General features: G+C 71.7%; 102 protein-coding genes and 1 riboswitch (1 of these 103 only partly in view). Of the genes, 41 read left to right on the top strand and 61 right to left on the bottom strand.

Going from position 1 to position 112461, the window contains the following annotated elements:
• Nucleotides 1-869 carry the 5' portion of an acyl-CoA dehydrogenase family protein gene (locus ACFC1I_RS19640; RefSeq protein ID WP_376013396.1) on the bottom strand. The gene continues 340 nt to the left of window position 1, outside the view, so only the first 869 of its 1209 coding nucleotides appear in the window; the start codon lies at nt 867-869; its stop codon lies beyond the left edge, outside the window.
• Nucleotides 866-1627, bottom strand: a complete 762-nt coding sequence (locus tag ACFC1I_RS19635) for an SDR family oxidoreductase (protein WP_376013393.1) — start codon at nt 1625-1627, stop codon at nt 866-868. The genes ACFC1I_RS19640 and ACFC1I_RS19635 overlap by 4 nt, the downstream gene beginning before the upstream one ends.
• Nucleotides 1628-1827: 200 nt before the next feature.
• On the opposite strand from ACFC1I_RS19635, the gene ACFC1I_RS19630 reads away from it, so the two are divergent.
• From ACFC1I_RS19630 to ACFC1I_RS19615, 4 genes are read left to right on the top strand one after another with little or no spacing between them, the layout of a single operon-like run.
• Nucleotides 1828-2973 (top strand): acyl-CoA dehydrogenase family protein, encoded by a 1146-nt coding sequence (locus ACFC1I_RS19630; protein ID WP_376013782.1) that lies wholly within the window; start codon nt 1828-1830, stop codon nt 2971-2973.
• Nucleotides 2974-2984: 11 nt separating this feature from the next.
• Entirely contained in the window at nt 2985-4187 is a 1203-nt protein-coding gene (locus ACFC1I_RS19625; RefSeq protein WP_376013391.1) for an acetyl-CoA C-acetyltransferase, read from the top strand.
• A 53-nt stretch (nt 4188-4240) separates the two neighbouring features.
• The gene (locus ACFC1I_RS19620) at nt 4241-6430 is read left to right on the top strand and encodes a 3-hydroxyacyl-CoA dehydrogenase NAD-binding domain-containing protein (protein WP_376013388.1); all 2190 of its coding nucleotides are present in this window, start codon (nt 4241-4243) and stop codon (nt 6428-6430) included.
• The gene (locus ACFC1I_RS19615) at nt 6423-7418 is read left to right on the top strand and encodes an NAD(P)H-dependent flavin oxidoreductase (RefSeq protein WP_376013385.1); all 996 of its coding nucleotides are present in this window, start codon (nt 6423-6425) and stop codon (nt 7416-7418) included. The genes ACFC1I_RS19620 and ACFC1I_RS19615 overlap by 8 nt, the downstream gene beginning before the upstream one ends.
• A gap of 305 nt (nt 7419-7723) precedes the next feature.
• On the opposite strand, the gene ACFC1I_RS19610 is transcribed toward ACFC1I_RS19615, so the two are convergent.
• Complete coding sequence (locus tag ACFC1I_RS19610) at nt 7724-8335, bottom strand: TetR/AcrR family transcriptional regulator (RefSeq protein WP_376013382.1); 612 nt, start codon at nt 8333-8335, stop codon at nt 7724-7726.
• A 147-nt stretch (nt 8336-8482) separates the two neighbouring features.
• Between ACFC1I_RS19610 and ACFC1I_RS19605 the strand changes: the two genes are divergently transcribed.
• Nucleotides 8483-9973: an aldehyde dehydrogenase family protein gene (locus tag ACFC1I_RS19605; RefSeq protein WP_376013379.1), complete on the top strand. Its 1491-nt coding sequence runs from the start codon at nt 8483-8485 to the stop codon at nt 9971-9973.
• A gap of 54 nt (nt 9974-10027) precedes the next feature.
• Here ACFC1I_RS19605 and ACFC1I_RS19600 read toward each other — a convergent pair whose 3' ends face one another.
• On the bottom strand, nt 10028-11257 hold the full coding sequence (locus ACFC1I_RS19600) for a TetR/AcrR family transcriptional regulator (RefSeq protein WP_376013376.1): 1230 nt from the start codon (nt 11255-11257) through the stop codon (nt 10028-10030).
• 194 nt (nt 11258-11451) lie between these two features.
• Here ACFC1I_RS19600 and ACFC1I_RS19595 point away from each other — a divergent pair, with 194 nt between their 5' ends.
• From ACFC1I_RS19595 to ACFC1I_RS19565, 7 genes are read left to right on the top strand one after another with little or no spacing between them, the layout of a single operon-like run.
• Nucleotides 11452-13029, top strand: coding sequence for a long-chain-fatty-acid--CoA ligase (locus tag ACFC1I_RS19595; RefSeq protein ID WP_376013373.1), 1578 nt, complete (start codon nt 11452-11454; stop codon nt 13027-13029).
• A gap of 3 nt (nt 13030-13032) precedes the next feature.
• Nucleotides 13033-14640: an alcohol dehydrogenase catalytic domain-containing protein gene (locus ACFC1I_RS19590; RefSeq protein WP_376013371.1), complete on the top strand. Its 1608-nt coding sequence runs from the start codon at nt 13033-13035 to the stop codon at nt 14638-14640.
• A gap of 18 nt (nt 14641-14658) precedes the next feature.
• Entirely contained in the window at nt 14659-15945 is a 1287-nt protein-coding gene (locus ACFC1I_RS19585) for an ABC transporter substrate-binding protein (protein ID WP_376013368.1), read from the top strand.
• A gap of 4 nt (nt 15946-15949) precedes the next feature.
• Nucleotides 15950-16720: an ABC transporter ATP-binding protein gene (locus tag ACFC1I_RS19580; protein ID WP_376013365.1), complete on the top strand. Its 771-nt coding sequence runs from the start codon at nt 15950-15952 to the stop codon at nt 16718-16720.
• A complete protein-coding gene (locus tag ACFC1I_RS19575) occupies nt 16717-17424 on the top strand; it encodes an ABC transporter ATP-binding protein (protein WP_376013362.1) in 708 nt (235 codons plus the stop codon). Before ACFC1I_RS19580 ends, ACFC1I_RS19575 begins: the two co-directional genes overlap by 4 nt.
• Nucleotides 17425-17443: 19 nt before the next feature.
• Entirely contained in the window at nt 17444-18322 is an 879-nt protein-coding gene (locus tag ACFC1I_RS19570; protein ID WP_376013359.1) for a branched-chain amino acid ABC transporter permease, read from the top strand.
• Nucleotides 18319-19389 (top strand): branched-chain amino acid ABC transporter permease, encoded by a 1071-nt coding sequence (locus ACFC1I_RS19565; protein WP_376013356.1) that lies wholly within the window; start codon nt 18319-18321, stop codon nt 19387-19389. Before ACFC1I_RS19570 ends, ACFC1I_RS19565 begins: the two co-directional genes overlap by 4 nt.
• A gap of 46 nt (nt 19390-19435) precedes the next feature.
• Here ACFC1I_RS19565 and ACFC1I_RS19560 read toward each other — a convergent pair whose 3' ends face one another.
• Genes ACFC1I_RS19560 through ACFC1I_RS19540 form a run of 5 tightly spaced genes read right to left on the bottom strand, consistent with a single transcriptional unit; the run spans nt 19436 to nt 24224 of the window.
• Entirely contained in the window at nt 19436-19891 is a 456-nt protein-coding gene (locus ACFC1I_RS19560) for a hotdog fold thioesterase (protein ID WP_376013354.1), read from the bottom strand.
• A gap of 4 nt (nt 19892-19895) precedes the next feature.
• Nucleotides 19896-21086 (bottom strand): bifunctional 2-methylcitrate synthase/citrate synthase, encoded by a 1191-nt coding sequence (locus tag ACFC1I_RS19555; protein WP_376013352.1) that lies wholly within the window; start codon nt 21084-21086, stop codon nt 19896-19898.
• 23 nt (nt 21087-21109) lie between these two features.
• On the bottom strand, nt 21110-22009 hold the full coding sequence (gene prpB, locus ACFC1I_RS19550) for a methylisocitrate lyase (RefSeq protein ID WP_376013349.1): 900 nt from the start codon (nt 22007-22009) through the stop codon (nt 21110-21112).
• Nucleotides 22009-23535 carry an MmgE/PrpD family protein gene (locus tag ACFC1I_RS19545; RefSeq protein WP_376013346.1) on the bottom strand — a complete coding sequence of 509 codons (1527 nt, stop codon included), beginning with the start codon at nt 23533-23535 and terminating at the stop codon, nt 22009-22011. Before ACFC1I_RS19545 ends, prpB begins: the two co-directional genes overlap by 1 nt.
• Complete coding sequence (locus ACFC1I_RS19540; protein WP_376013344.1) at nt 23532-24224, bottom strand: GntR family transcriptional regulator; 693 nt, start codon at nt 24222-24224, stop codon at nt 23532-23534. The genes ACFC1I_RS19545 and ACFC1I_RS19540 overlap by 4 nt, the downstream gene beginning before the upstream one ends.
• 163 nt (nt 24225-24387) lie before the next feature.
• Here ACFC1I_RS19540 and ACFC1I_RS19535 point away from each other — a divergent pair, with 163 nt between their 5' ends.
• From ACFC1I_RS19535 to ACFC1I_RS19520, 4 genes are read left to right on the top strand one after another with little or no spacing between them, the layout of a single operon-like run.
• Nucleotides 24388-25311, top strand: a complete 924-nt coding sequence (locus ACFC1I_RS19535; protein ID WP_376013341.1) for an ABC transporter ATP-binding protein — start codon at nt 24388-24390, stop codon at nt 25309-25311.
• Nucleotides 25308-26927 (top strand): ABC transporter permease, encoded by a 1620-nt coding sequence (locus tag ACFC1I_RS19530; RefSeq protein ID WP_376013339.1) that lies wholly within the window; start codon nt 25308-25310, stop codon nt 26925-26927. The genes ACFC1I_RS19535 and ACFC1I_RS19530 overlap by 4 nt, the downstream gene beginning before the upstream one ends.
• A 9-nt stretch (nt 26928-26936) precedes the next feature.
• On the top strand, nt 26937-27455 hold the full coding sequence (locus ACFC1I_RS19525; protein ID WP_376013336.1) for a GbsR/MarR family transcriptional regulator: 519 nt from the start codon (nt 26937-26939) through the stop codon (nt 27453-27455).
• 10 nt (nt 27456-27465) lie between these two features.
• On the top strand, nt 27466-27996 hold the full coding sequence (locus tag ACFC1I_RS19520) for a ribonuclease H (protein ID WP_376013334.1): 531 nt from the start codon (nt 27466-27468) through the stop codon (nt 27994-27996).
• Nucleotides 27997-28012: 16 nt separating this feature from the next.
• On the opposite strand, the gene ACFC1I_RS19515 is transcribed toward ACFC1I_RS19520, so the two are convergent.
• From ACFC1I_RS19515 to rlmN, 7 genes are all read right to left on the bottom strand, one after another.
• Nucleotides 28013-28375 carry a VOC family protein gene (locus ACFC1I_RS19515; RefSeq protein ID WP_376013332.1) on the bottom strand — a complete coding sequence of 121 codons (363 nt, stop codon included), beginning with the start codon at nt 28373-28375 and terminating at the stop codon, nt 28013-28015.
• Nucleotides 28376-28535: 160 nt separating this feature from the next.
• On the bottom strand, nt 28536-29015 hold the full coding sequence (locus tag ACFC1I_RS19510; RefSeq protein WP_376013330.1) for an NUDIX domain-containing protein: 480 nt from the start codon (nt 29013-29015) through the stop codon (nt 28536-28538).
• 3 nt (nt 29016-29018) lie between these two features.
• Nucleotides 29019-30032: an aldo/keto reductase family protein gene (locus tag ACFC1I_RS19505; RefSeq protein ID WP_376013328.1), complete on the bottom strand. Its 1014-nt coding sequence runs from the start codon at nt 30030-30032 to the stop codon at nt 29019-29021.
• A 53-nt stretch (nt 30033-30085) separates the two neighbouring features.
• On the bottom strand, nt 30086-32209 hold the full coding sequence (locus ACFC1I_RS19500) for an ABC transporter ATP-binding protein (RefSeq protein WP_376013325.1): 2124 nt from the start codon (nt 32207-32209) through the stop codon (nt 30086-30088).
• Nucleotides 32206-33939: an ABC transporter ATP-binding protein gene (locus ACFC1I_RS19495; RefSeq protein ID WP_376013322.1), complete on the bottom strand. Its 1734-nt coding sequence runs from the start codon at nt 33937-33939 to the stop codon at nt 32206-32208. Before ACFC1I_RS19495 ends, ACFC1I_RS19500 begins: the two co-directional genes overlap by 4 nt.
• Before the next feature lie 273 nt (nt 33940-34212).
• Nucleotides 34213-35838 carry a DUF4407 domain-containing protein gene (locus ACFC1I_RS19490; RefSeq protein ID WP_376013320.1) on the bottom strand — a complete coding sequence of 542 codons (1626 nt, stop codon included), beginning with the start codon at nt 35836-35838 and terminating at the stop codon, nt 34213-34215.
• An 86-nt stretch (nt 35839-35924) separates the two neighbouring features.
• The gene (rlmN, locus tag ACFC1I_RS19485) at nt 35925-37190 is read right to left on the bottom strand and encodes a 23S rRNA (adenine(2503)-C(2))-methyltransferase RlmN (protein ID WP_376013317.1); all 1266 of its coding nucleotides are present in this window, start codon (nt 37188-37190) and stop codon (nt 35925-35927) included.
• 100 nt (nt 37191-37290) lie between these two features.
• Here rlmN and ACFC1I_RS19480 point away from each other — a divergent pair, with 100 nt between their 5' ends.
• Together ACFC1I_RS19480 and ACFC1I_RS19475 are read left to right on the top strand one after the other, a co-directional pair.
• A complete protein-coding gene (locus ACFC1I_RS19480) occupies nt 37291-37929 on the top strand; it encodes a LysE family translocator (protein WP_376013314.1) in 639 nt (212 codons plus the stop codon).
• Nucleotide 37930: 1 nt separating this feature from the next.
• The gene (locus ACFC1I_RS19475) at nt 37931-38812 is read left to right on the top strand and encodes an HAD family hydrolase (RefSeq protein ID WP_376013311.1); all 882 of its coding nucleotides are present in this window, start codon (nt 37931-37933) and stop codon (nt 38810-38812) included.
• A gap of 145 nt (nt 38813-38957) precedes the next feature.
• Here ACFC1I_RS19475 and ACFC1I_RS19470 read toward each other — a convergent pair whose 3' ends face one another.
• From ACFC1I_RS19470 to ACFC1I_RS19450, 5 genes are all read right to left on the bottom strand, one after another.
• A complete protein-coding gene (locus ACFC1I_RS19470) occupies nt 38958-39341 on the bottom strand; it encodes a VOC family protein (protein ID WP_376013308.1) in 384 nt (127 codons plus the stop codon).
• Between the two features lie 133 nt (nt 39342-39474).
• Nucleotides 39475-40314 carry an SDR family oxidoreductase gene (locus tag ACFC1I_RS19465; RefSeq protein ID WP_376013305.1) on the bottom strand — a complete coding sequence of 280 codons (840 nt, stop codon included), beginning with the start codon at nt 40312-40314 and terminating at the stop codon, nt 39475-39477.
• Between the two features lie 31 nt (nt 40315-40345).
• Nucleotides 40346-41122: an enoyl-CoA hydratase/isomerase family protein gene (locus tag ACFC1I_RS19460; RefSeq protein ID WP_376013303.1), complete on the bottom strand. Its 777-nt coding sequence runs from the start codon at nt 41120-41122 to the stop codon at nt 40346-40348.
• 19 nt (nt 41123-41141) lie between these two features.
• On the bottom strand, nt 41142-41903 hold the full coding sequence (locus ACFC1I_RS19455; protein WP_376013300.1) for an SDR family NAD(P)-dependent oxidoreductase: 762 nt from the start codon (nt 41901-41903) through the stop codon (nt 41142-41144).
• 156 nt (nt 41904-42059) lie between these two features.
• A complete protein-coding gene (locus tag ACFC1I_RS19450) occupies nt 42060-42575 on the bottom strand; it encodes a hypothetical protein (protein ID WP_376013297.1) in 516 nt (171 codons plus the stop codon).
• A 56-nt stretch (nt 42576-42631) separates the two neighbouring features.
• On the opposite strand from ACFC1I_RS19450, the gene ACFC1I_RS19445 reads away from it, so the two are divergent.
• From ACFC1I_RS19445 to ACFC1I_RS19435, 3 genes are all read left to right on the top strand, one after another.
• Nucleotides 42632-42982 (top strand): DUF488 domain-containing protein, encoded by a 351-nt coding sequence (locus ACFC1I_RS19445; RefSeq protein WP_376013294.1) that lies wholly within the window; start codon nt 42632-42634, stop codon nt 42980-42982.
• Nucleotides 42983-43178: 196 nt separating this feature from the next.
• Nucleotides 43179-43904, top strand: coding sequence for a phosphotransferase (locus ACFC1I_RS19440; RefSeq protein WP_376013292.1), 726 nt, complete (start codon nt 43179-43181; stop codon nt 43902-43904).
• A complete protein-coding gene (locus ACFC1I_RS19435) occupies nt 43901-44407 on the top strand; it encodes an SRPBCC domain-containing protein (protein ID WP_376013289.1) in 507 nt (168 codons plus the stop codon). The genes ACFC1I_RS19440 and ACFC1I_RS19435 overlap by 4 nt, the downstream gene beginning before the upstream one ends.
• Nucleotides 44408-44414: 7 nt before the next feature.
• On the opposite strand, the gene ACFC1I_RS19430 is transcribed toward ACFC1I_RS19435, so the two are convergent.
• From ACFC1I_RS19430 to ACFC1I_RS19420, 3 genes are all read right to left on the bottom strand, one after another.
• Nucleotides 44415-45215, bottom strand: coding sequence for an energy-coupling factor transporter transmembrane component T family protein (locus ACFC1I_RS19430; protein WP_376013287.1), 801 nt, complete (start codon nt 45213-45215; stop codon nt 44415-44417).
• Nucleotides 45212-46687, bottom strand: a complete 1476-nt coding sequence (locus ACFC1I_RS19425) for an ABC transporter ATP-binding protein (protein ID WP_376013285.1) — start codon at nt 46685-46687, stop codon at nt 45212-45214. Before ACFC1I_RS19425 ends, ACFC1I_RS19430 begins: the two co-directional genes overlap by 4 nt.
• A gap of 1 nt (nt 46688) precedes the next feature.
• Complete coding sequence (locus ACFC1I_RS19420; protein ID WP_376013283.1) at nt 46689-47333, bottom strand: ECF transporter S component; 645 nt, start codon at nt 47331-47333, stop codon at nt 46689-46691.
• A riboswitch (TPP riboswitch) is annotated at nt 47324-47435 on the bottom strand. Its footprint overlaps the gene before it by 10 nt.
• 37 nt (nt 47436-47472) lie before the next feature.
• Between ACFC1I_RS19420 and ACFC1I_RS19415 the strand changes: the two genes are divergently transcribed.
• The gene (locus ACFC1I_RS19415; protein ID WP_376013280.1) at nt 47473-49122 is read left to right on the top strand and encodes a D-alanyl-D-alanine carboxypeptidase; all 1650 of its coding nucleotides are present in this window, start codon (nt 47473-47475) and stop codon (nt 49120-49122) included.
• Nucleotides 49123-49127: 5 nt separating this feature from the next.
• On the opposite strand, the gene ACFC1I_RS19410 is transcribed toward ACFC1I_RS19415, so the two are convergent.
• The 3 genes from ACFC1I_RS19410 to ACFC1I_RS19400 are packed head-to-tail and all read right to left on the bottom strand — an operon-like array spanning nt 49128 to nt 51799.
• Nucleotides 49128-49541, bottom strand: coding sequence for an RbsD/FucU family protein (locus tag ACFC1I_RS19410; protein ID WP_376013278.1), 414 nt, complete (start codon nt 49539-49541; stop codon nt 49128-49130).
• A gap of 13 nt (nt 49542-49554) precedes the next feature.
• Nucleotides 49555-50517 (bottom strand): aldo/keto reductase, encoded by a 963-nt coding sequence (locus ACFC1I_RS19405; protein ID WP_376013275.1) that lies wholly within the window; start codon nt 50515-50517, stop codon nt 49555-49557.
• A complete protein-coding gene (locus ACFC1I_RS19400; protein ID WP_376013272.1) occupies nt 50504-51799 on the bottom strand; it encodes an L-fuconate dehydratase in 1296 nt (431 codons plus the stop codon). Before ACFC1I_RS19400 ends, ACFC1I_RS19405 begins: the two co-directional genes overlap by 14 nt.
• A 136-nt stretch (nt 51800-51935) precedes the next feature.
• Here ACFC1I_RS19400 and ACFC1I_RS19395 point away from each other — a divergent pair, with 136 nt between their 5' ends.
• Both ACFC1I_RS19395 and ACFC1I_RS19390 read left to right on the top strand, forming a co-directional pair.
• Entirely contained in the window at nt 51936-52796 is an 861-nt protein-coding gene (locus tag ACFC1I_RS19395; protein ID WP_376013269.1) for a fumarylacetoacetate hydrolase family protein, read from the top strand.
• Nucleotides 52793-53554: an SDR family NAD(P)-dependent oxidoreductase gene (locus ACFC1I_RS19390; RefSeq protein ID WP_376013266.1), complete on the top strand. Its 762-nt coding sequence runs from the start codon at nt 52793-52795 to the stop codon at nt 53552-53554. Before ACFC1I_RS19395 ends, ACFC1I_RS19390 begins: the two co-directional genes overlap by 4 nt.
• A 181-nt stretch (nt 53555-53735) precedes the next feature.
• Here ACFC1I_RS19390 and ACFC1I_RS19385 read toward each other — a convergent pair whose 3' ends face one another.
• Nucleotides 53736-54584, bottom strand: coding sequence for an amidohydrolase family protein (locus tag ACFC1I_RS19385; protein WP_376013263.1), 849 nt, complete (start codon nt 54582-54584; stop codon nt 53736-53738).
• Between the two features lie 74 nt (nt 54585-54658).
• Here ACFC1I_RS19385 and ACFC1I_RS19380 point away from each other — a divergent pair, with 74 nt between their 5' ends.
• Nucleotides 54659-55336 (top strand): FadR/GntR family transcriptional regulator, encoded by a 678-nt coding sequence (locus tag ACFC1I_RS19380; RefSeq protein WP_376013260.1) that lies wholly within the window; start codon nt 54659-54661, stop codon nt 55334-55336.
• Nucleotides 55337-55487: 151 nt separating this feature from the next.
• Here the strand turns inward: ACFC1I_RS19380 and ACFC1I_RS19375 are convergent, their stop codons facing one another.
• The 4 genes from ACFC1I_RS19375 to ACFC1I_RS19360 form a co-directional block, all read right to left on the bottom strand.
• Entirely contained in the window at nt 55488-56414 is a 927-nt protein-coding gene (locus ACFC1I_RS19375; RefSeq protein ID WP_376013257.1) for a DnaJ domain-containing protein, read from the bottom strand.
• 67 nt (nt 56415-56481) lie between these two features.
• Nucleotides 56482-57078: a hypothetical protein gene (locus ACFC1I_RS19370; RefSeq protein ID WP_376013254.1), complete on the bottom strand. Its 597-nt coding sequence runs from the start codon at nt 57076-57078 to the stop codon at nt 56482-56484.
• Nucleotides 57075-57917, bottom strand: coding sequence for an LssY C-terminal domain-containing protein (locus tag ACFC1I_RS19365; RefSeq protein ID WP_376013251.1), 843 nt, complete (start codon nt 57915-57917; stop codon nt 57075-57077). Before ACFC1I_RS19365 ends, ACFC1I_RS19370 begins: the two co-directional genes overlap by 4 nt.
• 4 nt (nt 57918-57921) lie before the next feature.
• Nucleotides 57922-58995 carry an enoyl-CoA hydratase/isomerase family protein gene (locus tag ACFC1I_RS19360; RefSeq protein WP_376013248.1) on the bottom strand — a complete coding sequence of 358 codons (1074 nt, stop codon included), beginning with the start codon at nt 58993-58995 and terminating at the stop codon, nt 57922-57924.
• Nucleotides 58996-59145: 150 nt separating this feature from the next.
• Here ACFC1I_RS19360 and ACFC1I_RS19355 point away from each other — a divergent pair, with 150 nt between their 5' ends.
• Nucleotides 59146-61092 carry an ABC transporter ATP-binding protein gene (locus ACFC1I_RS19355; RefSeq protein WP_376013245.1) on the top strand — a complete coding sequence of 649 codons (1947 nt, stop codon included), beginning with the start codon at nt 59146-59148 and terminating at the stop codon, nt 61090-61092.
• The gene (locus ACFC1I_RS19350; RefSeq protein WP_376013243.1) at nt 61089-61907 is read left to right on the top strand and encodes an ABC transporter permease; all 819 of its coding nucleotides are present in this window, start codon (nt 61089-61091) and stop codon (nt 61905-61907) included. Before ACFC1I_RS19355 ends, ACFC1I_RS19350 begins: the two co-directional genes overlap by 4 nt.
• A 25-nt stretch (nt 61908-61932) precedes the next feature.
• On the opposite strand, the gene ACFC1I_RS19345 is transcribed toward ACFC1I_RS19350, so the two are convergent.
• Entirely contained in the window at nt 61933-62397 is a 465-nt protein-coding gene (locus ACFC1I_RS19345) for a hypothetical protein (RefSeq protein ID WP_376013240.1), read from the bottom strand.
• A gap of 104 nt (nt 62398-62501) precedes the next feature.
• Here ACFC1I_RS19345 and cofG point away from each other — a divergent pair, with 104 nt between their 5' ends.
• The 4 genes from cofG to cofC are packed head-to-tail and all read left to right on the top strand — an operon-like array spanning nt 62502 to nt 68216.
• Nucleotides 62502-65012 (top strand): 7,8-didemethyl-8-hydroxy-5-deazariboflavin synthase CofG, encoded by a 2511-nt coding sequence (cofG, locus tag ACFC1I_RS19340; RefSeq protein ID WP_376013237.1) that lies wholly within the window; start codon nt 62502-62504, stop codon nt 65010-65012.
• On the top strand, nt 65009-66478 hold the full coding sequence (locus tag ACFC1I_RS19335) for a flavin-containing monooxygenase (RefSeq protein WP_376013234.1): 1470 nt from the start codon (nt 65009-65011) through the stop codon (nt 66476-66478). The genes cofG and ACFC1I_RS19335 overlap by 4 nt, the downstream gene beginning before the upstream one ends.
• On the top strand, nt 66475-67485 hold the full coding sequence (gene fgd, locus ACFC1I_RS19330; protein ID WP_376013231.1) for a glucose-6-phosphate dehydrogenase (coenzyme-F420): 1011 nt from the start codon (nt 66475-66477) through the stop codon (nt 67483-67485). Before ACFC1I_RS19335 ends, fgd begins: the two co-directional genes overlap by 4 nt.
• Nucleotides 67482-68216 carry a 2-phospho-L-lactate guanylyltransferase gene (gene cofC, locus ACFC1I_RS19325; protein ID WP_376013228.1) on the top strand — a complete coding sequence of 245 codons (735 nt, stop codon included), beginning with the start codon at nt 67482-67484 and terminating at the stop codon, nt 68214-68216. The genes fgd and cofC overlap by 4 nt, the downstream gene beginning before the upstream one ends.
• Nucleotides 68217-68315: 99 nt before the next feature.
• Here cofC and ACFC1I_RS19320 read toward each other — a convergent pair whose 3' ends face one another.
• A complete protein-coding gene (locus ACFC1I_RS19320) occupies nt 68316-68786 on the bottom strand; it encodes a hypothetical protein (RefSeq protein WP_376013225.1) in 471 nt (156 codons plus the stop codon).
• A gap of 108 nt (nt 68787-68894) precedes the next feature.
• Here ACFC1I_RS19320 and ACFC1I_RS19315 point away from each other — a divergent pair, with 108 nt between their 5' ends.
• On the top strand, nt 68895-69326 hold the full coding sequence (locus ACFC1I_RS19315) for a cupin domain-containing protein (RefSeq protein ID WP_376013223.1): 432 nt from the start codon (nt 68895-68897) through the stop codon (nt 69324-69326).
• A gap of 15 nt (nt 69327-69341) precedes the next feature.
• Here the strand turns inward: ACFC1I_RS19315 and ACFC1I_RS19310 are convergent, their stop codons facing one another.
• The 8 genes from ACFC1I_RS19310 to ACFC1I_RS19275 form a co-directional block, all read right to left on the bottom strand.
• Nucleotides 69342-70202: a hypothetical protein gene (locus ACFC1I_RS19310; RefSeq protein ID WP_376013220.1), complete on the bottom strand. Its 861-nt coding sequence runs from the start codon at nt 70200-70202 to the stop codon at nt 69342-69344.
• 33 nt (nt 70203-70235) lie between these two features.
• Nucleotides 70236-70979 carry a sulfite exporter TauE/SafE family protein gene (locus ACFC1I_RS19305; RefSeq protein WP_376013217.1) on the bottom strand — a complete coding sequence of 248 codons (744 nt, stop codon included), beginning with the start codon at nt 70977-70979 and terminating at the stop codon, nt 70236-70238.
• A gap of 2 nt (nt 70980-70981) precedes the next feature.
• On the bottom strand, nt 70982-71965 hold the full coding sequence (gene cofD, locus ACFC1I_RS19300; RefSeq protein WP_376013214.1) for a 2-phospho-L-lactate transferase: 984 nt from the start codon (nt 71963-71965) through the stop codon (nt 70982-70984).
• A gap of 4 nt (nt 71966-71969) precedes the next feature.
• Nucleotides 71970-72818 carry a uroporphyrinogen-III synthase gene (locus ACFC1I_RS19295; protein ID WP_376013211.1) on the bottom strand — a complete coding sequence of 283 codons (849 nt, stop codon included), beginning with the start codon at nt 72816-72818 and terminating at the stop codon, nt 71970-71972.
• A gap of 185 nt (nt 72819-73003) precedes the next feature.
• Nucleotides 73004-73303, bottom strand: coding sequence for a hypothetical protein (locus tag ACFC1I_RS19290; RefSeq protein ID WP_376013208.1), 300 nt, complete (start codon nt 73301-73303; stop codon nt 73004-73006).
• Nucleotides 73293-73694: a phage holin family protein gene (locus ACFC1I_RS19285; RefSeq protein ID WP_376013205.1), complete on the bottom strand. Its 402-nt coding sequence runs from the start codon at nt 73692-73694 to the stop codon at nt 73293-73295. Before ACFC1I_RS19285 ends, ACFC1I_RS19290 begins: the two co-directional genes overlap by 11 nt.
• 4 nt (nt 73695-73698) lie before the next feature.
• Nucleotides 73699-74088, bottom strand: coding sequence for a hypothetical protein (locus tag ACFC1I_RS19280; RefSeq protein WP_376013203.1), 390 nt, complete (start codon nt 74086-74088; stop codon nt 73699-73701).
• Between the two features lie 99 nt (nt 74089-74187).
• Nucleotides 74188-75675 (bottom strand): protoporphyrinogen/coproporphyrinogen oxidase, encoded by a 1488-nt coding sequence (locus ACFC1I_RS19275; protein ID WP_376013200.1) that lies wholly within the window; start codon nt 75673-75675, stop codon nt 74188-74190.
• A 52-nt stretch (nt 75676-75727) separates the two neighbouring features.
• Here ACFC1I_RS19275 and ACFC1I_RS19270 point away from each other — a divergent pair, with 52 nt between their 5' ends.
• From ACFC1I_RS19270 to ACFC1I_RS19260, 3 genes are all read left to right on the top strand, one after another.
• The gene (locus ACFC1I_RS19270; RefSeq protein WP_376013197.1) at nt 75728-76294 is read left to right on the top strand and encodes an HhH-GPD-type base excision DNA repair protein; all 567 of its coding nucleotides are present in this window, start codon (nt 75728-75730) and stop codon (nt 76292-76294) included.
• 33 nt (nt 76295-76327) lie between these two features.
• Nucleotides 76328-76741, top strand: coding sequence for a DUF1801 domain-containing protein (locus ACFC1I_RS19265; RefSeq protein WP_376013195.1), 414 nt, complete (start codon nt 76328-76330; stop codon nt 76739-76741).
• A gap of 95 nt (nt 76742-76836) precedes the next feature.
• Nucleotides 76837-79812 (top strand): ATPase, encoded by a 2976-nt coding sequence (locus tag ACFC1I_RS19260; protein WP_376013192.1) that lies wholly within the window; start codon nt 76837-76839, stop codon nt 79810-79812.
• A 70-nt stretch (nt 79813-79882) separates the two neighbouring features.
• Here ACFC1I_RS19260 and ACFC1I_RS19255 read toward each other — a convergent pair whose 3' ends face one another.
• The 4 genes from ACFC1I_RS19255 to ACFC1I_RS19240 form a co-directional block, all read right to left on the bottom strand.
• Complete coding sequence (locus ACFC1I_RS19255) at nt 79883-81502, bottom strand: DUF222 domain-containing protein (protein ID WP_376013190.1); 1620 nt, start codon at nt 81500-81502, stop codon at nt 79883-79885.
• 96 nt (nt 81503-81598) lie between these two features.
• Entirely contained in the window at nt 81599-82051 is a 453-nt protein-coding gene (locus tag ACFC1I_RS19250; RefSeq protein ID WP_376013779.1) for a GNAT family N-acetyltransferase, read from the bottom strand.
• 139 nt (nt 82052-82190) lie between these two features.
• Nucleotides 82191-83012 (bottom strand): ABC transporter permease, encoded by an 822-nt coding sequence (locus tag ACFC1I_RS19245; protein ID WP_376013188.1) that lies wholly within the window; start codon nt 83010-83012, stop codon nt 82191-82193.
• Complete coding sequence (locus ACFC1I_RS19240; protein WP_376013186.1) at nt 83009-84025, bottom strand: ATP-binding cassette domain-containing protein; 1017 nt, start codon at nt 84023-84025, stop codon at nt 83009-83011. Before ACFC1I_RS19240 ends, ACFC1I_RS19245 begins: the two co-directional genes overlap by 4 nt.
• 233 nt (nt 84026-84258) lie before the next feature.
• Between ACFC1I_RS19240 and ACFC1I_RS19235 the strand changes: the two genes are divergently transcribed.
• Both ACFC1I_RS19235 and ACFC1I_RS19230 read left to right on the top strand, forming a co-directional pair.
• Entirely contained in the window at nt 84259-84726 is a 468-nt protein-coding gene (locus ACFC1I_RS19235) for a hypothetical protein (RefSeq protein WP_376013183.1), read from the top strand.
• 61 nt (nt 84727-84787) lie between these two features.
• Nucleotides 84788-86302 carry a flotillin family protein gene (locus ACFC1I_RS19230; RefSeq protein WP_376013181.1) on the top strand — a complete coding sequence of 505 codons (1515 nt, stop codon included), beginning with the start codon at nt 84788-84790 and terminating at the stop codon, nt 86300-86302.
• A gap of 65 nt (nt 86303-86367) precedes the next feature.
• On the opposite strand, the gene ACFC1I_RS19225 is transcribed toward ACFC1I_RS19230, so the two are convergent.
• From ACFC1I_RS19225 to ACFC1I_RS19205, 5 genes are all read right to left on the bottom strand, one after another.
• Nucleotides 86368-87150, bottom strand: a complete 783-nt coding sequence (locus ACFC1I_RS19225; RefSeq protein WP_376013178.1) for an SDR family NAD(P)-dependent oxidoreductase — start codon at nt 87148-87150, stop codon at nt 86368-86370.
• A 247-nt stretch (nt 87151-87397) separates the two neighbouring features.
• Nucleotides 87398-88783 (bottom strand): glycine--tRNA ligase, encoded by a 1386-nt coding sequence (locus tag ACFC1I_RS19220; protein ID WP_376013776.1) that lies wholly within the window; start codon nt 88781-88783, stop codon nt 87398-87400.
• A 69-nt stretch (nt 88784-88852) separates the two neighbouring features.
• Nucleotides 88853-89521, bottom strand: coding sequence for a hypothetical protein (locus ACFC1I_RS19215; protein WP_376013175.1), 669 nt, complete (start codon nt 89519-89521; stop codon nt 88853-88855).
• Nucleotides 89514-90545: a hypothetical protein gene (locus tag ACFC1I_RS19210; protein WP_376013172.1), complete on the bottom strand. Its 1032-nt coding sequence runs from the start codon at nt 90543-90545 to the stop codon at nt 89514-89516. The genes ACFC1I_RS19215 and ACFC1I_RS19210 overlap by 8 nt, the downstream gene beginning before the upstream one ends.
• An 11-nt stretch (nt 90546-90556) precedes the next feature.
• Nucleotides 90557-92416: a substrate-binding domain-containing protein gene (locus ACFC1I_RS19205; protein WP_376013169.1), complete on the bottom strand. Its 1860-nt coding sequence runs from the start codon at nt 92414-92416 to the stop codon at nt 90557-90559.
• Nucleotides 92417-92517: 101 nt separating this feature from the next.
• On the opposite strand from ACFC1I_RS19205, the gene ACFC1I_RS19200 reads away from it, so the two are divergent.
• Entirely contained in the window at nt 92518-93165 is a 648-nt protein-coding gene (locus ACFC1I_RS19200; RefSeq protein ID WP_376013166.1) for a hypothetical protein, read from the top strand.
• A 12-nt stretch (nt 93166-93177) separates the two neighbouring features.
• Here the strand turns inward: ACFC1I_RS19200 and ACFC1I_RS19195 are convergent, their stop codons facing one another.
• On the bottom strand, nt 93178-93501 hold the full coding sequence (locus tag ACFC1I_RS19195) for a DUF4870 domain-containing protein (RefSeq protein ID WP_376013775.1): 324 nt from the start codon (nt 93499-93501) through the stop codon (nt 93178-93180).
• 70 nt (nt 93502-93571) lie between these two features.
• The gene (locus tag ACFC1I_RS19190; RefSeq protein ID WP_376013163.1) at nt 93572-94909 is read right to left on the bottom strand and encodes an alpha-hydroxy-acid oxidizing protein; all 1338 of its coding nucleotides are present in this window, start codon (nt 94907-94909) and stop codon (nt 93572-93574) included.
• A 406-nt stretch (nt 94910-95315) separates the two neighbouring features.
• Between ACFC1I_RS19190 and ACFC1I_RS19185 the strand changes: the two genes are divergently transcribed.
• Nucleotides 95316-101627: a fibronectin type III domain-containing protein gene (locus tag ACFC1I_RS19185; RefSeq protein WP_376013772.1), complete on the top strand. Its 6312-nt coding sequence runs from the start codon at nt 95316-95318 to the stop codon at nt 101625-101627.
• An 88-nt stretch (nt 101628-101715) separates the two neighbouring features.
• On the opposite strand, the gene ACFC1I_RS19180 is transcribed toward ACFC1I_RS19185, so the two are convergent.
• The 5 genes from ACFC1I_RS19180 to ACFC1I_RS19160 all read right to left on the bottom strand — a co-directional run bounded on the left by ACFC1I_RS19180 (nt 101716) and on the right by ACFC1I_RS19160 (nt 105871).
• Entirely contained in the window at nt 101716-102597 is an 882-nt protein-coding gene (locus ACFC1I_RS19180) for a hypothetical protein (RefSeq protein ID WP_376013160.1), read from the bottom strand.
• Between the two features lie 4 nt (nt 102598-102601).
• Nucleotides 102602-103735, bottom strand: a complete 1134-nt coding sequence (gene menC / locus ACFC1I_RS19175; protein ID WP_376013157.1) for an o-succinylbenzoate synthase — start codon at nt 103733-103735, stop codon at nt 102602-102604.
• A gap of 39 nt (nt 103736-103774) precedes the next feature.
• Nucleotides 103775-103939, bottom strand: a complete 165-nt coding sequence (locus ACFC1I_RS19170; RefSeq protein ID WP_376013155.1) for a hypothetical protein — start codon at nt 103937-103939, stop codon at nt 103775-103777.
• A gap of 207 nt (nt 103940-104146) precedes the next feature.
• Nucleotides 104147-105064 carry a cyclase family protein gene (locus ACFC1I_RS19165; RefSeq protein WP_376013152.1) on the bottom strand — a complete coding sequence of 306 codons (918 nt, stop codon included), beginning with the start codon at nt 105062-105064 and terminating at the stop codon, nt 104147-104149.
• A 93-nt stretch (nt 105065-105157) separates the two neighbouring features.
• On the bottom strand, nt 105158-105871 hold the full coding sequence (locus tag ACFC1I_RS19160; protein ID WP_376013149.1) for a GNAT family N-acetyltransferase: 714 nt from the start codon (nt 105869-105871) through the stop codon (nt 105158-105160).
• A gap of 79 nt (nt 105872-105950) precedes the next feature.
• On the opposite strand from ACFC1I_RS19160, the gene ACFC1I_RS19155 reads away from it, so the two are divergent.
• Entirely contained in the window at nt 105951-107351 is a 1401-nt protein-coding gene (locus ACFC1I_RS19155; protein ID WP_376013146.1) for an MFS transporter, read from the top strand.
• Nucleotides 107352-107364: 13 nt separating this feature from the next.
• On the opposite strand, the gene ACFC1I_RS19150 is transcribed toward ACFC1I_RS19155, so the two are convergent.
• Entirely contained in the window at nt 107365-108618 is a 1254-nt protein-coding gene (locus ACFC1I_RS19150) for an FAD-dependent oxidoreductase (protein WP_376013144.1), read from the bottom strand.
• 113 nt (nt 108619-108731) lie between these two features.
• On the opposite strand from ACFC1I_RS19150, the gene ACFC1I_RS19145 reads away from it, so the two are divergent.
• Nucleotides 108732-110351 carry a peptide MFS transporter gene (locus tag ACFC1I_RS19145; RefSeq protein ID WP_376013141.1) on the top strand — a complete coding sequence of 540 codons (1620 nt, stop codon included), beginning with the start codon at nt 108732-108734 and terminating at the stop codon, nt 110349-110351.
• A 33-nt stretch (nt 110352-110384) separates the two neighbouring features.
• On the opposite strand, the gene ACFC1I_RS19140 is transcribed toward ACFC1I_RS19145, so the two are convergent.
• Complete coding sequence (locus tag ACFC1I_RS19140; protein ID WP_376013137.1) at nt 110385-111392, bottom strand: sugar phosphate isomerase/epimerase family protein; 1008 nt, start codon at nt 111390-111392, stop codon at nt 110385-110387.
• A 70-nt stretch (nt 111393-111462) separates the two neighbouring features.
• On the bottom strand, nt 111463-112461 hold a 999-nt coding region (locus ACFC1I_RS19135; RefSeq protein ID WP_376013134.1), incomplete at its 5' end, for a Gfo/Idh/MocA family protein.

Genomic DNA, 112461 nt, shown 5'->3' with positions numbered 1-112461 from the left:
GCGAGGAGCGCCTGTGCGACGCCGAGATCGCGCAGCCGCGAGCCGAAGAGCTCGCGGGCGTTCGCCCGGTCGAGGGCCGTGTCGTGCGCGCGGCGCGCGAGACCGAGCCAGCGCATGCAGTGGGTGAGCCGCGCCGGGCCCAGGCGCACCTGCGCGTACCGGAACCCCTGGCCCGGTTCGCCGAGCACGCCGTCGTCGGGGACGAGGCATCCGTCGAAGCTCACATACGGGTGCCCGCCCGCGATCGCCCCCTCGATCGTGTGCACGTCGGGGCCGATCGTGACACCGGGCGCGTCGAGCGGGAGGAGGAACATCGTCGCACCCTCGTCCCAGCCCTCGGCAGCGGGCGTGCGCGCCATGACGATCGCGAACGCGGCGCCGTTCGCGCCGCTGATGAAGCGCTTGCGCCCCGTGATCCGCCAGCCGCCGTCGACGCGTTCCGCGGTGGTCGCGAGCGCCCGCGGGTCCGATCCCGCACCGGGGTGCGGCTCGGTCATCGCGAAGCTCGACCGCACGTCGCCGCGCACGAGCGGGGCGAGGTAGCGCTCGTGCTGCGCCGGCGTGCCGACCACGTGCAGCAGGTGCATGTTGCCCTCGTCGGGCGCCATGATGTTGAGCACCGCGGGGCCGATCGGCGAGTACCCGGCTTCCTTGAAGACCGGCGACCACTGATCGATCGGGATGCCTCGGCCGCCGTATTCGACAGGGGCCTGGGGTGCGAACACCCCGGCGTCGCGGGCCTGCGCACGCAGAGTGTCGCGGGTCGCGTCGTCGAGCGGCGCGCCGGGTGCGGGCTCGGCCGGGAGCACGACCTCGCGGATGAAGCGGCGCGTGCGGGCGCGCAGGTCGTCGAGCGCTGCCGGGGTCATGCCGTGCCTCCCGCACCGAGCAGGCCGCCGTCGAGCGTGAGCACCTGGCCGGTGATCCACGAGGCGTCGTCGCCCACGAGGAACGCGACGGCGCCGGCGACGTCGTCGGGATCGCCGAGGCGACCCAGCGGGTAGCCCGCCGCGACCTCCTCCTCGCGCCCCTCGTACAGCGCGCGGGCGAAGCGCGTCTTGACGACCGCCGGCGCCACGGCGTTGACGCGCACGCGCGGGGCGAGCTCAACCGCGAGGGTCGTGGTGAGGTGCGCGACGGCGGCCTTCGTGACGCCGTACCAGCCGATGCCCGGCGAGGCCACGGCACCGGTCACCGACGAGAGGTTCACGACACTCCCGCCGTGCTCGCCGTCGCCGAGCCCGCGGCGCAGCGCCTCCTGCGTCCACGCGAGGGTGGAGACGACGTTGACCTCGAGGATCTTGCGGGCCGCAGCGAGGTCGAGGTCGGTGAGCGGGCCGTAGACCGGGTTGATGCCCGCGTTGTTCACGAGGATGTCGAGGCCGCCGAACTCCCTGACGGTGCGCTCGATCGCCTCGGCGCGGTGGTCCGGGTCGTCGGCGCCGCCCGCGACGCCGATCGCCGAGCCCTCGGGCAGCGTCGCGACTGCCTCGGCGAGCTCGTCGGGGTGACGGGCCGTCAGGCACACGCGTGCCCCCTCGGCGGCCAAGCGCGAGGCGATCGCCAGGCCGATCCCGCGGCTCGCCCCCGTCACGATCGCGGTGCGTCCGTCCAGCGGTGTGGTCATCGTCGTCCTCACTCTCGGTGGGCAGCGGCGCCTGCGTCGGCGACGGTGCCCGCGTTTAATCGTGCGTAAGAAAACGTGGGGGCACAAGCCCGGCATCTCGGCGAAGACGACGGGTTGCAGCATCCAGTTTCTAATGCATAATAAAAACATGCTGTGCGGCGAGGACGCCACACCTGCGACACGGAGGTTCGGCGATGACGCTGAAGAGAGACATCTACGACGAGGACCACGAGCAGTTCCGCGAGGTGGTGCGGGCGTTCGTCGAGCAGCACGCGCGCCCGAACGCCGACCGGTGGAGCGCCGAGGGCAAGGTCGACCGCTGGGTGTTCACGAAGGCGGCGGAGGCGGGCATCCTCGGTTTCGCGATCCCGGAGGAGTACGGCGGCGGCGGGGCCGACGATTTCCGCTTCCACGCGATCATGGGCGAGGAGCTCGGGCACAACCCCGTCTCGGACGGCATGGCGGGCATCGCGCTGTCGAACGACATCGTGATCCCGTACTTCACCGACCTGACCACCGACGAGCAGAAGCAGCGGTGGCTGCCGGGGATCGCCGCGGGCGAGCTCATCGTCGCGGTCGCGATGACCGAGCCCGGCACCGGCAGCGACCTGTCGGGGATCCGCACATCCGCCGTGCGCGACGGCGACGAGTACGTCGTCAACGGATCGAAGATCTTCATCTCGAACGGGCAGAACGCCGACCTCGTCGTGACAGCCGTACGAACGAGCGACGATCCTCACCGCGGCCTCAGCCTGCTCGTGATCGAGACCGACACCCCCGGGTTCTCGCGCGGCCGCAACCTCGAGAAGGTCGGGCTGCACGCGCAGGACACCAGCGAGCTCGTCTTCGAGGACGTGCGGGTGCCGGCCGCGAACCTGCTCGGCGCCGAGGGCGACGGCTTCTTCGGGCTCATGCGCAACCTGCCGCAGGAGCGCCTGTCGATCGCGGCCGCTGCGGTCGCCGCCAGCGAGGGCGTGCTCGAGCGCACGCTCGCATACGTCAAGGACCGCAAGGCGTTCGGCAAGCCGATCGGGTCGTTCCAGAACACGCGGTTCGAACTGGCCGACATGGTGACGGCCGTCGACGTCAGCCGCGCGTACATCGACCGCTCCATCTGCGCGCACTCGGCCGGCGCACTGTCGGCGGAGGATGCCGCGGCCGCGAAGTTCTGGACCACCGAGCAGTACGTGCAGGTGGTGAACCGCTGCCTGCAGCTGCACGGCGGGTACGGCTACATGCGCGAGTACCGCATCGCGCGCGACTACGAGGACGCGCGCATCACGACCATCTACGGCGGCACGACCGAGATCATGAAAGAGATCGTCGGTCGCAGCCTCGGACTGTGAGGAGAGGCCACATGGCTGACGCATACATCTACGACGCCGTGCGGACGCCCCGCGGCAAGAACCGCGGCGGCGCGCTGCACGGCACCAAGCCCGTCGACCTCGTCGTGGGGCTCATCCACGCGGTGCTCGAGCGCAACCCCGGCGTCGATCCCGCGCTCATCGACGACATCGTGCTCGGCGTGGTGTCGCCGATCGGCGAGCAGGGCGGCGACATCGCCCGCACCGCGGCGCTCGTCGCGGGCCTGCCCGAGACGGTCGCCGGCGTGCAGCTCAACCGCTTCTGCGCGTCGGGCCTCGAGGCCGTCAACGTCGCGGCGCAGAAGGTGGCGTCGGGCTTCGAGGACCTCGTCCTCGCCGGCGGCGTCGAGTCGATGTCGCGCGTGCCGATCGGCTCGGACGGCGGCGCCTACGCGCAGGACCCGACCACCAACTACGACCTCTACTTCGTGCCGCAGGGCATCGGTGCCGACCTCATCGCGACCCTGGAGGGCTTCTCGCGCGACGACGTCGACGCGTACGCCGCCGAGTCGCAGCGCCGTGCCGACGCCGCGTGGCGCGAGGGGCGGTTCGAGGGATCCGTCGTGCCGGTGCGCGACCAGAACGGCGTGACGCTGCTCGACACCGACGAGCACCGCCGTCCCGACACGTCGGGTCTCGGCAACCTGCCCGCCGCGTTCGCAGCGCTCGGCGAGGCCGCCGGGTTCGACGCCGTCGCGACGCAGAAGTACCACGCCGTCGAGCACATCGACCACGTCCACACCGCCGGCAACTCCTCGGGCATCGTCGACGGCGCCGCCCTCATGCTCATCGGCAGCAAGGAGGCCGGCGAACGGCTCGGGCTCACGCCCCGCGCGCGCATCGTCTCGACGGCGGTGACGGGCTCGGAGCCGACGATCATGCTCACCGGACCGACCCCGGCGACGCTCAAGGCGCTCGAGCGGGCGGGGCTCGCAGCATCCGATATCGATCTCTTCGAACTCAACGAGGCGTTCGCCGCCGTCGTCATGAAGTGGATGAAGGACCTCGACATCCCGCACGACAAGGTCAACGTCAACGGCGGCGCGATCGCGCTCGGCCACCCCCTCGGCGCGACCGGCGCCATGATCCTCGGCACCCTCCTCGACGAGCTCGAGCGCCGCGACCAGAAGCGCGGTCTCGCGACACTGTGCGTCGGCGCCGGCATGGGCATCGCCACCGTCATCGAGCGGGTCTGACGGGTCTGAGTCCCGGCATCCGTCTCCACCGATTCCACGGAAAGAGAACACGTATGAGCACCACGATCGACGACACGACCGTGTACCAGGGGTACGCCTGGGAGAAGGATGCCGACGGCGACGTCGTCATCACCCTCGACGACCCCGACAGCAGCGTCAACACCATGAACCCGCACTTCGTCGCGGCGCTGAAGGCGACGGCCGACCGGCTCGAAGCCGAGCGCGACGACATCCGCGGGGTGATCCTGGTGTCGGCGAAGAAGAGCTGGTTCGCCGGCGGCGACCTCAACCTGCTGCGCGCCGCCGACCCGTCCCGCGCGGCGGAGGAGACGGCCCACATCGACGCCGTCAAGGCCGACATGCGCCGGCTCGAGCTGCTCGGCAAGCCGGTCGTCGCGGCGATGAACGGCACGGCGCTCGGCGGCGGCCTCGAAGTCGCGCTCGCCGCGCACCACCGCATCGCCGCCGACGTGCGCGGCGCGCAGTTCGGCGTGCCCGAGGTGTCGCTCGGGCTGCTGCCGGGCGGCGGCGGCATCACGCGCCTCGTGCGCATGCTCGGGCTGCAGAAGGCGCTGACCGACGTCATCCTGCCGGCGACGAAGTTCACGCCGTCGGACGCGGTCGCGGTGGGGATCGTCGACGAGGTGGTGCCGTCGGCGGCGGATCTCGTGCCGGCGGCCAAGGCGTGGATCGCCGCGAACCCGGCGCCGGTGAAGCCGTGGGACGTGAAGGGCTTCCGCATCCCCGGCGGCGCGCCGAACTCGCCGTCGCTCGCGGGGGCGCTGCCGGCATTCCCGGCCTCGCTGCGCAAGCAGCTCAAGGGTGCGCCGCTCCCCGCGCCCCGCGCGGCGATGGCCGCGGCGGTCGAGGGCGCGTACGTCGACTTCGAGACGGCGTCGAAGGTCGAGACCCGCTACCTCGTCGAGCTCACCCACGGCCAGGTCGCGAAGAACATGATCAAGGCGTTCTTCTTCGATCTCGGCCACATCAACGCCGGCGGCTCGCGGCCCGACGGGTACCCGCGCTACCAGGCGAAGAAGGTCGGTGTGATCGGCGCGGGCATGATGGGCGCCGCGATCGCGTACGTGTCGGCGAAGGCCGGCATCGAGGTGGTGCTCAAGGATGTCACGCTCGAGGCTGCCGAGAAGGGCAAGGACTACTCGCGGGCCCTCGAAGACAAGGCGCTGGCACGCGGGCGAACCACGGCCTCGAAGTCCGAGGCGTTGCTCGCGCGCATCACGCCGACCGCCGACCCGGCCGACTTCGCCGGCGTCGACTTCATGATCGAGGCCGTGTTCGAATCGGTGCCGATCAAGCAGGGCGTGTTCCAGGAGATCGAGCACCTCGTCGAGCCCGACGCGGTGCTCGGCTCGAACACCTCGACGCTGCCGATCACGCTGCTCGCCGAGGGCGTCGCACGCACCGACGACTTCATCGGCATCCACTTCTTCTCCCCCGTCGACAAGATGCCGCTCGTCGAGATCGTCCGCGGCGAGCGCACCAGCGACGAGGTGCTCGCGAAGACGTTCGACTACGTGCAGCAGATCCGCAAGACGCCGATCGTCGTCAACGACGCCCGCGGCTTCTTCACCTCGCGCGTCATCGGCCGGTTCATCGCCGAGGCGGTCGCCGCGGTCGGCGAGGGTGTCGAGCCCGCGTCGGTCGAGCAGGCGGCGCTGCAGGCGGGCTACCCCGCGGGCGCGCTGCAGCTGCTCGACGAGCTGACCATCTCGCTCTCGCGCAAGATCCGCCTCGAGACGCGCACGGCCGAGGAGGCCGAGGGCGGCGTCTGGGTCGAGCACCCCTCGGAGGCGGTGATGGACTGGATGGTCGTCGACGCCGAGCGCCCCGGGCGCCGCGCGGGCGGCGGCTTCTACGAGTACGACGAGTCGGGCAAGCGGCTCGGCATCTGGCCCGGCCTGCGCGAGAAGTACGGCTCGGGCCGCACCGTGCTCCCCTTCGAGGACCTTCAGGAACGGATGCTGTTCGCCGAGGCCCTCGACACCATCGCGTGCCTCGACGCCGGCGTGCTGACCTCGGTGCCCGACGCCAACATCGGGTCGATCTACGGCATCGGGTTCCCGGCGTGGACCGGCGGCGTGCTGCAGTACGTCAACCAGTACGAGGGCGGGCTCGACGGGTTCATCGCCCGCTCGCGGCAGCTGGCCGAACGCTACGGCGACCGGTTCCTGCCGCCCGCGTCGCTCCTCGCCAAGGCGGAGGCGGGAGAGACCTATGAGTGACACGACGCTCACCGCGCCCCGCCTGCGCACCCGCTTCACCGAGGCGCTCGGCATCGAGCACCCGGTCGTGCAGGGCGGGATGATGTGGGTCGGCCGCGCCGAGCTCGCCGCCGCCGTCTCGGAGTCCGGCGGCCTCGGCATGATCACCGCCCTGACCCAGCCGACGCCCGCCGACCTCGTGAAAGAGATCGAGCGCGCACGGACGCTCACCGACAAGCCGTTCGGGGTCAACCTCACGATCCTGCCGTCGATCACCCCGCCGCCGTACGACGAGTACCGCCGCGCGATCATCGACGCGGGCGTCACGATCGTCGAGACGGCGGGCGCCAACCCCGAGCCGCACATGGACCTCTTCCGCGACCACGGCGTGCGGGTCATCCACAAGTGCACGTCGGTGCGCCACGCGCTCAAGGCCGAGAAGGTCGGCGTGACGGCGGTGTCGATCGACGGGTTCGAGTGCGCGGGGCACCCGGGCGAGGACGACGTGCCGGGCCTCGTCTTGATCCCGGCCGCGGCCGATGCCCTCAGCATCCCGTTCATCGCGTCCGGCGGGTTCGGCGACGGCCGCGGCCTCGCGGCCGCGCTCGTGCTCGGCGCCGACGGCGTGAACATGGGCTCGCGGTTCATGTGCACGCAGGAGTCGCCGGTGTCGCAGGCGGTGAAGGAGCGCATCGTCGAGGCGAGCGAGCTCGACACGACGCTCATCTTCCGCTCGCTCGGCAACACCGCGCGCGTCGCGAAGAACGCGGTCTCGGAGGAGGTCGTGCGCATCCTCGCGGACGGCGGCCAGTTCCCCGACGTGCGCGAGCTCGTCGCCGGCGCCCGCGGCCGCAAGGTCTTCGAGGACGGCGACCTCGACGCCGGCATCTGGACCGTCGGCCAGGTGCAGGGCCTCATCCGCGATGTCCCGCCTGCCGGCGAGGTCGTGCGCCGCACCGTGTCGCAGGCCCACGAGGTCCTCTCGCAGCGCCTGTCGCAGTTCGCCTGACGAGCGTTTCGCGGATGGATGCCTCGGCCCGAGGCATCCATCCCCCTCCGCGGGTCCCCCCACCCGATCGCTCACCTGTCACGAAGCGCCTGCTCGGGCGGCACATCGTGACAGGTGAGCGGTGTGGCTCGGCGAATCGCCCAGATGCCAGTCCTGCGCCATGGATCCCCGGCAGGCCCTGCCAGGTGCCGAAACACGGGTCGGTAACGCGACGCGCCAGGCTGGAGCATCCGTCACCGGCGTGTCGAGGTGACCGACCCGTGTTTCGGCGAGTGAGAAGGGGGGAGGAAGGACGGCGGCCGGGGTCAGGCGCCGGCGCCGTGGCGGACGAGATCCTGGGTCTGGCGGACGAGGTCGTCGAGGCTGCGGGTGCGGGGGTTCCACCACTCCACGGCCCAGTTCATCGAGCCCAGCAGCAGCAGGCGGAAGATGTTGATGTCGAGGTCGGGGCGAAGCTCGCCGGCGTCCTGAGCGGCGTGGAACAGGTCGCGCCAGATCCGGCTGTACGACGCCTCTTCGGACGCGGGGCGCACGCGGAGGTGCTCGGGCACCTGGCCGGCGTTGCGCACCGAGGCTGTCGTGTAGTCCGAGATCTGCAGCTCGTAGCGCAGGTGCGCGTCGACCGCCGCGAGGATGCGATCGAGCGGCGTCGCCTCGTCGGGCATCGCCGCGATCACCTCTTCGACGTGCACCCGCACGCGGTGCGCGCCCGCCCACATCACCTCTTCGACGAGGTCGTCGCGCGAGCCGAAGTAGTAATAGATCGCGGGGGCCTGCACGCCCGCCACATCGGCGACGTCGGTCAGGCGGGTGCCGGCGTAGCCCTTGCGGCTGAGCACCTGGGCGGCGGCGTCGAGGATGCGCTGACGCGTGCGCTGCGATTTCGCGGTCGCGCCGTCCTCGCTTGCCTGCGACACCCGGCCCCCTCTCGTTCCCCACATTCTAACCAGGATTCGAAAATGTTCGCGCGGACCCTTGCGGCGCGAACACGGCGGCGATACCGTGAATCGCCATTCACTTCACGCCCTCAACGACGAGTCTCGGCGACGAGATGGAGACCCGACATGACCCTCCTGCACGACGACAGCACGTCCGTCCTCACCACCACCGACCCGCGCGACGGCAGCCCGATCGCGTCCTACCCCGTCGCCTCCGACGCCGATGTGCAGAGCGCCGTCGAGCGCGCCCGCGAAGCAGGGGCCTGGTGGGCGGGGCTCGCCTTCGGCGAACGCCGGCGCCTGCTCATCGCCTTCAAGGCCGCCATCGCGCGCGACGCCAAGGCGCTCGCGGCGACGATCGCGCGCGAGACCGGCAAGCCCGAGGGCGACGCGCTCCTCGAGGTGATGCTGACGCTCGGCCACCTCGACTGGGCCGCGAAGAACGCCGAGGCGGTGCTCAAGCGCCGCAAGGTCAAGGCCGGGCTCGTCAACTACAACCAGCACGCGACGCTCGGTTACGTGCCGTACGGCGTCGTGGGCGTGATCGGCCCGTGGAACTACCCGTTCTACACGCCGATGGGCTCGATCTCGTACGCGCTCGCGGCGGGCAACGCCGTCGTCTTCAAGCCCAGCGAGCTCACCCCCGGCACCGCCGTGTGGGTCGCCGAGAAGTGGCGCGCGGTGTGCGACCGGCCGGTGCTGCAGGTGGTGACGGGTGGCCGCGCCACGGGCGCCGACCTGGTGCGGGCGGGCGTCGACAAGGTGGCGTTCACGGGCTCGACCGCGAGCGCGAAGAAGGTCATGGCGGCGTGCTCCGAGACGCTCACCCCGCTCGTCGCCGAGTGCGGCGGCAAGGACGCGCTGATCGTCGCCGCGGACGCCGACCTCGACGCCGCGGCCGACTTCATCGCCTTCGGTGCGCTCGGCAACGCGGGCCAGACGTGCGTGGGCGTCGAGCGCGTCTACGTCGAGCAGCGGGTGCGCGACGCGCTCGTCGACAAGGTCGTCGAGCGCGCGAAGCGCATCGTCGTGACCGGCGACACCCCGACGTACGGCCCGATGACCCTCGCCACCCAGACCGGCGTCGTCGCCGCGCACGTCGACGACGCCCTCGCACGCGGCGGCAGGGCCGTCTTCGGCGGGCCCGAGTCGGTGGGCGGTCGCACCGTGTCGCCCATCGTGCTCGTCGACGTCCCCGAGGACTCCGACGCCGTGCAGCGCGAGACGTTCGGGCCCACCGTCGTCATCAACGCCGTCGCCGATCTCGGCGAGGCGGTCGCCCGCGCGAACGCCACCGACTACGGCCTCGGCGCCGCCGTGTTCACGAAGGACGCGAAGAAGGGCGAGCGCGTCGCCGCCCAGCTGAACGCCGGCGTGGTCACGATCAACTCGGTCCTCGGATTCGCCGCGATCGGCGCCCTGCCGTTCGGCGGCGTCAAGGGGTCGGGCTTCGGCCGCATCCACGGCGCCGACGGCCTCCGCGAATTCAGCGTGCCCAAGTCGATCGCGCGCCAGACCCGCAAGGCCGCGCTCAACCTGCTGACGCTCGAGCGCTCCCCCAAGGACATGCACATGGTCGAGCGCATGATCCCGATGCTCCACGGCAAGGCGCGCTGACCCGGGCCCGCAGCCCGCAGCCCGCAGTGCGCGACGATGCCGCCGCCCGCCGGCTCAGTGCGCGTCGATGCCGATGACGATCTCGACCAGGCGCGTCAGCCGCGCAGCGGCGGCATCGTCGCGCACCGTGAGCAGCGGCGCCTGGTCGGCGACGACACCCAGCCCGGCGTGGACGAGGACGGATGCCTCGCGCCCGCCGAGTTCCGGACGCACAGCCTGGAGCAGCGCCGCCCAGTCGGCGATGTGCGCGCGCTGCAGGGCGCGCAGGCGCCGCTGCTCGTCAGGCGCGAGGTTGGCGATCTCGGAGAAGTAGATGCGCATCAGCGCGAGATGCGTGAACGTGTGGTCGACGTACGCGCGGCAGAGGCGGCGCAGCGCGTCCTCGGGCGAGGAGGCCGACTCACGGGCGTGCAGCGCGGCACGCTCGAGCTCGACGGCGGCACGGTCGCACGCGGCCAGGAGCAGCGCTGACTTGCCGTCGAAGTGCCGGTACACCCCCGACGGCGTGAGGTCGACCTCGGCCGCGACGTCCTCGATGGTCACCTCGTTGTAGCCGCGCGCGGCGAACTGCCGGATCGCCGCGTCGATGAGACGCGCCCGGCGACCCTGCTCGGACGCGGCTTCGTCGACGGGCGGACGCGGGGGCGCAGCATCCATCGCCGTCGACGAGTCGGGAGCCGGGAGCGAGCCGTCGAGGGCGCGCCACGCCGCACCGGCCAGCAGCGTGCGCAGGGCACGGGCGCCCACCACCGTGCGGTGTGCGGTGATGCTCGCGATGACGCTCAGCGCGCCGAGCACGAGGAGCCGGCGATCGGCCTCGTCGACGTCGGGGCGGTAGACGACGTGCGCGGCCTCGAACCGCTTTCGCAGCAGGCGGAACTCGGACGTGAGCAGTTCACGCTCGGCGGGCTCGAGGTAGCGCCCCTCCCACCGGTAGATGCCGCCGGTCGCGCGCAGCTCGACGGTGGTCGCGATGACCGCGTCGACGAGGGCGTCGAGGGCGGCGTGCGCCTCGCCGGGTGAATCGAGCGGGAGCGCGGCGGCCACGTCGGTGTCTTCGATGAGGCGGTGCGCGATGGTGAACGCGGTCTGCACGAACAGCGCGTACTTGTTCGGGAAGTGCCGGTACAGCGCGGGCGCCGAGATGCCGACGGCCGCCGCGATGTCCTGCATGGCGACGGCGTGATAGCCGTTCTGCGCGAACGCGAGCGCGGCCGCCTCCTCGATGCGGCGCTTGCGGTCCCGCGGCCTCGTGCGGGTGGCGGACGGCGCGGCGGCGGGCATGCGGACAGCCTACTCGCGGCTCCGGCGCGCGACCCGGAACGCGAGGCCGCGTTCACTTCCCGTGCGTCGCGCGATGTGAATTTCAATTAACAAAACGCGTGACAACCGCCGGTGGGCCTGTCATACTCGACACACCAGCCACCGGTGTCGCAGTGTCGCGGCATCCGGACGAAGACGTCACGAGAGGCAGCCCGATGACCGACTCCGCCCCCTTCGCGATCCCCGCCGCCGCGCGGCGCAACCACTGGATGAACCAGATCGCGACGCACGCAGAGATGAAGCCGGATGCCGCGGCCTTCCGCTTCCTCGGAACCCCGACCACGTGGCGCGAGACCCGCGATGGCATGAACGCCTTCGCGGCCGCACTCGCCCGCCGCGGGGTCGCGGCCGGCGACCGCGTGCTGCTGCTCACCTTGAACCGGCCCGAGGTCGTGATCTCGGTGTTCGGCATCAACCGCCTCGGGGCGATCGCGGTGCCGATCAACATCCGCCTCACGCCGCCCGAGATCGCGTACATCGTCGACGACGCCGACGCCGACGTGCTCATCGTCGAGGGCCCGCTCGCCCCGCTCGTGGGCGCCGTCGCGCAGATCACCGACCGCATCAAGAGGGTCATCGTGATCGGCGACGCGGGCGAGGGCCAGGAGTCATGGGCCGACCTCGCCGCCGAGGACCCGGAGGGCTTCGAGGGGCCCGACATCCCCGAAGACACCACCGCGCTCATCATGTACACGTCGGGCACCACCGGGCGCCCCAAGGGCGCGATGCTCGACCACGTCAACCTCTACGCCCAGTCGATCACGTGCATCCGCGCGAACAACGTCGTCGACGAGAGCGACATCTCGTTCATGACGGCCCCGCTCTTCCACATCGCGGGCCTGGGGTCGATCGCGCCGAACTTCATCCTCGGGATCCCGACGGTGATCCATCCCCTCGGCGCGTTCAACGCCACCGAGCTGCTCGACGCGTGGGAGCGCGAGAAGGCCACGATCGTCTTCAACGTGCCGCAGCAGTGGCAGGTGATCTGCGCCGACCCGTCCATCCCCGACCGCGACCTGCACCTGCGCATCATCAGCTGGGGCGCGGCGCCCGCGTCCGACACACTGCTGCACGCGATGGCCGACACGTTCCCGCACGCCACGAACGTCGCCGTTTTCGGCCAGACCGAGCTGTCGCCGATCACGTGCGTGCTGCGAGGCGAGGACTCCCTCCGCAAGCTCGGCTCGGTCGGCAGGCCGATCCCCACCATCCAGTACCGCGTGGTCGATGAGGACATGAACGATGTCGCACCGGGCGAGGTCGGCGAGATCGTGTACCGCGGGCCGACCCTGATGAAGGGCTACTGGCGCAAGCCCGACGAGACGGCCGAGGCCTTCGAGGGCGGCTGGTTCCACTCCGGCGATCTCGTCCGGCAGGACGACGAGGGCTTCGTCTGGGTCGTCGACCGCAAGAAGGACATGATCATCTCGGGCGGCGAGAACATCTACTGCGCCGAGGTCGAGAACGTGCTCTTCGCCCACCCCAAGATCCTCGACGCCGCGATCTACGGCCGCGCCGACGAGCGCTGGGGCGAGGTCCCCGTGGCGGCCGTCGCGCTGGCGCCCGGCGAGGAGCTCACCGTCGACGAGCTGCAGGCGTGGCTCGGCGACAAGCTCGCCCGCTTCAAGCAGCCCAAGGCGCTCGTCATCGTGCCCGCACTCCCGCGCAACGCCGCAGGCAAGGTCAACAAGGTCGCGCTGCGCGCGGCCGACCGCGAGCTCACTCCCGCGTAGGCCATGACAGCCGCTGTGGCCGCGCTCATCCGTGAGCGCGGCGGATCCGTCGCGCTCGCCGACGTCACCGTGCGCGCCCCCGAGCCGCACGAGATCGTCGTGCAGATCAGGGCATCCGGGGTGTGCCCGACCGACCTGTTCGGCATCGACGGCGGGGCGGGCGACCGCTTCCCGGCTGTCTTCGGGCACGAGGGCGCCGGCGTCGTCGAGGCCGTCGGCGCGGGCGTGACGCGCCTGCAGCCGGGCGACCGGGTCGTGCTGGGCTTCGGCTCGTGCGGCGCGTGCGCCCCGTGCAGCGACGGGCACCCGGCGTACTGCGACAGCTTCGCCGCGCTCAACTACGCCCCGCGCTCCGACGCGGCGACCGACGGCGGCGAGCGCGTCACCACCGCGTGGATGGCCCAGTCCTCGTGGGCGACGCACGTCGTCGTGCCCGAATCGAGCGCCGTGGCGATCGGCGCCGACGTGCCGTGGGCGGTCGCCGCGGCGCTCGGCTGCGGCATCCTGACCGGCGCGGGCACCGTGCTCAACGTGCTGCGCCCGGCATCGGGCGATGCGCTGCTCGTGCTCGGCGCCGGCACCACGGGCCTGGCCGCCGTCATGGCGGCCGCGCACCGGGGGGTCGGGCGCATCGCCGTGAGCGATCCCCTCGAGGCGCGGCGCGCCCTGGCGCTCGAGCTCGGCGCGACCGAGGCCGTCGACCCCGACGCCGCCGGGTCGCTCACGGGCTTCACGCACGTGCTCGACACGGTCGGCACGCAGGCGACGACGGATGCCGCACTCGCCGCACTGGCCCCGCGCGGCGTCGCCGCGACGGTCGCGCTCAAGCCGGGCGCCAACCCCGTGACCGTTTCGCAGTCGCGCCTGCTGTGGGGCCGCACGCTCACCGGCGTGATCGAGGGCGACGCCGATGTCGCCCGCGACGTGCCGCTGCTCGCCGCACTGTGGCGCGCCAGGCGGCTCCCGGTCGAGCGGCTCATCGCCACGTACGCGTTCGCCGACGCGCAGGCCGCGATCACCGACGCACGGGCCGGTCGCGTCGTCAAGCCGGTGCTCGAGATGGCGGCACCCGCCCCGCAGGCGATGGAGATGGTGGATGCTGCGGCCGCAGCATCCGTCCCGTCACTGATCGATCGGCTTCGCCACGGTGTGCCCGACGACGACCTCGGGGCGCTCTGGCGTTCGCTTCCACCGGTCGCGACTGCCGAGCTGCGCGGGCTCTGGCACGGCTGGGCCGCCACGCGCGACCACCGTGCCGGGCGGCTGCTCGCGCGCAGCCGGTGGTACGGCAAGCTCTTCCGCTCCGACGACGACGTCGCGCCCATCGTGTGCGAGACCGACGACGGATCACTCGCCGCCGACGCCCGCCTCGCTCGCGGCGGAGCGACCCTGCGCACCATGACGCACGCCGGCGTCGCGACGGCGTCGATGGTCTACGACGGCCAGCCGATCATCGACCACTTCGTGCGACTCGGACCCGACGCGGTGTTCGGCGTCATGACGGGCCGCGACACCGACGACCGCGGCCGCCCCTTCTACTTCGTCCTCGAGCACGTGGAGGACCGCCCCGTCGCCGCCGGCGACACCACTCCCGCAACACACAGCACCTGACGCATTCGAGGAGGAATGATGTCGACCCTTCGCACCACCCGCCCCTCCCGTCCCTCCCGCCGCCTGCTGCCGCTCGTCGCGGCCGGCGCGACCGCCGCGCTGGTCCTCGCCGGCTGCGCCGGCCGTGACGCCGCGCCCGAAGCCACCTCGCCCGACGCGGCGCAGTGCGACCCCGGGTTCACCGACACCGAGGTCAAGATCGGCAACAGCATCCCGCTGTCGGGGCCGGCCGCCGCCTACGGTGCGATCGGCCAGACGCTGAAGGCGTACTTCGACGACATCAACGCCGCCGGCGGCCTCGAGTTCGCCGACGGGGTCACGCGCGACGTCACCGTGTCGGTGCTCGACGACGGGTACGACCCGGCCAAGACCGCAGCGAACGTACGCACGCTCGTCGAGCAGGACGAGGTGTTCGCGCTCGCCGGCGTGCTGGGCACGGGCGCCGCGATCAGCGTCGCGCCCTACGTGGAGGAGGCCGGCGTGCCGAACCTGTTCACAGGCACCGGCAGCGACGCGATCCTCGCCCTCCACGAGAGCGAACCGTGGACGACCGCCTTCATGCCGCAGTACGGCTTCGAGGTGCAGGCGCTGAGTGAATACCTCGTCGAGAACCACCCCGGCGCGAAGGCGGCGATCCTGTACCAGAACGACGACTTCGGCGAGAGCATCCGCGCCGGCTTCGAGGAGGCGTTCGAGGGCACCGATGTCGAGCTCGTCGCGGCCGAGTCGTACGAGGTCGCGTCGGCCTCGGTCGACAGCCAGGTCACCGCGCTCGCCGCGTCGGGCGCGGACGTGTTCCTCGACTGGGCGGTCGGCGCGTTCGCGACGCAGTCGCTCAAGAAGAAGCTCGAGCTCGGGTGGGACGCCACCACCGTGATCAACGCCCCGGCGGCCGACGCGACGTTCTTCCTCAAGCCGGCCGGTCCCGGCGCCGCCGACGGCGTCGTCTCGATCGCGTACACGAAGGACATCACCGACCCCTCGCTCGCCGGCGACGCGGGCTTCGACGCGTGGACCGACTTCGCCGCCGCCCACCCCGACGAGGTGAACGCGCTGTCGGCGCCGGCCGCGGCCGGGTACCAGACGGCGCAGCTGCTCGAGGCCGCCCTCACGCAGATGGACGGCTGCACGCGCACCGCGCTGCTCGAGGCGGCCACGTCGTTCGAAGACCTCGCACTCGACCTCGCGCCGGTCACGGTGACGACGACGCCCGACTACCCTTACGTGTTCAACGAGATCAAGGTGCAGGTGTTCAACGGCGAGAACTGGGACCTCGCCGACGGCAGCTACACCGTCGGGGACTGACGCCGTGGCCGATCTGCTCGAGATCTCGGACGTCCGGCTGTCGTTCGGCGGACTGCAGGCCCTCGACGGGCCGAGCCTGACCGTCGCCGACGGCGAGGTCGTCGGGCTGATCGGCCCCAACGGCGCCGGCAAGACCAGCCTCTTCAACTGCGTGAGCGGTCTCTACCGGCCGCAGCAGGGCAGCATCCGCGTCGCAGGCAACGAGGTCACCCGCCTCCCCCGCCACCGGATCGCCGCCCTGGGCGTCGGCCGCACGTTCCAGAACCTCGGTCTGCTCCCCTCGCAGACCGTGCTCGAGAACGTGCTGGCCGGCGCCTACCACGCCACCCGCGGCGGGTACTGGGCGAGCGCGTTCGCCGTGCCCTCCGTCGCCCGCACCGAGACCGCGATGCGGGGGCGCGCGATGGCGCTGCTCACCGACCTCGGCCTCGGCGACGTGGCCCCGCGGGTCGTGGGAACCCTGCCCTTCGGCACGCTCAAGCGCGTCGAGCTGGCCCGGGCGCTCGTCGCAGAACCCCGGCTGCTGCTCGTCGACGAGCCTGCCAACGGGCTCATCCACGGCGAGGTGCTCGAGCTCGGAGCGACGCTCCGGCGCCTCGCCGCCGAGCGCGGCACCGCGATCCTGCTGGTCGAGCACCACATGGGCCTCGTCCGCGCGGTGTGCGACCGGGTCGTCGTGCTGAACTTCGGGCGCATCATCGCGACCGGCGCGCCCGCCGAGATCGCCCGCGACCCGCAGGTGGTCGCCGCATACCTCGGGAGCGCCGCCGCATGACACTGCTGACGGTCGAGATCGCCGCCGCCGGGTACGGCGCCGTCACCGTGCTGCGCGACGTGGTCTTCGAGATCCCCGAGGGCGGGCGGCTCGTCGTGCTCGGTGCGAACGGCGCGGGCAAGACGACGACCCTGCGCACCATCTCGGGGCTCTGCCGCGTCGAAGGCGCGGTCCGCTTCGCGGGGAAGGACGTCACCGGGATGCCGCCGCACCGCGTCGCCGCGACCGGCATCGCCCACGTGCCCCAGGGTCGCGGCACCTTCGGCGATCTCACGGTGCGCGAGAACCTGCTGGTCGGCGGATCCGGCCGACCCGGACGCGCGGCCGCCCGCGACGCCGCGCGCTGGCTCGATCGGTTCCCGCGGCTCGCCGAGCGCAGCGGCCGCCCCGCCTCCGGGCTGAGCGGCGGCGAGCAGCAGCTGCTGGCGATCGCCCGCGCGTACATGGCCGCGCCGCAGCTCGTGCTGCTCGACGAGCCGTCGCTGGGGCTCGCACCCAAGATCACGCAGGAGCTGTTCGCGACGCTCGACGAGATCGGCCGCGAGACCGGCACCGCGATGCTCCTCGTGGAGCAGAACGCCGAGCTCGCGCTCGGCATCGCCGAAGAGGCCGTCGTCATCGAGAGCGGCACGATCACCGTGCGCGGCTCGGCGGCCGAACTCCGGGACAAGGACGAGGTGCGCCGCGCGTACCTCGGCGTCTGACGAGCGACGAGGAGGATCGATGTTCCTGCAGCAGGTGGTCGACGGCATCGCCACGGGCGCCGTCTACGGCGCGCTGGCGCTGGCGATCGTGCTGGTGTACCGCGCGTCGCGCACACTCAACTTCGCCCAGGGCGAGCTGGCCCTGCTCGGTGCGTACGTGTCATGGCAGCTCACCGCGTGGGGCGTGCCGATCTGGGGGGCCCTGCTCGTCTCGATGGTGGCTCTCGCCCTGCTGTCGGCGGGCATCGAGCGCGTGCTGGTGCGGCCGCTCGTGCGCCGGCATCAGCACCTGCCCCTCATCATCGTGACGCTCGGCCTCATGATCGCGCTCAACGCGCTCATCGGCTGGATATGGACGTACCAGACCAAAGAGATGCCGGCGCTCTTCGGCGCCGGCTCGTTCGTGGTCGGCGGCGTCGCGGTGTCGCGGCAGGACGTCGGCATCGTGTTCGCGGTGCTCGTCGTCGCCGCGGGCCTCGCCGCGCTCTTCGGGTTCACGCGTATCGGCCTGCGCATGCGCGCGGCCGTGTCGGCGCCCGAGTCGGCCGAGCTGTCGGGCATCTCGACGGGCCGCACGATGTCGATCGGCTGGGCGCTCGCGGGCGCCGTCGGCGCGCTCGCCGGCACGATGATCGCGCCCGAGCTGTTCCTGCACCCCGGCATGATGGGGCCGGTCCTCATCTACGCGTTCGCAGCAGCGACGCTCGGCGGGCTCGAGTCCCCGGTCGGCGCGCTCGTCGGCGGGGTCGCGGTCGGTGTCATCGAGAACCTCGCCGGCGCCTACCTCCCGGCGGTCGGTTCAGAGCTCAAGCAGGTGATGGCCCTGCTCATCATCGTCGCGGTGCTGCTCATCAGGCCGCAGGGGATCTTCGGACGCCGGGAGCTGGTGCGCGCATGACCGTCACGACCACGTCCCCCGTCCGCACGCTCCTCGCGTCGCGCCGGCCGGCCTCGTCCGCCGCCGAGTGGCTGCGGCGACCCCGCCCGCCGCTCGCGCCGCCCCGGTGGCTCGCGATCGTGCTGTCGGTCGTCGCCGCGGTCGCCCTGGTCGCGGTCCCGCTCGTCAACCCGAGCTACATCAACCTCACGGTCACGCTCGTCATGATCTGGACGATCGTGGGGCTCGGCCTCAACCTCCTCGTGGGCTTCGGCGGGCAGGTCTCGCTCGGCCACTCGGCGTTCTTCGCGATCGGCGCGTACACCGTGGCCGTGGCCGGCGAGAGCGGGCTGCCGCATCCGCTCACGCTCGTCGCCGCCGGCGTGCTGCCGTTCGTCGTCGGCTACCTCATCGGCCTCCCCGCGCTGCGGCTGAAGGGCCTGCAGCTGGGGCTCGTGACCCTGGCGATGGCGATGGCGACGCCCGCGGTGATCCGCGCGCTCGAGCCGTGGACCCACGGCAGCCGCGGCATCGCGATCGACGGCGATCCGCCCGCCTGGATCCCGCTCGCCCACGACCAGTGGGTCTACTACCTCGCCCTGGGCGCCGCCGCCCTCGCGTACCTCGTCACCCGCCGGCTCGCGCGCGGCCGCCTCGGCCGCTCGTTCGTCGCGGTGCGCGACGCCGAGCTCGTCGCCGAGACCCTGGGCGTCGACGTGTGGCAGACGAAGGCGCGGCTGTTCGCGGCATCCGCCGTCTATGCCGGCGTCGCGGGCGGCCTGTACGCGATGCTGCTCGAGTTCATCGGCCCCGAGAACTTCGGCCTGACCCTCTCGATCTCGTTCGTGACGTTGATCGTCGTCGGCGGGCTCGCCACCGTGCCCGGCGCCGTGCTCGGCGCGCTGTTCGTGCAGTACGTGCCGACGTTCACGTCGAGCATCAGCCCCGCCGCGACCGGCGCGGTCTACGGCGCCGTGCTCGTCGTGTTCGCGTTCTTCCTGCCGTACGGGCTCGTGGGACTCCTCCGCGGAGCCCTCACCCCTCTCGTGCGCCGCATTCCGGGGGCGCGTACAGGCGGCAGTCGATGACGGATGCCTCGACCCGGCGCACGCGCGCGGGTCGAGGCAGCCGGAATCAGGCGCGCTGCTCGGGCGTCGAATAGGTGCTGCGCTGCTCGATGACCGCGAGGGTGCAGCGCGAGATGCAGACCAGGCGCCCGGCCTCGTCGGCGATGCGGATCTCCCACACGTGGACGCGGCGGCCGACGCTGATCGGGGTCACGGTGCCGACCACCCAGCCCGATGAGATCGAGCGCAGGTGGTTGGCGTTGATCTCCATGCCCACCACGTGGAACCGCTCGCGGTCCACGGCGAGGTATCCGGCCCACGATGCGAGCGTCTCGGCGAGCGCGACCGACGCCCCGCCGTGCAGGACGCCCGCCGGCTGGACGGAGCGGTGATCCACCGGCATCCGTCCCACCAGCGCGTCGTCGCGGATCTCGACGATCTCGATCCCGAGGTTCTCGATGAGCGTCCCGGGGGCCATCGCCGTGAGGTCGATGCCCGAGACGTCGCCGAACCAGAGGCTCATGGTGTCAGCCCGCGGCTTCCTCTTCGCGGTCGGCGGCGGCCAGGTGCGCAGCATCCGCCACATAGCCGTCGATGTGACGCTCGTCCGGGCCGTTGTACTCCGACAGCGGGCGGATGAGCGCGTTCGAGGCGAGCTGCTCCATGATGTGCGCGGTCCAGCCGGTGACACGGGCCGCCACGAACAGAGGCGTGAACGTCAGCGTGTCGAAGCCGATGAGGTTGTACGCCGGGCCCGACGGGTAGTCGAGGTTCGGGTAGATGCCCTTGCGGCTCACGAACTCGCTCTCGAGCGCGTCGTACAGCGCCGCGACCTCGGGACGGTCGTAGTGCTCGACGAGCGTGTCGAGCGCCGCCTTCATCGTCGGCACGCGCGAGTCGCCGCGCTTGTAGACGCGGTGACCGAAGCCCATGATCTTGCGCTTCTCGGCGAGGGCCTGATCGAGCCACGGCCCGACGTTCTCGGCCGTGCCGATCTCGTCGAAGATGTGCAGCACCGCCTCGTTCGCGCCGCCGTGCAGCGGTCCCTTGAGGGCGCCGATCGCGGCCACGACCGCGGAGTACAGGTCGCTCAGCGTCGAGGTCACCACACGCGCGGTGAACGTCGAGGCGTTGAACGAGTGCTCCGCGTAGAGGATCATCGAGCGGTTGAACGCGTCGACGACGATGTCGTCGGCCGTCTCGTCGAAGGTCATCCAGAGGAAGTTCGCGGCGTAGTCGAGGTCGTCGCGCGGGGCCACGGGCTGCAGGCCCCGACGGCGGCGCTGACCGTAGGCGACGATGGCGGGGAGCATGGCGAAGAGGCGGATGCTGCGCGCCAGGTTCTCCTCCTCGCTCCCGCTCACCTCGAGCACCGAGCCGGTGCCGGCGAGGTCGCGCGCGCCGATCAGGCTGACCGCGGTGCGCACCTCGTCCATCGGGTGCGCGTCGATCGGCACGAGGTCGATCGCGGCGCGGACGTCGGCGGGCAGGTGCCGGTAGGACCGCTCGGTCGCGCGCAGCTGCGCCAGCTGCACGTCGGTCGGCAGCTCGCCGTGCCACAGCAGGTAGGCGACGGCCTCGAACGGCTGCGTGGCCGCCAGCTCCTGCACCGGGTAGCCGCGGTACAGCAGCGAGTTCGTGTCGGGGTTGACCTTCGACACCGCCGTGTAATCCACGACGACGCCGGCCAGGCCCTTCTTGATGTCGGGTTCGGTCATGACTGCTCCTTCGGGTCAGTGACTCAGCGGGCGATCTGGAAGTTGAAGACGTCCTGGTCGAAGTGGTTGTAGTGCTCGTAGTCGATGAGGTCGTAGAGGTCGGCGCGGTGCTGCATCTCGCCGAGCTTGGAGGTGAGGTGTCCTTCGTCGATGAGCGTATCGAGAGCACGCGATGCCGCGCCCATCGCGATGCGCAGCAGCGACACCGGCCAGATCACGATGTTGACCCCGACGCTCGCGAGCTGCTCGACCGAGAACAGCTCGGACTTGCCGAACTCGGTCATGTTGGCGAGGATCGGCACGTCCACGGCGCCGCGGATCGCGGCGAACTCCTCGAGCGTGCGCATCGCCTCGGGGAAGATCGCATCGGCCCCCGCGTCGACGAGCGCCTTCGCGCGGTCGATCGCGGCATCCATCCCCTCCACGGCGCGGATGTCGGTGCGCGCCATGATGAGGAAGTTCGGGTCGCGCCGGGCATCGGCCGCCGCCCGGATCCGCTTGATCGCGGTGTCCTGGTCGACGACGGCCTTGCCGTCGAGGTGGCCGCAGCGCTTCGGGTTGATCTGATCCTCGATGTGCGTGCCCGCGAGGCCCGCGTCTTCCAGGGTCTGGATCGTGCGGGCGACGTTCATCGGCTCGCCGAAGCCGGTGTCGGCGTCGATGATCGCCGGCAGGTCGGTCATGCGCGCGATCTGCTGGCCGCGCGCCGCCACCTCGGTGAGCGTCGTGAGGCCGATGTCGGGCAGGCCCAGGTCGGCGCTCAGCACGGCCCCCGAGATGTACACGCCCTCGAAGCCCTTGCGCTCGATGAGGCGAGCCGAGAGCGGGTTGAAGGCGCCCGGGAACCGCAGCAGCTCGCCCGTCGCGAGCCGCTCGCGGAACAGCCGCCGCTTCTCGTGCGCGGGGATGTCGGAGTACAGCATCAGAACAGGCCCTTCGGCGCCGGTGCGCCGGCGAGCACGCCGAGGTCGGCGACGATCGTGAGCTGCTGCACCTCTTCGGCGCTCAGCTCGGGCAGGCGCTCGGCGAGGTCGAGGAAGCGCTCGATCTCGTCAGCCGCGAGCACGGGCTCCGCCAGCAGGCGGAACTTGCGCACGTAGTCCTCGCGGACGAACGGCCGCGCGCCGAGCGGGTGCGCGTCGGCGACCGCGATCTCGTCCTCGATGGTCTCGCCGTTCGTGAGGCGGATCTCGACGCGGCCGCCGAACGCCTTCTCGTTCGGGTCCTCCGAGTGGTAGCGGCGGGTCCACTCCGCGTCCTCGGCCGTCGTGATCTTCTGCCACAGGTCGATCGTGTCGGCACGGCCGGCGCGCTCGGGGGTGTACGAGTCGACGTGGTGCCAGCCGCCGTCCTGCAGCGCGACCGCGAAGATGTACGGGATCGAGTGGTCGAGCGTCTCGCGCGATGCGGTGGGGTCGTACTTCTGCGGGTCGTTGGCACCCGAGCCGATCACGTAGTGCGTGTGGTGCGACGTGTGCAGCACGATCGCCTCGACGTTGGCCGCGTCGAGCAGCTCGGGGTGCTCGCTGTGGAGCTTGCGCGCCAGGTCGATCCAGGCCTGCGCCTGGTACTCGGCCGAGTGCTCCTTCGTGTACGAGTCGAGGATGCCGCGCTTGGACTCGCCCTGACCGGGCAGCGGCACCTCGTACGAGGCCTCCGGGCCGTCGAGCAGCCACGCGATGACGCCGTCCTCGCCTTCGTAGATCGGGCTCGGTGCGGTCTCGCCGCGCATCGCGCGGTCGACGGCCTCGACCGCCATCTTGCCGGCGAACGCGGGGGCGTGCGCCTTCCACGTCGAGATCTCGCCCTTGCGCGACTGGCGCGTGGCGGTCGTGGTGTGGAGGGCCTGGCCGACGGCCTGGTAGATCGTCTCGACGGGAAGGCCGAGGAGGGTGCCGATGCCGGCCGCGGCCGACGGGCCGAGGTGCGCGACGTGGTCGATCTTGTGCTTGTGCAGGCTGATCGCGCGCACGAGGTCGATCTGGATCTCGTAGCCGGTCGCGAGGCCGCGCACCAGCGCGCGTCCGTCGGCGCCGACGTGCTGCGCGACCGCGACGATGGGCGGGATGTTGTCGCCCGGGTGCGAGTACTCCGCCGCGAGGAACGTGTCGTGGTAGTCGAGCTCGCGCACGGCCACACCGTTCGCCCAGGCCGCCCACTCCGGGCTGGTCTTGCGGTCGAGGGCGCAGCCGAACACCGTGGCGCCCGAGCCGCCGACCGACACGGCGTGGTCGAGGGCCTGCTGGCGGGCGGCGCTGACAGGTGCACGGGTGATGGATGCTGCGGCCACCGCCGCGTTGTCGATCACGCGGTTGATGATCATGTCGACGACGTCGGCGTCGACCTCGACGGGATCGGCCGCGACCTCGGCGATGTGCCACGCGAGCTGACCCTCGCGCTCGAGGTTCTCTTCGCTGCGGTGGACGCGGAGGTGGTGGGTGACGGTCATGGCTGGCCTTTCAGGTCGAGCGCGGAGTCGTGGAGGTCGGCCGGAGCCGCCGCGGTGAGGGATTCGAAGATGCTGTTGAGCGCGTTGTGCAGGTGCACGTGGGTGGCGTGGGCGGCGAGGTCCGCGTCGCGCGCCGAGATCGCCGCGGCGATCAGACGGTGCTCGGCGACGGATGCGGCGAGTCGGGCCGGATTGTCGCGCGCGAGTCGGCGCACCCGGACGAGATGGGTGCGCACGGTGCGCAGCGCCGCGGTGAGGTAGTCGTTCGCGACCGCGGCGTCGAGCGCCAGGTCGAAGTCCGCGATGAGGGCGTAGTAGGCGTCGCGGCCGTCGGCCCCCGCCCCGCCGCCGTCGAGGTCGACCCGCGCGAACTCCCGGGCGAGCTCGGCGAAGGCCGCCGCATCCCCCCGCTCCGCAGCGAGCCGTGCCGCCGACTCCTCGAGGGCGCGGCGCACCTCGAAGATCTCGCGGATGTCGTCGGCGTCGATCGCGGTGACCACGGTCACGCGCGGCGACTGCTGCGCGACGAGCCCGTCGGCGGCGAGCCGGCCGAGCGCTTCGCGCAGCGGCGTGCGGCTGACGCCGAGGCGTGCGGCCTGCTCGACCTCGCCGAGCACGGCACCGGGTCGCAGGACGCCGGACTGGATCTCGTCGAGAAGGGTCGCGTACGCGCGGTCACTGGCCCGCATCCGCATCACCTCCTCGTTCGACGCCTCGGCCAGTGTATACATAAATGGCTCGCCAAGCCATGTCGTCGCGGTTTTCTGGCGTAAAGGTATACATAGAATCCACGGCGCATGGAAACCGTGAGGAATATTCAGGAACTTGTGAATCGGGCGTAGCGTCAGCGCCATGACCACAGTCATCCGCACGAGCGGCCTCACCAAGCACTACGGCCGCGTCCACGCTCTCGACGGACTCGACCTCGCCGTCGACGAGGGCCAGGTGCACGGATTCCTCGGGCCCAACGGGGCCGGCAAGTCCACCACGATCCGCATCCTCCTGGGGCTCGCCCGGAACACCGGCGGCGAGGCATCCGTCTTCGGAATGCAGCCGTGGCGCGACGCCGTCAAGATCCACCGCCGCGTCGCCTACATCCCGGGCGACGTGAGCGTCTGGCCGAATCTGTCGGGCGGCGAGGCGATCGACCTGCTCGCGCGGCTGCGCGGCGCGGCGCGGCACGACAAGGCGTACGCAGGCGAGAAGGCGCGCCTCATGGAGGCGTTCCAGTTCGACCCGCGCAAGAAGGGCCGCGCGTATTCGAAGGGCAACCGGCAGAAGGTGGCGCTCATCGCCGCCTTCGCCGTGCCCGCAGACCTGTACATCCTCGACGAGCCGACGAGCGGCCTCGACCCCCTCATGGACGTCATGTTCCGCCGCGAGGTCTCGCGCGTGCACGCCGCGGGCGCCACCGTGCTGCTGTCGAGCCACATCCTCTCCGAGGTCGAGCAGCTGTGCGATCGCGTCTCGATCATCCGCGCCGGGCGCGTCGTCGAGTCGGGCACGCTGGCCGACATGCGTCACCTCACGCGCACCGAGGTCTCGTACGAGGGGACGGATGCTGCGCCCGCAGCCGCGCTCGCTGCAGCACACGACGCCCTGGTCGAGGACGGCCGCGTGCGCTTCACCGTCGACAGCGATCAGGTCTCGGGCGTGCTGCCGGAGCTCTCACGCCTGGGCGTCTCGGGGCTGCGGGTGGCGCCGCCGTCGCTCGAAGAGCTCTTCCTGCGCCACTACGGCGACGACCTCGCGGTGCTGGAGAGGAACGGGCGATGAGCCGGCTCGCCACCCTGCTCGCGCAGCGGCTGCGGCGGGACTGGCTGCAGCTGACGCTGTGGATCGTCGGCACCATGGCGCTCGCGCTCGCGGGCCTCTCGGGCGCCGCGACGACGTACGGCACCGAGCAGGAGCGCACGGCGCTCCTCGCCACGGTGATGGCGAATCCCGTGATCCTGCTGTTCCGCGGGCTGCCTTCGGGGCCCGACGAGAAGGCCTTCATCGTCTTCCTCCTCATGCCGTTCCTGGTGATGATGGCGGCGTTCATGAGCACGTTCCTCGCGGTGCGGCACACGCGCGGCGACGAGGAGGCGGGACGCCTCGAACTCGTCGCGGCGACGACGGCCGGGCGGGCGGTGCCGACGGTCGCGACGATCGTCCACGGCGTGCTCGCGAACGTCGTGCTCGGCGTGCTCATCGCCGCCGCCTTCCTCTCCAGCGGCGCGCCGGCCGAGGGCTCGTGGCTCGCCGGCTTCACCGCCGCGGCCGGCGGGCTGACGTACCTCGGCGTCGCGCTCCTGTCGGCGCAGCTCATGCGCACCTCGCGCGGCGCCAACTCGCTCGCGGTCTGGGTGCTCGTCGTCACGTTCTTCGTCGCCGGGATCGGCAATGCGCTCGGCACCCCGAGCAGCGACCTCACGCACATGAAGAGCTCATGGCTGACATGGCTCTCGCCGTTCGGCTGGGCCGAGAACACCCGCGCGTTCGACGAGAACGCCTGGTGGCCGGCGCTCCTGTGCCTCGGCGCGTTCGTCGTGCTCGCGGCGGCGGCGCTCGCCCTCCAGACCGTGCGCGACCTCGACGCGAGCATCATCCCGGAGCGTCAGGGACGCGCCGGCGCCCGTGCCGGGCTGTCGTCGACGACGGCGCTCGTGACACGGCTCGCGACCGGATCGACGATCGGCTGGATGGCGGGCGCGTTCTTCGCCGGCGCACTCTCGACCTCGCTCGGTTCGGTCGTCAACGAGATGGGCGCCGACAACCCGGCAGTCGCCGACATGCTGAAGGCGCTCTCGGCCGAAGCCGACCTCGAGCAGGCGGTCATCGTCGTCTTCTTCACCATGGTGGGACTTCTCGCCGCGTGCGCGGGCGTGCAGACTGTCGCGCGCGCCCGGCAGGAGGAGGCGCACGGCACCGCCGAGCCCGTGCTCGCGACGCCCGTCCAGCGGGTGCGCTGGCTCGCCGACTTCGTCGTGGTCGGGTTCCTCGCCATCGTCCTCACGTGCGCCGCCGCGTTCGCCGGGGCGTGGGCGGGAGCCGCGGGCCTCGACAACGGCGCCACCCTGACCGGCGACGCGTTCGTCGCCGCGTGGGGGCAGGTGGTCGCAGCATCCGTCTTCCTCGTCCTGACCGCGCTGGTCTTCACGATCGCGCCGCGCTGGACGATCCCGCTCGGGTGGACGCTCGTGACCGCCGCGATCGTGTTCGGCCTGTTCGGCCCGCTCCTGGGGCTTCCGGAATGGGTGACCAACCTGTCGCCGTTCTCGGTCGCACCGGTGCCGAGCGGCAGCGAGGTCGACCTCCGCGGGATGTGGTGGCTGGTGCTCACCGTCGGCGTCGGGGCCGCAGCATCCCTCGCCCTCATGCGGCGGCGCGAACTCGCCTCGGCGGGGTAGAACGGTGTCATGACGGTGGAGCACCCGGGAGCCGAGGCGGCCGAGCAGGCGGCGGCGATGCTCACCGCCGTGGGCATGCCGCGCATGCCGGCGCGCGTCATGATGGCGCTCGCGGGCTCGCCCGACGAGGGGTACACGGCCGCGGACCTCGCCGACCGGCTGGGCGTCTCTGCCGCCGCGGTGTCGGGCGCGGTGCGGTACCTCGTCTCGATGCGGCTCATCCACCGGCTCTCGCGGCCCGGCGACCGGCGGGATCGCTACGACCTGGCCGAGGACTCGTGGTCGGGCATGATCACGGCGAACGCACCCCTGTACGGCACCCTGGCGGCGTCGCTCGACCGCATCGCCGACGAGAACCCAGAGGCTCCCGCGTCCGCCGCGCGGGCGCATGAGATCGCGGACTTCCTGCGGTATCTGGCGGAACGGATGCCGCGGCTCGCGGCCGAGTGGCGCGCAGGCCGCGACGAGGCCGAGGTGCCCGAAGCTCCGGGGTCTGGGGCGGGCGGCGAGGGGGCGCCGGGCGGGTAGCCTTGCCCGAGTGACTTCCGACGCTCGTTACATCGTGGCCACCGACGGCGCCTGCAAGGGAAACCCCGGACCGACGGGCTGGGCCTGGGTCGGCGAGGACGGACACTGGGCGGCCGGCGCGATCCCCTCGGGGACCAACAACATCGGCGAGCTGATGGGCCTGCTCAAGGCCATCGAGGACCACGCCGACGTCACGCACCTCGTCGTGCAGGCCGATTCGAAGTACGCGATCGACACCTACACGAAGTGGATGGACGGCCACCGCCGCCGCGGCTGGAAGACCTCGACCGGCGCGCCGACGAAGAACGTCGACATCCTCGAGCAGCTCATCGTGGCGCGCGACGCGCGGCGGGCCGCCGGGCTTCCCGACGTCGAGCTCGAGCACGTGCGCGGTCACTCCGGACACGTGCTCAACGCGTGGGCCGACGAGCGCGCCGTGCGCGCGTCGGAGCACGCGGCGAAGGGCACCGCGAGTGCGTGGTCGTCGCTCGGCGCGCAGGACCGCATCGACGTCGCGGTCGCCCCGAAGAACGGCCGCTGACCTCGGCGCCGGAGGGTCAGCCCTCCATCGAGCCTTCGAAGAGACCGACGGCGTTGCCGTCGGGGTCGCTGATGACGGCCCACCAGCTGGTCGGGGTGATCTCGCCCTTCTCGCGCAGGACCGCGCCGCCGGCGGCCGTGGCCTTCGCGATGGTGTCGTCGATCGAGTCGACCTCGACGTAGGAGCGGGGCTGGGTGAAGCCGTCCTCGCGCGGGGCGAGGCCGCCGCCCGAGATCTGGTTGGGCGCCTGCCACATCGGGTACCCCTCGAAGCCGGGAACCTCGGCGATCTGCCAGCCGAACAGGTCGGAGTAGAAGGCCGTCGCCTTGCCGAAGTCGCTGACCGGGATGTCGATGTGCGTGATGTCGCCGTGAGCCATGGGGTTCCTCTCGTTCGGGCCGGACCCGGCCAGTCTCCGCCGCCCTCCCCCGCCCCGCAAGAGACCGCGAGAGTACAGCTGGTGGACGAAAGGTAGGGAACCAACCACCCTCTCGGCGACCAGCTGTACTCTCGCGGAAAGAAGGGGGGGCGGGGACGCGTCAGCCCGGGGCCGCGGCGTCGGCGAGGTGGCGCTCGAGGGCGTCGATCGCGGGGCGCTGGCCTTCCACCAGGCGGTCGCGGGCGGAGTCCAGGGCGGTCCACTCGACGCGGTCCACCTCGGGGAACCGGGCGGTGCGGCCGGAACGCGGGGGCCACTCCAGCTCGAACTCGCCGAACTCGAGTCCGTCGAGCGAGAACCCGGTGCCGTCGGCCACGAACACCGTCACGCGCTTGCCCGACGAGTACGCGAAGGTGCCGAGCTCGGCGTAGGGCGGCTCAGGCGGGTCGATGCCGAGCTCTTCGCGGAACTCGCGGCGCGCAGCATCCAGCGCCCCCTCCTCCCCCTCGACGAACTCGCCCTTGGGGACGGACCAGGCGCCGGCATCCTTCGACGCCCAGAACGGACCGCCCATGTGCGCGATGAGCACCTCGGGTTCGGGCGCGATCCGGTACAGCAGGATGCCGGCGCTCGTGATCACGGGTCAGACGATACGGGTCTTCGGCGAGACCGTGTAGGTGTCTTCGGCGTCGCTGAACACGACATCGCCGAGGGCGGTGTCGATCGCGGCGAGCGTGTCGGCGTCGAGTACGACGCCCGAGGCCTTCACCGTCTCGGCGAGCTGCTCGGGACGGGATGCCCCGACCAGCGCCGACGCGACGTTCTTGTTCTGCAGGACCCACGCGATGGCGAGCTGCGGCATCGACAGGCCCGCCTGCTCGGCGACGGGCTTCAGACGCTGGACCGCCTCGAGCACCTCGTCGCGGAGGAAGCCCTGGATGAAGCGGGCACCGCTCTTGTCGTCGGTCGCGCGCGAACCCTCGGGCACCGGCTGGCCGGGCAGGTACTTGCCGCTCAGCACACCCTGGGCCATCGGCGACCAGACGATCTGCGAGATGCCGAGCTCTTCCGAGGCCGGCACGACCTTGCCCTCGATGACCCGCCAGAGGGCCGAGTACTGCGGCTGGTTCGAGATGAGCTGCACGCCGTAGCTCTTTGCGAGGGCGTGCCCCTCGCGCAGCTGCTCGGCCGTCCACTCCGAGACGCCGATGTAGAGCGCCTTGCCCTGGCGCACGACGTCGGCGAACGCCTGGAAGGTCTCCTCCAGCGGCGTCTCGTAGTCGAAGCGGTGCGCCTGGTAGAGGTCGACGTAGTCGGTGCCGAGGCGCTTCAGCGACCCGTTGATGGACTCGAAGATGTGCTTGCGGCTGAGGCCGGTGTCGTTCGGGCCCTGCGGGCCTGTCGGGAAGTAGACCTTGGTGAAGATCTCGAGCGACTCGCGGCGCTGGCCCTCGAGCGCCTTGCCGAGCACCGCCTCGGCGGCGGTGTTCGCGTACACGTCGGCGGTGTCGAACGTGGTGATGCCGGCGTCGAGCGCCGCGTGGACCGTCGCGATGGCGGCCGAGTCGTCGACCTGCGAGCCGTGGGTGACCCAGTTGCCGTAGGTGATCTCGCTGACCTTGAGACCGCTGTTTCCGAGGTACCGAAAATTGACCATGAGAAAACGCTACCCGCCCCGGAGGTCACTCCGGAGCGGGCAGCGTCGGTCGGTCAGGCGACCGGTGCGGTCTCGTTCTCGGTGGCGTCGCGTTCGACAGCCTCGGCCTCGCCGGACTCCGCCTCGATCGACAGCGCGCGGGCCTCCTCGTCGAGATCGGCCGCGGCCTGCTCGAACTGCGAGTTGTAGAGGCGGAAGTACGCGCCCTTGGTCGCGATGAGCTCGTCGTGCGTGCCCTTCTCGACGATCCCGCCGTTCTCCATCACGAGGATGAGGTCGGCGTCGCGGATCGTCGACAGGCGGTGCGCGATGACGAACGACGTGCGTCCCTCACGGAGCGCCGCCATCGCGTGCTGCAGCAGCAGCTCGGTGCGGGTGTCGACGGAGCTCGTCGCCTCGTCGAGGATCAGCACCGACGGCTGCGCCACGAACGCGCGCGCGATCGTGATGAGCTGCTTCTCACCGGCCGAGATGTTCGACGCGTCCTCGTCGAGGAGCGTGTCGTACCCGTCGGGCAGCGAGTGCACGAACCTGTCGACGTACGTCGCCCGGGCGGCGGCGAGGATCTCGTCGTCGGTGGCGTCGGCGCGGCCGTAGCGGATGTTCTCGCGGATCGTGCCGGCGAACAGCCACGGGTCCTGCAGGACCATGCCGGTCTGGGCGCGGATGTCGCGGCGCGTCAGCTCGGCGATGCTCTGCCCGTTGAGGAGGATCCGGCCGCCGTCGAGCTCGTAGAAGCGCATCAGCAGGTTGACGAGCGTCGTCTTGCCGGCACCCGTCGGGCCCACGATCGCGACCGTCTGCCCGGGCTCGACCCGGAACGACAGGTCGTGGATGAGCGGCCGGTCGGGCGAGTACGAGAACGCGACGTCCTGGAATTCGATCGTGCCGTCGCCCTCGACGAGCGCCGGGGCGTCGTCGGCGTCGGGATCCTGCTCGGGCTCGTCGAGGAGCTCGAACACGCGCTCGGCCGACGCGGTGCCGGACTGCACGACCGCCGCCATGCCGCCGAGCTCGGCGAGCGGCTGCGTGAACTGCTGCGAGTACTGGATGAACGCCTGCACGTCGCCGAGGCGCAGCTGGCCGGCCGCGACCATGAGTGCGCCGAAGACCGCGATGCCGACGTAGGTCAGGTTCCCGATGAACATCATCGCGGGCATCATGATGTTCGACAGGAACTGCGCCTTGAACGAGGCCTGGTAGAGCTCTTCGTTCTCTTCGCGGAACGCCTCGCGCGACGCCTGCTCGCGGCCGAAGACCTTGACCAGGGCGTGGCCCGAGAACGACTCCTCGACGCGGGCGTTGAGTCGGCCGACCTTGCGCCACTGGATGCCGAACGCCTTCTGCGAGCGCGGGCCGATGACGCCGAACAGGATGCCCATCAACGGGAAGCTCACCAGCACCACGAGCGTCAGCTGCCACGAGATCGTCAGCATCATGATGAGCACGCCGATGACGGTGAGCACGCTCGTGAGCGCCTGCGACAGCGACTGCTGCATCATCTGCGTGATGTTGTCGATGTCGTTGGTGACGCGCGAGATCAGCTCGCCGCGCTGGACGCGGTCGAAGTAGCGCAGCGGCAGGCGGTTGATCTTCGCCTCGACGTCTTCGCGCAGGCGCCACATGACGCGCACCATGATGATGTTGATGACGTAGCCCTGCACCCACATCAGCAGCGACGACGCGAAGTACAGCGCGAGCACGATGAGCAGCACGCGGCTGAGGGCCATGAAGTCGACGCCGGCGCCCGGCACGAAGTGCTCCATGGCCGAGACGATGTTCGCGAGGTCCTGCTGGCCCGAAGCCTCGAGCCCCGCGACGACCTGCTCCTTCGTGGTGCCCGCCGGCGCCATGCCCGACACGACGCCCTCGAACAGGATGTTGGTCGCCTCGCCGAGCACCTTGGGCGAGAGCACCGCGAGCACGACGCCGATCGAGCCGAGGATCGACACGAACACGAACGCCCAGGCGTTCGGGCGCAGCAGCCCGATCAGCCGGCGGAAGGCGGGCCAGAAGTGCGCCGCCTTGCCCGGGGCGACGGCGCCGCTCCAGTCGTCGGCGGCGATGCGCGCCTGCTCGCCGAGCTCGATCTCGGCCTTCTCCTCGGCGCTGAGCTCGGCGACGGCCTGCCGCACGCGGCGGCTCGTGGCCTTCTCGTTGTTCTTCTCGCCGCTCATCGGGCGACCTCCGCTCCGAGCTGGGATTCGACGATCTCGCGGTAGGTCTGGCTCGTCTCGAGCAGCTGCTCGTGCGTGCCCATTCCCACGATGCCGCCGTCGTCGAGCACGACGATGCGGTCGGCGTCGGTGATCGTCGAGACGCGCTGGGCCACGACGATCTTGGTGACGTCGGGAAGCTCGCGCCACAGCGCCTGCCTCAGCCTCGCGTCGGTCGTGAGGTCGAGCGCCGAGAACGAGTCGTCGAAGACGAGCACGCGCGGCTGGTGGACGATCGCCCGCGCGATGGCGAGCCGCTGGCGCTGCCCACCCGACACGTTCGTGCCGCCCTGGGCGATCGGAGACTCGAGCCCGGCGTCCATCTGGCTCACGAAGTCGCTCGCCTGGGCGATCTCGAGCGCGCGCCAGAGTTCGGCGTCGGTCGCGTCCTCCCGGCCGAACCGGAGGTTCGACGCGATCGTCCCTGAGAACAGGAAGGGGCGCTGCGGCACGAGTCCGATCGTGGCCCACAGGGCGTCGAGGTCGGCGCGTCGCACGTCGACCCCGCCCACCTCGACGGCACCGCCGGTGACGTCGAACAGGCGCGGGATGAGCGACACGAGCGTGGTCTTGCCGGCGCCGGTCGAGCCGACGATCGCGACGGTCTCGCCCGGGTCGGCACGGAAGCTGATGCCCGACAGGATCGGGTGCTCGGCGCCCGGGTAGGTGAAGGCGACGTCACGGAACTCGACGGTGCCCGGCGTCGGGAACTCGCCGACCGCGTCGGACGGGCGCTCGAGCGACGAGTGCGTGCCGAGCACCTCGCCCACACGCTCGGCCGACACCGCGGCGCGCGGGATCATCAGGGTCATGAAGCTCGCCATCATGACGCCCGAGAGGATGATCATGGCGTACTGCATGAAGGCGAAGAGCGTGCCGATCTGGATCTCGCCGCTGTCGACCTGCATCCCGCCGAACCAGATCACGCCGATCACGGTGACGTTGAGGATGAGCATGACGGCGGGGAACAGCACCACGAACAGCGAGCCCACCTTGCGGCCGACGACCATGATCTCGGTGTTCGCCTCGCGGAATCGCTCCTCTTCGATGGGCTCGCGCACGAACGCGCGGATGACGCGGATGCCCGTGAGCTGCTCGCGCATCACGCGGTTCACGCCGTCGAGCTTGCCCTGGTAGCTGCGGAACAGCGGCACCATGCGGGCGATGACGATGCCCGCGACGACGAGCAGGATCGGCACGGCGATCGCGATGATCCACGCGAGGCTCGCGGCCTGCTCGATCGCGAGCACGATGCCGCCGATCGCGAGGAGCGGCGCCGTCACGAGGAACGTCGCGGCCATCATCGCGAGCATCTGCACCTGCTGCACGTCGTTCGTGTTGCGGGTGATGAGCGAGCCCGCGCCGAAGCCGGTGACCTCGCGCTCGGAGAAGCCCGACACGCGCTCGAAGATGTCGTCGCGGATGTCGCGGCCGAGCCTCATGGCGGCGCGCGCGGCGAAGTAGGTCGCGATGATCGAGGCGACGATCTGGCCGAGCGACACCGTCAGCATGACGATGCCGGTGCGCCAGATGTAATCGGTGTCGCCCTTCGAGACGCCGTTGTCGATGATGTCGGCGTTGAGACTGGGCAGGTACAGCGATGCCAGCGCGGAGGCCGACTGGAACAGCAGCACACCGAGTAGCAGCCAGCCGGACGGTTTGAGATAGCGGACGAGGATTCTTGCCAGCACGAGGTTCTCCCGGACGCGGCGAAGCCATGGCAAGGCTCCGCCTCTGCGGATCTGAGGGTGCCGACCCACCTTCGCACGGGCCGCCGACATCGCGGCAGTCCCGTTCACTGAGGGCGGAACCGGGGGTCGGGCCGCCTCCCAACGGCGACCCGCCGGTCACTCTAACACGATATATCGCGACACGCGAGATCGCTCCCACGCTTCACCGGCTCCACGACGAAGGGACGGATGCCGCAGGCCGCAGCATCCGTCCCCCCGATCGTCGTGCCGGCCTTAGGCCTCCGCGCCCTGCGCGATGTCGGCCCGCTCGCGCCAGCTGCGCGCGGTGACGCGGTCCAGCGCCACCTGGCGCCGCAGCGCGTCGGCCTTCTCATAGAGCGAGGGATCGCCGTAGCTCGTCATCACCTTCACGAGCACCGGCAGCAGCTCGATCATGAAGAACAGCCCGGCGATGAGCCAGTGCGCCCACGCGAGCGTCGGCTCCTTGTGCGACAGCCGCTCCAGGGCGCTGATCTGGCTGAGGAGCCCCACCGCGCCCGAGTTGCCGCTCGCGATCTCCGAAGCCCGCGCGTCGTACGCGGCGAGCGCCGCCTGGTACTGCTCGCGCGCTCCCGGCAGCTCGTCCTTGGCCTGCTGCTTGTTCGTCGCCTCCGACGCTCCCGCGTCGGCGGTGCCCGCTGCCTGCGCGGCGACGAGATCGCCCTGCGCCGCCGTGAGCTGCGAGTTCAGATCGTCGTACGCCGACTGGGCCGCCGCGAGCTGCGCCTCGGCGGCATCGGAGCTCGCGCCCTCGCCCGCCACGCCGCTGCAGCCGGGAACTTCGCCGGCGCCCTGCCCGGTCAGCTCGCACTGGTAGATCGCGCGCGCCTGGTCGATCACCTGCTGCTGCGCCGCGAGCTTCGCGGTGAGGCCGTCCACGGTCTGCTGCGCCGACGCCGTCGACGCCGACGTGGTGTCGGCACCCGCCACGACACCGCTGGCCGCCTGGCTCTCGAGCGCCGCAACGCGCTCGGACGCAGCATCCAGTGCCTGCTTCTCAGGACCGGCCGTCACCGCGTCCTGGTCCGACTGCGCCTGGGTGATGTTCGTCGCGTTCACCTCGCGCGCGATGTCGTTGTGGAAGATCTGCAGCACGAGGGGCTCGGCCACCACGATGCCGATGACGGCGGCCATGATCACACGCGGGATCGCGAGCCCGATGAGGCGCCCGATGCTGTGCGACGAGCGCATCGTCGAGGTGAGGAAGCGGTCGAGGTTGAAGATGATGAGCGCCCACACGATCGCGAGCGGCAGTGCGCCCCACGCGACGATCCGCACGCCGGTGGTGAGCGCGAAGTACATCGAGATCGCCGAGATCAGCGCCGTGCCGGCGATCACGAAGAACATCTGCACGAAGCGCGGCGTCTCGGTCGGCACCTCGTCGAGCACCGATCCGTCGGCCCCGCCCAGGATCGCGAGCTTACACGTCGCCGACATCCGCTCGCGGCGCGGGCGCTTCGCACGCTTCGCGCGGACGGGAGGAATGGATGCTGCGGTCTCCGGCACGGGCTCGGCCGCCGGCTCGTCGGCGACGGGCTCGCGGGGCTCGGCCGTCGGCTCGTCGATCGCACCCCACTCGCCGATGACCGCGGTCGGCTGCTCCGCCACGGCCGGCTCGGTGACCGCCACCGGCTGCGTCGGGTTCATCGCGAGGGCGTCCTCGAGGAGGTCCTTCGTCACGGGGAACGGATCCTCGGGGCCGTCGTCGTCGGGACGCCGATCGGCCCCCGGCTCACCGGCCGCCTGCTGGGCGCGCACGTCGTCGAGGTACAGATCCTCGGTCTGCTCGCCGTCCGCCTCGAACTCGATCCGGCCGTCGGAGCCGAACCGGCCCGGCCGGTGCGCAGAGTAAGAAGACATCCGCACACCATAGAGCGGGGAACCTGTGCGGCAGGTGAATTAGAGCCGTATGAGAAGGGATGCCGCGGCCCGCGGCATCCGGGATCTCAGTCCTCCAGCGGGGTGACGGCGGCGACCGCCTCGTCCTCCTCGGTGGCGACGAGCTGGCCGCAGGCGCCGTCGATCTCCTTGCCGCGGGTGTCGCGGAGGGTCGTCGGGATGCCGGCCTCGTTGAGGCGGCGCACGAACTCGTTCTGCACCGACACGTCGGACGACGTCCAGATCGAGCCGGGCGTCGGGTTCAGCGGGATCGGGTTCACGTGCACCCAGCCGCGGCCGCGGGCGTTGAGCTTCTCGGCGAGGAGGTCGGCGCGCCAGCCGTGGTCGTTCATGTCCTTGATGAGCGCGTACTCGATCGAGACGCGGCGCCCGGTCTTGTCGAAGTAGGCGCGGGCGGCGTCGAGGGCCTCGTCGACCTTCCACCGCGAGTTCACCGGGATCAGCTCATCGCGCAGCTTGTCGTCGGGCGCGTGCAGCGACAGGGCGAACGTCACCGGGATGTCTTCGTTCGCAAGCTTCGTGATCGCGGGCACGAGCCCGACCGTCGAGACCGTGATGCCGCGGGCGCTCATGCCGAGGCCGTGCTGCTTGTCGGTCATGACGCGCACCGCCTGCATGACGCGCGCGTAGTTCGCGAGCGGCTCACCCATGCCCATGAAAACGATGTTCGAGACGCGCTCGGCCGAGTGGTCGTCCTTCTTCTTGCCGCCCAGCCCGCCGTCGGCGATGAGGCGGTTGGCGCGCACGATCTGCTCGATGATCTCGGCGGCCGACATGTTACGGGTGAGACCCGCCTGGCCGGTGGCGCAGAACGGGCAGTTCATGCCGCAGCCCGCCTGCGACGAGACGCACAGCGTGATGCGTCCCGGGTAGCGCATGAGCACCGACTCGACGAGGGCGCCGTCGTGCAGCTTCCACAAGAACTTGATGGTGTCGCCGCGGTCCGTCTCGAGGCGGCGCACCTCGGTGAGAAGCGGCGGCAGCATGCCGTGCACGAACTCGTCGCGGCCCTCTGCCGGGAGGTCGGTCATGTCGGCGGCGTGGTGCGTCCAGTGCTGGAAGTAGTGCTTCTCGAGCTGCTTCGCTCGGAACCCCGGGAGCCCCAGCTCCTTGACCTTCTCGACGCGCTGCTCGGGGGTGAGGTCGGCGAGGTGCACCGGCGGTTTGCCGCGCTTCGGACTCGCGAACTGCAGGAGTGGCCGACCCTCGGCATCCTTCTTCTGCGTCCATCCCTCGGTCGCCGGACGCACCTGCCTCGCCTGCTTTTCGCTGCGCGAGGGCGAACGCGTCGTGCGAACAGGCGAATCGGTCATGCGTTCCAGGGTACGCGCAGGCGTCTGCACGAAGCCCGAAGCGCCGGAGAACGGATGCTGTGACCCGGCGCATGTCGCGACCTCGGGCTATCGTCGTCTCGTGGTCCCCGTCGAGAATCTTCTCGCCTTCACGCTCGCCGCCCTCGTCCTGATCGTGATCCCGGGCCCGAGCGTGCTGTTCACGATCGGGCGCGCGCTCGCCCTCGGCCGCGTCGGCGGCCTCCTCAGCGTGCTCGGCAACGCGCTCGGCCTGCTGCCGATCATCGGCCTCGTCGCGATCGGCGTCGGCGGGATCGTGGCGCAGTCGGTCGTGCTCTTCACGATCGTGAAGGTCGCCGGCGCGCTGTACCTCATGTACCTCGGCGTGCAGGCGATCCGCCATCGGCACCGCGCGGCCGCCGAGGCGAACGGCGGCGCCCTCCCCCGCTCGAAGTGGCGTCAGCTCGGCGAGGGGTTCGTCGTGGGCATCACGAACCCCAAGACGATCGCGTTCTTCGTCGCGGTGCTCCCCCAGTTCGTCGATCTCAACGCCGGCATGGTGCCGCTGCAGATGATCGAGCTCGGACTCGTGTTCTTCGTCATCGCGCTCATCTCCGACGGCATCTGGGCGCTGATCGCGGCCGGCGCGCGCGAGTGGTTCGGCCGTTCCCCGAAGCGCATCTCCACCCTGTCGGCCACCGGCGGCGGCCTCATGATCGGCCTCGGCGGCATCCTCCTCTTCACCGGGAACAAGCACTGACATGACGACGGATGCCTCGTCCCCCACTGCCCCGGAACGCCGGCGCATCATCTTCCTCGATGTCGACGGCACGATCCTCGAGCACGGCTCGCACGTGAGCCCCTCGACCGCTCCCGCGATCCGCGCGGTGCGCGCCGCCGGCCATCTCGTCTACCTCAGCACCGGCCGCTCGGCCTCCGACATCCACCCGGATGTCGCCGAGATCGGCTTCGACGGCGCCGTCACCAACTCCGGTGCGCTCGTCGTGTCGAACGGCGAGGTGGTCGTCGACCGCCCGCTGTCGCCGGCCGCAACGGACCGCATGCTCACCGCGCTGCGGAGCCGAGGCATCCGCTATTTCCTGCAGACGCGCGATGCCGTCTACGCGAGCGACGACATGGCCGAACTCATGCGCGACTATGCGGCGGCACTCGACGCGAGAGCTGCGGCGGGCCAGGAGGTGCGGCCCGAGGACTCGCTCGTCGGCCTCGCCGAGCGCACCTTCCCGAGCGTCGACGAGGCGGACCTGAGCCGCATCGACAAGGCCGTCTTCGTCAGCGACCACCCCGAGGGGCTCGACGAGCTGCGCGAAGACCTCGGCGACGAGTTCCTCGTCGTGCCGGGCAGCATGCCGCTGCCGGGGGGCTCGAACGGCGAGATCAGCGAGCGCGAGACGACGAAGGGCTCGGCGATCGAGCTGCTGCTCGCACATCTCGGCATGGACGTCGCCGACGCGATCGCCGTGGGCGACAGCTGGAACGACATCGAGATGTTCCAGGTGTGCGGCGTCTCGGTGGCGATGGGCAACGCCCAGCCCGAACTCAAGGCGCTCGCCGACTTCGTCACGACCGACGTGCTCGACGACGGCATCGCGAACGCGTTCCGCCGCCTCGGCCTGATCTGAACCGGCGGGGCTCCGCCGCGTCAGTACCCCGGGGTTCGGGGCGGATTCTGTCCGTCGGGGCGCAGTTTCTCCGCCCCAACGGACCGATCGCGCCCCAAACCCGGGTGGAGGCCGACCGCAGCCGACATGGGGTTCTGCTTGGCGCTCAGCTCTCGGCGGCCGGTGCCTCGACGCCGAGGTTCACGAGGTTGCCGGCGGGGTCGCGCACTTGCGCGACGCGCTCGCCCCACGGCATGTCGGCGGGCGGCTGCTCGGCGTGGCCGCCCGCGGCAAGCCACGCGGCGTACGTCGCGTCGACGTCGTCGACGTAGAACCACAGCGCGATGCGGTCGCCCGGCATCGGCGGCAGGGCGTCGGGGTCGCGCCCGATGCCCAGCGACCCCTCGCCGATCTGCAGCGAGACGTAGTCGGCCTCGTCGCCCTCGCCGAAGCGGTACGGCACGGTGGCGCCGAGCGCGCTCTCGTAGAACCGCACGAGCCCCGGGAGGTCTCGCACCAGCAGGATCGGGAACAGGCTCTGCACCGCCATGGCCCCACGCTACGCCGCGACCGCCTCGCGAGACAGGGATCCGCGCCGAGACCAGGGGCGACGTCCTCGGTCTCGGCGCGACTCCCCGGTCTCGGCGAGACCGGGACCAGGCCCCGGGCCCAGGCCCGGGCCGTCAGTCGAGGAAGATGTCGGGGAACAGCGCGTCGTCGGGCGTGCCGGGAACCGCGGCGTACCCCGAGAAATCGGTGACGCCGGCGGCCTCGAGCACGTCCTCGACGATGAGCGTCTGGCCGGTGTACTCGCGCGACGGCTTCGTGAAGATCTCGTACGCCGCGTCGGCGTAGATCTCGGGCGTGCGGCTGACCTTCATCATGCGGTCGCCGCCGAGCGCGAACCGCACCGCGGCGGTCGCGATGGTCGTGCGCGGCCACAGCGTGTTCGCGGCGATGCCGCCCTCGGCGAACTCCGCCGCGATCCCGAGCGTCGCCATGGTCATGCCGTACTTCGCGAGGGTGTAGCCGGTGTGCCCGCCGAGCCACTTCGGCGACAGGTTGAGCGGCGGCGAGAGCGACAGGATGTGCGGGTTCGCCGCATCCTTCAGAATCGGCACCGCCGCGCGCGAGAGCATGAACGTGCCGCGCACGTTGACGTCCTGCATGAGGTCGTACTTCTTGGCGTCGAGGTCGAGCGAGCCCGACAGGTCGATGACCGATGCGTTGTTGACGACGATGTCGATGCCGCCGAACTCGCCCTGCGTCTTGAGCACTGCCTCGGTGACGTCGTCGTCGTTGCGCACATCACCGACGATCGGCAGCGCGTTGCCGCCGGCCGCACGGATCTCGTCGGCCGCCGAGTGCACGGTGCCCTCGAGCTTGGGGTGCGGGGTGTCGGTCTTGGCCAGCAGCGCGATGTTGGCGCCGTCGCGCGCCGCGCGCAGCGCGATCGCGAGGCCGATGCCGCGGCTGCCGCCCGACATCAGGATGGTCTTGCCGGCGAGGGGCTTGTCGCTCATCTCGTCTCCTTGGTGAGTGGCACGTGGACGGTCAGGATCGGGATCTGGCGGATGCTGCGGCGAAGGCCGCGACACGGGCCTTGGCCTCGTCGGTGTCGAAGCGGGCGCCGATCGAGCGGGCCTCGTCGTCGAGGTTCTCGGTGAACGAGCGTCCGGCGCCGGAGCGGACGAGGCGCTTGGCCTGCCCGAACGCACCGGTGGCGTTCTCGAGCCAGAACCCTGCCACGGCGGCAGCGCGCGACGCGACGTCGGCCGCGGGCACCACCTCGGTGACGAGGCCCCAGTCGAGCGCCGTGGCCGCGTCGATCGTGAGGTCCTGCAGCAGGAGCTGCAGCGCCCGGCGCTGGCCGACCGCGGCGGGCAGCAGCGTCGAGACGCCGAGGTCGGGGGTGAGCCCGATGTTCGCGTACTTGCTGACGAACTTCGCCTGCTCCGACGCGACGATGTAGTCGGCGGTGAGCATGAGGCCCAGTCCCCCGCCGGCGACCGCGCCCTGCACGGCCGCCACGATGGGCTTGTCGGACTCGACGAATGTGCGGATGCCGTCGTGGATCGTGTGCGCGGCTCCGGTGACATCGGCGCCCGATGCTCCTGACGTCGCCATCTCGATCACGTCGCCGCCGGCGCAGAACGCCGGGCCTGCAGCATCCAACACGATCGCTCCCACGGACGCGTCGGACGTGAGCTCGTGGGCGACCTCGCGCCAGCGGGCGCCCATCTCGAAGCCCATCGCGTTGAGGGACGCCGGACGATTGAAGGTCACGCGCGCGAGGGCGCCGTCGCGCGTGACGAGGATCGAGTCGCTCATGCTTGCTCCTTGCTCGGGGTCACTTCGGGGCCATGCGGATCGCGCCGTCGAGACGGATGGTCTCGCCGTTGAGATAGCCGTTGTCGACGATCGACATCACGAGGCGCGCGTACTCGTCGGGCGTGCCGAGGCGCTGCGGATAGGGCACCTGCTCACCGAGGGAGTCCTGCGCGGCCTGCGGCAGCGACGCGAGCATGGGGGTCTCCATGATGCCGGGGGCGATCGTGACGACGCGGATGCCGTAGCGCGCCAGCTCGCGCGCGATCGGCAGGGTCATGGCGTGCACGCCGCCCTTCGAGGCCGAGTACGCCGGCTGCCCGATTTGGCCGTCGAACGCGGCGACGCTCGCGGTGTTCACGATGACCCCCCGGTCGCCGTCGGCGGTCGGGTCCGTCTTCGCGATGACGGCGGCGGCCTGCGAGATGACGTTGTACGTGCCGACGAGGTTCACGCGGATGATCCGCTCGAACCCGTCGAGCGGCGTCGGGTCGCCCTCGCGATCGAGCACCTTGGCGGGCGGCGCGATGCCGGCGCAGTTGACGACGACCCGGAGGGGAGCGGATGCTGCGGCCGTGGCAACGGCGGCCGCCACCTGCTCCGGGTCGGTGACGTCGGCGGGTGCGAACCACCCCCCGAGCTCTGCCGCGATGTCGGCGCCGGCGGAGGTCGGCAGGTCGACGATCGTGACGGTCGCGCCGGCGGCGGCGAGGCGGCGTGCCGTCGCGAGGCCGAGCCCGCTCGCGCCACCGGTGACGAGTGCGGCGGTGCCCGTGAGGTCCATGGATTCTCCTTCGAAGTCCTGATGGTGCGGTACCGCGTATCAGCATACGCGGGACTCAGTCCCATCGCTGACCGGCAGGGGGTGCGACGGGACCAGGCTAACGGGCGCCCGCGGAGGACGTCATGGACGTCACGGGTGCCACGGCCGTCGCGGCCGTCAGGGCCCGAACTGCGGGCCGATGCGCGTGAGGGCCGAGATGCGGTCGAGGAGTTCGGCGGGCCGGGCCAGGAGCAGGCGCGCTTCGCCGCGGGCTGTCAGGTACTCCACGAGCCGGGTGGTCGCCTGCGCGTCGCCGCGACGGTAGCCCGAGAGATAGTGCTGGGTCGCCCGCCACTCCAGCCGCTCGCCGTCGAGCGTCGTGATCACGACGTGGAAGGTGGGCGTCTCGGCCGCGTCGCCGACCTCGAGGCCGCCGGCCACCCCACCCAGCAGCGCCGCCGCCATGTCGGACACCACCGGGTACGGCCACCAGCTCGCCGGCGGGGCCACCGTGACCGTGTGCACCTGCGTCCACGGCACGAAGGTCGACCGGGAGTCGCCGATGTGCCGCGACAGCCCCTCGGGGGTGAGGCGGACGTGGCGCGCGGCGGCGTCGCCGATCGCGACCGCGGGCTCGTCGCCCTCGAGCGCCGTGAGCGGTCCTCGGCGACGGGTGGCACGCGTGGTCGGCATGCTCCCATCCCATCACGCCGGTGGCGCGGGGCACGGCAGCCCGGTTGGATGGGCGCATGGAGATCCGGCTCAAGCGCGTGTACGACGACCCGGACCCGGGCGACGGCTTCCGCGTGCTGGTCGACCGGCTGTGGCCGCGGGGGCTGTCGAAGGAGCGCGCGGCGCTCGACCTGTGGGCGAAGGAGGTCGCGCCCTCGACCGAGCTTCGCAAGGCCTTCCACCACGACGACCTGTCGTGGCCCGACTTCGAGGCCGCGTACCGCGCCGAGCTCGCCGGCCCCACGGCGGGCGCCGTCGCGTCGCTGCGGGCGGAGCTCGCGCCCCACCCCGTCGTGACCCTCCTGCACGCCGTCCACGACGACACCCACAACCACGCTCTGCTCCTCCGCGAGGCCCTCGAGGCCTGACCACGCCTGTTCCCGTCGGGGTGCCGTCCGGGAAACGCACCACCCCGGCGCCCGAACCCTGCGAAGTCCGGACTTCGCCCGTTGGCGCGGCCCCCGAACGGACGGGTGCCGTCCGGGAAACGCATCGCACCGGCGCCCAGACCCTGCGAAGTCCGGACTTCGCGAGGCACACACCCTGCACGAGAGGATGGGACCCATGTCGATCCCGGTCGAAGACGTCGACGTCCCTGCACGCGTGCGGGCGCTCGCGCGCGGCGCCGAGCTCACGCCGGTGTGGGCCAACGAACTCGGCGGCCTCACGTTCCGCACCGACGACAGGCGCTACCTCAAGTACGGCCCGCGCAACGCCGAGACGTCGTTCGCGGGCGAGGCCGAGCGGCTGCGCTGGGCTGCCGCGTACACCGCCGTGCCGCGCGTGCTCGAGGTCGGCGGCGACGCGACCCACGAATGGATGGTGACGGCGGCCGTCCCGGGGTTGTCGGCGGTCGACCCGCGATGGGTCCAGGATGCTGGGACCGCCGTCCGCGCGGTCGGTGAAGGCCTGCGCGCGCTGCACGACGCGCTGCCGGTCGACGACTGCCCCTTCGAGTGGGGCGTGCCTGGGCGGATCGCGAATGCCGAGGGCCGAGGCATCCGTGTTCCCGGTTCCTTTCGTGACGCACCCGCGATCGATCGCCTCGTCGTCTGCCATGGCGACGCGTGCTGCCCGAACACGCTGATCGGAGACGACGGCCGGTGGAGCGGTCACGTCGACCTCGGGGCGCTGGGCGTCGCGGACCGCTGGGCCGACATCGCCGTGGCGTCGATGTCGACGGCGTGGAACTATGGCGAGGGATGGGAAGACGCCCTCATCGAGGCGTACGGGATCGAACCCGATCGCGAGCGCCTGTCGTACTACCGGGAGCTCTGGAACGCGACATGACCGACATCACCGGCACCATCTGCGACATCGACGGCAAGCCGAACCTCGTGATCCTGCGGCGCTTCCGCGCGTCGGCCGACGAGGTGTGGCGCGAGCTGACGGATTCCGAACCGCTTCAGCGGTGGATCGGCCGCTGGGAGGGCGATCCGGCGAGCGGGCACGTCACGTTCTTCATGACGGCGGAGGATCCGGATGCTGCGGCCGAGGAGTACACGATCCTCGAGTGCGACCGTCCCCGGCGCTTCGCCGGCGACACCTCGGCCGGGGCCGGTGCGTGGCACCTGTGGTTCGAGCTCGCCGCGGACGAGCACGGCGACACCGTCCTCACGTTCGGCCAGCGGCTGAATCCCGAGGACGAGGTCGGCTCGATCGGTCCGGGGTGGGAGTACTACCTCGACCGCCTGGTGGCCGCGCACGCCGGCGTCGACGTCGCGACGGTGAAGTGGGACGACTACTTCCCCGCGCTTCAGCCCGGCTACGAGCGGCTCGTCGCCGGCGGCTGATCCCGGGTCACGACCAGACGAACCGGAACGTCCCCGCCGCGACCGCGGCGCCGATCGCCAGCGCCATGATCGCGACACCGCCGAGCACCGCCACCGCGTCGCGCGGGTGCAGGCGCGACGGCCGTGCCCATGTACGCGGGATGCCGGAGCCGAAGCCGCGCGCCTCCATCGCCATCGCGAGCTTGGTGCCCCGTCGCACCGCGAACACGAGCAGCACGAACGCCATCGAGAAGAAGCGGCGGATCGCCCCGGAGTCGCCGACGCCGCGCGCGCGGCGCGCGAGGCTCATGCTGCGCCAGTCGTCGAGGAAGAGCCCCAGCGTGCGGGTGCCGGCGAGCACGCCCAGCACGAACCGCGAGGGCAGCTTCGCGACCTGGGCGAGCGCGTCCGCGAGCTCGGTGGGGTCGGTGCGCCCGAACAGCAGGATCGTCGGCAGGGCGAGCGCGAGCACGCGCACGCACACCGCGACGGCGAGCGCGATCGAGTCGTCCGAGATCGTCGCGTACCAGAACGACCAGTAGACGGTTCCGCCCGGCTCTGCGTACAGCAGCATGCTGACGCCCGCGATCGGCGCGAAGACCAGGATGGGCAGCATCCGTTTCAGCACTGTCGTCGCCGCGAGGCCCGTCAGCGGGATGCACGCCAGCTGGAGCACGATCGCGACGAGGGCGCTCGTGACGTCGATCGAGGCGAACAGCGGCACCGACAGCAGCAGGGCGAGCACGATCTTCGTGACGGGGTTCACACCGTCGAGCCAGGCGCGGTGCTCGGCCTCGAGGGCGGCGCTGCGCGCGTCGACGGCGGTCACGACCGCACCCCCGCACTCACGGGCGACCCCAGTTCGATGCGGTGGCCGCCGAGGTGGTGCAGCACGTCCTCGTCGTGGGTGACGGCGACGACTGTCGTGCCGGCGGCGATCTCGGACTGCAGCAGCTGCACGAGCTCGATCCAGCCGCGGCGGTCCTGGCCGAAGGTCGGCTCGTCGAGGACGATCACCGGCGGCGCGTCGGCGAGCACCGTCGCGACCGAGAGCCGCCGCTTCTGCCCGCCCGACAGCGTGAACGGGTTCGCGGCGGCGAGCGGGGCGAGGTGCAGCCGCTCCAGCAGCTCGCCGACGATCTGATCGACGGCGGCCGCGTCGACGCCGCGCGAGCGCGGCCCGATCGCGAGCTCGTCGCGCACGGTCGACGCGAGGAACTGGTGCTCTGGCTCCTGGAACACCGTGCCGATGCGCGTGAGCAGCTCGCGCGACGTCCACTTCGAGGGGCGTCGCCCCGAGCGCCCCGCGAGCTCAGGTGCCGCTTCGACGCGGCCGGCGGCCTCGGGCAGCAGCCCCGCGAGGGTCAGCGCGAGCGTGGACTTGCCGGCGCCGTTGGGCCCGGTGATCGCCGTGGCCGCGGCCCGCGGCACCACGAGGTCGAGTCCCGCGCGCACGATCGTGCGGCCGTCACGTGAGATCGAGAGAGTGGATGCCGCCACCGCCGCCTGCGCTCCGGCCGGGGCGTGCGGCAGCACGGGCAGGTCGACGGGCCGCCCGGGCACCCACACGCCCGCGGCGGCGAGCGCGGCACCGTGGCGCGCGAACACCTCGGCCGGCGTCCCGTCGGCGAGGAGCCCGCCGTCGGCGCCGACGACGATGACCCGGTCCATGAGGTCGGCCCACACCGCGGTGCGGTGCTCGATCACGACGAGCGTCGCACCGGTCTCGTGCACGGCGCGCTCGACGGCGTCGCGCACCTCGCGCACGCCTTCGGGGTCGAGGTTCGCGGTGGGCTCGTCGAGCAGCAGCACGCCGGGCCGCATCGCCAGCACGCCGGCGAGAGCGAGGCGCTGCTTCTGCCCGCCGGAGAGCGCCTTGGTCGGCCGGGTCGGCGGCACATCGAGCCCGACGGCGTCGAGCGCCTCGGCGACCCGGGAGGGGATCTCCGATGCCGGCACCCCGAGGTTCTCGCAGCCGAAGGCGACGTCGTCGCCGACCTTCGACAGCACGACCCCCGAGTCGGGATCCTGCAGCACGAGCCCGACGCGACCGCGATGGGCCTCGGGCCGCTCCCCGTCGATGAGGAGCGTGCCGGTCTCGTCTCCCTCGTCGGCGCCGCCGAGGAGGCCGGCCATGCCGGCGAGGAGCGTGGACTTGCCCGCGCCCGATGCCCCGAGCAGCAGCACGCGCTGGCCGGGCTCGATCGTGAACGAGACGTCGCGGACGGCGGGGGCGCGCCGCCCGCCGTACCGCCAGCCCCAGCCCGCCGCCGTGATGCGGGCGGGGCGGGTCGCCGTCACGTCAGACCTCGCGGCGCGCTTCGCGTCCGACGGCGAAGCGGTTGAGCGCACCGGTCGCGGCGAGCCCGCGCACCGCGAACCAGCCGACCACGCCCGCGAGCAGCGCGCCCGAGACGGCCAGCGACACCAGGTAGATGACGTTGAACTCGAGGGTCTTGAGGATGTTGGGCGAGCTGCCGTAGAACAGCTCGAACACCCACGCACCCACTGCGGCGCCGACGCCCGCGAGCATCGCGACGGGCAGCGTGAAGCGGCGGTAGAGGAAGAGCGCGAAGATCAGTTCGGCGCCGAGGCCCTGCACGATGCCCGAGAGCACCGTCGAGACACCCCACACGTTGCCGATGAGCATCGAGACCAGCGCGGCGATCACCTCGACGAGGAGGGCGGCACCGGGCTTGCGGATGACGAGACCGCCGATGACACCGCCGATGAGCCAGATGCCGACCGCGACGCCGCCGAGGCCGGGGGTCAGGCCGTCCATGGCGACGAACCAGGTGCCGCCGATGGTGTTCCAGGCCCAGAAGACCAGGCCGATCGCGACGCCGAGCACGGCGGCGACGACGATGTCGACGACCCGCCAGCGCAGGCTCCGCGGGGTCTTCGCGGGGGCCGCAACGGGGGCGGATGCGGACGTGGACGCGTGCATGTGAACTCCTCCCTGCGCCGGCATGATCCGGATCAGGTTCGACGGTCGAAGCGTGGATCGCTTCCTCTCAGCCCGGCTCACCGGACTCCCGTGGTTGTGGCGACGAGTATACCGCCGGTTCAGCAGGTATTTTGGGTGGGTGACCTTGGACGACACCCCGGCCCCCACGCGTCGCGCGCGACGCGCGCAGACCGGTGCCGTCCCGACGCAGGGCTCGGAGGACGCCCCTGACGGCGGCATCCTCACGATGAACACGGGTGAAACGGATGCCGTGTACCCGCCTTCCAGCACCGCTCCGGTGGGCGTGGCCACTGTTGCTCCGACGATCGCGACCGTGCCGGTCGCCGATGTGCCCGCGGTCGCGACCTGGAACCCCGCGGAACCCGTCGCCCCGTCGGCGTTCGAGCTCCCCGGCATTGCAGCGGGCCCGACCGACCCGACCCTGGCGGGCGGGCACAGCGCGCTCGCGTGGGTCGACGAGGCCGTCGTCGAGCACGGCGCGGCACCCGCCGACCTGACCGCGGCCGCGACCCCGTACGTGGCGGTCGAGACCGACCTGCTCGCCGACGCCCCGCGACGCTCTCCGTTCCGCGCCGCCGTCATCGTGCCCACGCTCGCGATCGCCGCGGTCGTCGGCGCCTACGCAGGGACGACGCTCTTGTGGCCGCTCCATGCCGTCGCCCCGACCGTGACCGCGATGGAGGTCCAGCCGATCGCCGCGCCCGCCGCCGCCCCCGTGTGGCCCGCGGAGGGCAGCGCCGCCGAGGCCGTCGCCGGCATCCCGGGAACGCTCGCCTCCACGGCCGACCGCGATGCGATCGCGAGCATCACGAAGGTGGTCACCGCCCTCGTCGTGCTCGAAGAGCTGCCGCTCGCCGTGGGCGAGCAGGGGCCGGAGTACCGCTTCACGGCGGCCGACCGCGCGCGGTACTGGCAGTACCGCGCGGGCGGCGAATCCGCGCTCGACGTCCCGGTCGGCGGCTCGCTCACCCAGTACCAGATGCTCGAGGGCATGCTCATCGGCTCGGCCAACAACTACGCCGACAGGCTGGCGCAGGGCATCTGGCCGACCGATGCCGTCTACGCCTCCGCCGCCGAGTCCTGGCTGACGGCGCACGGCGTTCCCGGGGTCACGGTCCGCGAGCCCACCGGCATGGATCCCCGGAACGCGGCGAGCCCCGAGGCCCTCGTGACGCTCGCGCAGAAGGCGATGGCGAACCCGGTCATCGCCGAGATCGTCGCGAAGCACTCCGTCGACCTCCCCGGCGCCGGCCACGTCGAGAACACGAACGGCCTGCTCGCAGACCCCGGCGTCGTCGGCATCAAGACCGGCACCCTCGACGCCTGGAACCTGCTGTCGGCCAAGGACGTCACGATCGGCGACACGACCGTGCGCCTCTACGCGTCGGTGCTCGGCCAGCCGGACGACGAGGCCCGCCTCGCCGCCTCGCGCGCGCTGTACGCGCAGATGGAGGCGGAGCTGCAGCCGAAGCCCTCGGTGGCGGCGAGCACCGTGGCCGGCCAGGTCGAGACGCTGTGGGGCGACAAGGTCGACATCGTCACGTCGGGCGACGCGTCGGTGATCCTGTGGAACGGCGGCAGCGGTACGGTCGCGACCACTTACACGCTCGGCGAGAGCCGTGACGCTGGCGATGTCGTCGGCTCGCTCAGCGTGACCGGGCCGCTCGATTCCACCACCGTCGACCTGACGCTCGCGTCCGAGATCACCGACCCCTCGCCGTGGTGGCGCCTCACGCACCCGCTGGACCTCTTCGGCCTCAACGGCTGAGCCGCTCAGGCGGACGGGTGCCCGACGACGCCCTTGCGCAGCAGCGCGTTGCCGTACTTCCGTGTCTCGCCGGTGCGCACGATCACGTACGCCGCCTTCGCGACCTCGTAGTACTCGAACCGGTCGAGGTATCGCGGAGCGTCGACGCCCGCCGCGGCGGCGAGCTCGCGCTGCACGTCGAGCACCTCGCCGTCGGCCGACGCCATCAGATCGAGCGCGGGCGCGTCGTCGAGCGGCACGACGCTGCGCACGGCCGCCAGCACGTCGGGCGTCGTCGTGCCCGGCAGGTCGACGACGCGCGCGCCGATCGCCCACGCCGGGAAGTGCGCGTCGGCGATCACCACCGCGTCGGAGTGGCCCATCCGGTCGAGGTGGAGCAGCAGCTCCCCCGTCAGCAGCGGGTCGATGCCCTCGAGCATGAGGTTCCCTTCGTCAGCGGATGAGGCCTGCGGCGGCGAGATCGTCCCACAGCGCGGCCGGGATGTCGACCGCCATGAACTCGGCGTTGCGGCGCAGCTGCTCGGGGCGGCTGCCGCCCACGACCACCGAGCGCACCGAGGGGTCGCGGAGCGCGTACTGCACCGCCGCGGCGGGCAGCGGCACGGCGTGCGCGCGACACACGGCGAGGATCGCCTGCAGCCGGTCCCACAGCGGCTCCGGCATCCGTCCGTACTCGTACCGGTCGGAGCGCTCCGGCTCGTCCTTGGCCAGGAGCCCGGAATTGAAGACGGATGCCGCCACCACCCCGGTCTGCTTCGCCCGGCAGGCGGGGAGCACGGCGTCGGCGGCCGGCTGCTCGAGCAGCGTGTAGCGGCCCGCGATCATGATGAGGTCGAGGTCGGCGCTCTCGACAGCAGCGGCGAGCGCCTCGCTCACCATGGAGCCGATGCCGATCGCGTCGACCGCGCCCTCGGCGCGCAGAAGCTCGAGTGCGGGGAACGCCTCGCGCAGCGCGAGGTCGAGGTCGTGCCGCTCAGGGTCGTGCAGGTAGAGCACGTCGACGCGGTCGAGTCCGAGCCGCTCGAGTGATTCCTCGAGGCTCGCGCGGATGCCGGCCTCGGAGAAGTCCCACTCGCGGCGCAGCGTCGTCGGCACGTGGAAGTCGGCGGCGACGTCGAGGCCCCCGTCGTCATCGGGGTTAGGGCGCAGCAGCCGGCCGGCCTTCGTCGAGATCACGAACTCGTCGCGCGGCTTGGTCCGAAGGAACGCGCCCAGGCGCCGCTCCGACAGCCCCAGCCCGTAGTGGGGAGCGGTGTCGTAGTAGCGGATGCCGCTCTCCCACGCCGCGTCGAGGATCACCCAGGCCTGGTCGTCGCTGAGCTCGCGGAAGAGGTTGCCGACGTTCGCCGCGCCGTACCCGAGCCGCGTCAGCGCGGGGAGTTCAGGCCGCGGCATCCGTCGTCCCGAACTCGTACTCGGCGCGGCTGGCCGCCTTCATCTCCATGCCGGTGCCGGGCGCCGTCGGCGCCCTGTACACGCCGCCTCGCACCTCGGTGGGCACGACGAAGTGCTCGTGCAGGTGGTCGACGTACTCGATCATGCGGCCCTCGCGGGTGCCGGTGACGGCCACGAAGTCGAACATCGAGAGGTGCTGCACGGCCTCGCAGAGCCCGACGCCGCCCGCGTGCGGGCACACCGGCACGCCGAACTTCGCCGCGAGCAGCAGGTTCGCGATGTTCTCGTTGACGCCGCCGACGCGGGCCGCGTCGATCTGCATGACCGAGATCGCCCCGGCCTGCAGCAGCTGCTTGAAGATGACGCGGTTCTGCGCGTGCTCCCCGGTGGCTACCCGCACCGGAGCGATGCCCCGTGCGATCTCGGCGTGGCCGAGCACGTCGTCGGGGCTCGTGGGCTCCTCGATCCACGCGGGGTCGAACTCGGCGAGCGCGTTCACCCACGCGATCGCCTCCGACACCTCCCAGCGCTGGTTCGCGTCGATCGCGATCGGGAAGCCGTCGCCGCACACCTCGCGCGCGACGCGCAGACGGCGGATGTCGTCATCGAGGTCGGCGCCGACCTTGAGCTTGATCTGGCCGAAGCCGTCAGCGATCGCCTCGCGGCACAGGCGCGCGAGCTTCTCGTCGGAGTAGCCGAGCCAGCCGGGGCTCGTCGTGTACGCCGGGTAGCCGGTCGCGAGGAGCTCGCGCTCCCGGTCGGCCCGGCCGGGCTCGGCGTCTCGGAGGATCTGCAGCGCGTCCTCGGGCGTGAGGGCGTTCGTGAGGTAGCGGAAGTCGACGAGTGCGACGAGCTCCTCGGGGCTCATGCGCGACAGCAGCTGCCACAGCGGGAGCCCGGCACGCTTCGCCTTGAGGTCCCACAGCGCGTTGACGACCGCGCCGATCGCCATGTGCATGACACCCTTCTCGGGACCGAGCCACCGCAGCTGAGAGTCGCCGATCAGCTCGCGGTTGGTCGCGCCCATGTCGTCCAGGAGCGGCTCGAGCTCGCGGCCGACGAAGTGTGCGGCCAGGGCGTCCAGAGCCGCGACCTGCACGTCGTTGCCGCGCCCGATCGTGAACACGAAGGCGTGTCCGGAGACATGGTCCGCAGCATCCGTCACGATACGGAGATAGGCGGCGGAGTAGTCGGGGTCGGGGTTCATCGCGTCGGAGCCGTCGAGGCTCAGCGACGTGGGGAAGCGGATGTCTGTCGTCTCGAAGGCGACGATGCGGCTCACGGGGCGTTCTCCAGCGGTTCACGGCTCGGGGAATCGAACCGCTCGCAGTGTAAACATCCGATGTCTATACTGTCAATCACGCCCGCGGGCCGCGACGGCACCGACGCCGCCCCGCATCGAGAAATCCAGGAGAGTCATGAAGTTCGCGCGCCTCGGCGAGTCCGGCAGCGAGATCCCCGTCGTCATCGACGGCGATCGACACCTCGATCTGCGCCCGCTCACATCCGATGTCGACGGGCGATTCCTCGCCGACGACCCGGTCGGTCGCACGTCGGCCGCGATCGCGGAGGGTCTGCTTCCGGAACTCGCGGGGGCCGACGGACTGCGCATCGGCGCCCCGATCGCCCGGCCGAGCGCCGTCATCTGCATCGGCCAGAACTACGCCGCGCACGCGCGGGAGTCCGGCGCCGAGCCGCCGACCGTGCCGATCCTCTTCCTCAAGACTCCGAACACGGTCGTGGGCCCGAACGATTCCGTGACGATCCCCCGCGGCAGCGAGAAGACCGACTGGGAGGTCGAGCTCGGCGTCGTGATCGGCCGCCGCGCCGCGTACCTCGACAGCCCCGACGAGGCCGACGCGCACATCGCCGGCTACGTCGTCGCCAACGACGTGTCGGAGCGCACGTTCCAGATGGAGGTCTCGGGCGGGCAGTGGTCGAAGGGCAAGATCGCGCACGGCTTCAACCCGACCGGCCCGTGGCTGGTCACGGCCGACGCGGTCGACGCGCAGAACCTGCGCCTCAGGAGCTTCGTCAACGGCGAGCCCCGCCAGGACTCGAACACGAGCGACATGATCTTCGACGTGCGCGCCATCGTGCACCACCTGTCGCAGTTCGTGACCCTCGAGCCCGGCGATCTCATCCTCACCGGCACCCCCCAGGGCGTAGCGTTCGGCGGCAGGTTCCCGTATCTGAAGGCAGGCGACGTGGTCGACATCGAGATCGAGGGTCTGGGCGCGCAGCGCCAGGAGTTCGTGGCATGGGAGGCGGCACGATGAGCAGGCAGCAGCTGGACGGACTCGTCGCCGTCGTGACGGGCGGGGCGTCAGGCATCGGCGCGGCGATCGCGACGACCCTCGTCGACGAGGGCGCCGAGGTCGCGGTGCTCGACCTCGATCCCTCGGGCGCCGACCCGCGGTTCGCCGCCTTCGCCGCCGACGTGTCGGACCGCGCCGCGGTCGATCGGGCGATCGCCCAGGTCGGCGAGCGGTTCGGCCGCATCGACATCGTTGTGAACAACGCGGGCATCGGCGCGCAGGGAGACATCGCCGCGAACGACGATGTCGAGTGGGCGCGGGTGCTCTCGATCAACGTCACGGGCATCGCGCGCGTCACGTCGGCCGCGCTGCCGTGGCTGCGCAACTCGCCGTCGGCGGCCATCTGCAACACGTCGTCGATCGCGGCCACCGCGGGGCTGCCGCAGCGCGCGCTGTACAGCGCGTCGAAGGGCGCCGTGCTGTCGCTCACGCGAGCGATGGCCGCCGACCATCTGCGCGAGGGCATCCGCGTGAACGCCGTCAATCCGGGCACCGCCGACACCCCGTGGATCGGCCGCCTGCTCGCGAGCGCCGCCGACCCCGTCGCCGAGCGCGCCGCGCTCGAGGCGCGCCAGCCGCACGGCCGGCTGGTCTCGGCCGCCGAGGTCGCCGGCGCGGTGCTGTACCTGGTGAGCCCGTCGTCGGGCTCGACGACCGGCACCTACATCGAGGTCGACGGCGGTATGTCGCCCCTCCGCCTCCGCCCCGCCGGCTCCTGACCCGGTCCCGCTCCGGGGCGTCCACCCGGCCCCCGGCCCCCGTTCAACAGGTCAACCGGGCTTCTGCAGGACCGATTCCAGGCTGAAGCTCCTGCAGAAGCCCGGTTGACCTGTTGAAGCAGGGGGCGGCGCGGGAGGCCTCGCACCCGCGTCGGTGAAGACGGGGAGCGGATGGATGCTGCTACCCGAGGCGGTAGAACCGCTCCGCGTTCTCGGCCAGCACCGCCTTCTGGCGGCGCTCGCCGACGCGATCCTCCAGCCACGACGACACCGCGTCGAGCCAGCGCCCGAAGGGCGCCGAGACGGGCCAGTCGCTGCCGAACAGCAGCCGGGCGGGACCGAAGGCATCGAGCGCCACGTCGAGGAACGGCCGCACCTGGGCGTCCGTCCATTCCCCGGGCGACTCGGCCGGCAGGCCCGACAGCTTGCACATGACGTTGGGGCGCTGGGCCAGGTCGCGCAGCGACTCCGCCCACGGCGTGCCGTCGGCGGGGTCGGTGTCGTCCGGCGATCCCACCTCGGGCTTGCCCAGGTGGTCGAGCACGATGGCGAGTCCGGGCAGCGCGTCGGCGAACGCCACGACGTCGGGCAGCTGCTCCCACCGCACGCACGCGTCGAACGAGAGCCCGGCGGCGGCCAGCGCCTCGGCCGAGCGCAGGAACCCCGGCCGCAGGCAGAACCCCTCCGGCTCGGACTGCAGCAGCCGCCGCACCCCGACGACGAGGGGCCGCTCCGCGAACGCGGCGAGATGCTCCTCGGTCGCGGCCGGGTCTTCGAGCGGCGCGCGCGCCACGATCCCCCGGACGGGCACGCGCGAAGCCAGCGACGCGACCCAGTCGACCTCGGCGATCGACTGCTCAGGCGCGCACTCCGCCTGGACGAAGACGAAGCCGCAGTCCGCGTCGGGAGCGTCCTGCAGCGCGACGTCGAGCTCGTCGGGCCCGAAAGATCGGAGCAGAGGCCCGTCGAGCCACTCGTAGGTGAGGGCCTCGGGATCCCAGAGATGGAGGTGTCCGTCCACGACTCGCATGCCACCATCATGCCGCCGACGCGCGGTGACGGCAGCATCCCGATCGCGTGACATCCGATGTCTAAGATGGGCGCGTGGCCGTCACCGACGAAGCGATCGAGAAGATCAAAGACATGATCGTCAGCGGCGAGCTGGCCCCCGGGTCGCGCCTGCCTCCCGAGAAGGACCTCGCCGAGCGGCTCGGCCTCTCGCGCAGCTCGATGCGCGAGGCGGTCAAGGCCCTCGAGGTCATCCGTGTGCTCGACGTACGGCGCGGCGACGGCACGTATGTGACGAGCCTCGAGCCCAAGCTCCTGCTCGAGGCGATCTCGTTCGTCGTCGACCTGCACGACGACGACTCGCTGCTCGAGATCTTCGCCGTGCGCCGCGTGCTCGAGTCCCACGCGACGGGGCTGGCGGCCCAGCGCGCGGACGACGACGACGTGGCGGGATTGGATGCTGAGATCCGCGGTGTCGCGACCGACACCGACATCGAGACCCTGGTCGAGCACGACGTGCGGTTCCACAGCGCGATCGCGCGCCTCGCCGGCAACGACTACCTCGCGAGCCTCCTCGAGAGCCTCACCAGCCAGACCGTGCGAGCCCGCGTGTGGCGCGGGCTCACGCAGGCGGGCGCGGTCGAGCGCACGCTCGCCGAGCACCGCGCGATCCTCGACGCGATCGCCGACAACGACGTCGAGCTCGCCACCGCGGTCGCGCAGGTGCACATCTCGGGCATCGAACGCTGGCTGCGCCAGGCCCGCGACGCCTGACCCCCGACACGCCCGCGCCCCGCGACGCGCCCCGGGCCGCAGCATCCGTCCACTGCACGTGATGTCACCGAGATCACCCGTTATGCACGCGCACGACTGGTGCACTCGGTGAGAGCACCCGATGTGAACGGCCCAACGCCGGCCGCGGGCTCTACGCGAAGCGCACGGTCTGCTGCAGGCGCGTGCGGTAGTCGAACACCTCGTTGCCGCCGACGTCGCGTGCGCCGGTGATGCCGCGGCGCAGCACGGTGGCCAGCGCGCTGCGCGACACCACCGCCACCCGGACGCCCCGCACCTTGCCGATCTCGTCGATGGGCTCGAGCACGTCCTCGTCGGGGAGCACGACGATGGCGCCGCTGAACCGCACGCCCGCGGCGCGCGAGATCACCCGCATGTGCGCGAGCAGCTCGGCGAGCGGAGCACCCGGCACGCCGTCGCCGACGAACTCGCCGCGGCGGAGGCGCGCCGGGCCGCCGAAGTCCTCCGACAGCACACCGTACAGGCCGCTCGGGCCGAGCACGATGTGGTCGATCTTCGCGTCGGGGTCGGTACCGCGGCCGGCCGCCGCCACGTCGTGCCACACGGTGTAGCCCATGCCGAGATCGGCGACGACGCGGGCCGTCGCCTCTTCGGCGAGCGCGTCGGCCAGCAGGCGCCGCAGCGCCACCGGGGCCGAGCGCACGAGTGCAGGGTCGTACGGGTCGTCGAGCGTGACGCCGCGGCCGGCCCACTCGCGGATCAGCGTCAGGTACCGCTCGCGCCGCCAGCCGCCGGGGTGCCCGTACGAGCGGGCGCGCGGGCGGGTGTCGGTGCGGGCCGCGGGCGGCCGCCAGCCCGACCACTCCGGAGCCGCCGCTTCGCCGAAGCCGTGCCCGCGGTCGTACGCCGCGCGCGCCTCCGGCGTGCCGACGAGCTCCCACGCCCGCTGCACCTGGATGAACACCGCCGCATCGCCGCCGGTGTCGGGGTGCGTCTGCCTGAGGCGCAGGCGGTACGCCTTTCGCAGGGCCTCTTCGTCGACGCCCGGGTCGACCGCGAGCACTTCATACGCCGACGCCGAGAGCGGACTGTCGAACACGTGCCCTCCCCCGGGACTGCGATGACGGATGCTGCGAGCCGCTGCCTGCGGCGGGAATCAGGTTAGTTCACTCCGCCGTGCCCGGACGCCGCTCCTTGCGCCGGGCGTAGGCCGCGGCACTGCGGCTCGACAGGGCGAGGAGCAGCAGGATGTCGATGCTCAGCGACAGGTAGGTGCCGTCGATCGTGACCTCCTGGCCCTGCGCCCACCAGGCGGTGAACGAGGTGCTGATCGACAGCACCGCGATGAGCATGACGACGACGCGCGCCCAGTTGAGGCCGCGGAAGACGAAGAACGCCAGCGCGAGGTCGATGAGGAGGACGGTCGCACCGGTGCCGATCACGAGCCACAGTGCGGCCTGCCTGCCCTCGGGCGTGGGGTCGAACCCCTCGAGCACCGAGTCGGGGTCCGACAGGATCTCGTCCCACCCGGTCGCGATGCTGACGAGCACGACGATGCCGGCGATCACCCGCAGCACGATCAGCAGCACGCCCGCGACCGTCGAGATCGGGCGTTTCATCTCGGGGTCGACGCGCGGCGGCCGGAGGAGCCGCCCGGGCGGCTCGAACGCCGGGCGCTTGTGCGGCACCGTCGCGGGCGCCGTGGCCGGGAGCCCCGACTCGCCGGCGCTTTCCGCCAGGCTCGGCCCCTCCTCCGCGCTCATGCCGGCACCTCCCCGGCCCTCTCGACGCGCGGCTCGACCGCGCGTACGTCGACGATGGGCAGGTCGCCGTCGGTGCGGATGCTGTCGCCGCCGCCGTTGCGGGCGTGATACCCCGTGGCGAAGTCGGCGATCACGTCCACGGTGACGAGGGACTCGGCGCCCCGGATCGACGACACGATGTGGTCGCGCTCGACGTCGGTGTCGGCGTCGATGCGGTGCGTGACCTGCAGCGTGAACAGCGACAGGCCGACGCTCGTGTCGAACGTGCCCGCCGCGAGCCAGTCGACGCGGCGTCCGCCGGGCAGCAGCCAGTCGTCGGGGCAGCGCCAGAACCGCACGTGGTGGCGCTGGGCAGGATTGCCGTCGACCTCCTGCTGGTAGGCGAAGTCCTGCTGGCGGCCGAAGAGGAACAGCGGGCTCACCGGCGCCTCGTCGTAGCTGCGCCGCGTGAGCGTCGACGTGATGATGCGCCACGACGAGCCGATCGTCACCGGGTCGGCCTCGGTCCAGCCGGCGGCCTCGAGCGACGCGCGGATCTGGTCGCCGGTGCCCTGGAACGCGAGGTTCACGGGATCGCCGAGCAGACCGTCACTCGTGCGGGTGCGCCCGATGAAGTAGTCGGGCACGTAGATCGTCGTGAGGATGCGGTGCAGCCGCGGCAGCACCAGGTACGCGAGCAGCACCCAGAACGCGAGGAAGAAGGGGATGCCGAACCACCCGACGTGGAACGTCTCGGTGAGGCTGAGGTACGCCAGCCACACCGCGGCGAGTCCGGCGAAGACGAAGAAGAACCAGTCGATCGCGACGCCGATCGAGTAGCTCCTCCGCCGCCGGCTCATGGTGTCAGTCCCAGAGCGGGATGTCGGGCCGGTGGGCGAGGGCGGTCTCGGCGACGTCGTCCGGCAGCTCGGCGAGCGTCGCCGGCTGCCAGCGGGGCGTGCGGTCCTTGTCGATCACCTGCGCCCGGATGCCCTCCGGCAGGTCGGGCTGGGTCGTCGCGAACCACATGACCAGCCCGTACTCCTGGTCGAGCGCGTCGCGCAGCCCCGGCAGCTCCCTGGCCCGCCGGATCGCCGCGAGCGTCACGGCGAGACCGGTCGGCGAGAGCTCGCCGAGGAGATCGGCGGCGGCGGATGCCTCGGGCTCGGGGCGCGCCCGCAGCCGCTCGACGATCTCGGCGACGGTGCCGCCCGCGAAGGCGTCATCGATCCACGCCCGCGCCGAGATCAGTTTCGACGGCGCCGGGGTCTCGTCGAACAGCAGGACCAACTCGGTCGGCGACGACGGATCGGCGCGCGTCTCGAGGGCGTCGCGCACGGCGTCGAGGTTCTCGTGGGGCACGTAGTGGTCGGCGAATCCGGCGTAGATCGCGTCCGAGGCATCCATCACCGCGCCCGTCAGCCCGAGGTACTCGCCCAGGCGGCCCGGCGCGTGGGCGAGGAGCCACGTGCCGCCGACGTCGGGGGTGAAGCCGATGCGGGTCTCGGGCATGGCCAGCTGCGAGCGCTCGGTGACGATGCGGATCGCGGCGTGGCCGGCGACGCCGATGCCGCCGCCCATCGTGATGCCGTCGGCGAAGGCCACGAACGGCTTCGGGTATTCGGCGATGCGCGCGTTGATCGCGTACTCGGCGCGGAAGAAGACCGCGGCGTCCTCGGCGCGGCCGCCGGTGACCTGCTCGGCGAGGCCCCGCACGTCGCCACCGGCGCACAGTCCGCGCTCGCCCGAGCCGTCGAGCAGCACGACGTCGACCTCGGTGTCGTGCTCCCAGGCGTCCAGTGCCGCGTGCAGCTGCTCGACCATCCCGAGGTTGAGCGCGTTGATCGCTCGCGGCCGGTTGAGGGTGAGGCGTCCGAGGCCCCCGCTCGCGCGGACGAGGACGGTGGGCTCGGCAGCGGTCTCGGCGAGGTCGGTCACGAGCGCAACGTTACCGGCCGCACCAAGTTCCTCGACGCTGAGACCGGATTTCCGCCAGGATGGGACGGAGTTCTGCTGTGAGTCCGCAATGGAGCGGCCCCGTACATCGCCCCGCGGGGGTGCCGCCCACGACCAACGAGAGGGTTCGGCATGCCCGACGGCCAGTCGCTGGAGTTCTCAGGTGTCACGAAGCGCTTCGGCGCCGTCACGGCGGTCGCCGGCCTCACGGCCCGGGTCGAGCCGGGACGGGTCACCGGGTTCCTCGGTCCGAACGGCGCCGGCAAGACCACGACGCTGCGCGTGCTCCTCGGCCTCGAGAAGCCGACCGAAGGCCGCGCCACGATCGGCGGCAAGCGCTACGCAGAGCTCGACCGGCCGCTGCAGACGGTGGGTGCGGTGCTCGAGGCATCCAGCTTCCATCCCGGCCGCACCGCCGCCGCGCACCTCACGATCTACGCGCAGGCCGCCGACATCGCGAAGGCACGCGTCGGCGAGGTGCTCGATCTGGTCGGTTTGACGGATGCTGCGAACCGCAAGGTCGGCGGCTACTCGCTGGGCATGCGGCAGCGCCTCGGCCTCGCGTACGCGCTGCTGGGCGATCCGGGCGTGCTGGTGCTGGACGAGCCGGCGAACGGACTCGACCCCGAGGGCATCCGCTGGATGCGCGGGTTCCTCCGCCAGCTCGCGGGCGAAGGCCGGACGGTGCTCGTCTCGTCGCACCTGCTCGCCGAGGTGCAGCAGACCGTCGACGCGCTGCTGATCATCTCGCGCGGGCGCCTGGTGTTCCAGGGCGAGGTCGACGAGCTCACCGATCCGCGCGAGTACGCCACCGTCGTCGACTCCCCCGACCGCGCCGCACTGACGGCGGCGCTGACCGCCGCCGGGGTGCCGTTCGAGGTGCTGCGCTCGGGCCTCACCGTGCGCGGCGTCGACCCCACCGCGGTCGGCGCGGCCGCCGCCGCGGGCGGCGTGGCGCTGTCGGCGCTGCACCGCAGGGGCCCCGCTCTCGAGGAGGTCTTCCTCGACCTCGTGAACGGCACGCGCGTGCACCCGAGTGCCGGCAGTCTTCCGGGAACGGATGCTGCGGCTCCAGCGGTGCCCGTCCAGCCGGCGGTGTCCGAGCCCGCCGCGTCTGAGCCCGCCGTGGCTGAGCCCGCCGCGCCTGAGCCCGCCGTGGCTGAGGTCGCCGCGGCTGAGCCCGCCGCGCCTGAGCCCGCCGTGGCTGAGGTCGCGGTCGCCGAGGCCTCGGTCGCCGAGACCGACGAGGCGGCCGAGTCCGCGCTCACGGCGGCGGAGCTCGACGCCGAGGCGACCGGCGCGCCCGGCGCCGCCGCCGCTCTGGCCGCGGCCGCCGGCGCGGCATGGGCCACGGAGCGCGACGCCGAACCCGAGCCCGAGCCCGAGCCCGAGCCCGAGCCTGCCGCGCCCGTCCCGCCGTCGCCCGTCGCGTACGCGGTCGCGAGCACCGGCGTGATCGACATCGTGCCGTCCGCGGCCCCGGAGGACGCGGACCCCGACGTCGACGCCGTCGGCCAGGTCGACGAGGAGCTGTCGGAGCCCGCACCGGTGGCTGAGCCGACTCCCGAGCCCGAGGCCGAGCCGGCGCCCCAACCCGAAACCGAGCCGGCGCCCGAACCCGAGCCGGCGCCCGAGCCCGCCCCGGCCGATCCGTGGGCTCCCGAGGACGCCGACCCCGACGTCGAGGCGATCGGCGAGATCGACGACGAGCTCTCCACGCCCGAGCCGCCCGACGCCGACGACGACCGCCCGTGGGAGCACTACGTCAAGACCGATTCCGACATCGAGGCGGACGCCTTCTTCGCCGCGTTCGACCACACCGCCGGAGCGGAGACTGCGCGCGCACCGCAGCCCGAACCCGAACCCGAACCCGAGCGCGACCCGGAGCCCGAGCCCGAGCCCGAGGCCTGGGTCCCTCCCGAGGCCGAGGCGTTCGAAGACGCTGCCGCGCACGCCCCCGCCGCAGACGCCGGAGCACCGGACAGCACCGGGGACGCAGCATCCACCTCCCCGTCCGAAGACGACCCGGCGACCGATGCCGTCACCGCACCCGCCGACGAGGAAGGGGGCGACCGATGAGCCTCACCGCCGCGACCCGTGCCGAGAGCACGAAGCTGTTCTCGACGAGCATCTGGTGGATCCTCGCGATCGTCCTGTTCGCCTATGTCGCGTTCACCGCGGCGGCCCTCGGCTTCGTCTACGCGGCCGCCGCGACCGGGTCGCTGCCCGGCAACGCTCCCCCGATCCCCGAGGAGGGCCTCGCCGCCACCCTGTACAGCACGGCCACGACGGTGGGCTACGTCTTCCCGCTGCTGGTGGGCACGCTCATGGTGACCGCGGAGTTCCGCCACAAGACCCTCACCCCGACGTTCCTCGCCACACCGCGGCGCGGCCGCGTGCTCGTCGCGAAGCTCGCGGTCGGCGTGCTGATCGGCGTCGTGCTGGGTGTCGTCGGCATCGTCGCGGCGGTCGGCATCTCGGCGGCGTTCCTCGCGGGCTTCGGCCTCGAGACCGAGATCACGTCGCCCGACACCTGGGCGATGCTGGGACGGATGCTGCTCGCCTACGTCCTCTGGACGCTCATCGGCGTCGGCGTCGGCGCCCTCGTGCGCAACCAGGTGGGCGCGATCGTCGGCGTGCTGGTGTTCACGCAGTTCATCGAGCCCATCGGGCGCACGGCCGCCTCGTTCGTCGAGGGGCTGTCGGATGTCACGCGCTTCCTGCCGGGAGCGGCGAGCGATGCCCTCGTCGGCGCGAGCGTGTACTCGACGGTGATGCCGCAGGGGTCGTCCGGCCCGCTCGAGTGGTGGGTGGGCGGACTCGTGCTGCTCGGCTACGCGATCGTGTTCGTCGTGCTCGGCCATCTCGTGAGCTGGCGCCGCGACGTCAGCTGACGCCCGGGCTCACACCGGGCACCACTCAGACCGCGGGCGCCGGGGCCGGCGACTTGCGCGCACGCGGCTTGCGTTCGGGGACCACCGGGATCGTGCCGGTCTCGGCCGCAATGTCGACGACGTCGGTCGGCTCGGCGGCCAGCTCGACGCGCAGCGCCTGCACGAGGGCGAGGCCGTGGCGCGTGGTCAGGATGACGCGCTGATACTCGGGGTGACCCTCGAGGTCGATCACGACGCTCGGACGACGGCGGCGGATGATCGCGAAGTCGTCGCCGCCGGCGGAGCGCCAGGTGCCGGCCGCGATGATCCCGCGCACGTGGGTGCCGGGGCTCGGGATGCCGCGCAGCCACGTCCAGGCGTCGTCGGTGAGCTGCACCTTGGTGATGGTCGAGCGTTCGATGACGACGTTGCCCTTGCGGAACGACAGGGCGCGCTCCGACACCGACAGCACGACCTCGAGCTGCGTCGAGTCGAGCAGCAGGGTCACCATGTGCCCAGTCTGCCAGCGCAGGCGCCCGGAACCGGACTCATTTGCTTACGGGAGGGCAACGATCCGTCGACCCCGCCGGGCGTGTGCGGTGCAAGACTGGATCGGTGACCGTCGTGTCCCCCTCCGTCACCGCGTCCTCCTCCGCCCTCGCAGCCGTGGACGCTGCGCTGGCGCGCGCCGCCGCCGGCGAGCGGCTCGACGTGGTCGATGCCGAGGCGCTGCTCGGCGCGACGGGCGAGCGTTTCGAACGCCTGCTCGCGATCGCCGGCGAGACGCGCGACGCGGGGCTTGCAGCATCCGGTCGTCCTGGCGTCATCACGTACTCGCGCAAGGTGTTCGTGCCGCTCACGACGCTGTGCCGCGACCGCTGCCACTACTGCGTGTTCGTCGACACCCCCGGGCAGCTCCTCAAGAAACACAAGCCCGCGTACATGTCGCCTGAGCAGGTGCTCGCCGTCGTGCGGCAGGGACAGGCGATGGGCTGCAAGGAGGTGCTGCTGACCCTCGGCGATCGCCCCGAGGACCGCTGGCCCGAGGCCCGCGCGTGGCTCGACGAGCACGGGTTCGCCTCGACGATCGCATACGTCGCGCACATCGCACGCCTGGTGACCGCCGAGACCGGGCTGCTCGCGCACGCCAACCCGGGAGTCATGAGCGCGGAGGAGCTGCGGATGCTGCGGCCCACCGCGCCGTCGATGGGCATGATGCTCGAGACGACCTCGCGCCGCCTGTACGAAGAGCCCGGGCAGGTGCACTTCGGCTCCCCCGACAAGGACCCGGCGGTGCGGCTCGAGGTGATCGACGCGGCCGGGCGGGAGCGGGTGCCGTTCACCACGGGGATCCTGGTGGGGATCGGCGAGACCGTGCGCGACCGCGCCGAGTCGCTCGTCGCGATCCGCGAGGCGCACGAACGTCACCAGGTGGACGGACAGGGCCACGTCCAGGAGGTCATCGTGCAGAACTTCCGCGCGAAGCCCCGCACCGCGATGCAGGGCGCACCCGACGCGGAGCTGCTCGAGTACGTGGCGGCGGTGGCCGTGGCCCGCCTCGTGATGGGTCCGCGGATGCGCATCCAGGTGCCGCCGAACCTCTCGGACGCCACGGAGTTCGGCCTGCTGGTTCGCGCCGGCGCCGACGACTGGGGCGGGGTCTCGCCGCTCACCGCCGACCACGTGAACCCCGAGCGCCCCTGGCCGCACCTGGACGACCTCGCCCGCATGACAGCCGAGCTCGGGTTCGAGCTGCGCGAGCGCCTGACGGCCCAGCCCGAGTTCGTGCTCGACGCGGAGACGTGGATCGACCCCGCCCTGCGCCCGGCGGTCGCGGCGCTCGCGGACCCCGCGACCGGCCTCGCCGCCTCCGCCGCCCCGCTCGCGCTCCGGCCTCCCGCTGTTCCGCAGTCGCGTTCGGCGGATCCGGCCCCAGGCGACCCGCACCAAGTGACTGCGGAACAGCACGGCCCGAACCCCCACAAGCCGACCGTTCCGCAGTCGCGTTCGGCGGATCCGGCCCCGGGCGACCCGCACCAGGCGACTGCGGAACAGCGGGGGGCGGGGCCGCGGAGCGTCCGGCGGCTGGCCGAGGCCGCGGCGGCCGACCCGCTCGCGCTCGACGACGACGACTGGGTCGCGCTCCTCGAAGCGACCGGCGACGACCTCGACGTGCTCGCGGCGACCGCCGACGACGTGCGGCGCTACACCGTGGGCGAAGCCGTCACCCTCGTGGTGAACCGCAACCTGACCTCGAGCGGACTCCGCGCCGCCCCCACCGACGACCCCGCGACCTTCACCCTCGACGACGTCGCGGCCATCGCGGCCGACGCGTGGGAGCTCGGCGCCACCGAGCTCTGCGTGCAGGGGCTCCTGCCCGCGTCGGAGGACCCCTCGGGCTACCTCGACATCGCACGCGCGGTGAAGGCCGGGGCCCCCGGCATCCATCTCCACGCGTATCGCCCCCAGGACGTGCGCGACCTCGCCGACCGCTCCGGGCTCAGCCTCGACGCGGCCCTCGCCGCGATGCGCGAGGCGGGCGTCGACACCGTGCCCGGCACCGGCGTCAAGGTGCTGAGCGAGCGCGTGCGCGGGCTCGTCGCGCCGACCGACCTCGAGATCGAGCGCTGGGTCGAGGGCATCACCGCCGCGCACCGCGCCGGGTTCCGCTCGACCAGCGTGATCTTCTACGGCCACGTCGAGACCGCCGCCGAGCGCGTCGCGCACCTGCGGCAGTTGCGCGCGATTCAGGACGAGACGGGCGGCTTCAGCGAGTTCGTGCCCATCCCGCTGCCCGGCCCCTCCGGCGGCGTCCTCCTCGTCCCCGGCCGCGCGCCGCTCGACGAGCACCGCGCGATGGTCGCCGTGTCGCGCCTGCTGCTGTCGGGCAGCATCCCGCACCTCCAGATCCCGTGGACGCGCGTCGGGCGCGAGGCATCCGTCGTCCTGCTGCAGTCCGGCGGCAACGACCTCGGCGGCACCCTCCTCGACGGCCGGGTGAAGCCCGAGGCCGGCATCGAGCACGGCCTCGAACTGCCCGTGACGGATGCCTCGGCCATGGTCGCGCGCCTGTTCCGGCCGTTTCGCCTGCGCACCACGACGTACGGTCAGGTGGGCGCGCGGTGACCCGCGTCGAGGTCGCGATCGTCGGCGCCGGATTCGCCGGCATCGGTGTGGCATCTGCGCTGCGCCGGGCCGGGCGCGACGACTTCGTCGTGCTCGAGCGCGGCGCCTCCGTCGGGGGCACGTGGCGCGACAACACGTACCCGGGCATCGCGTGCGACGTGCCCTCGCACCTCTACGGCTTCGCAGCCCACCCCAACCCGGCGTGGTCGGGGACGTACGCGAAGGGCGCGGAGATCCATGCGTACCTCGAACAGGTCGTCGACACCGAGGGCCTGCGCGACCGGCTGCGCCTGCGCACGGCGATGGCCGGAGCCGAATGGGATGCTGCGACCGCCCTGTGGCGCATCAGCACGCCCGGCGAGGTGATCGTCGCGGACGTGCTCGTGCTCGCGTGCGGGCGGCTCACCGAGCCGGTGATCCCTTCGGTGCAGGGGATCGAGGGCTTCCCGGGCCCGATGTTCCACTCGGCACGCTGGGATCACTCCGCCGAACTCGCCGGTGCGCGCATCGGCGTCGTGGGCACCGGAGCCAGCGCCGTGCAGATCGTGCCCGAGCTCGCGCGCACCGCCGCGCACGTCACGCTGTTCCAGCGGACCCCGGCCTGGATCGTGCCGCGAGGCGGCGACGCCTACTCCGACGCCGACCGCGCCCGGTTCGCCGCGACGCCGCAGGCGCTCGAGGCGCTGCGGGCCGACCTCTACGCCGAGGGCGAGGCGCGGTTCGCCTCCCGCTCGGGTGATTCCGCCGCTGCCGCCGAGGCGGAGGCCGTGGCGCGCGCCCACCTGGAACACCAGGTGGCCGACCCCGCGCTCCGCGCCGCGCTCACCCCCGACTACGCGTTCGGCTGCAAGCGCGTGCTGCTGTCGGACGACTTCTACCCCGCCGTCGCCTCCGACGCCGTGACCCTCGTGCCCGAGGCGCTCGTCGAGGTCGACGGCTCGACGCTCGTCGCCTCCGACGGGTCGCGCCACGAGGTCGACGCTGTCGTGTTCGCCACCGGTTTCGCCTCGACCCGCCAGCCGTACGCCGAGCTCGTCAGGGGCGAAGGCGGTGCGACGCTCGCCGAGCACTGGGCGGGCGGCATGACGGCGTTCGCCTCGACGGTCGTCGCGGGCTTCCCGAACCTGTTCGTACTCAACGGCCCGAACGCCTCGCTCGGGCACTCGTCGTCGGTGCTCATGATCGAGGAGCAGGCGGGGTACGTCGCCCGCGTCCTCGAGCACCGCGGGGGCCGCGCGCTGCGCGTCGACCCCGAGGCCGAGCGTGCCTACACCGACGAGATCGCGGCGGCCGCGGCATCCACCCGCTGGATGACCGGCGGATGCCGCAACTGGTACGTCGACGAGCGCTCGGGCCGGCTCGCGCTGCTGTGGCCCGGCACGGTCGACGCGTTCCGGGAGCGGCTCGCGCGCGCCGACGGCTCGGAGTTCCTGCCCTCACCCGCCATCGAAGGGATCACCGCATGACTGTGCCGCTGCGCTTCGGCTACAAGGCCTCCGCCGAGCAGTTCGGACCGGCCGAGCTGCTCGACTACGCGATCCAGGCCGAGGAGGCCGGGTTCGACTCGGTGTTCATCTCGGACCACCTTCAGCCGTGGCTGCACGACGGCGGGCATGCCCCGGCATCCGTTCCGTGGCTCGGCGCGCTCGGCGCGAAGACCTCGAAGGTGCTCATCGGCACGTCGGTGCTGACGCCGACGTTCCGCTACAACCCGACGGTCGTCGCGCAGGACTTCGCGACGCTCGGCGTGATGTACCCGGGGCGCGTGATCCTCGGCGTCGGCACGGGCGAGGCGCTCAACGAGGCGAACCTCGGCATCACGTGGCCCGATCCGCCGGAGCGGTTCCAGCGGCTCAAGGAGGCCATCGGCCTCATCCGCCGGCTCTGGTCGGAGGACCGCGTCACCTTCGACGGCACGTACTACACGGCCCGCAACATCACGATCTACGACAAGCTCCCCGAGCCCGTGCCGATCTACATCGGTGCCGCAGGTCCCGCCGCGACACGGCTGGCCGGCCGCATCGCCGACGGCTTCATCACGACGTCGGGCAAGAAGCGCGAGCTGTACACCGACACGCTGCTGCCGGCGCTGCACGAAGGGCTCGAGAAGGCCGGCCGGGCTCCTGACGCGATCGACACGCTGATGGAGATCAAGGTGTCGCTCGCGCCGACGCTCGACGAAGCGCGCGAGAAGACCCGGTTCTGGGCGCCGCTCGCGCTCACCCCCGAGGAGAAGATGGGCGTCGACGACCCGATCGAGATGCAGCGGCTCGGCGAGGAACTGCCGATCGAGCGCGCGGCGTCGCGGTTCATCGTGTCGGACGACCCCGACGAGCACGTCGAGCGCATCGCCTGGTACATCGGCCTCGGCTTCCGCCACCTCGTCTTCCACGACCCCGGCCACGACCAGGGCGCGTTCCTCCGGATGTACGGCGAAGAGATCCTCCCGCGCCTGCGCGCGAAGTACGCGTGACCCCGCTGTTCGGCCGGCGCAAACAGAACTCCACGGATTCCGACGCCGTCCGTCCCGAATCCGGCGCCCGGGCCGCGTCGATCGACGGATCCGTGGAGTCGCGCCGACCGCTCTGGGTCGTCGTGGTGCCGGTCAAGCCGTCGGCGCGCGCGAAGTCGCGGCTCGACGTCGACGGCGTCCGCCGCGCCGACCTCGCCCGCGCGATCGCGCTCGACACGCTCGCCGCGGCGACGGCGTGCGAGCTCGTCGCGCAGGTCGTGGTGGTGACCGACGACGCTGCGCTGGCGCGCGAGGCGGCGATGATCCCGTCGCTGCGGTTCGTTCCCGAGGGCGACGCGCGCGGGCTCGACGCGGCGGTCGCGGCGGGCGTCGCGTCGATCGATCCGAGCGGACGGATGCCGCGCGCCGCCCTCCTCGGAGACCTCCCGGCGCTGCAACCCGCCGACCTCGCCGACGCGCTGCGGGCCGCGGCATCCCTCCCACGTGCCGTCGTTCCGGACGCGGAGGGCACCGGCTCGACGCTGGTCACGGCGGGGATCGGCGTCGAGTGGGCGTCGTCCTTCGGCGACGGCTCGTTCGCGCGGCACGTCGCGCTGGGGTGCCAGGCGCTTCAGATTCCGGATGCCTCGACCCTGCGCCGCGACGTCGACACCGCCGCCCAGCTCGACGCCGCCCGCACCCTGGGTCTGGGGCCGCGCACGGCCGCCCTGCTCGCCCCCCGCTTCAGCTGAGGGCTCGCGCCGCCCGCCCCGCCCCGGGGCCGAGGTCGCAGGAGTGGTCGCCTCCGCCGACGCGACCACAGATGCCACTTCGCACCACGGGTGGGCGGGTCAACCGCCCGGGCAGTCGCAGCTGCTGCCGCTGTAGCACTGGCAGGGCAGCGGCCCCTGGTCGATGTGCTCGACGTGCTCGACGGGAGCGACGATGGGCCGCACCTCCGGGTAGAGGCCGATCGCGAGCAGGCCTGCTGCACCGGTGAGCAGCAGCGCCAGCACGAGCGCCACCCAGCGCCGCGCGACGAGCGCCCCGATCGCGGCGAGGCCCGCGCCGACCACGATGCCGACCCACCTCCACCACACCTCGATCAGGTCCTCGGGGGTCGTCGGCGGCCCCCACGCGTGGCCGATGCCGATCGCGATCATCATCCAGAACGTCTGGAGGCCCAGCAGCACCCCTGCGATGATCACGGTCCAGACGCCGAGGGCCACCGAGAGGCGCCAGCCCGCCCGGGGCTCGCTCGCGCGGCCCGCGTCGCTCTGCGCGGTCGCCGTCGTCGAGCTGTCTTCTGACGTGGATGCCATCCCGCGAGGTTAGCGGGGCACCTGCCCCGCAGCGCAGAATCTTTTGTGCACTCTCTACAGCCGGGGCCCATTGCCCCGCCCGCATGCTCTCGCCGATACCCTGGCCCGATGAGCGACTACCAGGTGCTGGAGATGGGCGGGCTCGACGAGTGGCGGGGGCACTTCGGCGGTTTCACGCCCGACCGCTCGCGCGACGGACGCCGTGTCGTCGACCACGACATGACGATGCAGTACATCGGCATGACGGCGAACGCGTTCGAGCCAGGCGAGGAGGCCGGGTACTGGCACTCGCACGCGCGCGTCGAGGAGCTGTACGTCTTCCTCGCAGGCCAGGGGCAGATGGGTCTCGACGACGACGTCGTCGACGTCGCGGCCGGTACCGTCGTCCGGGTCGGCCAGGGCGTGTGGCGCACCTGGCGCGCGATGCCCGACAGCCCCGGGCAGCTGCGGTGGCTGTGCATCCGTGCCGGGGGCACCGAGCTCCCGCACCTCCCCGACGACAGCACGCGCGACAACGACCGGCCCTCCCCCTGGGGCTGAGGTCACCCCGGGCCGTCAGGCGGTCGGCACGTCACCGGCAGGAGGCAGGATCGGGTCGAGTGCGCGCAGCTGCGGATGCCCCGCCAGGCCGGCTTCGCCGTGCGTCGCGAACACCGTCATGACCGTCGCGAACGCGGCATGCGGTCCCTGCAGCATCATCGGCACCGACCCGGTGAACTGGCACACGAGCGTGCTTGCCTGCACCTCGGGATAGATCGCGGTCATCGCCCCGTAGTCGAACGACAGCCACTGCCCCGACGCCAGCACCGCCAAGCGCTGGTTGCTCACCAGCACCCGCGTCGTCTGCCACTCGCGCCACTGCTCGCGCGCCTGAGCCGCGGCGTGCGAACGGCTCGCTGCGTTGCCGATCGCCGACGCGGCGAGCGTCGCCAGCACGAACGCGGGGTGCCCGACGGCCAGCGTGTTCGACTGCGTATAGGCGACATCGGTGCCGGAATAGCGGGCGTACGTCATCGGTCCGTCGTGGAAGAAGACCTCGCCCGGGTACGGCACGAGCTCCCACTGCTGCAGCGACGGAGGCACTTCGTGCCGCAGCAGCTGCTGGCGGAACTCGGCCGCCTCGATCCACAGCCGCTGACGCCGGTCCGTTTCGTCCCGCACCGCGAGCTCGGCGGCGGTGAACTGGCCACGGCGATGCCGCCCCTCCCGATAGGTGCGGTTGCCCTGCACGATCGCGACGATCAGCAACACGATGGGCCCGACGAAGGCCACGGCGCCCAGTGCGAGAACGGCGAGCTCCGCACCGAGGTCGGAAGGTGAGGCGGAGTTCGCCAGGGTCGTGACCGCCAGCGCGCAGACGACGTACACGACCGGCGCGAGAACGAGCGGGATGATCCACCGCAGGTGTCGCCGCATGGGCGCGAGCCTAGCGGAGCCTGGCGACACCGGTCAGGCGACGAGCAGGTACACCGCGCCGACGATCGTGAAGGCGATCACGAGCTTCTCGAACACGGACTGCGGCATGCGGTCGGCGAGCCAGCGGCCACCGAACGCCGCGACGACGACGAGGGGCACGAGCACGAGGTCGATCAGCAGCCCCGGCACCGTGATGATGCCGATGCCGATCGAGAACGGCACCTTGAACAGGTTCACGATCGCGAAGAACCACGCGGCCGTGCCGAGGAACGCCTTCACCTCGAACCGGGCGGCGAGGAAGTACATCGACATCACCGGCCCGGCGGCGTTGGCGACCATCGTGGTGAAGCCGCCGAGCGTGCCGTATGTCGCCGCGGCGACACGGTGCGAGCCGCCGGCGTCGACGCCCGACGTGAACCGCCGGCGCAGCAGCGTGATCGCGATCACGGCCAGCAGGATCACGCCGATCGTCTTCTTCACCCACACATCGTCGGCGAACCACAGGAAGACCACGCCGACGAGCACGCCGACCACGACCGCGGGCGAGAGCTTCAGCAGCGTGCGCCAGTCGGCGTGCCGGCGGTACATGGTGACGGCGAAGATGTCGGCGACGATCAGCAGCAGAAGCAGCACGCCCGTGGACTGCTTCGCCGGCAGCACCGCCGCGAAGATCGCGACGGCGATCGTGCCGGCGCCGGGCACGGCGGTCTTCGACAGGCCCACGACGACGGCTCCGACGCCGAGCAGGGCCCAGGCCCACCACGCGAGTTCGGGCACGTTCAGACGCCGGCGGCGGCGAGCGCCGCCTCTCCGAGCGCGCTCTGGCGCGCAGCATCCGTCATCCAGAGCGGACGGACGAGCGGACGGATGCTGAGTCCCGCGACCTCGTCGGCAGCAGCCTCGTCCTCTTCGGCGAGCAGCCAGGCGTCGAGCAGGCCGCCGTTCGCGCGGCTCCCGTACAACCCCGCGACCGCCGTCGCGGAGGTCTGGACGCCGATCGCGGTGAGGCACACGTCGGCCATGCCGCGGACGACCTTGCCGCCGATGATCGGCGAGATGCCGACGACAGGGGCCGTCGTGGCGCGCAGCGCTTCGCGCACACCCGGCACGGCGAGGATCGGGCCGATCGACACGACCGGGTTCGAGGGGGCGAGCAGCACGACGTCGGCCGCCGCGATCGTCTCCGTGACACCGGGTGCGGCGGTGGCCGTCTCGATGCCGGGGTTCTCGAAGCGCGCGGGGGCGAGGGTGGCGCGGTGGCGCGTCCACCATTCCTGGAAGTGCAGGCGCGTGCCGTCGTCGAGCACGACGATCGTGTCGACCTCGCTGTCGGTCATGGGCAGGAGCCGTGCGCCGAGGTCCCAGCGATGCGACATGCGCTCGAGCACGGCGGCGGGCGTGAGGCCCTCGCGCAGCCAGCCGGTGCGTGCGAGGTGCGTGCCGAGGTCGAGGTCGCCGAGGGTGAACCAGGGCCAGCCGGCGCCCCACTCCTGCAGCTCCTGGTTGACTCGTTCGCTGTCGCCCTGCCGGCCCCAGCCGCGCTCGGCGTCGTTGACGCCGGCCAGTGCGTAGGTGATCGAGTCGACGTCGGGCTGCAGCCGCACGCCCGACAGCCACAGGTCGTCGCCGGTGTTGACGACGACCGTGAGTGCCGCGGCGGTGTCGTCGACCCCGCGGGCGCGGAGCGCGCCGCGCGCCCCCAGCACGAAACGGGAGCCGCCGACGCCGCCCGCGAGCACGACGACGCGGGGCGCGGCGGTCACGGCGTCAGTTCCGGCTGTCGAGGCCGCCGAGACGCGGGATCATGCCGGTCTTCGGGGCGAACTCGTCGGCCGCGTGCGGGAGGGAGAACTTGCCGACCGCGTCGATGAGGGCGTCGACGGTCTGCGCGTCGGCCACGACGTCCACGTCGAGGCCCGCGCGGCGCGCGTCCTTCGCGGTGCGGGGACCGATCGCGGCGATGAGGGTGGTGTCGGGGATCTCGGGAAACTGCTCGTGCACCTGCTCGGCGACCGAGCCGCTCGTCACGAGGATGGCGTTGATGCGGCCGGATTGCACGTCTTCGGCGATGCGCTCGGTCACCGGCACCCCGACGGTGCGATACGCGACGACGCTGCGGACGCGGTGGCCCGCCTCGGTGAGCATGCGGGTGAGGACCGGCTTCGCGATCTCGCTGCGGAGGGTGAGGATGTCGCGGGCCTCGGGCTCGAGGGCGATGAGCTGCTCCGCCATGCCTGCCGCGGAGTTGTCGCGCTCGGGCACGAGGTCGACGCGGTAGCCGACGGCGAGGAGCGCCGCCGCCGTCGTCTCACCCACGGCGGCGACCTTCGTCGACGCGGGGACGACCGCGCGGTACGCGTAGAGGACGTCGACCGTGGTCGCGCTCGTGACCGTCAGCCACTCGAACTTGCCGGCGGCGAGATCGGCGAGCGCCTGATCGAGGGACTCCTGGTCGTTGGTGGGGGCGAAGTTGATGAGCGGGGCGATCACCGGGATCGCGCCCTGGCGGCGCAGAGTCGCCGCGACACCGTCGCCCCAGGGGCCGCCACGGGGCACGAGAACGCGCCAGCCGGTCAGTGGTTTGACGGACTGGTGCTGTGCTGCAGCGGTGTTCATAGGGGGGTCGACTCTCGATGATGCTCAGCCGGCCGCCCAAGAAGCTCGAGGCAGCCGATGCGCGATTCGAATCGGGTTCGCGCGATCGGCAGCTAACGCACCATTGCACTGCCTTGCCTCCCGAGCATACCCCCGATCTCCGGCGACGTCGGCCGGGCGGCGTGGGAGGCGGGACGGCAGGCCGATCAGCGGGTATAGAGGCGCACGAAGCCCCACACCGCCGCGCCGATGGCTGCGGCGCCGACGACCACCGCGACCGCGGTGAGCGCCGGGTTGCGGCGGTTGAAGGCGCGGGCCTGCTCGATCCGCTCGTCGAGGGCGCGCTCCACCCGGCGGGGGACGTTCGCCTTCTCTTCGATGGCGGCCAGCGCGGCCTTGAGCTCGGTCCGCGCCTGCTCGACGGGATCCGTGATCCCGAGCGGCACGGCGGTGCGAGGCACGGCGACGGCGTTCTTCGACAGCGGCACGGGCGCGTCAGAGCTCATCGCGCACCTCCTTCACGTCCAGGGCGATCGATTGGACCGGGTTGCGACGCTCGCCGATCCGGCGGAAGTAGAGCACGCCGATGAACGCGAAGACCACGGCCACGATCAGCATGGCGAAGAACACCACGAGCGCCGACAGCCACACCGGCCACCACGACGACAGCCCCGCGATCACGAAGGTGCCGAGCACCGGCACGGACCAGAACAGCACGAACAGCGCGGCGAAGACCCACAGAGCACCCCAGCCGCCGTCCTTCGCGGTCTTGGCGAGCCAGGCCTTCGCTGCGTCGATCTCCGCGATGACGAGGTTGCGGACGAGCTCCGGGATCTCACCCAGCAGAGTGAGGAGGCTGTCGTCCGAACGATCGCGGAAGCCACGGGGGGTCGTCATCACGTCAGGCCCCGCCGCGTCCGTTCTCGGAGGCGTCATCGACGGCGTCGTCGACGGCGTCCTTCACGGCCTTCGCCGAGGTCTGCGCCGCCTTGCCGACGTCGTCGGCGGAGTCCTTGCCGACCTGGATCGCCGCGTCGAGCTTCTGCCCGGGGGTGCCCTTCGAACCGGCGGCCTGGGTGACCTTGACGGCGGACTCCCACAGCGTCGACGGCAGCGCCATCGCCTGCGATTTCGCGAAGTCCTTCACCTTGCCGATCTGGGTCTGCACGGGCTCGGTGTTCCACACCTTGAGCCACTGCTTCTTGATCTGCTCGTAACGCTCACGACCGGCGCGGGTGCCGAGCACATACCCGATCGCGAGTCCGATGACCAGTCCTGCCTTGCCCCTCATGAGGTCTCCTCACGCTCGGTGTGACCTGACGACCTTCCCAGGGTAGCCCTGTATGCCGATTCCGGCATCCACCCTTGACAGCGGCCGCAACAGGAGGGTTCACTCCGCCGCTGCGGCACCCCACAGGGCTTTGTGGCGCAGGCGATCGGCCTCTTCCTGCGCGTCGGCGACCACCTGCGCGAGGCCGCTCCCCGACAGCCACGCGCCGACGGCGGCGAGCCCCGGTGCGCGGCCGATCGCGTCGCGCGCGGCCGCGGCGCGCTCCCGCTGGCCGAGCATCGACACCGGCGGCACGAGCGTGTACTCGTCACGGCGCGCGCCGGCGATGCGGGTCTCGTCGAGTGACACCCCGAGGAGGACGGATGCCTCGGCCGCCGCCAGCACCCCGGCATCGGCGTCGGATAGCCCCTGGGTCGCGGGTGGCGTCGCCGGGCTGCCGAAGGCGACCCGCAGCACGTGTCGCCCGGGGCCGGCCTCGCGCGCGAGCCACTCCCACCGCGCGGTCTCATGCACGAGCCCCGTCGCGCGCGTCGCGCCGGGCACGGCGTGGACGTGGACGCCGCGCGGCGCCGCGTCGAGCTCGGGGGCATCGACCACCAGTGTGACGACATCACGGGCGATGCCGGCCGGGGCCTCGTCGGCGAACGCGGGGGTGCCGAGCGCTGCGCCGAGGAGCGTGCGCGCGGCGGCCTCGTCGGTCGCGACGATCACGGCGTCGGCGTGCAGCGCCTCGGGCGCATCCTCGTCGGAGCCGATCGTCGCGAGTTCGACAGTCCACCGTCCGCCGCGGCGGATGAGACCCGTCGCCAGCGTGCCGGTGTGGATCGCGACCTCGCGCTCGGCGAGCCGGCCACCGAGCGCGGCGATGAGCTGCGGCATCCCGCCGTCCAGTCCCTCGATCGACGAACCGGGGGCGCCGACGCGCACCTCGGCGACGGCGCCGCCGAGCCACCCGGTGCGGGTGAGGGCGTTGCTGAGTCCGGGGGCGGCGACCTCGACGTCGACGTCGACGGGGTCGAGACCGAAGCGGTCGATGGTCAGCGGTGCCACGAGGCGGTCGAGCACGGTGTCGCCCATGCGGCTGTGCACGAGGCGGCCGAGGCTGCGCTGGGCGCCGATGGTGAGCGGCGGGCGGAGGCGGTCCACGTACGCGCGCCAGGTTCCGCCCCAGCCGATGATGCCGCGGACGCTCTCGTCCCAGGGATTGGCGGGGATGCCCAGCACCTGCTCGGCGGGCAGCGGCGCCGCGGCGCCCTTCGGAAGGCCCGCGATCCACTCGCTGTCGTCGCGCGGACTCACGATCGCCGCGTCCTGCAGCACCTCGTCGACGAGACCGCGCACCGTGCCGCCGCGGGTCGACCAGCAGGTGACGCCGGTCTCGAGGTCGAGTCCCGCGATGCGGGCGGACCCGATGGTGCCGCCGAGGCGATCGGATGCCTCCACCACTGTGACCGCCATGCCGACCTTGGCGCACTCCCAGGCCGCGACGAGCCCGGCGATGCCGCCGCCGATCACGACCACCCGCGTCTGGCGCGCGTGGTCGACGAGTTCCTGGAGCGGCTCGGCGGGGATGGTCACGGCATCCATCCTCCCATCCGCCGACTGTGCCGGCCGGGGCCGCCGGTGGGAGACTGGGCCCATGACGCTCCACATCACGGGCGACGACGCCGCCGACCGCCTGCTGACCGACGATCCGCTCGCCCTCCTGATCGGCATGCTGCTCGATCAGCAGGTCGCGATGGAGACCGCCTTCGCCGGACCGCTCAAGATCTCGGAGCGAGCCGGGACGTTGGATGCCGCGGCCCTCGCGAGCTTCGATCCGGACGCGTTCACCGAGCTCTTCAAGGCGACGCCCGCGGTGCACCGGTTCCCTGGATCGATGGCGGCGCGCGTGCAGGCGCTGTGTGCGGCGGTCGAACAGGACTGGGACGGAGACGCGGCGGCGATCTGGAGGCGTGACGAGCCGGACGGGTCCACCGTGCTGAAGCGACTCAAGGCGCTGCCGGGGTTCGGCGAGCAGAAGGCGAAGATCTTCCTCGCGCTGCTGGGCAAGCAGTACGGCTTCACCGGCGCCGGCTGGCGCGAGGCGGCCGGCTCGTACGGCGACGAGGGCTCGTTCCGCAGCGTCGCCGACATCGTCTCGGCCGAGTCGCTGACGAAGGTGCGCGAGCACAAGCGCGCGATGAAGGCCGCGGCCAAGGGCTGAGGCTCGGCCGAGGGCTGAGGACGGAGGGGTGCGATGAAGAGGACCGGAGGGGACGTCGACGAGTTCGTCGCCGCCGTCAAGCCCGCGAAGCGGCAGCGCGACGCCGTGGCGATGATCGGGCTGCTGCGAGAGGTCACCGGCCGCGAGCCCGAAATGTGGGGAACGATCGTCGGCTTCGGCGCGTGCCACTACAAGTACCCGACAGGGAACGAGGGCGATATGCCCGTCGCGGCGTTCTCGCCCCGGCGCGAGTCCACCACGATCTATCTGCTCGACGCCGGCTCGCATCCCGAACGGATGGCGCAGCTGGGACCCCACACGACCGGAGCCAGCTGTCTCTACATCAAGGACCTCGCCCTGGTCGACCCCGAGGTGCTGCGCGGGATCGTCGCCGAGGACTACCGCCGCGTCGTCGAGGCGACACGGGCTCGACCGAGATCACGCTGATCGACTGAACCCGCCGTGGTCCGTGACCGCTGTCGTGTCGCTGCGCCGATGCGGATTCCCGGGCGGGCCGGACGCCCGGTCCTAAAGTGGACGACGTGCGGCTGAGGTTCTTCGGAGGACTCCACGCGGAGGCGGACGGCGCTCCGCTCGAGATCCGCGGCCGCGGGCAGGAGGCGCTGCTCTTCCGCCTCGCGCTCGATGCAGGCACGACCGTCGCGTATCGCTCGCTCGCCGAGGACGTCTGGCCCGACGACCTTCCCGAAGACCCTCGCGCCGCGTTGCAGTCCCTGGCGTCGCGCCTGCGCCGAGGCCTCCCCGCCGGGACACTCGAGGCCGTCCCCGGCGGGTACCTGCTGGCGGTCGACCGCGACGACGTCGACCTCGCGCACTTCCAGGACCTCGTGGCCCGCGCCCGCCGTGCGGCCGATCCCGCCGCAGCTGCGAGTGACGCGCGCGCCGCGCTGGACCTCTGGCGCGGCGAGCCCTGGACTCCCGGAGACGGCTTCGACTGGGTGGTGCGCGACCTCCTCGAGGACCGGGCTCACGCCGAGCGGATCCTCGCGGCGACGGGGAGGGATGCCTCGGAGACGGATGCTGCCTCCCGGGCAGCGTCGGGCGACACGGGCGGATCTCCGGCCCCGGGTGTCGAGGCATCCGTGCCCGCGGCGCTGACCGCGCTGATCGGGCGGCAGCGCGAGCTCGGACTCATCCACGATCAACTCCGCGACGAGCGCCTGGTGACGCTCATCGGCCCGGGCGGCGCCGGCAAGACGACCCTCGCGTTCGAGACCGCGCGGCGCACTCCCGGCGCCATCGTCGTGGAGCTCGCGCCCGCGGCGCCGGGCGAGGTGTGGGCGGCGGTCGCGGGAGCGGTGGGGCGCAGCATCCGTGTCGGAGAACTCGTCTCGACGACCGCACGCGATCGCGTCGCAGAAGCCCTGGCCGGTCGCACGGTGCTCGTCGTGCTCGACAACTGCGAGCATGTCGCGGCGGAGGCGGCGGTCGTGGCGCTCGAGGTGCTGCGCAGCGCGCCGGGCTCGCGGATCCTCGCGACCAGCCGCGAACCGCTGGGTCTCGCGGGTGAGGCGTTCGTCGACCTCGGCCCGCTTCCCCAGGGCGATGCGCGCGAACTGTTCGCGCGCCGCGTGCGTGCCGCGCGGGGCTCCGCGCCGACACACGACGAAGACGATGCCGTCGAGCGCATCGTGACGCGGCTGGACGGTCTGCCGCTCGCGCTCGAGCTCGCCGCGGCGAAGTCCCGCACGCTCACGATCGCCGAGATCGACAGCGGCCTCGACGATCGCTTCGCGCTGCTGGCGACGGGTCCGAAGGCGATCGAGGCGCGCCACCAGACCCTGCGGGCGCTGATCGACTGGAGCTGGGAGACGCTGTCGGAGGCCGAGCGCATCGCGCTGCGCGCGACCGCTGTTCTCCCGGACGGGGTGGACGTGCGCGACGTACGCGCGATCGCGGAAGCGTTCGACGTGGAAGCCGCGGCTTTCGAGGCGCTCGTCGACAAGTCGCTGCTGCGGCGCTCGGACCGGCGCCTGCGCATGCTCGAGACCGTACGGGAGTACGGGATCGATCGGCTGCGGACCGAGGGACGCGAGGCGGAGTTCCGCGCCGTGCAGGCTCGCGCCATGGCCCGGCTGGCGGCGCGTGAGGACGCGCGCCTGCGCGGCCCCGAGGTGCGCGAGGCGCTCGCCTGGTTCGACGCCGACGACGAGAACCTCAGTGCTGCGCTTCGTGCCTGCGCCGAACAGCCCGGGCTGGAGGACATCGGCGTGCACCTGGTGCGCGCCTGCCTGTGGACGTGGCTGATGCGTGAGCGCTTCGAGGAGCTGCAGTCCGGCGTCGTGCGGTTCGGCGACGCCGCGCGCAGCCTCGACTCGGAAGCCGCCGTGGTGGTGCGCGCGATCGCCCTGCTCGGCAGCGCCTTCGCCCGCGACCTGGAGGAGCCGACCGCCGTTCACGGCACCACTCCCGTGCCGGGTGGCACCGAGGCGGGTCGGGGCGAACCCACGGCCGCGGGACTGGAGCGCCTCGAGCGCGAGATCCCGCGGGTGATCGAGGCGTCAGCTGTGCACCGCAGCGAACTCTCCGCCGCGCTGCAGCCGCTGCTGGCGGCGATCCTCGTCGGGGCGCGGAACCATCGACCGGGCACACCGTGGTCGCGCGGGGTGGTGATCGGCGACGAGGGCCTCGCGGACGCACCCCCGTGGACGCGCGCGCTGATCAGCATGCTGCGCTCGGCGATCGCCCAGAACGGCGGCGACAACGAGACCCTCGGCATCGAGAGCGAGAAGGCGGTGTCGATGTTCCGCGAACTCGGCGACGTGTGGGGCACCGCGTTCGCGAGCCAGATGCGGTCGGAGTGGCTGCAGCTCGCCGGCCGGCTCGACGAGGCGCTCGCCGTCGCCGACGCCTCGTCGGCGGGCCTCGTCGGCCTCACCTCGGTGACCGACCTCGTGCAGCAGCGGTCGCAGAGCATCGGGCTCCTGCTGCGGCTGGGTCGCATCGACGAGGCGCGCGCCCGGCTGCGGGAGTCGCAGGCGCTCGCACGGTCCAAGGATTCGCCGCGCGCGATCGCCCAGACCGACATGGACGCGGCCGCCATCGAGATCGCAGTCGGCGACGGCACTGCCGCCCTGCGCCTTCTCGACGCCGTCGCCTCGGAGATGCTGCCCTCGTTCCCGGACCAGCTGATCGCCTGGTCGGGGTCGCGGCGCGCCCAGGCCCTCCTGCTGGAGGGGCGCACCGACGAGGCCCGCGCCGCACTCACCGAGGCCCTTCCCGCCGCGGCCCGCAGCGGCGACCACCCGATCGTCGCGGACGTGGCGGTGTCGATCGCAGGCTGGCTCGCGACGGTCGGGAGAGATTCCGACGCCCGACGCGCCCTCGCCGCCGCGGCGCGACTGCGGGGAGGCGTCGACGCCTCGGACCCGTTCCTGCGCGTGCTGGGCGAGCGGCTGGAGACCGACGCGCTCTTGCCGGACCTATCGACGCCCGCGCTGCCGCGCGATTCCGACAGCGACGCCGACGTCACCGCGCTCTCGTCGTTCCTCGGCTGAGTGTTCGGGCCGGTCGGGCCGGTCGGGCCGGTCGAGCCGGCCGTCAGACGGGCGCTTCGCAGGCCGGCCATCAGAAGGGTGCGTGGCCGTCGTAGGGCGCGGCGAGGTACTTGTCGAAGATCGGCGAGGGGACGAATTGCACGGTGGCTGGTGGTTTGTCGAGGTAGCGGCGCTGGGTGGGGCTGGTCCATTCGAGGATGCCGTCGCCGAGTTGGCGGACGCGCCATGCGGTGGCGTGTTTGAGGGTGTGGTGTCGTCGGCAGAGGTGGGCGAGGTTGTCGTCGGTGGTGTCGCCGCCGAGGGCGCGGTCGACGGTGTGGTCGATGTCGGATTTCGAGGGTCGGCGTCGGCAGCCGGGGAACCGGCAGCGTTCGTCTCGGGCGCGGAGGAATCGTGTCAGGCCTGCGGAGGATCGGTAGCGGTCGACGGCGAGCGGGATTCCGCTGTGCGGGTGGTACATGACCCGGTCCCAGCCGGCGGCGGCGGCGAGTTCGCGGGCGGTGGTGGCGTCGATCGGGCCGTACCCGGTGAGCAGGGCGGGTTCGTTGCTGGTGCCGGCGGCGGTCAGCACGGGGATGGTGATCTGCACCTCGGCGTGGATGGTGGCGAACGCGTCGCCGTCGCCGTGGCCGGACGGGGCGGCGGTGAGGACGATGTCGGCGAAGATGTCGGCGCGCAGTTCGTCCAGCGACCGGGCGTCGGCCTGCGGGCCGGTGGTGAGTTGCGGGGCATCCTGCGCTCCCGGCTCGGTCGCGTCGTCGTCGGTCGGCGCATCCGGTCGCGCCTCGTCGTCTGCCGGTGCGGCGCCGCGCGGCAGGCCGGGTTCGCCGGTTGCTGCCGGTGGCGCAGCGTCCGTCGGCGGCTCGAGCCGGGCGCGACCCGCAGCGCGGGAAGGCCCACCTGCCACGGCGACGACCGCCACCGCGGCTTCCGCGGCGGCGGACGCCGCTTCGGCCGCGGCCGCGTCGGCGCGTTCGGCGGCGCGTTCGGCTTCGGCCATCTGGGTCAGCCGGTCGTAGATCGCGTGGGCGAGCACGGCGGGCAGGTCGGCGAGCAGCCGCGCCATGCCGTCATCGAGATCGATGATGCGGAGGTGACGCAGCCCGATCGCGCGGCGGCGCAGTTCCTCGGCCAGGTCGGGGTCGATGCGGGCCGCGACCACCCGGGCGATCGCCCGCAACCGGTGCGGGGTCTCGAACCCGGCCGCGTCCAGCACGATCCGTTCGTACTGCTCCCGCATCTCGGGATCGGCGATCACCGCCCCGGCGTCGACGATCGCCGCCGCGTGCGCCAGGTCGATCCGCCCCTCGGCCAACGCCGTGAAGGTCGCGGCGAACCCGTCGCGCAGCGTGCTGGCCGCCGACATCCGCGCCTGCACCGTCCGATCGCTGAGCCGCATCGCGGCGCCGAGCTCGGCCGACACCTCCCGCAGCGGCAGATCGTGCGGGCTCTTACGGCCCGCCGCCCGCCGCGCGTCCTCGCGGGCGCGGACGATGTCCGCAGCATCCGTCAGCAGCCGCGACTCCTCCGCCTGCAACCGGGCGATCTCGGACCGGGTCGACTGCATCTCGGCGACCACCCGATCCAGCGCGCTCCAGGTCGCGTCGTCGGTGTCGAAACGCTGGCCCATGATGCTCCCGCTGAACAGCACCCAGACGGGTGCGACGGAAGACCGAACGAAAGTGGGCACAAGCTCGATCCGCTAACTGCAAGATTAGAGCATAAATACGAAACACGCAATAGTCGGCACCGGCGAAATCTCAGACACTTAGACGAGGTCCATCCCTCACCGGGCAGGCAAGCTCTTCGACCACGCGACCTCGCGGTCGAGCTGGCCGCTCTGCCGGAACAGCCGGACCTGGTGGGTGCCGGCCAGCGCTCGCGCGAGTTCGTCGCGATCGGCGGACACGAAGCCCAGCCCCTGCCAGAACGGGCCGGAGCGGCGGCTGAACAGCCAGGCCGTGGTCGCGCCCTCGTCCGCCGCGCGGCCGAGGGCGAAGCGCGCCAGCGCCGTGCCGCTCCCCTGCGACCGCAGCGAAGGACGCACCGCCACGCTGCGGATCAGCGCGTGCCGACCGTCCGCGCTGATCTCGTAGCCCGTGCTGCCGACGATCGCGTCGTTCTCGTCACGCACCAGCCACAGCCGAACGCTCGGCGCATCGAGTCCGCTCAGCGTCAGATCGACCTCACGCAGGAACGCGGTCAGCCCCTCGACATCGCTCGGGCGACATTCCCGCATATCCACTCCCCCAGCCAACCACTCATCCCCGACGCCACCCGCCACCGACGCCGCCGACGCCGAAGGGCCGGGGCGGCTTCCGCCACCCCGGCCCCCACGCACCCCGGCCGGTCGTCACACCGCGGGGCGCAGCATCCGTTCACGCCTTCCGCATGTAGGCGCGCACCGTGAGCGGCGCGAACACCGCCACGATCACCGCGGCGCCGAGCAGGGCGGTGAAGACGTCGGCCGTCACCGTCCCGTCGTTGACGAGCCCGCGCACTGCGGTCACGAGATGCGAGACGGGGTTCGCCTCGACGAACCACTGCAGCCAATCGGGCATCGTGTCGGCGGGGACGAACGCGTTCGACAGGAACGTCAGCGGGAACAGGATGAGCATCGAGATGCCCTGCACGCTCGAGGCGGTGCGCGCGATCACGCCGAAGAAGGCGAAGATCCAGCTCATCGCCCACGAACAGGCGATGACGAGGAGTCCGGCCGCGATCACGCCCGCGAGTCCGCCGCCCGGGCGGAAGCCCATGATGAAGCCCATGGTGAAGGTGAGCGTCGTGGCGATCGTGTAGCGCAGGGTGTCGGCCAGCAGCGCGCCCGACAACGGCGCGATGCGCGCGATCGGGAGCGAGCGGAAGCGGTCGAACACGCCCTTGTCCATGTCTTCGCGCAGCTGCACTCCGGTGACGACGGAGGTCGTGATCACGGTCTGCACGAGGATGCCCGGGATGATGATCGGCAGATAGTTCTGCACGTCGCCGGCGATCGCACCGCCGAAGATGTACGTGAACATCAGCGTGAAGATGATCGGCTGCACCGTCACGTCGATCAGCTGCTCAGGGGTGCGCCGGATCTTGAGGATGCCGCGCCACGCCATGGTGAGCGTGTTGCGGACGGTCAGCCCGAGCGTAGAGCGGTTCGAGAGGTCGCGGTCGGCGACCGGGGTGATGGGGGTCGCGATGGCGGTCATGCGCGGACTCCTTCGAGTTCGTCGGCCGTCGCGTGGGCGGCCTCGTCGTCCTCCGGCACGCCCTTGCCGGTGAGGGTGAGGAAGACCTCGTCGAGCGTCGGCTGCTGCACGCTGAGCTCCTCGAGGTGCAGGTCCGCGTCGCGGAAGGCGACGAGCAGGTCGGCGACGCGGTCGGGGTCGCTCATCGGCACGGTGAGGCGGGCAGCCTCGGGCGAGACGATGGCCGTCACGCCGAGTGCGCGCGAGATCTCGCGCTGCGCCTCGGCGATGTCGGACCCGGTCCGTAGCCTCAGCAGCAGCGACGCCTGACCGACCGACGCCTTGAGCTCGAGCGCGGTGCCCTCGGCGACCACGGTGCCGCGATCGATGACGGCGATGCGGTCGGCGAGCTGGTCGGCCTCGTCGAGGTACTGCGTGGTGAGGAGGACGGTCGAGCCGGTGGCGACGAGACGCCGGATGGTGTCCCACATCTGCCCGCGGGTGCGGGGATCGAGGCCGGTGGTCGGCTCGTCGAGGAAGATCAGCGGAGGCTGGGCGATGAGGGATGCTGCGAGGTCGAGGCGGCGACGCATGCCGCCGGAGAACTTCGCCAGCGGCCGGGTGGCGGCCTCTGTGAGCGAGAACTCCTCGAGGAGCTCTGCGGCCTTGCGCTTCGCGTCGATGCGCGAGAGCCCGAGGAGTCGGCCGAAGATGACGAGGTTCTCGGTGGCCGAGAGCGTCTCGTCGACGGACGCGAACTGGCCGGTGAGGCCGATGAGCTGGCGCACGATCTGCGGGTGGCGCACGACGTCGTAGCCGAAGATCTCGGCCTTCCCGGCGTCGGGACGCAGCAGCGTCGCCAGCATGCTGATGGTGGTGGTCTTGCCCGCGCCGTTGGGGCCGAGCACGCCGTAGACGGTGCCGGCTTCGACGGTCAGGTCGACGCCGTCGACCGCCCGGTTGGCGCCGAAGCTCTTGACGAGCCCTTCGGCGCGGACCGCGGGGGTGCGGGATGCGGAACTGGTGATGGTCATGGGATTCGCCTTTCGACGTCACCCAGAGTGCGCCTGCGGCACTGTCGCCCCGCTGTCGCCCGCGGCGTCGCGCTGTCACGCCGCTGTCATCGTGGTGTCGAGAGCGATGGATGCTGCGACCGCACGCCTGCGGAGCACGTTTTCCACATCCCGGCCCGGTTTGGACGCGGTGTCCCAACTGCTGGCTAGGGTGGAAGGACCCGTCCGGCCCGCCCCTCGCCTGGAGACAGATCATGCTGCCGTTCCTCATCGTCGGAGGCATCGGCCTCGCCGTCCTGCTGATCTCGCTCATCGTCGGCGACATCTTCGATCACTTCGACATCGGCGACGGCGCCATCTCGGGCACAGCCCTCGGCATCGCCGCGGTCGTCTTCGGGGCCTCGGGCGCCCTCACCACCACGAACGGCCTCGACACCGTGTGGGCATACGTGCTCGCCGCCGTGCTCGCGGTGATCGCCTACGTCATCGCCGTGCTCTTCGTGAAGCGGCTGACCAAGAGCTCGGACGGCGTGCCGGCCTCGGCGCTGGGCCTGTCGGGCGTCACCCGCTCCACGGTGTCGCCGGCGGGCGGCGAGGTCAGCCTCGACGGCCCTCACGAGGTCGAGCGGCGCCTCGCCTACTCGGACGAGCCCATCGCCGAGGGCCTGCGCATCCGGGTCGTCGAGCACTCCGGCACGCGCGTCAAGGTCGTCGCCGAATAGATCCCCACTGCGGTCCGGACCGGGAACCCCGGGCCGCAGCATCCCACGAGAAAGGTCGTCCATGACGAACGAACTCATCCAGATCATCTCGGTCGTCGCCCTCGTGGTGGCGGTGCTCGGGCTCATCACCTTCATCGCGCGGCGCATCCGCCGCGTCCCCCCGAACGAGGCGCTCGTCATCGTCGGGCGCGGTGCCGGTCGCCCGCAGCCCGGCGAGACGGGCAGCGGCCAGCGCGTCGTGATCGGCGGGCGCACGTTCGTGTGGCCGATCCTGCAGCAGGGCTTCTCGATCTCGCTCGAGCAGCGCCAGATCGGCATCACCGTCGAGGGCGTCGACAAGAACCGCATCAAGATCGCGATCAAGGCGTCGATCAACTTCAAGGTCTCGGGCACCGAGGACGGGGTGCGGCGTGCGGCGCAGCGCTTCCTCTCGCAGCAGGACCTCCTGACCGAGATCATCAAGGAGTCGCTCGAGGGCTCGCTGCGCTCGATCGTCGGCGACATGACGATCGAGCAGATCATCTCGGACCGCAAGAGCCTGTCGGATCGCGTCGTCGCCGAGACCAAGGCCGACCTCGTCGAGCAGGGCCTGCAGGTCGACCTCCTCAACATCAGCGACATCTCGACGCCCGGCAGCGACTACCTCGCCAACCTCGGTCGCGCCGAGGCCGCCCGCGCCCGCCAGGTCGCCGAGATCAGTGAAGCCGAGGCATCGCGCGCCTCCGAGTTCGCCCGCATCGAGGCGTCCGAGCAGATCGCCGAGCGCCAGAAGGCCCTCGCCCTCAAGCAGGCGACGATCAAGGCCGAGACCGACCGCGCCAACGCCGAGGCGCAGGCGTCGGGTCAGCTCGCCACCGCCGAACAGGACAAGCTCGTCGCCGTGCAGGAGCGCGAGGCGCTCACCGAGCAGGCGCTCGTGACGCAGGAGCGCCTCGACATCGAGATCCGCAAGCCGGCCGAGGCCGAGGCGTACGCCGAGGTGCAGCGCGCGACCGCGCTCCGCGATGCGGCCAACGCCGCGACCGAGGCCGACGCGTTCAAGCGCACCCGCATCGCCGAGGCCAACAAGGTCGCCGCCGTCCAGGACGCCGAGGCGTCCGCCGCGGCGGTGCGCTTCGCCGGTGAGGCCGAGCGCGACAAGCAGGTGGCGCTGGCCGCCGGTATCAAGGCCGAGGGTGACGCTCGCGCCTCCGCGATCCAGGCCGAGGGTCTCGCCGAGGCCGCCGCGACCGACGCAAAGGCGCTCGCGCTGCAGAAGTACGGCGAGGCCGCGCTCGCGCAGGAGATCATCACGCGCCTGCCCGAGATCGTCCGTGCGGCGGCCGAGCCGATCGCCTCGATCGACAAGCTCACCGTGGTGTCGACCGACGGCGCCTCCGAGATGACCAAGACCGTCGGCAAGGTGCTCGGCGAGGGCACCGAGGTCGTGAAGGGTCTCACCGGCCTCGACCTCAACACGCTGCTGCAGGCGTTCGCGCTGAAGACGGCGGGCGGCGACGCGCTGGCCGCGGCCGGCGACGCGGGCACGGCAGCGAAGAACGCCGCGAAGGACGCAGCCGCCGCACTCGGCAGCTGACCCCTCCCTTCGAAGCGCCCGGTCCCGCGAGGGGCCGGGCGTTCCGCTCGTCGCTGCCGAGGCCGCTATCTGAGCACGCGACCGCTCACCGCGAGGGTCAGGCGACGGGGCATCACGCCGGCGGCCCATGCGCTGACGGCGTTGGCGCGGCCCGACACGACGCTCGGCGGCACGTCGTCGCTGTCGAGCTTGCGCAGGGTCAGGGCGACCACCTGCGCCGGCGTCTTGAAGCGGCCCACGGCCGCGTCGGCACCGGTGACGTCGAAGAACTCGGTGCGCGTCGCACCCGGACTCACCGCGATCACGCCGAGCCCCGAGCCCTTCGTCTCGTAAGCGAGTGCCTCGGTGAAGCTGAGCACGAAGGCCTTCGTGGCGCCGTAGACGGCCATGTTCGGGCACGGCTGGTACGCGCCGGTGCTCGCGATCCCGATGAGCGCGCCGCGCCCGTCGGCGACCATCTCGGGCAGCACCGCGCGCGTGATCGCCACGAGTGCCGAGACGTTGACCTGCACCATCTGTCCGATTCTCGCGGCATCCGCCTCGGCGAAGTCGCCCTTCATGCCGAAACCGGCGTTGTTGACGAGCGTCTGCACGCGCAGACCCTGCTCGTCGAGCGCAGTCCTCAGCGCGGCGGCGGCATCCGGCCGCGTGAGGTCGAGGGCGATCGGCATCGCCCGCACGCCGTGGTCGCGCGTGAGGCGTTCGGCGAGGTCGCGCAGCCGGTCCTCACGGCGGGCGACGAGCACGACGTCGGCGCCGCGGGCGGCGAACTGCGTCGCGTATTCGGCACCGAGCCCGGAGCTCGCACCGGTGATGAGCGCGGTCGTACCGCGGTAGTCCCTGGCCATGAGGTCAGGCTAAGCACCCACCGCGGCCGCGGGAATAGCACCCGTGGAACGACGCATGCTGCGCCCCATGCCATTCGTCGCCCCGATGCCCGCGCTGGCCCCGCGCCATCGCCCGCGCTGTCGAAATCGGCATTCGCGCCCGAAAGAACCAGCAGCGAATGCCGAAACCAACAGCGCGGAGCACCCGGACCCCGGAGAGAGTGGATGCTGCGACCCGGCCGGGTCGCAGCATCCATCGTCCTGCGGGTCAGGCGCCCTTCAGGCGCTCCGCGAGATACGCGTGGAGGACCTCGAGCGGGACGCGCTCCTGGTTCATCGTGTCGCGGTCGCGCACGGTGACGGCGCGGTCGTCGAGCGAGTCGAAGTCGACGGTGACGCAGAACGGCGTGCCGATCTCGTCCTGACGACGGTAGCGGCGGCCGATGGCGCCGGCGTCGTCGAAGTCGATGTTCCAGTCGCCGCGCAGCGTCTCGGCCACCTCGCGGGCGATCGGCGACAGCTGCTCGTTGCGCGACAGCGGGAGCACGGCGACCTTCACCGGAGCCAGGCGCGGGTCGAGCTTGAGCACCGTGCGGGTATCGGTGCCGCCCTTCGCGTTCGGCGCCTCCTCCTCGTGGTACGCGTCGACGAGGAACGCCATCATCGCGCGAGTGAGGCCGAACGACGGCTCGATCACGTACGGGATGTACTTCTCGCCCGAGGCCTGGTCGAAGTAGGTGAGCGACTGGCCGGACGCCTCGGAGTGCGAGCCGAGGTCGTAGTCGGTGCGGTTGGCGACGCCCATGAGCTCGCCCCACTCCTTGCCGGCGAAGCCGAAGCGGTACTCGACGTCGATCGTGCCGTCGGAGTAGTGCGCGCGGTCCTCTTCGGGCACGTCGAAGCGGCGCATGTTGTCGGGGTCGATGCCGAGGCCGACGAACCAGTTCCAGCACTCCTCGACCCAGTGGTCGAACCACTCCTGCGCCTCGGCGGGCGGCACGAAGAACTCGATCTCCATCTGCTCGAACTCGCGCGTACGGAAGATGAAGTTACCGGGCGTGATCTCGTTGCGGAACGCCTTGCCGACCTGGCCGATGCCGAACGGCGGCTTCTTGCGGCTCGCGGTGAGCACGTTCGAGAAGTTCACGAAGATGCCCTGCGCCGTCTCGGGGCGGAGGTAGTGCAGGCCCGACTCGTCGTCGACGACGCCGAGGTAGGTCTTCACGAGACCCGAGAACGCCTTGGGCTCGGTGTACTGGCCCTTCGTGCCGCAGTTGGGGCACGGGATGTCGGCGAGGCCGTTCTCGGCCTTGCGGCCCTTGCGCGCCTCGAAGTCCTCGATGAGGTTGTCGGCGCGGAACCGCTTGTGGCACTGCAGGCACTCGACGAGCGGGTCGGTGAAGGTCGCGACGTGACCGGAGGCCTCCCACACGCGCTTGGGCAGGATGATCGACGAGTCGAGGCCGACCATGTCGCCCCGACCGCGCACGAACGTCTGCCACCACTGGCGGCGGATGTTCTCCTTGAGCTCCGTGCCGAGGGGGCCGTAGTCCCATGCCGACCGGGACCCGCCGTAGATCTCACCCGCTTGGAACACGAACCCGCGGTGACGGGCGAGGGCGATGACTTTGTCGAGGCGAGACTGCTCGGCCACGGTGGCTCCAATGGTCGGGAGGGGATGCACGAGGGTGCGAGAAGCCGCTGAACGCGGCATCCGTCGATTCTAGTCGTCGTGGGAAGAGGACCCGGCGGCGAGCGCCGCGTCGCGCTCGGCGCGCCAGCCGACGAGGTAGGGAGCGGCCACATTGTCGGCGTGCGCTGCGCGCACCGCTGCCGCAGCGGACGCGAGGGCGTCGAGGTCTTCATCGGACACGCGGTGGCCGAACGGGTAGGGGAACCTCGAGCAGAAGTGCTCCATCCACAGCAGCACGAGGTCGTCGTGCCCGATGGTGTCGTGCGCCAGGGATCCGCGCTCGTGCCGGGTGATGCGCCATCCGCCGCCGGAGTCAGGGATGGCTCCGAAGTCGGGGTCGCCGAGCCACCGCCAGGACGCGCCGCCTTTGACCGGCGCTCCCCAGGTGACGTGCTCGGCGAGCAGCGGGGCGAGGCGCTCCGGCGTCCAGGGAGCCGGAAAGTAGGTCGCCAAGCTCAGCCGCAGCTCGGCGCCGCTGAGATCCCTGCCCGCTTCGACCCGCCAGCCGCTGCCGGCGTCGAGTGTCTCCAGCAGCGCGGTCAGGGCGGCCGACGGACCACCGTCGTCGATGAGGGCGAGGTGCAGCTGAAGCAGCCGCCGATACCGGGCCGCCTCCTGATCCGTCGCGAACGGCGGCAGCGGGATGGCGTCCACCGCCGGCCTGCCCCACGGGACGCGGTCCGGCAGGGCCTCACTCATGGGGCTTGCCCTCGTCCTCGGCCTGCTCGAACGCGCGGTCCCACTCCTGCAGCTCCTTGCGACGCCCGATGAGACCGTCGAGCGACACCTGGAAGTGGAGCCCCCGTCGCGCGTTGACCTGTTTGATGTTCTCGACGAGCTCCGCGCCGAACGACGTCAGCGCGGTGCGCACCTCACGGACGCGGTCGACGGGGTCGTCCCACAGGTCGGGCCGCTGCAGGATGTCGAGCAGGTAGTCGCGGTCGAGCGCCGCGGTGAGCTTGCGCAGCGTCTCGCCGTACTCGACGGCGGCCGTGGCCCGCTGCCCCTCGTCGCCCTTGCGACCCAGGCGATCGAACAGCTCGGTGGTGTTGTTCGCGACGGTCGCGACCTCGCTCGCCACCGCGTTCGCGTCGCGGATTCCGGATGCCCCGGCCGCCGCATACTCGCCGCTCAAGGCCCGCAGTCGCCCGACGAGCGGGCGGACGTTGTCCGGCAGCGGCGCGTGATGGCCCGTCGCGGCGCGGCGACGCCGGGCACGGAGGACCGCCCACAGCGCACCGCCCGCCGCGACGAGCACGACGAGCCCGAGCGCGCCGCCGACGATGAGGCCGGCGTCGGCGCCGCCGCTCTGTCCGGAACCGGCCGGCGTCGCCGCGACGACGCCGTCGACCGTCTGCAGGATCTTCCCCTCGAGGGTGTCGGCCGACTGCTCTGCCTCGTTGGCGATGCGCAGTGCCTCGCCGTTGGGCTGCACCACGCGGGAGCCGGCCGACAGGTCATCGCCGACCGCCACGATGATCGTCTGGTAGCCGGGCAGCCCGGCGAGCTCCCGCACGATGTCCATGCCCGTCGCCTCGAGCGACGCGTTGTCGGAGAACACCGCGATCGCGATCGAGTCGTCGGTCACCTGCTGCTCCAGCGACTGCCGCAGGGCATCCGCGCCCTTGACCTCGTTCGAGACGTAGACGTTCCCGTTCGCGAGCACCTGCTCGGCCTCGTTCACATAGACGCCGGAGCCGTCGGCGGCGAGGGGGTGCAGCATCCGTCCGCCGTTCAGAAGTTGTTGATCACGGACGCGAAGACGAGGTCGATCTTCGCGGCGTCGGACGCATCGAACCACTGACCGCCGGTCGCCTCGGCGATGCGCTGCAGCGCCGTGGTGTCGGCGCCCTCGCCGTACGCGATCGGGAAGATGCGCACGGGGGCGTCGTCGCCGCCTTCCTCGGTCGAGGCGCCGATCTTCGCCAGCAGCGAGTCGATCGAGATCTCGGAGTCGGTGTCCTGGCCGTCCGACAGCAGCACGATCGCGTTGATGCGGCCGGGCTGCGCGCGGGAGAGCATCTCGTCGTAGGCCGCGGCGATCGCGTCGTACAGCGGGGTGCCCTCGCGCTGCGCGAACCGGAGGTCGTCGAGCGACGAGTCCACCGACTCGCGGTCGGACGCGAGCGGCTCGACGTCGCGCAGCACCACGAGGTTCTTGCCGGCCGCCGACTCGACGCCGGTCGTGAACGCCCACACTCCGACCTCGTCCGACGAGCGGAAGTGGCCGAGGGTCGCCTGCGCGCCCTCGATGGCGCCGTCGAGCTTCGAGCGGCCGTCGCCGATCGCCTCGTCCATCGAGCCCGAGATGTCGATCACCTCGAGTACCGACGACGGCTTGCGGATCTGCGTCCACTGGTCGATCGCCGACGACACCACGTCGACGGCCGGCTTCGGCAGGGTCACCGCAGGCCCCGCGGGATCGACCCCGTACGCGGCCGTGAAGAGGTCGCCCAGCGGCACCGAGGCATCCAGCGGCCGGAAGCCGTACTCGGGCAGGATCTTCTGCGCCGCGTCGGTCTGCAGGAAGGCCGCGAACGCCGCGCCTGCTTCGGCCTGCTCGGGCGTCACCCAGTCGGCGCCGAGCACCGTGATCGGGTTGTCCGACCACATCGAGCCGCCCGACGGGTACACCGCGACGAGCTTCTCTTTCGGCGGGGTGAGCTTCTCGCCCGGCTGCACGGTGTGCGAGTCGGGGTTGCCCTGGTTGTAGTTGAGGAGCGACGTCTCTTCGAGCGCGACCGCCGAGACGTACCCCGAGCCGCCGGCGCCGTTCTGGGTCTCGTCGTAGAGCCGCGTGAGCACCTTGCCGGTCGTGTCGCCGTAGTGGATCACGCACTCCTCGAAGACGCGCGAGAACTCCGCGGCCGCCGCCACGTCGGCCGAGGTGAGGTCGGCGGACTTGCCGGATGCCTCGTACGACTGCATCAGGATCGCCGAGAGCCCGGTCGTCGACGTGTTCGGGTTCGTCTTCGAGATCTTGAACGATCCCCACAGCGGCTTGCCGACGCTCGCCCAGCCGTCGGGGTCCTGGCAGAGCGCCTCGAAGTCGGCGATGCCGATCGGCGACGCCGGATAGCCGAGCGCCTTCGCCATCGTCTCGGGAACGCCGAAGACGACCGGCGTATGGGTGAACGACTGGGGTTCGCCGACGAGGGAGGTGGATGCCGCGGCCGCGACGCGATCGGTCCAGACCGTCGACGCGGGCGACCACATCGTGGGCCAGCGGCGCGTGTCGTCGTCGGGCCAGTCGCCGCCCGCGGTGAGGAAGCGGGTCGCGTCGCCCGAGGAGACGTTGATCGGATGCACCGTCGCGCACTCGGCGAGCTGGTCGTGCTGCGACGACTCCTTGAAGGCGTCGGCCAGCGCGTCGAGCATGTTGACTTTCTCGGAGGAGGTCGCGACGACTACGCTCGTGCAGCCGTCGTCGGCGAAGTCGCCGTCGTCGGTTCCCTCGACGACGGGGCCGGGGCCGAAGCAGCCACTCAGTGCGATCGCCGAGGCGACGAGCACTCCGGCGCCGGCGAGCGCACGCGGTCGGAGGCGGACGAGGGGCGAGCTGTCGGCGGGCGAGCGCCGGCTTGGTGCGGGCATGGCAGAAGCCTACGGCTCAGCGGTCGACCCGTGCAGACGGGCGTCCCTCTCCCCGGGCGCGAGGCACCGGCTTACCCTGGTCGCGTGGATCGGACGTCGCCGTGACCGGGCCCGCCCCGCGGCCCGCCGCGAGGCTGCGGCGCCGCGCGGCCGGGCTGCTCGCCGCCGTCGTCGTCGTCGTTCTCGCACTCCCTGGGTGCGCGAGCGCGCAGCCGGAAGGCGACGAGCTCTACGCCTCGGCGCGCCACGCGAACCTGCTGTTCAAAGAAGCGGTGGCCACCGTCCTCGTCCACATCTCGGACGGCACCTGGCAGGTGCAGGAGTACGGCGACCTTCCCGTCGACTGCCGGCCCGGCTACTCGTTCGCGATGCACCGCACGACGTTCGAGGGCTTCACGCTCGAGGCGGACGCCCCCACGACGGCGTCGCGCCTCGAGCGATGGCTGAGCGACCGGGGCTGGACGACGGCACCCGCGACCGCGGCCGACGGGGAGGTGCGGGTCGAGGCATCCGATCCCGCTCTCGAGGTCGGGTCGCTCGTGATCGACATCGGCAACGGCGGCGAATCCGGCGACGCCATCGGCGTCGGAGCGACGAGCACCTGCTTCGACGGCGACGCGGACGCGCTGACCGCGCTGCTCTATCCGGGGTACCCCGACCACGTTCTCGCGCACGAGCCGCTCCCGGCCGGCGAGCTCGCCGGGGCGACACCGGTCTTCGGCTTCACCGACGACGGCGCGGCGCGGTGAGCCGCAGAACGGTCAGCGGACGAACGTGATCGACAGCGGGTACGTGTACCAGTCGCCGCGGTTGGCCTTCACGGCCGCGACGATGCAGAACACGATGTTGAGGACGTACGCGGCCATCACGATGAAGATGCCGATGAAAACGATGCTCAGCACCCCGCCGACGACGTACGCGATCAGCAGCGTCAGCTGGAAGTTGAGAGCCGTGGCGGTGTGGGCGCGCACGAACGGTCCGCGGTCCTTCAGCACGAGGTAGCCGATGAGCGCGGGGAAGAAGCTGAAGAAGATGCCGCCGACGTTGACGAGCGTCGCCCACAGCTTCTCGTCGGCGGGGCTCATCGGCTGCGGCTGCGGGGCGCCGTAGGCGTACGGCGGCGGAGGGGGGTTGGTCACGGCCCCAGACTAGGCCTCACACCCCGCGCAGCGCATCGCGCCCGACGTCGGCGATCGAGGTGTGCCCCGAAAGCCCCAGTGTGATGTCGAGCTCGGCGAGCACGTTCCGCACCACCTCGCGCACACCGGCCTCGCCGGCGACGCCGAGACCGTAGGCGTACGGACGCCCGAGCGCGACGGCGGTCGCCCCGAGCGCGAGCGCGATGAACACGTCGGAGCCCTGTCGAACCCCCGAGTCGAACACGATCGGCACACGCCCCGCGACGCGTTCGGCGATCGTCGGCAGCACGTCGAGCGTCGGCACGGACTGGTCGATCTGCCGACCGCCGTGGTTCGAGATCCAGATGCCGTCGACACCGGCATCGAGGGCCCGGATCGCGTCGTCGGGGTGCACGATGCCCTTGAGGATGATCGGCAGCGACGTCCACTGCCGCGCCTTCGCGAGGTCGTCCCACGTGAGCGCCGGCGTCGAGAACACGTCGAGGAACGTCTCCACCGCCGCGCGCGGCAGCGGCGAGCGCAGGTTCTCGCGCACGCTGCTCGTGCCCGTGAGCGCCGCGCCCTTCCGTGCGATGCGCACCCCCGCGGCCACCGCTTTCGGGGTGACCTTGACCGGCGGCGCGGGCGGGGCCGCAGCATCCACTCCCCGCGATCGCTCCCGCACCAGCTGCTGGAACACGGGGTCGCTCGTGTACTGCGCGATCCCCATCGCGCGCGTGAACGGCAGATACGCCAGGTCGAGATCGCGCGTGCGCCATCCGAGCAGGTGGGTGTCGAGCGTCACGATGACGGCTTCGCATCCGGATGCCTCGGCCCGCCGCAGCAGCGACGCGTTGAGCTCGTCGGACGCCGACCAGTAGAGCTGGAACAGCCGGGCACCGTCGGGAGCGGCGTCCCGGACCTCCTCCATCGCGAAGGACGCCTGGTTCGACAGCGTGTACGGGATGCCGAGCGAGGCGGCCGCCCGCGCCACCGCGAGGTCGGCGTCGGCGTGGGCCATCTCCATGACCCCGAGCGGGGCGAGCAGCAGCGGCGTCGGCCGCCGCACGCCGAGGAAGTCGATGGACAGATCGCGCGACGACACGTCGCGCAGCGGCCGCGGCCACACCTGCCACCGGCCGAACGCGGCGCGGTTCGCGGCGACGGTGCGCTCGGCGCCCGCTCCCCCGGCGATGTACGCGAACGCCTCGGCGCTCAGCGCCTTGCGCGCCGCGGCCTCGAGGGCGTCGGTGTCGACCGGCACCCGAGGCCGGGTGCCGCTGATGCCGGCGCGGTAGATGTCGGACTGGGTCCGGCGAGAGATGCCGCGCGAGGCGGCGGCGGGGTCGTCGGGGGCGGCGCTTCGCTGAGCCATGCGGCCAGCCTACGCACGGCGTCGACGCGCCCGGCCCCCGTGCATGCCGAGCCCGTCGCCGACACGGTCCGTATACGCATCGGCGACGGGGGGTACGGGAAAGCGCTCGCCGGGAACCTTATGGCACTGCACGTCCACGGCGCAAGGTGTGCAGGTCAACTCGTAAAAACGTTTCACGAAGCTCTTGCCTCTCGGCACGACGCCGTGCCAGACTGCGAGCGACTCAGATCGGGAAACGCTTTCCGTGGAGTCGACAACAAACCCGGAGGGCGATCCCCATCGCGCTCCACACCGGACAGGGCTCGAGTCCGTACGCGCCCGGTTCACCGACGAACGCACACTGCGACGCCGCGGTGCGCGCCGTCATCCTTTGCCGATGCTGACAACAGGAGGAACCGTGCCCCACGTGTCCGCACGCGCCGACGGCGCGACGCGACCCGCTCCCCACGACCCCACGTCCCGCGCATCCCGCCGCGGGCTCCGACTCACCGCGATCGCCGGCGCCACCGCCGTCGTCGCGGCCCTCATCACCGCGACCCCCGCCGCGGCATTGCTCCCGCCGGCCGACGACGGTGCCTGGCGCTTCGACTTCGGCACCGCGACGAGCGCCGTCGCCGAGGGCTGGCAGCAGGTGCGCACGACATCGCTGTACACCGCCGACGCCGGCTGGGGCATCACCGTGCCCGAGGGCGTGACGCTCTTCGACCGCGACCGCAGCACCGACGGCTCGCCCGCGGGCCCGATGGAGGACGACTTCGTCGCCGGCACGGACTGGGGCTTCCAGCTCGACGGCCTGGCCGAGGGCGACTACGAGGTCACCGTGACCATCGGCGACGGCCTGAGCACCGCATCGGGCACCAACGCCACCGTCACCCTCGAGGGCGTCGCGCAGACCCGCATGACCTCGGCGCGAGGACTCAACACGACCGCGACCTTCACCACCAGCGTCACCGACGGCCGGCTGAACGTCGGCTTCACGGGCTCGGGCCTCGGCGCCTACGTCAACGGCCTCGTCGTGGCGCCGATCGTGCCCGACGCTCCCGCCGGCCTCGCCGCCACCCGCGTCGCCTGGAACGGTGTCGACCTCACGTGGACCGCCGTCGACGGCGCGACGGCCTACCGGGTGCTGCGCGCGCCCGTCGCGAACGACGCGACCGGCGAGTTCACGCAGATCGCCGAGACCACCGACCCCTCCTACAGCGACACCTCCGTCGCCGAGGGCGCTTCGTACGCCTACGCGGTCGTCGCCGTGGACGACGACGGCGTGGCCTCCGCCCCGTCGGCCGAGGTGCGGTCGGGCGTCATCCCCGAGCTCGTCGCGCCGGCCGCCCCGGCCGACCTCGCTGTCGCGCAGGTCACCCGTGACGCGGTCGTGCTCTCGTGGTCCGCCGTCGCGAACGGCGACGAGTACATCGTCGAGCGCGCCGGTGCCGACGGCGCCTTCTCTGCTCTCGCGACCGTCACGACGCCCGGATACACGGATGCTGTCGACACGGCGCAGCAGTGGACGTACCGGGTCACCGCGCAGAACGAGGCGGGCGCCTCGCCGGCTTCGACGTCCGTCACCTCGAACGTCTACAGCGCCCCGACGCCGCTTCCTTCCGGCGACGTCGTGACGTTCGACTTCGGCCCGGGCCAGGTGGCCGACGGCGCGCTCTCGGTGACGTCCGCGACGTCGTACAACGCGGAGTGGGGCTACGGCTTCTCGACCGCGCCGACCTCAGCGACGCCCGACGTCGACCGCGGCGGCTCCGACGCACTGCGCGGCGACTTCGTCGCGGCGGCAGGCGCCACCTTCGAGGTCGACCTCGGCGCCGGCGACTACTCGGCGCGTGTCGTGTCGGGCGACGCTCAGGCGGCGACCACCACCACGGTGACAGCCGAGAGCATCGCGAAGGTGCTGGCGAACCCGCAGGCCTCGGGGGCGTTCCTCGACATGTCGTTCACGATCGCGCTCGTCGACGGAACGCTGACCCTGCAGTTCGCAGGTGACGCGCCCGTCGTCAACGCCCTGACCATCACGCGCCTGCCGGCACGCGTCGCAGGGGCCATCTCGACCGCGTTCATCACCGGCGACTCGACGGTGCAGACCTACGACCCGATCGCCTATGCGCCGCAGGCCGGCTGGGGCCAGATGATCGACCGGTTCTTCGCCGACGACATCGCCTTCGCCAATCATGCGATCGGCGGCCGGTCCTCCAAGAACTTCATCACGCAGGGCCGTCTCGACGAGGTGCTGCGCAGCATCCGTCCCGGCGACTATCTCTTCGTGCAGTTCGGGCACAACGACGCCACCCAGGGTGTCGACGACCGGTACGCGAGCCCGGCGGACTACAAGGAGTACCTGCGCGTCTACGTCGAGGGCGCACGGCAGCGCGGCGCGACGCCGATCCTCGTCACCCCGGTTTCGCGGCGCAGCTTCGACGCGGCCACCGGCATCTTCAACGTCAGCTTCCCCGAGTACGTCGACAAGATGAAGGAGCTCGCCGCCGAGGAGGACGTGCTGCTCGTCGACCTGTCGGCCTCGAGCCGTGCGTACCTGAACGAGATCGGCCCGGAGGCGGCGAAGGCCGTGTTCCTGCACGTCGATCCGGGCGTCTTCCCGAACCGGCCCGCCGGCATCGTCGACGACACGCACTTCCAGGAGTACGGCGCGATCCAGCTCGCACGCCTGATCGCGCAGGACGTCGCGGGGCTCGACAGCCCGCTCGCCGCGAAGGTCGCCGACATCGCGCCCCCGGCCGACGTGCCGGTCGCCCCGCAGAACGTCGTGGCGGGTGCGATCAGCAACGGCGGCGCGACGCTGCAGTGGGATGCCTCGCCGACGGCCGACATCTACAAGATCTACCGTCAGGCGGTGGCCGACACGGCCCCCGACTGGACGCTCGTCGGCATGGTGACGCAGACCAGCTCGATCGTGCAGGGTCTCGCCGAGGGCACCGGCTACCGGTACCGCGTCGTCGCGGTGAACGGCCGCGGCGAGTCCGCGCCGAGCGCCGCCGTGACCTTCACGACGAAGCAGGCGGTGTACAAGTACGACTTCCAGCTCGCGGGCAATCCGCTCATGGCGGGGTACACCGAGGTCAACCCGAACACGGCGTACACGGCCGAGCGCGGGTACGGCTTCCTCAACACCCTGGCCGCGAACGCCGGCCGCGACCGCGGCGCCGCGACGGGCTCGAACGACCTGGTGCGCGACTTCGTGCTCCCGGGCGACAGCTCGACCTTCGCCCTGGACGTGCCCAACGGCACCTACTCGGTGAAGACGTACTCGGGCGACTGGATCGGCTCGACGCGCACCAGCTTCCGCATCGAGGGCAAGGAGGCGGGCACCGGCAACGCCGGCAGCGGCAGCGTCAACTCCACGCTGCGCGGACCGTACCTCGTCACCGACGGGCAGCTCAACGTCGAGGCGTACGGCGCCGCCGCGGGCACGCGCCTCAACGGCCTGGAGATCACGCCGATCCTCCTCGGGCCGGTGGGCCTCGAGGTCGTCGACGTGAACGCCGACCCGGCAGCGCCCAGCGTCTCGCTGGCGTGGGATGCCGAGCCCGGCCTCACCTGGAACGTCTACCGGAAGTCGCCGTTCGACGCCAAGCCCGTGCTCGTCGCGGCGGTGAGCGAGCCCGCGTTCGTCGACACGACCGCGCGCGTCGGGCTCGACTATGCATACCACGTGACCGCGGTCGACCAGACGAAGCTCGAGTCGGTGCCGTCGGCCACGGTCGAGGTCTCGTTCGTCGACGCCGAGGTGACGCCGCCGGCGGCACCGTCGGGGCTCGCGGTCGAGAGCATCGAGAAGCGCTCGGTGGAGTTCTCGTGGGCGCAGCCGCTGGGTGCGCTGTACTACCTGGTGTTCCGCTCCGAGGTCGAGGGCGAGCGCGGCGAGCTGATCGGCATCGCCGAGACCAGCCGGTACACAGACACCGACGTGCTCACCACGATCCCGTACTTCTACACGGTGGTCGCGGTGAACGCGGGCGGCGCCGGCGGCGCGTCGGCGCAGCTCGGCACCGAGGCGGTGACGGTGCTGCAGCGGCAGGCCGAGTACCTCGATCGCGCGCCGGCGGCGGTGTCGACGGATGCCGGGAACCTGGTGTCGTGGCGCATGCTCGGCACCGATCCCGACAGCGTGGCCTTCCACGTCTACCGTGACGGCAAGCGGGTGACGAAGGCGCCGATCACGGACTCGACGAACTATCTCGACGAGGCCGGGGGCGCAGCATCCGTCTACTTCATCACCACCGTGCTGGACGGCGTCGAGACGACCGAGACGGACTCGTTCGGCGTGCAGACCGGCGCGTACCGGTCGGTGCCGCTCGACAAGCCGGCCGACGCCTACAGCAAGGACGGCCAGCCGTACACGTACTCCGCGAACGACACGAGCGTGGGCGACGTGGACGGCGACGGCCAGTACGAGCTGCTCGTGAAGTGGGACCCGTCCAACGCGAAGGACAACTCGCAGGCCGGCTACACCGGCAACGTGTACCTCGACGCGTACAAGCTCGACGGCACGCGGCTGTGGCGCATCGACCTGGGTGTGAACGTCAGGGCCGGCGCGCACTACACGCAGTTCCAGGTGTACGACTACGACGGCGACGGACGTGCCGAGGTCATCATGAAGACCGGCGACGGCACGATCGACGGCGTCGGCCAGCCGATCGGCAACGCCAGCGCCGACTACCGCAACAGCTCGGGCTACGTGCTGACCGGACCCGAGTACCTCACGGTGTTCCACGGCCTGACCGGCGCGGCGATCGACACGGTGGACTACGTGCCGGCCCGCGGTGACGTCGGAGCGTGGGGCGATGCCTACGGCAACCGGGTCGACCGGTTCCTGGCGGCGACGGCCTACCTCGACGGCGAGCACCCGAGCGCGGTCTTCAGCCGCGGGTACTACACCCGCGCGGTGATGGCGGCATACGACTTCGACGGCTCGAAGCTCACCCAGCGGTGGGTGCTCGACTCGAACGAGGACGGCAACGAGGGCTTCTACGGGATGGGCAACCACAACCTGTCGGTCGCGGACGTCGACGGCGACTCGAAGGACGAGGTCGTCTACGGCTCGGCGACGGTCGACGACGACGGGCAGCTGCTCTACTCGACCGGCCTCGGTCACGGCGACGCGATCCACGTGTCGGACCTCGTGCCCTCGAACCCGGGCCTGGAGGTCTTCGCGGCCCACGAGGACATGGCCAACTCCGGCAACGTGGGCGCCACGATGCGCGACGCCCGCACCGGCGAGGTGCTGTGGTCGATCCCCGCGGTGAAGGACACCGGCCGCGCGGCATCGGGCGACATCGATCCCCGCTACGAAGGGGCCGAGGGATGGGCCATCGGCGGCGACGCCGCGTGGAACTCCCCGGTCGGGCAGCTGAAGTCCTCCACGGGGGAGCTGATCGGCGAGAAGATCCCGGCGGCGAACTTCCTCGCCTGGTTCGACGGCGACCCGCTCCGCGAGATCGTCGACCACGACTGGAACGCGACCACGTCCCAGGGCGTGCCGACCATCGCCAAGTGGAACTGGGAGACCGAGTCGGCCGACGTGATCGTGAAGGCCGACGGCGCCCGGTCGAACAACTCGACGAAGGGAACGCCCAACCTGCAGGCCGACCTGTTCGGCGACTGGCGTGAGGAGATCGCGTGGCGCTCGGCCGATTCGACCGAGCTGCGCATCTACTCGACGACCGACGAGACCGACCTGCGCCTGCGCACGCTGATGCACGACCCGGTCTACCGCCTGTCGGTCGCGTGGCAGAACACCGGCTACAACCAGCCGCCGCAGACGTCGTTCTTCCTGGGCGACGACATGACCGAGCCGCCGGCACCGCGCATCGCGGTCACGGGCGACCCCTCGGGGGCGACGGACACCACCGCGCCGGTGCTCTCGGGAGTCCCGGCCGACGGCACCCTGCTGCCGAGCACGGCGACGTTCACGGTGGGGGTGACGGCGGACGACCCGGAGTCGGGCGTGCGCACCCTCGACATCGCGTTCGACGGCGAGCCGGTCGCACCGGGCCAGGTCATCGACCTCGCCGGCAAGGTGGGCGCGCACACGCTGACGGTGAACGCGGTGAACCACGACGGCCTCGTCACGGCGGTGTCGGTGCAGCTGCTGGTGTTCGACGACGAGGGCGCGAAGGCGGCTCCCGGCCGCGGCACGCTGTCGACGAACTCCGGCTGGGAGGACGGCCTGCACGACGGCACGTTCACGGTGTCGATGAACCTCTGGTCGGGGGTCAACGGCGCGGTGTACAAGCTGTACGAGAACGGCACGCTCATCTCGACGAAGCTGCTCGACGCGAACTCGCCGAAGGCGCAGCTGTCGACGGTCGACGTGTCGGGCAAGCCCAACGGCACCTACGTCTACACGGGCGAGCTGATCAACGCGAAGGGCACCACCGCGACCACCTCGGTGACCGTGAAGGTGAAGGATGCTGCGCCCGCGGCACCCGTCCTCTCGCACGACAATTGGGACAAGGACGGCAACTACATCGTCACGGCCAACCTGTGGTGGGGCACGAATGCCACCTCCTATCGCCTGCTCGAGAACGGCGTGGTGATCGACGAGCAGTCGCTCACCGCCGCCTCGCCGAACGCGCAGCAGGCCACGACCGCCGTCGCGGGACGCGCACCCGGCACGTACACCTACGTCGCCGAGTTCGCCAACGCCGCCGGGGCCACGAGCTCGAAGCCGATCACGGTGACGGTGAAGTAGCCCAGGTCACGCACCAGCGGCCGGTCGCCTTCGGGCGGCCGGCCGCTTCGCGTTCTGCTCCGGATCGCCGGATCGCCGGATCGCCGGATCAGCCGCCGAAGCCGCACCAGGCGGCGACCCAGGTGAGGATCTTGCCACGCATCTCCTCACCGACGAACAGCTCGACCGAACCGGACTCGCCCTGACGCTCGACGGCCAGGTCGAAGACCGTACCGCGCTTGTCCTCCTGGACGGCATGCGGGTCGCAGCGGAAGGGCACGATCGGAATCTGCACCACGACCGGCGCGGAGTCCCCTTCGGCGACCTCGACGTCGAGCGCGTGGACCTCTTCGGAGGTCGCCCCGGCGAAGTCGATCAGATTCGTGCGTCCGATGCCCTCGATCTTCACCGCGCCGTCCCCGGTCGGGCTGACCGTGAGCTCCAGCGCCGCAGGCGCGCCTGGCGCGGAGGGCTCGAAGCCGGTGAAGGCGAGGGACGCAGCATCCGTCACCCGTTCCAGCAGGCACTCGCGGGCGTGCAGCGCGGCGACGAAGCCGAGGGGATCGGGAGCGGATGCCGTCACCTCGGCCGACGCGGAGTCGCCGGTCAGTTCGAGCACGACGTCGGCCTCGCCGTCGTCGGGCGCGCTGCAGTCGACGGGCGGCAGGTGTACGCGGATGTCGACAGTGCCCCCGGGAGCCACGGTGCTGACGCGACCGGCGATCACGCGCACCGCGGGGCCGTCGAAACGCGCGTCTTCGACGCGGACCTCTCCGACCGTGAGCGGGGCGTCGCCACCGTTCTGGAGATGCACCTGGGCCTGCCTGCCGGCCACGTCCGAGCGCAGCTGCTGGAATTCGACGGCGACCCCGGCCGGCAGCGTCGGCGCCGGCTCGGGGCTCTCGGGCGACACGGCGCAGCCGGTCAGCGCCAGCGCACCCGCGAGCGCGAACACCCCGACGCGGGGACGCGGTCGCGCCGAGATCCGCATCGGCCTACCGCGTCAGGGTCTCGCGCGCGACGGTGAAGTCCTCGAGCGCCACCGGGTCGATGTCGACACCGAGCCCGTGGCCGACCGGCACGCGCACGTGACCGTCTTCGAGCACGGCCGGCTCGGTGACGACGTCGCGCGCGTAGAACCGGCTCGACGCCGACACGTCGCCGGGCAGGGTGAAACCCGGGAGCGCGGCGAGCGCCGCGTTCGCCGCCCGGCCGATGCCGGTCTCGAGCATGCCGCCGCACCACACCGGCACACGGGCCTCAGCGCACCGATCGTGGATGCGCACCGCCTCGAGATACCCGCCGACCCGGCCGGCCTTGATGTTGATGACCGAGGCCGAGCCCAGCGCGAGCGCGTCAGCCGCGGCCTTGTCGGACACGATGGACTCGTCGAGGCAGACGGGGGTGCGCAGGCGCTTGGCGAGCGTGGCGTGATCGACGAGGTCGTCCTCCTGCAGCGGCTGCTCGATGAGGAGCAGGTCGAAGCGGTCGAGCTCGGCGAGGGTGTCGGCATCCGCCATCGTGAAGGCCGAGTTCGCGTCGACCTGCAGCGGGATCGCGCCGAAGGCGTCGCGCACGGCGGCCGTGTCGCCGACGTCGCGGCCGGGCTTGATCTTGATCTTGATGCGCACGTAGCCCTCGTCGAGGTAGCCGCGCACGGTCTCGACGAGCGCGCCGGGATCGCGCTGGATGCCGACCGACACCCCGCTCGGCACGCGGTCGCGCACGGCTCCGACGTACTCGGCGAAACTGCGTCCCTCGGCGCGCAGCGCCGCGTCCAGCACCGCGAGCTCGAGCCCGGCCTTCGCCATGCGGTGGCCCTTGAACGGCTCGAGGGCGTGCGCGACCTCTTCGGGCGCGAGGCGCCGGCGATCGAGCAGAGCCGGCGCGAGGAACCGCAGCGCGACGTCCCACGCGCCCTGCGTGTATTCGCTCGAGTACAGCGGATCGGCCTGCGTGACGATCTCGCCCCAGCCGTCGCCGTCGGCGGTGAGCGCCCGCACGACGATCACCTCGCGCACCGTCTCGGTGCCGAACGACGTGGTGAACGGGGCGACGAGCGGCAGGTGCAGCACCCGCAACTCGAATCCTTCGAGGATGACGGATGCCGCCGGCCGGGCGATGGGCATGCGCTCAGCGTACGCCCGGCCGGCGACGGAGCGAGGCGGTCAGTGCGCGAAGCGCGCGGTCTGCGCGTCTCGGAGGACCGGGACGTACGTGGACCGGGCGACCCGCGGTCGCCGGCGACGCGGTTCGGCAGGCGCCGTGTGGTGCGCCGTTCCGCGCAGCGCGTCGCTCATGGCGACGATCAGGGTCTCGATGTGCTCGCGCATGACTCCTCCTCGTTCCCCTGAGAAGAGCGGCGGGCGTGTGCCGTGATACGTCCGTCTGCCTATCCGTCTGTCCGTCTGCCCGTCACGGTACGCCGGGGTTCCGACATCCCGTCTCGGCGAGGATTCGAAAGCCCCGCGAGCCGTCGCGAACGGCCGCCGCGCGAACCACGGGGCGACCAGAAGCGACGGGTCGCGGGCGCGCCCGGGTCAGACGGGGAGCTCGGCGAAGGCCCGCACGGGGAACGTGCCGAAGCCCTCGACCGCCGGAGGCGCGGCGGTGAAGCGGGCGCCGCGCGGCGGCAGCGAGCCCAGGTTCGTCAGGTGCTCGACCACGTGCACGCCGGCGCCCAGGAGCAGGGAGTGCGCCGGCCGCTCGCCGCCGGACTCGGTGTCGTCGATGTTCACCGAGTCGATGCCGACGAGCACCGCCCCCGCGTCGATGAGCCACTGCGCGGCCTCGCCCGTGAGGAACGGGGCGCCGACGCCGTACTCCGGGGCACCGAAATGCCGGTCCCACCCGGTGTGCAGCAGGACGGCCGCGCCGCGCACGTCGCGGTCGGCGAGCGTGGCGGAACGGATGCCTCGGCGCGAGGCATCCCACGCGTCCTCGAGGTGGAACACCTCGGCGCGGAGGCCCACGAGCGTCGACAGGTCGAGACCCGCCAGGTCGCTGCCGTCCGCGTACCGGTGGAACGGCGAGTCGAGGTAAGTGCCGGTGTTGCCGATCATGTGGATGACGTCCATCGCGAACTCCGTGCCCGGCGCGTAGCGCGCGCGGGAGTCCTCGCGCGTGAGGTGCGGCGTGATGGTCGGCGCGGGAAGACCCGGGTAGGTCACGAGTCCGGCGCGGATCGGGTGGCTGAGGTCGACCACGCGCGTCCCGCCGGCGGCCGGGGACGCGGCATCCACTCCCCTGCTCCCACGGTGCGGCTCCTCGACGATGCGCAGTCCCCGCAGCTCGACCTCATCGACGAGCGCGAGCCCCAGGTGCGCGATCAGCAGCCGCGCGATCTCGCTCTCCGTGGCGTTCGCGCTGGGAAGGTCGAGCCGGAACCCCGTGCCGGCGAGGCCACCGCCGTTGGCGAAGCGGATGTCGAAGTCGAAGTGGGCGCGATACTCGGGCATGCGGGTCAGCGTAGGGGCGCAGCATCCGTCTCCCACGGCCGGCTTCGGAGAATGGCAGGCGACTCCCGTCAGACGGCAGGAATGCTCCGGCCCTCAGGGACGGACGAGCAGGTACCCGCGAGCGTCGTCGAAGCCGCCGATCGCGAGGCCGTCGGCCAGGTGCCCGACGAGCTGCGCGCGCACGCGCGTGCGCCAGACCGCAGCATCCACCGGCGTCTCGCGCCGCAGGGTCTCGATGTCGTGCGGGATCTCGACCGACGCGACCACCTGCTCGTCGTCGGGCGTGGGCACGGGCGGGGCGGCGAGCGCCCACGACACCATGATGCGGTCGGTCTCGTCGCCGCGGTTGACGCCGTCGTCCATCGGGCCGTAGTGGTTCACGAGGTACTCGGTGACCCGGGTGCCGAGCACGCGCAGGTTGAAGTGCGCGTTGCGGGCGACGAGCGGGTCGAACGTCCACGTGATGTGGCCGACGCCGCGCGCGAGCGCCCACTCCTGCTGGTGCCGCTTCAGCACGCGACCGAGCCCCTGCGACTGGTGGTCGGGCAGCACGCCGGTGATGTGGCTGTGCATCGAGCGGGCGGCGGGCTCGGCGAAGAAGGCGACGGATGCCCCGACCATGCGCTCGTCGTCGTACAGGCCGACCGCGTAGTTGCCGGCGTGGGCGAGGGCGCGCAGCAGGTTCGGCGGCATGCCGCCGCGGTCGCCGCCCCACACCTCGGCCAGCACGGCCGACGCGCGGTGGACCTCGTCGACGGTGTCGAGGAAGCGGATGTCGATGCCGGGCGGCGTCGCGGTCTCGGCCATGTGCTCACGGTACTCCGGGCGGGCATAGCCTGGAGGGATGGCTGACCGGGACGAAGACGCAAGAAGAAGACTCACCCGGATGCCTCGGCAGGGCGCCATCGTCACCGTGCTGGCGATCGCGGGGCTGGCGTCGTCGTTCATGTTCACGCTGGTGGTGCCGATCCAGTCCAAGCTGCCGGAGCTGCTCAACGCCAGCCGCGACGACACCGCGTGGGTCGTCACGTCGACCCTCCTCGCCGCCGCCGTGATGACGCCGATCGCCGGGCGCCTCGGCGACATGTACGGCAAGCGGCGCATCGTGCTGGTGCTGCTCGCGCTGCTGGTCGCCGGATCCGTCATCGCCGCCGCATCCACCGGCATCGTCGGCGTGATCGTCGGCCGCACCCTGCAGGGCGCGGTGACCGGCGTGATCCCGCTCGGCATCTCGATCCTCCGCGACGTGCTGCACGAAGACCGGGTCGACTCGGCCATCGCCCTCATCAGCGCGACGCTCGGCGTGGGCGGCGCGCTCGGCCTGCCCATCAGCGCGCTCATCACCGAGCGCAGCGACTGGCACGTGCTGTTCTGGGTGTCGGCGGGACTCGGCGCCGTCGTGTTCGCGCTCGTGCTGTGGATCGTGCCGGTGAGCGCCCTGCGCACCGGCGGCAGGTTCGACTACCTCGGCGCCCTCGGCCTCGCGGTCGGCCTCATCGGCGTGCTGCTCGCGGTGTCGCGCGGCAACGAGTGGGGCTGGGCCTCCCCCGCGACGCTCGCCTGCGGGCTCGGCGGCATCGTGGTGCTGCTGCTGTGGGGCTGGTACGAGCTGCGCATCGCGGACCCGCTGCTCGACCTCCGCGTCGCGGCGCGACGCCCGGTGCTGCTCACGAACCTCGCCTCGATCGTGTTCGGCTTCTCGCTGTTCGCGTCGAACGTGATCTACCCGCAGATGCTCGAGCTGCCGACCGCGGCCGGCGGGTTCGGCCTGCCCCTGGTCGCCGCGAGCCTCGTCGTCATGCCCGCGGGGCTCGTGATGATGGTGCTCTCGCCGTTCTCGGGCCGGCTCGCCCGCACCGTCGGGCCCAAGCTCCTCCTCGTCGTGGGCGCCATCGCGCTCGTCCTCACGTACGGCTTCACCCTCCTGTTCTCGAGCGAGGTGTGGCAGATCCTCGTCGCGAACATCGGGATCGGCCTGGGCATCGGCTTCGGCTACGCCGCGATGCCGATGCTCATCATGCGCTCGGTGCCGCAGTCCGAGACGGGCGCGTCGAACGGTCTCAACGCGCTGTTCCGCTCGCTCGGCACGAGCACCGCGGCGGCCGTGGTCGGTGCCGTGCTCGCCACCTTCGCCGTCGAGATCGACGGCGTGCCGGTGCCCGACCCGGCGGCGTTCCACATCTCGTTCCTGCTCGGCGGCGCGGCCGCGCTCATCGCGCTGCTCGTGGCCCTCTTCATCCCGCGCCACCGCGCGCCCGAGGAGCGGCACCCGTCCCTCCGGGAGTGACCCGGACCCGGCCTCAGCCCCGCAGCCGCGCCAGTCGCGCCGAGTCCGGCGCGAGCCGCTCCGCCACCGCGACCGCCGAGAGGATCGCGCTCTCGTGCGAGTCGGCGTCCGCGGTGTACAGCCCCGCCAGCGACACCCCGTGCTGCCCCTGCAGCGGGCGCAGCCGACGCTGCGCGTCGAAGTACGCGGTGTCGATGAGCCCGTGCCAGTAGGTCGCGGTCGCGTACAGGGGCTCCGGCAGCGCCGAGTCGTACGTCACCCAGCTCTTGAAGACATCGCCCCCGCGTGACGGGCTCCAGATCGACAGGGAGCTGTGCGCAGCATCCGTCCGCACGTTCACGACCGACCACGCCCGCTCGTCGCGCGGCATCAGCCGCCGGTCGCCGTGGATCGCGATGGTCGTGTCGAAGTACCCGAACCGCGCGAGCTGCGCGGCGACCTCGGCGAACTCGGGCAGCGGGGCCAGCAGGTCGTGCGCGGTCGCCGCATCGCACGCGAAGACGAGATGGTCGAACGGATGCTGCGCCCCGGCCGCCTCGACGAGCAGCACACCGTCGGCGGCCCGGGTGACGGAATCGACGGGCGCGCCGGTGTGCAGGCTCGCCCGCTCGAGCGAGGCGACGAGGGCGTCGACGTAGACGCGGAGGCCGCCCGGGATCTCGCTCTGGTCGGGCGGCGTCAGCCCGCGCGGGAGGTTCGCGCCCAGGTAGTACAGCGCGTTGTACGCGGCGAACCGGCGGAAGTCGGCGAGGTCGACGCACCAGAACGCGAGCAGCAGCGGGAAGAGGAAGTCGTCGACGAACGCCTTCGGCAGCCGCTCGCGCTCGACGTACTCGGCGATCGTCAGGGTCGTGTCGTGCTCGGCGAGGAACGCCGGGATGCGGGCGAGGAACGCGCGGAAGCGCACCAGGTGCATGATCGCGCGCGGCGTGAGCGACGCCCACACCGGCCGGCCGCGCCGGAACGGGGGCATCACGACGGGCCGCGTGCCGTCGAGGCGCGACACCGTGAGCGTCGCCGGATAGGTCGTGCGCGGCACCCCGAGCTCGTCGAGCAGCCGGTTGAAGGTCGCGTACGCGGCGCTCGCGGCGAAGAACTGGAACCCGGCGTCGACGCGCAGCATCTCGCCGTCGACTTCGACGTCGACCGTGTGCGCGTGACCGCCGAGGCGGTCGTCCTTCTCGAACAGCGCGACGTCGTGGTCGTGCTCCAGCAGCCACGCGGCCGCCAGTCCCGCGGCGCCGCCGCCGATGATGCCGATCCGCATATGCGCGCCGTTCTGTGAGCCCCCGCTCAGACTAGGGCGTGCGTGCCGGGGGCTATCGCGCCCACGTGCCGCGTCGCTAGCCTGACCTCAACCGGGGGCGACGGGAGCGGGCGATGGACGGGCGAGATCAGGGCTTCGAGGGGGACGACGCGAAGCGGGGAGAACGCAAGCCCGAGCAGGTCCCGGTCGGCCCGCCCGACGGCGCCACCGCCGCGGCGGACGCCACGCGCACCGGTACGGTCGCCAGCGCGAGCGGAACCGACGCGGCCGGCACGACCGCCCCGGACGACGGCTCCGACCACGACACCCGGTTCTTCGGGCAGCCCTGGGCCCTCGCGCACATCTTCGGCGTCGAGATGTGGGAGCGCTTCAGCTTCTACGGCATGCAGGGCATCCTGCTCATCTACATGTACTACTCCGTCGCCGACGGCGGACTCGGGATTCCCGAGGCGACGGCGACCGGCATCGTCGGCGCCTACGGCGGCACCGTCTACCTGTCGACGATCCTCGGCGCGTGGGTGGCCGACCGCCTGCTCGGCTCGGAGCGCGTCCTCTTCTTCAGCGCCTGGGTCATCATGGCGGGACACATCGCCCTCGCCCTGCTCCCCAGCGTGTGGGGGCTCGGCGTCGGCCTCATCCTCGTCGCGGTCGGCTCGGGCGGCCTGAAGGCGAACGCGACGGCCGTCGTCGGCACGCTGTACTCCGCGAAGGACCCGCGCCGCGACGCGGGCTTCTCGCTCTTCTACCTCGGCATCAACCTCGGCGCCTTCCTCGGGCCGATCGTGACCGGCTTCCTGCAGAGCAACGTCGGCTTCCACTGGGGATTCGGCGCGGCGGCGATCGGCATGGCGATCGGTCTCACGCAGTACTCGTTCGGCCGCAAGCAGCTGCCGGCCTCGTCGCGCGTCGTCGCGAACCCGCTGCCGGCGAACCGCCGCGGCATCATGATCGGCATCGGCATCGCGGGGCTCGCGCTCATCGTCGTTCTCGTGCTCACCGGCGTGATCCGCGCCGACAACCTCGCGGGCATCGTGATCCTCGTCACGCTCGCCGCGGCCATCGCCTACTTCTCGGTGATCATCTCGTCGCGCGCGATCAGCGGCGACGACCGCTCGCGCGTCATCGGCTTCATCCCGCTGTTCATCGTGAACGTCGGCTTCTGGTCGCTGTACCAGCAGCAGTTCACGGTGCTGACGATCTACTCCGACAAGCAGCTGGATCGCACGATCTTCGGCTGGGAGATGCCGGTGTCGTGGGTCAACTCGATCAACCCGATCTTCGTCATCATCCTGTCGGGCGTCTTCGCCGCGATCTGGACGAAGCTCGGCGACCGCGCCCCGTCGGCACCCGTGAAGTTCTCGCTCGGCGCGATGATCATGGGCGTCGCGTTCCTGCTGTTCCTGCCGTGGGCGAACGGCGCCCCGAACTCGACGCCGCTGATGGCCATCGTGATGATCCTGTTCGTCTTCACGATCGCCGAACTGTTTATCTCGCCCCCTGGCCTGTCGGTGACCACGAAGCTCGCGCCCCAGCGCTTCCACACGCAGATGGTCGCGCTGTACTTCCTCTCCATCGCCCTCGGCACCGCGATCGCCGGCTGGCTCGCGCAGTTCTACGACCCGACGAACGAGATCCCCTACTTCACGATCCTCGGCGGCATCGCCATCGTGCTGGGCCTCGCGCTGCTCGCGGCGGTCAAGCCCGTGCTGAGGCTCATGCGCGGGGTGCGCTGAGAATCACGGATGCTGCGGGCCTCGGCATCCGCGTCACTCCGATCTTGTCGAGAAGGCGGCGTCGAACGCGGCAGCGGGCGGCGAGATGGCGTTGAGCTTGCGCACGAACGCGACGGCCTCGGGGGCGCCCTGCAGGCGGTCCATGCCGGCGTCCTCCCACTCCACGGAGGTGGGGCCGTCGTAGCCGATCGCATTCAGCGCGCGGAACAGCGGCTCCCACGGCACGTGGCCGTGACCGGTCGACACGAACGTCCAGCCGCGGCGCGGGTTCGCCCACGGCAGGTGAGAGCCCAGCACGCCGTTGCGGCCGTCGAGGTTGGTGATCGACTCCTTCACGTGCACGTGGAAGATGTGCTCGGCGAAATCCAGCACGAACGCGACAGGGTCGAGCTGCTGCCACATGAAGTGCGACGGGTCGAAGTTGATGCCGAAGCTCTCCCGGTGCCCGATCGCCTCCAGGGTCGCCTTCGCGGTCCAGTAGTCGTAGGCGATCTCCGACGGGTGAACCTCGAGCGCGAACCGCACCCCGACCTCCTCGAACACGTCGAGGATCGGGTTCCAGCGATCGGCGAAGTCCTGGTAGCCGGCCGCGATCCATTCGTCGGTCGCGGGCGGGAACATCGCCACGGCCTTCCAGATCGACGACCCTGTGAAGCCGTTCACCGTCTTCACTCCCAGCGCCGCAGCGAACCGCGCCGTGTTCTTCAGGTCCTCCGCGGCACGCTGCCGCACGCCCTCCGGGTCGCCGTCGCCCCACACCCGGTCCGACAGGATGTCGCGGTGCCGCTGATCGATCGGGTCGTCGCACACCGCCTGCCCGGTGAGGTGGTTCGAGATCGCCCACACCTTCAGGCCGTTGCGCTCGAGGATGTCGAGCCGCGACTGCACGTACTCGGCGTCGTCCCACCGGGACACGTCGATGTGATCGCCCCAGCACGCGATCTCCAGACCGTCGAAACCCCACTCGCCGGCGAGCCGCGCGACCTCCTCAAAGGGCAGGTCGGCCCACTGACCGGTGAACAGAGTGATCGGACGAGGCATGTGAGGCTCCTTTGCTTCTCTGATGTCTTGGTGTGTTGTGACGCTATCCGGCCGCGGTGCCGCGCCGGGATCAGCGCTCGGCCATGTCGGACGCGACCGGCACCCAGGCCGACTCGCGCGCTGCGCTCTCCTCGACGGCGGCGAGCACTCGCTGCACCGACAGCCCCTCGGCGAACGACGGCTGCGGGTCGGTGCCCTCGGCGATCGCCTGCACGAAGTCCACGGCCTGGTGGCTGAAGGCGTGCTCGTAGCCGAGCATGTGGCCCGCCGGCCACCATGCCCCGACGTACGGGTGCGACGGCTCGGTCACGAGGATGCGCGTGAACCCCTGCGTCTGGTCGGGAGCGGTGCGGTCGTAGAACCACAGCGTGTTCATGTCTTCGAGGTCGAACCGCAGCGCGCCCTTGTCGCCCGACACCTCGATCGACAGGTCGTTCTTGCGGCCGGTCGCGAACCGGGTCGCCTCGAACGAGACGAGCGCGCCGGTCTCGAGGCGGCCGGTGAAGATCGCGAGGTCGTCGACGGTGACTTCGCCGAAGCCCTCGGCGGCCGTGCCCGACAGGCCCGAGCCCGAACCCTGCAGCGGCCGCTGCTTCACGATCGTCTCGACGACGCCAGAGACGGCGGTCACGTCGAGGCCGGTGACGAACTGGGTCATGTCGATGATGTGCGCGCCGATGTCGCCCAGCGCACCGGACCCGGCGTGCTCCTTCTGCAGGCGCCACGCCAGCGGCATCTCGGGGTCCACCAGCCAGTCCTGCCGGTACGCGGCGCGCACATGGGCGATCTTGCCGACGGCGCCCTGCGCGATGAGATCACGGAGGAACGTCACCGCGGGAACGCGGCGGTACGTGAATCCCGTCATGGAACGGATGCCTCGCGCCGCCGCCCGCGCGGCTGCCTCGGCCATCGCCTCCGCCTCGGCGACCGTGTTCGCGAGCGGCTTCTCGCACAGCACATGCTTGCCGGCCTCCAGCGCCGCGATCGCGATCTCGGCGTGCGAGTCGCCCGGCGTCACGATGTCGACGATGTCGATGTCGTCGCGCGCGATCACCTCGCGCCAGTCGGT

It is taken from the genome of Microbacterium sp. NPDC056044, from assembly GCF_042267145.1.
Classification (GTDB): Bacteria; Actinomycetota; Actinomycetes; order Actinomycetales; family Microbacteriaceae; genus Microbacterium.
The sequence above is the reverse complement of the archived record's forward strand: the minus strand, read 5'-3'. Positions and strand labels throughout refer to the sequence as shown.

Coding starts and splice junctions, on each gene's coding strand:
- ACFC1I_RS19635 (WP_376013393.1), bottom strand. CDS start 1,627: ATGACCACACCGCTGGACGGACGCACCGCGATCGTGACGGGGGCGAGC.
- ACFC1I_RS19625 (WP_376013391.1), top strand. CDS start 2,985: ATGGCTGACGCATACATCTACGACGCCGTGCGGACGCCCCGCGGCAAG.
- ACFC1I_RS19620 (WP_376013388.1), top strand. CDS start 4,241: ATGAGCACCACGATCGACGACACGACCGTGTACCAGGGGTACGCCTGG.
- ACFC1I_RS19615 (WP_376013385.1), top strand. CDS start 6,423: ATGAGTGACACGACGCTCACCGCGCCCCGCCTGCGCACCCGCTTCACC.
- ACFC1I_RS19605 (WP_376013379.1), top strand. CDS start 8,483: ATGACCCTCCTGCACGACGACAGCACGTCCGTCCTCACCACCACCGAC.
- ACFC1I_RS19600 (WP_376013376.1), bottom strand. CDS start 11,257: ATGCCCGCCGCCGCGCCGTCCGCCACCCGCACGAGGCCGCGGGACCGC.
- ACFC1I_RS19595 (WP_376013373.1), top strand. CDS start 11,452: ATGACCGACTCCGCCCCCTTCGCGATCCCCGCCGCCGCGCGGCGCAAC.
- ACFC1I_RS19590 (WP_376013371.1), top strand. CDS start 13,033: ATGACAGCCGCTGTGGCCGCGCTCATCCGTGAGCGCGGCGGATCCGTC.
- ACFC1I_RS19585 (WP_376013368.1), top strand. CDS start 14,659: ATGTCGACCCTTCGCACCACCCGCCCCTCCCGTCCCTCCCGCCGCCTG.
- ACFC1I_RS19575 (WP_376013362.1), top strand. CDS start 16,717: ATGACACTGCTGACGGTCGAGATCGCCGCCGCCGGGTACGGCGCCGTC.
- ACFC1I_RS19570 (WP_376013359.1), top strand. CDS start 17,444: ATGTTCCTGCAGCAGGTGGTCGACGGCATCGCCACGGGCGCCGTCTAC.
- ACFC1I_RS19565 (WP_376013356.1), top strand. CDS start 18,319: ATGACCGTCACGACCACGTCCCCCGTCCGCACGCTCCTCGCGTCGCGC.
- ACFC1I_RS19560 (WP_376013354.1), bottom strand. CDS start 19,891: ATGAGCCTCTGGTTCGGCGACGTCTCGGGCATCGACCTCACGGCGATG.
- ACFC1I_RS19555 (WP_376013352.1), bottom strand. CDS start 21,086: ATGACCGAACCCGACATCAAGAAGGGCCTGGCCGGCGTCGTCGTGGAT.
- prpB (WP_376013349.1), bottom strand. CDS start 22,009: ATGCTGTACTCCGACATCCCCGCGCACGAGAAGCGGCGGCTGTTCCGC.
- ACFC1I_RS19545 (WP_376013346.1), bottom strand. CDS start 23,535: ATGACCGTCACCCACCACCTCCGCGTCCACCGCAGCGAAGAGAACCTC.
- ACFC1I_RS19540 (WP_376013344.1), bottom strand. CDS start 24,224: ATGCGGGCCAGTGACCGCGCGTACGCGACCCTTCTCGACGAGATCCAG.
- ACFC1I_RS19535 (WP_376013341.1), top strand. CDS start 24,388: ATGACCACAGTCATCCGCACGAGCGGCCTCACCAAGCACTACGGCCGC.
- ACFC1I_RS19530 (WP_376013339.1), top strand. CDS start 25,308: ATGAGCCGGCTCGCCACCCTGCTCGCGCAGCGGCTGCGGCGGGACTGG.
- ACFC1I_RS19525 (WP_376013336.1), top strand. CDS start 26,937: ATGACGGTGGAGCACCCGGGAGCCGAGGCGGCCGAGCAGGCGGCGGCG.
- ACFC1I_RS19515 (WP_376013332.1), bottom strand. CDS start 28,375: ATGGCTCACGGCGACATCACGCACATCGACATCCCGGTCAGCGACTTC.
- ACFC1I_RS19505 (WP_376013328.1), bottom strand. CDS start 30,032: ATGGTCAATTTTCGGTACCTCGGAAACAGCGGTCTCAAGGTCAGCGAG.
- ACFC1I_RS19500 (WP_376013325.1), bottom strand. CDS start 32,209: ATGAGCGGCGAGAAGAACAACGAGAAGGCCACGAGCCGCCGCGTGCGG.
- ACFC1I_RS19490 (WP_376013320.1), bottom strand. CDS start 35,838: ATGTCTTCTTACTCTGCGCACCGGCCGGGCCGGTTCGGCTCCGACGGC.
- rlmN (WP_376013317.1), bottom strand. CDS start 37,190: ATGACCGATTCGCCTGTTCGCACGACGCGTTCGCCCTCGCGCAGCGAA.
- ACFC1I_RS19475 (WP_376013311.1), top strand. CDS start 37,931: ATGACGACGGATGCCTCGTCCCCCACTGCCCCGGAACGCCGGCGCATC.
- ACFC1I_RS19470 (WP_376013308.1), bottom strand. CDS start 39,341: ATGGCGGTGCAGAGCCTGTTCCCGATCCTGCTGGTGCGAGACCTCCCG.
- ACFC1I_RS19465 (WP_376013305.1), bottom strand. CDS start 40,314: ATGAGCGACAAGCCCCTCGCCGGCAAGACCATCCTGATGTCGGGCGGC.
- ACFC1I_RS19460 (WP_376013303.1), bottom strand. CDS start 41,122: ATGAGCGACTCGATCCTCGTCACGCGCGACGGCGCCCTCGCGCGCGTG.
- ACFC1I_RS19455 (WP_376013300.1), bottom strand. CDS start 41,903: ATGGACCTCACGGGCACCGCCGCACTCGTCACCGGTGGCGCGAGCGGG.
- ACFC1I_RS19450 (WP_376013297.1), bottom strand. CDS start 42,575: ATGCCGACCACGCGTGCCACCCGTCGCCGAGGACCGCTCACGGCGCTC.
- ACFC1I_RS19445 (WP_376013294.1), top strand. CDS start 42,632: ATGGAGATCCGGCTCAAGCGCGTGTACGACGACCCGGACCCGGGCGAC.
- ACFC1I_RS19440 (WP_376013292.1), top strand. CDS start 43,179: ATGTCGATCCCGGTCGAAGACGTCGACGTCCCTGCACGCGTGCGGGCG.
- ACFC1I_RS19435 (WP_376013289.1), top strand. CDS start 43,901: ATGACCGACATCACCGGCACCATCTGCGACATCGACGGCAAGCCGAAC.
- ACFC1I_RS19420 (WP_376013283.1), bottom strand. CDS start 47,333: ATGCACGCGTCCACGTCCGCATCCGCCCCCGTTGCGGCCCCCGCGAAG.
- ACFC1I_RS19410 (WP_376013278.1), bottom strand. CDS start 49,541: ATGCTCGAGGGCATCGACCCGCTGCTGACGGGGGAGCTGCTGCTCCAC.
- ACFC1I_RS19405 (WP_376013275.1), bottom strand. CDS start 50,517: ATGCCGCGGCCTGAACTCCCCGCGCTGACGCGGCTCGGGTACGGCGCG.
- ACFC1I_RS19395 (WP_376013269.1), top strand. CDS start 51,936: ATGAAGTTCGCGCGCCTCGGCGAGTCCGGCAGCGAGATCCCCGTCGTC.
- ACFC1I_RS19390 (WP_376013266.1), top strand. CDS start 52,793: ATGAGCAGGCAGCAGCTGGACGGACTCGTCGCCGTCGTGACGGGCGGG.
- ACFC1I_RS19385 (WP_376013263.1), bottom strand. CDS start 54,584: ATGCGAGTCGTGGACGGACACCTCCATCTCTGGGATCCCGAGGCCCTC.
- ACFC1I_RS19370 (WP_376013254.1), bottom strand. CDS start 57,078: ATGAGCGCGGAGGAGGGGCCGAGCCTGGCGGAAAGCGCCGGCGAGTCG.
- ACFC1I_RS19365 (WP_376013251.1), bottom strand. CDS start 57,917: ATGAGCCGGCGGCGGAGGAGCTACTCGATCGGCGTCGCGATCGACTGG.
- ACFC1I_RS19355 (WP_376013245.1), top strand. CDS start 59,146: ATGCCCGACGGCCAGTCGCTGGAGTTCTCAGGTGTCACGAAGCGCTTC.
- ACFC1I_RS19350 (WP_376013243.1), top strand. CDS start 61,089: ATGAGCCTCACCGCCGCGACCCGTGCCGAGAGCACGAAGCTGTTCTCG.
- ACFC1I_RS19345 (WP_376013240.1), bottom strand. CDS start 62,397: ATGGTGACCCTGCTGCTCGACTCGACGCAGCTCGAGGTCGTGCTGTCG.
- fgd (WP_376013231.1), top strand. CDS start 66,475: ATGACTGTGCCGCTGCGCTTCGGCTACAAGGCCTCCGCCGAGCAGTTC.
- ACFC1I_RS19320 (WP_376013225.1), bottom strand. CDS start 68,786: ATGGCATCCACGTCAGAAGACAGCTCGACGACGGCGACCGCGCAGAGC.
- ACFC1I_RS19315 (WP_376013223.1), top strand. CDS start 68,895: ATGAGCGACTACCAGGTGCTGGAGATGGGCGGGCTCGACGAGTGGCGG.
- ACFC1I_RS19310 (WP_376013220.1), bottom strand. CDS start 70,202: ATGCGGCGACACCTGCGGTGGATCATCCCGCTCGTTCTCGCGCCGGTC.
- ACFC1I_RS19295 (WP_376013211.1), bottom strand. CDS start 72,818: ATGAACACCGCTGCAGCACAGCACCAGTCCGTCAAACCACTGACCGGC.
- ACFC1I_RS19290 (WP_376013208.1), bottom strand. CDS start 73,303: ATGAGCTCTGACGCGCCCGTGCCGCTGTCGAAGAACGCCGTCGCCGTG.
- ACFC1I_RS19285 (WP_376013205.1), bottom strand. CDS start 73,694: ATGACGACCCCCCGTGGCTTCCGCGATCGTTCGGACGACAGCCTCCTC.
- ACFC1I_RS19280 (WP_376013203.1), bottom strand. CDS start 74,088: ATGAGGGGCAAGGCAGGACTGGTCATCGGACTCGCGATCGGGTATGTG.
- ACFC1I_RS19275 (WP_376013200.1), bottom strand. CDS start 75,675: ATGGATGCCGTGACCATCCCCGCCGAGCCGCTCCAGGAACTCGTCGAC.
- ACFC1I_RS19270 (WP_376013197.1), top strand. CDS start 75,728: ATGACGCTCCACATCACGGGCGACGACGCCGCCGACCGCCTGCTGACC.
- ACFC1I_RS19265 (WP_376013195.1), top strand. CDS start 76,328: ATGAAGAGGACCGGAGGGGACGTCGACGAGTTCGTCGCCGCCGTCAAG.
- ACFC1I_RS19250 (WP_376013779.1), bottom strand. CDS start 82,051: ATGCGGGAATGTCGCCCGAGCGATGTCGAGGGGCTGACCGCGTTCCTG.
- ACFC1I_RS19245 (WP_376013188.1), bottom strand. CDS start 83,012: ATGACCGCCATCGCGACCCCCATCACCCCGGTCGCCGACCGCGACCTC.
- ACFC1I_RS19240 (WP_376013186.1), bottom strand. CDS start 84,025: ATGACCATCACCAGTTCCGCATCCCGCACCCCCGCGGTCCGCGCCGAA.
- ACFC1I_RS19235 (WP_376013183.1), top strand. CDS start 84,259: ATGCTGCCGTTCCTCATCGTCGGAGGCATCGGCCTCGCCGTCCTGCTG.
- ACFC1I_RS19230 (WP_376013181.1), top strand. CDS start 84,788: ATGACGAACGAACTCATCCAGATCATCTCGGTCGTCGCCCTCGTGGTG.
- ACFC1I_RS19225 (WP_376013178.1), bottom strand. CDS start 87,150: ATGGCCAGGGACTACCGCGGTACGACCGCGCTCATCACCGGTGCGAGC.
- ACFC1I_RS19215 (WP_376013175.1), bottom strand. CDS start 89,521: ATGAGTGAGGCCCTGCCGGACCGCGTCCCGTGGGGCAGGCCGGCGGTG.
- ACFC1I_RS19210 (WP_376013172.1), bottom strand. CDS start 90,545: ATGCTGCACCCCCTCGCCGCCGACGGCTCCGGCGTCTATGTGAACGAG.
- ACFC1I_RS19205 (WP_376013169.1), bottom strand. CDS start 92,416: ATGCCCGCACCAAGCCGGCGCTCGCCCGCCGACAGCTCGCCCCTCGTC.
- ACFC1I_RS19195 (WP_376013775.1), bottom strand. CDS start 93,501: ATGAGCCCCGCCGACGAGAAGCTGTGGGCGACGCTCGTCAACGTCGGC.
- ACFC1I_RS19190 (WP_376013163.1), bottom strand. CDS start 94,909: ATGGCTCAGCGAAGCGCCGCCCCCGACGACCCCGCCGCCGCCTCGCGC.
- ACFC1I_RS19180 (WP_376013160.1), bottom strand. CDS start 102,597: ATGCGGATCTCGGCGCGACCGCGTCCCCGCGTCGGGGTGTTCGCGCTC.
- menC (WP_376013157.1), bottom strand. CDS start 103,735: ATGCCCATCGCCCGGCCGGCGGCATCCGTCATCCTCGAAGGATTCGAG.
- ACFC1I_RS19170 (WP_376013155.1), bottom strand. CDS start 103,939: ATGCGCGAGCACATCGAGACCCTGATCGTCGCCATGAGCGACGCGCTG.
- ACFC1I_RS19165 (WP_376013152.1), bottom strand. CDS start 105,064: ATGCCCGAGTATCGCGCCCACTTCGACTTCGACATCCGCTTCGCCAAC.
- ACFC1I_RS19160 (WP_376013149.1), bottom strand. CDS start 105,871: ATGGCCGAGACCGCGACGCCGCCCGGCATCGACATCCGCTTCCTCGAC.
- ACFC1I_RS19155 (WP_376013146.1), top strand. CDS start 105,951: ATGCCTCGGCAGGGCGCCATCGTCACCGTGCTGGCGATCGCGGGGCTG.
- ACFC1I_RS19150 (WP_376013144.1), bottom strand. CDS start 108,618: ATGCGGATCGGCATCATCGGCGGCGGCGCCGCGGGACTGGCGGCCGCG.
- ACFC1I_RS19145 (WP_376013141.1), top strand. CDS start 108,732: ATGGACGGGCGAGATCAGGGCTTCGAGGGGGACGACGCGAAGCGGGGA.
- ACFC1I_RS19140 (WP_376013137.1), bottom strand. CDS start 111,392: ATGCCTCGTCCGATCACTCTGTTCACCGGTCAGTGGGCCGACCTGCCC.